The 113,905-nt window shown below is 71.2% G+C and carries 98 protein-coding genes, 1 tRNA gene, 2 rRNA genes and 1 other RNA gene (1 of these 102 cut by a window edge); 29 read left to right on the top strand and 73 right to left on the bottom strand.

The features are described from left to right. Positions 1–211: the 5' portion of a DUF3618 domain-containing protein gene (locus tag ACLB9X_RS17440; protein ID WP_410361288.1), read on the bottom strand. It extends 110 nt beyond the left edge of the window; 211 of the gene's 321 nt are visible here — the first part of the coding sequence; the start codon lies at positions 209–211; its stop codon lies off the left edge, out of view. Between the two features lie 125 nt (positions 212–336). Here ACLB9X_RS17440 and bcp point away from each other — a divergent pair, with 125 nt between their 5' ends. Together bcp and ACLB9X_RS17430 are read left to right on the top strand one after the other, a co-directional pair. Further along, positions 337–804 carry a thioredoxin-dependent thiol peroxidase gene (gene bcp, locus ACLB9X_RS17435; RefSeq protein WP_410361287.1) on the top strand — a complete coding sequence of 156 codons (468 nt, stop codon included), beginning with the start codon at positions 337–339 and terminating at the stop codon, positions 802–804. A 93-nt stretch (positions 805–897) separates the two neighbouring features. Continuing rightward, a tRNA-Leu gene (locus ACLB9X_RS17430) sits at positions 898–981 on the top strand. Positions 982–1,038: 57 nt separating this feature from the next. On the opposite strand, the gene rdgB is transcribed toward ACLB9X_RS17430, so the two are convergent. The 4 genes from rdgB to ACLB9X_RS17410 form a co-directional block, all read right to left on the bottom strand. Next, entirely contained in the window at positions 1,039–1,641 is a 603-nt protein-coding gene (rdgB, locus tag ACLB9X_RS17425; protein ID WP_410361286.1) for an RdgB/HAM1 family non-canonical purine NTP pyrophosphatase, read from the bottom strand. An 11-nt stretch (positions 1,642–1,652) separates the two neighbouring features. Further along, positions 1,653–2,036 carry a hypothetical protein gene (locus ACLB9X_RS17420; RefSeq protein WP_410361285.1) on the bottom strand — a complete coding sequence of 128 codons (384 nt, stop codon included), beginning with the start codon at positions 2,034–2,036 and terminating at the stop codon, positions 1,653–1,655. A gap of 118 nt (positions 2,037–2,154) precedes the next feature. After that, positions 2,155–2,892 (bottom strand): ribonuclease PH, encoded by a 738-nt coding sequence (rph, locus tag ACLB9X_RS17415; protein ID WP_410361284.1) that lies wholly within the window; start codon positions 2,890–2,892, stop codon positions 2,155–2,157. A gap of 140 nt (positions 2,893–3,032) precedes the next feature. Then, the gene (locus ACLB9X_RS17410) at positions 3,033–3,266 is read right to left on the bottom strand and encodes a glucose PTS transporter subunit EIIB (RefSeq protein ID WP_177152560.1); all 234 of its coding nucleotides are present in this window, start codon (positions 3,264–3,266) and stop codon (positions 3,033–3,035) included. 237 nt (positions 3,267–3,503) lie between these two features. Between ACLB9X_RS17410 and ACLB9X_RS17405 the strand changes: the two genes are divergently transcribed. Both ACLB9X_RS17405 and ACLB9X_RS17400 read left to right on the top strand, forming a co-directional pair. Continuing rightward, positions 3,504–4,763: a PTS transporter subunit EIIC gene (locus ACLB9X_RS17405; protein WP_410361283.1), complete on the top strand. Its 1,260-nt coding sequence runs from the start codon at positions 3,504–3,506 to the stop codon at positions 4,761–4,763. A gap of 276 nt (positions 4,764–5,039) precedes the next feature. Further along, a complete protein-coding gene (locus ACLB9X_RS17400) occupies positions 5,040–6,308 on the top strand; it encodes a PTS transporter subunit EIIC (RefSeq protein ID WP_410361282.1) in 1,269 nt (422 codons plus the stop codon). Between the two features lie 78 nt (positions 6,309–6,386). Here ACLB9X_RS17400 and ACLB9X_RS17395 read toward each other — a convergent pair whose 3' ends face one another. Continuing rightward, a complete protein-coding gene (locus ACLB9X_RS17395) occupies positions 6,387–7,139 on the bottom strand; it encodes an MBL fold metallo-hydrolase (protein WP_410361281.1) in 753 nt (250 codons plus the stop codon). A gap of 181 nt (positions 7,140–7,320) precedes the next feature. Between ACLB9X_RS17395 and ACLB9X_RS17390 the strand changes: the two genes are divergently transcribed. Continuing rightward, positions 7,321–7,776: a type II toxin-antitoxin system PemK/MazF family toxin gene (locus ACLB9X_RS17390; RefSeq protein ID WP_410361280.1), complete on the top strand. Its 456-nt coding sequence runs from the start codon at positions 7,321–7,323 to the stop codon at positions 7,774–7,776. A gap of 358 nt (positions 7,777–8,134) precedes the next feature. Here the strand turns inward: ACLB9X_RS17390 and ACLB9X_RS17385 are convergent, their stop codons facing one another. The 7 genes from ACLB9X_RS17385 to clpS all read right to left on the bottom strand — a co-directional run bounded on the left by ACLB9X_RS17385 (position 8,135) and on the right by clpS (position 12,962). Then, on the bottom strand, positions 8,135–9,085 hold the full coding sequence (locus tag ACLB9X_RS17385) for a PLP-dependent cysteine synthase family protein (RefSeq protein WP_410361279.1): 951 nt from the start codon (positions 9,083–9,085) through the stop codon (positions 8,135–8,137). A 5-nt stretch (positions 9,086–9,090) separates the two neighbouring features. Further along, positions 9,091–9,369, bottom strand: coding sequence for a MoaD family protein (locus tag ACLB9X_RS17380; protein WP_410361278.1), 279 nt, complete (start codon positions 9,367–9,369; stop codon positions 9,091–9,093). 96 nt (positions 9,370–9,465) lie between these two features. Continuing rightward, positions 9,466–9,582, bottom strand: coding sequence for a putative leader peptide (locus ACLB9X_RS17375; RefSeq protein ID WP_374196289.1), 117 nt, complete (start codon positions 9,580–9,582; stop codon positions 9,466–9,468). Positions 9,583–9,778: 196 nt separating this feature from the next. Beyond that, a complete protein-coding gene (locus ACLB9X_RS17370) occupies positions 9,779–10,201 on the bottom strand; it encodes a Mov34/MPN/PAD-1 family protein (RefSeq protein ID WP_410361277.1) in 423 nt (140 codons plus the stop codon). Positions 10,202–10,276: 75 nt separating this feature from the next. Further along, positions 10,277–11,698, bottom strand: a complete 1,422-nt coding sequence (locus tag ACLB9X_RS17365; protein ID WP_410361276.1) for an amino acid permease — start codon at positions 11,696–11,698, stop codon at positions 10,277–10,279. A 359-nt stretch (positions 11,699–12,057) separates the two neighbouring features. After that, positions 12,058–12,651 carry a DUF2017 domain-containing protein gene (locus ACLB9X_RS17360; RefSeq protein WP_410361275.1) on the bottom strand — a complete coding sequence of 198 codons (594 nt, stop codon included), beginning with the start codon at positions 12,649–12,651 and terminating at the stop codon, positions 12,058–12,060. Further along, positions 12,651–12,962 (bottom strand): ATP-dependent Clp protease adapter ClpS, encoded by a 312-nt coding sequence (gene clpS / locus ACLB9X_RS17355; RefSeq protein WP_215181899.1) that lies wholly within the window; start codon positions 12,960–12,962, stop codon positions 12,651–12,653. Before clpS ends, ACLB9X_RS17360 begins: the two co-directional genes overlap by 1 nt. Before the next feature lie 93 nt (positions 12,963–13,055). Between clpS and ACLB9X_RS17350 the strand changes: the two genes are divergently transcribed. Then, on the top strand, positions 13,056–14,387 hold the full coding sequence (locus ACLB9X_RS17350; RefSeq protein ID WP_410361274.1) for a nicotinate phosphoribosyltransferase: 1,332 nt from the start codon (positions 13,056–13,058) through the stop codon (positions 14,385–14,387). A 171-nt stretch (positions 14,388–14,558) separates the two neighbouring features. Continuing rightward, positions 14,559–15,143: an isochorismatase family protein gene (locus ACLB9X_RS17345; RefSeq protein WP_410361273.1), complete on the top strand. Its 585-nt coding sequence runs from the start codon at positions 14,559–14,561 to the stop codon at positions 15,141–15,143. 13 nt (positions 15,144–15,156) lie between these two features. Here ACLB9X_RS17345 and ACLB9X_RS17340 read toward each other — a convergent pair whose 3' ends face one another. The 7 genes from ACLB9X_RS17340 to ACLB9X_RS17310 form a co-directional block, all read right to left on the bottom strand. Then, positions 15,157–15,486, bottom strand: coding sequence for a hypothetical protein (locus ACLB9X_RS17340; protein WP_410361272.1), 330 nt, complete (start codon positions 15,484–15,486; stop codon positions 15,157–15,159). A 47-nt stretch (positions 15,487–15,533) separates the two neighbouring features. Further along, entirely contained in the window at positions 15,534–16,055 is a 522-nt protein-coding gene (locus ACLB9X_RS17335) for a hypothetical protein (RefSeq protein ID WP_410361271.1), read from the bottom strand. Positions 16,056–16,100: 45 nt separating this feature from the next. Further along, a complete protein-coding gene (locus ACLB9X_RS17330) occupies positions 16,101–16,832 on the bottom strand; it encodes a hypothetical protein (protein WP_410361270.1) in 732 nt (243 codons plus the stop codon). Positions 16,833–16,979: 147 nt separating this feature from the next. After that, a complete protein-coding gene (locus ACLB9X_RS17325) occupies positions 16,980–17,549 on the bottom strand; it encodes a hypothetical protein (RefSeq protein WP_410361269.1) in 570 nt (189 codons plus the stop codon). Continuing rightward, on the bottom strand, positions 17,546–18,070 hold the full coding sequence (locus ACLB9X_RS17320) for an RNA polymerase sigma factor (protein WP_410361268.1): 525 nt from the start codon (positions 18,068–18,070) through the stop codon (positions 17,546–17,548). Before ACLB9X_RS17320 ends, ACLB9X_RS17325 begins: the two co-directional genes overlap by 4 nt. Before the next feature lie 76 nt (positions 18,071–18,146). Further along, a complete protein-coding gene (locus ACLB9X_RS17315; protein ID WP_410361267.1) occupies positions 18,147–18,461 on the bottom strand; it encodes a hypothetical protein in 315 nt (104 codons plus the stop codon). 122 nt (positions 18,462–18,583) lie between these two features. Further along, on the bottom strand, positions 18,584–20,998 hold the full coding sequence (locus ACLB9X_RS17310; protein ID WP_410361266.1) for an immune inhibitor A domain-containing protein: 2,415 nt from the start codon (positions 20,996–20,998) through the stop codon (positions 18,584–18,586). 379 nt (positions 20,999–21,377) lie between these two features. Here ACLB9X_RS17310 and ACLB9X_RS17305 point away from each other — a divergent pair, with 379 nt between their 5' ends. Next, entirely contained in the window at positions 21,378–21,713 is a 336-nt protein-coding gene (locus ACLB9X_RS17305; protein WP_410361265.1) for a hypothetical protein, read from the top strand. Here the strand turns inward: ACLB9X_RS17305 and ACLB9X_RS17300 are convergent. Continuing rightward, positions 21,699–22,469 carry an RDD family protein gene (locus tag ACLB9X_RS17300; RefSeq protein ID WP_410361264.1) on the bottom strand — a complete coding sequence of 257 codons (771 nt, stop codon included), beginning with the start codon at positions 22,467–22,469 and terminating at the stop codon, positions 21,699–21,701. The two genes, ACLB9X_RS17305 and ACLB9X_RS17300, sit on opposite strands and share 15 nt — an antisense overlap. A gap of 85 nt (positions 22,470–22,554) precedes the next feature. Then, the gene (locus ACLB9X_RS17295; protein WP_410361263.1) at positions 22,555–24,090 is read right to left on the bottom strand and encodes an RDD family protein; all 1,536 of its coding nucleotides are present in this window, start codon (positions 24,088–24,090) and stop codon (positions 22,555–22,557) included. A 227-nt stretch (positions 24,091–24,317) separates the two neighbouring features. Between ACLB9X_RS17295 and ACLB9X_RS17290 the strand changes: the two genes are divergently transcribed. Then, entirely contained in the window at positions 24,318–24,749 is a 432-nt protein-coding gene (locus ACLB9X_RS17290) for an SsgA family sporulation/cell division regulator (protein WP_410361262.1), read from the top strand. Between the two features lie 20 nt (positions 24,750–24,769). Here ACLB9X_RS17290 and ACLB9X_RS17285 read toward each other — a convergent pair whose 3' ends face one another. Further along, a complete protein-coding gene (locus ACLB9X_RS17285; RefSeq protein WP_410361261.1) occupies positions 24,770–26,137 on the bottom strand; it encodes an FAD-binding oxidoreductase in 1,368 nt (455 codons plus the stop codon). A gap of 108 nt (positions 26,138–26,245) precedes the next feature. On the opposite strand from ACLB9X_RS17285, the gene ACLB9X_RS17280 reads away from it, so the two are divergent. After that, complete coding sequence (locus tag ACLB9X_RS17280; RefSeq protein ID WP_410361260.1) at positions 26,246–27,931, top strand: tetratricopeptide repeat protein; 1,686 nt, start codon at positions 26,246–26,248, stop codon at positions 27,929–27,931. A gap of 329 nt (positions 27,932–28,260) precedes the next feature. Here the strand turns inward: ACLB9X_RS17280 and hppD are convergent, their stop codons facing one another. Further along, the gene (hppD, locus tag ACLB9X_RS17275) at positions 28,261–29,406 is read right to left on the bottom strand and encodes a 4-hydroxyphenylpyruvate dioxygenase (RefSeq protein ID WP_410361259.1); all 1,146 of its coding nucleotides are present in this window, start codon (positions 29,404–29,406) and stop codon (positions 28,261–28,263) included. Between the two features lie 121 nt (positions 29,407–29,527). Here hppD and ACLB9X_RS17270 point away from each other — a divergent pair, with 121 nt between their 5' ends. Further along, complete coding sequence (locus ACLB9X_RS17270; RefSeq protein WP_410361258.1) at positions 29,528–30,007, top strand: Lrp/AsnC family transcriptional regulator; 480 nt, start codon at positions 29,528–29,530, stop codon at positions 30,005–30,007. A gap of 65 nt (positions 30,008–30,072) precedes the next feature. On the opposite strand, the gene ACLB9X_RS17265 is transcribed toward ACLB9X_RS17270, so the two are convergent. The 13 genes from ACLB9X_RS17265 to ACLB9X_RS17205 all read right to left on the bottom strand — a co-directional run bounded on the left by ACLB9X_RS17265 (position 30,073) and on the right by ACLB9X_RS17205 (position 46,920). Beyond that, positions 30,073–30,861, bottom strand: coding sequence for a S16 family serine protease (locus ACLB9X_RS17265; protein WP_410361257.1), 789 nt, complete (start codon positions 30,859–30,861; stop codon positions 30,073–30,075). A gap of 63 nt (positions 30,862–30,924) precedes the next feature. Continuing rightward, on the bottom strand, positions 30,925–31,566 hold the full coding sequence (locus ACLB9X_RS17260) for an IclR family transcriptional regulator (protein WP_410361256.1): 642 nt from the start codon (positions 31,564–31,566) through the stop codon (positions 30,925–30,927). A 417-nt stretch (positions 31,567–31,983) separates the two neighbouring features. After that, positions 31,984–33,768, bottom strand: a complete 1,785-nt coding sequence (locus ACLB9X_RS17255; protein WP_410361255.1) for a DEAD/DEAH box helicase — start codon at positions 33,766–33,768, stop codon at positions 31,984–31,986. Positions 33,769–34,041: 273 nt separating this feature from the next. Beyond that, on the bottom strand, positions 34,042–35,508 hold the full coding sequence (locus ACLB9X_RS17250; RefSeq protein ID WP_410361254.1) for an MFS transporter: 1,467 nt from the start codon (positions 35,506–35,508) through the stop codon (positions 34,042–34,044). A 150-nt stretch (positions 35,509–35,658) separates the two neighbouring features. Continuing rightward, positions 35,659–37,974, bottom strand: coding sequence for a xanthine dehydrogenase family protein molybdopterin-binding subunit (locus ACLB9X_RS17245; RefSeq protein WP_410361253.1), 2,316 nt, complete (start codon positions 37,972–37,974; stop codon positions 35,659–35,661). Further along, on the bottom strand, positions 37,971–39,755 hold the full coding sequence (locus tag ACLB9X_RS17240) for a 2Fe-2S iron-sulfur cluster-binding protein (RefSeq protein ID WP_410361252.1): 1,785 nt from the start codon (positions 39,753–39,755) through the stop codon (positions 37,971–37,973). The genes ACLB9X_RS17245 and ACLB9X_RS17240 overlap by 4 nt, the downstream gene beginning before the upstream one ends. Beyond that, positions 39,752–40,648 (bottom strand): FAD binding domain-containing protein, encoded by an 897-nt coding sequence (locus tag ACLB9X_RS17235; protein WP_410361251.1) that lies wholly within the window; start codon positions 40,646–40,648, stop codon positions 39,752–39,754. The genes ACLB9X_RS17240 and ACLB9X_RS17235 overlap by 4 nt, the downstream gene beginning before the upstream one ends. Positions 40,649–40,872: 224 nt before the next feature. Further along, positions 40,873–42,522 (bottom strand): beta-N-acetylhexosaminidase, encoded by a 1,650-nt coding sequence (locus ACLB9X_RS17230; protein WP_410361250.1) that lies wholly within the window; start codon positions 42,520–42,522, stop codon positions 40,873–40,875. A gap of 4 nt (positions 42,523–42,526) precedes the next feature. Next, positions 42,527–43,378 carry a carbohydrate ABC transporter permease gene (locus ACLB9X_RS17225; protein ID WP_410361249.1) on the bottom strand — a complete coding sequence of 284 codons (852 nt, stop codon included), beginning with the start codon at positions 43,376–43,378 and terminating at the stop codon, positions 42,527–42,529. Then, positions 43,375–44,361, bottom strand: a complete 987-nt coding sequence (locus tag ACLB9X_RS17220; RefSeq protein ID WP_410361462.1) for a carbohydrate ABC transporter permease — start codon at positions 44,359–44,361, stop codon at positions 43,375–43,377. Before ACLB9X_RS17220 ends, ACLB9X_RS17225 begins: the two co-directional genes overlap by 4 nt. A gap of 113 nt (positions 44,362–44,474) precedes the next feature. Beyond that, a complete protein-coding gene (locus ACLB9X_RS17215; protein WP_410361248.1) occupies positions 44,475–45,773 on the bottom strand; it encodes an extracellular solute-binding protein in 1,299 nt (432 codons plus the stop codon). 235 nt (positions 45,774–46,008) lie between these two features. Continuing rightward, a complete protein-coding gene (locus tag ACLB9X_RS17210) occupies positions 46,009–46,296 on the bottom strand; it encodes a DUF3039 domain-containing protein (protein ID WP_307715239.1) in 288 nt (95 codons plus the stop codon). A gap of 63 nt (positions 46,297–46,359) precedes the next feature. Continuing rightward, a complete protein-coding gene (locus ACLB9X_RS17205) occupies positions 46,360–46,920 on the bottom strand; it encodes a YqgE/AlgH family protein (protein WP_410361247.1) in 561 nt (186 codons plus the stop codon). A 274-nt stretch (positions 46,921–47,194) separates the two neighbouring features. On the opposite strand from ACLB9X_RS17205, the gene murA reads away from it, so the two are divergent. After that, on the top strand, positions 47,195–48,535 hold the full coding sequence (gene murA, locus ACLB9X_RS17200; protein ID WP_410361246.1) for a UDP-N-acetylglucosamine 1-carboxyvinyltransferase: 1,341 nt from the start codon (positions 47,195–47,197) through the stop codon (positions 48,533–48,535). Between the two features lie 447 nt (positions 48,536–48,982). Here the strand turns inward: murA and ACLB9X_RS17195 are convergent, their stop codons facing one another. The 9 genes from ACLB9X_RS17195 to ACLB9X_RS17155 form a co-directional block, all read right to left on the bottom strand. Further along, a complete protein-coding gene (locus ACLB9X_RS17195; RefSeq protein WP_004571953.1) occupies positions 48,983–49,264 on the bottom strand; it encodes an HU family DNA-binding protein in 282 nt (93 codons plus the stop codon). Between the two features lie 351 nt (positions 49,265–49,615). Beyond that, positions 49,616–51,046 carry an NAD-dependent malic enzyme gene (locus ACLB9X_RS17190; protein WP_410361245.1) on the bottom strand — a complete coding sequence of 477 codons (1,431 nt, stop codon included), beginning with the start codon at positions 51,044–51,046 and terminating at the stop codon, positions 49,616–49,618. Between the two features lie 452 nt (positions 51,047–51,498). After that, a complete protein-coding gene (locus ACLB9X_RS17185) occupies positions 51,499–53,820 on the bottom strand; it encodes a HelD family protein (RefSeq protein ID WP_410361244.1) in 2,322 nt (773 codons plus the stop codon). 117 nt (positions 53,821–53,937) lie between these two features. Next, positions 53,938–54,759: an anti-sigma factor family protein gene (locus ACLB9X_RS17180; protein ID WP_410361243.1), complete on the bottom strand. Its 822-nt coding sequence runs from the start codon at positions 54,757–54,759 to the stop codon at positions 53,938–53,940. Next, complete coding sequence (locus ACLB9X_RS17175; protein ID WP_410361242.1) at positions 54,756–55,376, bottom strand: sigma-70 family RNA polymerase sigma factor; 621 nt, start codon at positions 55,374–55,376, stop codon at positions 54,756–54,758. The genes ACLB9X_RS17180 and ACLB9X_RS17175 overlap by 4 nt, the downstream gene beginning before the upstream one ends. 99 nt (positions 55,377–55,475) lie before the next feature. Then, positions 55,476–56,072: a CGNR zinc finger domain-containing protein gene (locus ACLB9X_RS17170; RefSeq protein WP_410361241.1), complete on the bottom strand. Its 597-nt coding sequence runs from the start codon at positions 56,070–56,072 to the stop codon at positions 55,476–55,478. 368 nt (positions 56,073–56,440) lie between these two features. Continuing rightward, a complete protein-coding gene (locus tag ACLB9X_RS17165; protein WP_410361240.1) occupies positions 56,441–57,586 on the bottom strand; it encodes a uroporphyrinogen-III synthase in 1,146 nt (381 codons plus the stop codon). 162 nt (positions 57,587–57,748) lie between these two features. Then, positions 57,749–59,101 (bottom strand): nitrate/nitrite transporter, encoded by a 1,353-nt coding sequence (locus tag ACLB9X_RS17160; RefSeq protein WP_410361239.1) that lies wholly within the window; start codon positions 59,099–59,101, stop codon positions 57,749–57,751. Between the two features lie 179 nt (positions 59,102–59,280). Then, the gene (locus ACLB9X_RS17155) at positions 59,281–60,252 is read right to left on the bottom strand and encodes a LysR family transcriptional regulator (protein WP_410361238.1); all 972 of its coding nucleotides are present in this window, start codon (positions 60,250–60,252) and stop codon (positions 59,281–59,283) included. Between the two features lie 82 nt (positions 60,253–60,334). On the opposite strand from ACLB9X_RS17155, the gene ACLB9X_RS17150 reads away from it, so the two are divergent. Continuing rightward, positions 60,335–61,666: an MFS transporter gene (locus ACLB9X_RS17150; RefSeq protein ID WP_410361237.1), complete on the top strand. Its 1,332-nt coding sequence runs from the start codon at positions 60,335–60,337 to the stop codon at positions 61,664–61,666. 63 nt (positions 61,667–61,729) lie between these two features. On the opposite strand, the gene ssrA is transcribed toward ACLB9X_RS17150, so the two are convergent. The 5 genes from ssrA to ftsE form a co-directional block, all read right to left on the bottom strand. Beyond that, positions 61,730–62,099: a transfer-messenger RNA gene (gene ssrA, locus ACLB9X_RS17145) on the bottom strand. Between the two features lie 118 nt (positions 62,100–62,217). Continuing rightward, positions 62,218–62,697, bottom strand: a complete 480-nt coding sequence (gene smpB / locus ACLB9X_RS17140; protein ID WP_365995317.1) for an SsrA-binding protein SmpB — start codon at positions 62,695–62,697, stop codon at positions 62,218–62,220. 18 nt (positions 62,698–62,715) lie between these two features. Continuing rightward, positions 62,716–63,870, bottom strand: coding sequence for a S41 family peptidase (locus ACLB9X_RS17135; RefSeq protein WP_410361236.1), 1,155 nt, complete (start codon positions 63,868–63,870; stop codon positions 62,716–62,718). Positions 63,871–63,937: 67 nt separating this feature from the next. Continuing rightward, positions 63,938–64,855 (bottom strand): permease-like cell division protein FtsX, encoded by a 918-nt coding sequence (gene ftsX, locus ACLB9X_RS17130; protein ID WP_410361235.1) that lies wholly within the window; start codon positions 64,853–64,855, stop codon positions 63,938–63,940. A 32-nt stretch (positions 64,856–64,887) separates the two neighbouring features. Next, positions 64,888–65,577: a cell division ATP-binding protein FtsE gene (gene ftsE, locus ACLB9X_RS17125; RefSeq protein ID WP_410361234.1), complete on the bottom strand. Its 690-nt coding sequence runs from the start codon at positions 65,575–65,577 to the stop codon at positions 64,888–64,890. Positions 65,578–65,826: 249 nt separating this feature from the next. Here ftsE and ACLB9X_RS17120 point away from each other — a divergent pair, with 249 nt between their 5' ends. Next, a complete protein-coding gene (locus tag ACLB9X_RS17120) occupies positions 65,827–66,021 on the top strand; it encodes a hypothetical protein (protein ID WP_410361233.1) in 195 nt (64 codons plus the stop codon). Between the two features lie 105 nt (positions 66,022–66,126). On the opposite strand, the gene ACLB9X_RS17115 is transcribed toward ACLB9X_RS17120, so the two are convergent. The 5 genes from ACLB9X_RS17115 to ACLB9X_RS17095 all read right to left on the bottom strand — a co-directional run bounded on the left by ACLB9X_RS17115 (position 66,127) and on the right by ACLB9X_RS17095 (position 71,567). Next, the gene (locus ACLB9X_RS17115; protein ID WP_410361232.1) at positions 66,127–66,351 is read right to left on the bottom strand and encodes an LPXTG cell wall anchor domain-containing protein; all 225 of its coding nucleotides are present in this window, start codon (positions 66,349–66,351) and stop codon (positions 66,127–66,129) included. After that, positions 66,348–66,761, bottom strand: a complete 414-nt coding sequence (locus ACLB9X_RS17110) for a hypothetical protein (protein WP_410361231.1) — start codon at positions 66,759–66,761, stop codon at positions 66,348–66,350. Before ACLB9X_RS17110 ends, ACLB9X_RS17115 begins: the two co-directional genes overlap by 4 nt. Before the next feature lie 519 nt (positions 66,762–67,280). Continuing rightward, positions 67,281–68,387, bottom strand: a complete 1,107-nt coding sequence (prfB, locus tag ACLB9X_RS17105; RefSeq protein WP_410361230.1) for a peptide chain release factor 2 — start codon at positions 68,385–68,387, stop codon at positions 67,281–67,283. 114 nt (positions 68,388–68,501) lie between these two features. Next, positions 68,502–69,773, bottom strand: a complete 1,272-nt coding sequence (locus tag ACLB9X_RS17100; protein ID WP_410361229.1) for a serine/threonine-protein kinase — start codon at positions 69,771–69,773, stop codon at positions 68,502–68,504. Positions 69,774–69,911: 138 nt separating this feature from the next. Further along, a complete protein-coding gene (locus ACLB9X_RS17095; RefSeq protein ID WP_410361228.1) occupies positions 69,912–71,567 on the bottom strand; it encodes a serine/threonine-protein kinase in 1,656 nt (551 codons plus the stop codon). Positions 71,568–71,998: 431 nt separating this feature from the next. On the opposite strand from ACLB9X_RS17095, the gene ACLB9X_RS17090 reads away from it, so the two are divergent. The 4 genes from ACLB9X_RS17090 to ACLB9X_RS17075 all read left to right on the top strand — a co-directional run bounded on the left by ACLB9X_RS17090 (position 71,999) and on the right by ACLB9X_RS17075 (position 79,324). After that, the gene (locus ACLB9X_RS17090) at positions 71,999–75,556 is read left to right on the top strand and encodes an FHA domain-containing protein (protein WP_410361227.1); all 3,558 of its coding nucleotides are present in this window, start codon (positions 71,999–72,001) and stop codon (positions 75,554–75,556) included. A gap of 162 nt (positions 75,557–75,718) precedes the next feature. Beyond that, complete coding sequence (locus tag ACLB9X_RS17085) at positions 75,719–77,068, top strand: ABC transporter substrate-binding protein (protein WP_410361226.1); 1,350 nt, start codon at positions 75,719–75,721, stop codon at positions 77,066–77,068. A 4-nt stretch (positions 77,069–77,072) separates the two neighbouring features. After that, positions 77,073–78,419 (top strand): carbohydrate ABC transporter permease, encoded by a 1,347-nt coding sequence (locus ACLB9X_RS17080; protein ID WP_410361225.1) that lies wholly within the window; start codon positions 77,073–77,075, stop codon positions 78,417–78,419. Next, positions 78,416–79,324, top strand: coding sequence for a carbohydrate ABC transporter permease (locus ACLB9X_RS17075; RefSeq protein WP_410361224.1), 909 nt, complete (start codon positions 78,416–78,418; stop codon positions 79,322–79,324). The genes ACLB9X_RS17080 and ACLB9X_RS17075 overlap by 4 nt, the downstream gene beginning before the upstream one ends. A gap of 46 nt (positions 79,325–79,370) precedes the next feature. On the opposite strand, the gene ACLB9X_RS17070 is transcribed toward ACLB9X_RS17075, so the two are convergent. From ACLB9X_RS17070 to ACLB9X_RS17055, 4 genes are all read right to left on the bottom strand, one after another. Next, positions 79,371–79,745 carry a hypothetical protein gene (locus ACLB9X_RS17070; RefSeq protein WP_410361223.1) on the bottom strand — a complete coding sequence of 125 codons (375 nt, stop codon included), beginning with the start codon at positions 79,743–79,745 and terminating at the stop codon, positions 79,371–79,373. A gap of 37 nt (positions 79,746–79,782) precedes the next feature. Further along, on the bottom strand, positions 79,783–81,357 hold the full coding sequence (locus ACLB9X_RS17065) for a methyltransferase domain-containing protein (RefSeq protein ID WP_410361222.1): 1,575 nt from the start codon (positions 81,355–81,357) through the stop codon (positions 79,783–79,785). A gap of 33 nt (positions 81,358–81,390) precedes the next feature. Then, positions 81,391–82,623 carry a glycosyltransferase family 39 protein gene (locus ACLB9X_RS17060; protein ID WP_410361221.1) on the bottom strand — a complete coding sequence of 411 codons (1,233 nt, stop codon included), beginning with the start codon at positions 82,621–82,623 and terminating at the stop codon, positions 81,391–81,393. Between the two features lie 212 nt (positions 82,624–82,835). Next, a complete protein-coding gene (locus ACLB9X_RS17055) occupies positions 82,836–83,453 on the bottom strand; it encodes a TetR/AcrR family transcriptional regulator (RefSeq protein WP_410361220.1) in 618 nt (205 codons plus the stop codon). A gap of 120 nt (positions 83,454–83,573) precedes the next feature. Here ACLB9X_RS17055 and ACLB9X_RS17050 point away from each other — a divergent pair, with 120 nt between their 5' ends. Beyond that, complete coding sequence (locus ACLB9X_RS17050) at positions 83,574–84,491, top strand: ABC transporter permease (protein ID WP_410361219.1); 918 nt, start codon at positions 83,574–83,576, stop codon at positions 84,489–84,491. Then, positions 84,484–85,263: an ABC transporter ATP-binding protein gene (locus tag ACLB9X_RS17045; protein WP_410361218.1), complete on the top strand. Its 780-nt coding sequence runs from the start codon at positions 84,484–84,486 to the stop codon at positions 85,261–85,263. The genes ACLB9X_RS17050 and ACLB9X_RS17045 overlap by 8 nt, the downstream gene beginning before the upstream one ends. A gap of 539 nt (positions 85,264–85,802) precedes the next feature. Here the strand turns inward: ACLB9X_RS17045 and ACLB9X_RS17040 are convergent. Beyond that, positions 85,803–90,734, bottom strand: a complete 4,932-nt coding sequence (locus ACLB9X_RS17040) for an NAD-glutamate dehydrogenase (protein ID WP_410361217.1) — start codon at positions 90,732–90,734, stop codon at positions 85,803–85,805. A 367-nt stretch (positions 90,735–91,101) separates the two neighbouring features. Between ACLB9X_RS17040 and ACLB9X_RS17035 the strand changes: the two genes are divergently transcribed. Next, a complete protein-coding gene (locus ACLB9X_RS17035) occupies positions 91,102–91,674 on the top strand; it encodes a DJ-1/PfpI family protein (RefSeq protein WP_177153247.1) in 573 nt (190 codons plus the stop codon). Positions 91,675–91,718: 44 nt separating this feature from the next. Here the strand turns inward: ACLB9X_RS17035 and ACLB9X_RS17030 are convergent, their stop codons facing one another. Next, positions 91,719–92,396, bottom strand: a complete 678-nt coding sequence (locus ACLB9X_RS17030) for an HAD family hydrolase (protein WP_410361216.1) — start codon at positions 92,394–92,396, stop codon at positions 91,719–91,721. Between the two features lie 48 nt (positions 92,397–92,444). Beyond that, on the bottom strand, positions 92,445–92,951 hold the full coding sequence (locus tag ACLB9X_RS17025; RefSeq protein WP_410361215.1) for a DUF6912 family protein: 507 nt from the start codon (positions 92,949–92,951) through the stop codon (positions 92,445–92,447). 281 nt (positions 92,952–93,232) lie between these two features. On the opposite strand from ACLB9X_RS17025, the gene ACLB9X_RS17020 reads away from it, so the two are divergent. Beyond that, positions 93,233–93,664, top strand: coding sequence for an Rv3235 family protein (locus tag ACLB9X_RS17020; protein WP_410361214.1), 432 nt, complete (start codon positions 93,233–93,235; stop codon positions 93,662–93,664). An 837-nt stretch (positions 93,665–94,501) separates the two neighbouring features. On the opposite strand, the gene secA is transcribed toward ACLB9X_RS17020, so the two are convergent. Next, positions 94,502–97,345 (bottom strand): preprotein translocase subunit SecA, encoded by a 2,844-nt coding sequence (gene secA / locus ACLB9X_RS17015; RefSeq protein WP_410361213.1) that lies wholly within the window; start codon positions 97,343–97,345, stop codon positions 94,502–94,504. Positions 97,346–97,585: 240 nt separating this feature from the next. Between secA and ACLB9X_RS17010 the strand changes: the two genes are divergently transcribed. Then, complete coding sequence (locus ACLB9X_RS17010) at positions 97,586–98,161, top strand: GNAT family N-acetyltransferase (RefSeq protein ID WP_410361212.1); 576 nt, start codon at positions 97,586–97,588, stop codon at positions 98,159–98,161. A 47-nt stretch (positions 98,162–98,208) separates the two neighbouring features. Continuing rightward, the gene (locus ACLB9X_RS17005; RefSeq protein ID WP_410361211.1) at positions 98,209–99,372 is read left to right on the top strand and encodes a winged helix-turn-helix domain-containing protein; all 1,164 of its coding nucleotides are present in this window, start codon (positions 98,209–98,211) and stop codon (positions 99,370–99,372) included. Positions 99,373–99,396: 24 nt separating this feature from the next. On the opposite strand, the gene ACLB9X_RS17000 is transcribed toward ACLB9X_RS17005, so the two are convergent. The 7 genes from ACLB9X_RS17000 to mtnA form a co-directional block, all read right to left on the bottom strand. Further along, a complete protein-coding gene (locus tag ACLB9X_RS17000; protein WP_410361210.1) occupies positions 99,397–100,152 on the bottom strand; it encodes a response regulator in 756 nt (251 codons plus the stop codon). 207 nt (positions 100,153–100,359) lie between these two features. Next, the gene (hpf, locus tag ACLB9X_RS16995) at positions 100,360–101,049 is read right to left on the bottom strand and encodes a ribosome hibernation-promoting factor, HPF/YfiA family (RefSeq protein WP_410361209.1); all 690 of its coding nucleotides are present in this window, start codon (positions 101,047–101,049) and stop codon (positions 100,360–100,362) included. A gap of 330 nt (positions 101,050–101,379) precedes the next feature. Continuing rightward, positions 101,380–102,105, bottom strand: a complete 726-nt coding sequence (locus ACLB9X_RS16990; RefSeq protein ID WP_410361208.1) for a ComF family protein — start codon at positions 102,103–102,105, stop codon at positions 101,380–101,382. An 82-nt stretch (positions 102,106–102,187) separates the two neighbouring features. Further along, a complete protein-coding gene (locus tag ACLB9X_RS16985; protein ID WP_410361207.1) occupies positions 102,188–104,035 on the bottom strand; it encodes an LpqB family beta-propeller domain-containing protein in 1,848 nt (615 codons plus the stop codon). After that, positions 104,025–106,031, bottom strand: coding sequence for an MtrAB system histidine kinase MtrB (gene mtrB / locus ACLB9X_RS16980; RefSeq protein WP_410361206.1), 2,007 nt, complete (start codon positions 106,029–106,031; stop codon positions 104,025–104,027). The genes ACLB9X_RS16985 and mtrB overlap by 11 nt, the downstream gene beginning before the upstream one ends. Position 106,032: 1 nt before the next feature. After that, positions 106,033–106,722, bottom strand: coding sequence for a two-component system response regulator MtrA (gene mtrA, locus ACLB9X_RS16975; RefSeq protein ID WP_410361205.1), 690 nt, complete (start codon positions 106,720–106,722; stop codon positions 106,033–106,035). 4 nt (positions 106,723–106,726) lie between these two features. After that, positions 106,727–107,872 carry an S-methyl-5-thioribose-1-phosphate isomerase gene (gene mtnA, locus ACLB9X_RS16970; RefSeq protein WP_410361204.1) on the bottom strand — a complete coding sequence of 382 codons (1,146 nt, stop codon included), beginning with the start codon at positions 107,870–107,872 and terminating at the stop codon, positions 106,727–106,729. Positions 107,873–108,051: 179 nt separating this feature from the next. On the opposite strand from mtnA, the gene ACLB9X_RS16965 reads away from it, so the two are divergent. The 5 genes from ACLB9X_RS16965 to ACLB9X_RS16945 are packed head-to-tail and all read left to right on the top strand — an operon-like array spanning position 108,052 to position 113,461. Continuing rightward, positions 108,052–109,257: a glycerophosphoryl diester phosphodiesterase membrane domain-containing protein gene (locus ACLB9X_RS16965; protein WP_410361203.1), complete on the top strand. Its 1,206-nt coding sequence runs from the start codon at positions 108,052–108,054 to the stop codon at positions 109,255–109,257. A gap of 25 nt (positions 109,258–109,282) precedes the next feature. Continuing rightward, complete coding sequence (locus ACLB9X_RS16960; RefSeq protein ID WP_410361202.1) at positions 109,283–109,951, top strand: DUF4129 domain-containing protein; 669 nt, start codon at positions 109,283–109,285, stop codon at positions 109,949–109,951. A 20-nt stretch (positions 109,952–109,971) separates the two neighbouring features. Then, positions 109,972–111,162, top strand: coding sequence for a DUF4350 domain-containing protein (locus tag ACLB9X_RS16955; RefSeq protein ID WP_410361201.1), 1,191 nt, complete (start codon positions 109,972–109,974; stop codon positions 111,160–111,162). Beyond that, complete coding sequence (locus ACLB9X_RS16950) at positions 111,159–112,142, top strand: AAA family ATPase (protein WP_410361200.1); 984 nt, start codon at positions 111,159–111,161, stop codon at positions 112,140–112,142. Before ACLB9X_RS16955 ends, ACLB9X_RS16950 begins: the two co-directional genes overlap by 4 nt. Positions 112,143–112,150: 8 nt before the next feature. Beyond that, positions 112,151–113,461 (top strand): DUF58 domain-containing protein, encoded by a 1,311-nt coding sequence (locus ACLB9X_RS16945; protein ID WP_410361199.1) that lies wholly within the window; start codon positions 112,151–112,153, stop codon positions 113,459–113,461. A 142-nt stretch (positions 113,462–113,603) separates the two neighbouring features. Here the strand turns inward: ACLB9X_RS16945 and rrf are convergent. Together rrf and ACLB9X_RS16935 are read right to left on the bottom strand one after the other, a co-directional pair. Beyond that, positions 113,604–113,720 (bottom strand): 5S ribosomal RNA (rrf, locus tag ACLB9X_RS16940). 79 nt (positions 113,721–113,799) lie between these two features. Then, positions 113,800–113,905, bottom strand: a 23S ribosomal RNA gene (locus tag ACLB9X_RS16935); the annotation flags it as partial.

Here is a 113,905-nt window from a genome sequence, read left to right as displayed (position 1 = left end):
ACTGCGCCTTCACGTCCGACACCGCGCGGTTCACCGCGACGAAGGCACGACCCGCCGTCCGGTCCACGCTGGAGGCGACCTTCGCCTTCGCGTCGCCGATGACCGTCTTGGGGTGCATACGCGCACCGATCTCGTCGAGCATCTCGGCGAGCTGCTCCCGCCGGCGGACGATGTCCGCCTCGATCTGCGCTGGGGTCCTGGTGTCCGACACCGCGCCGCCTCCGTCGTCGTGTCCGTTAGTCCTCATCGACAGTCTGTCAGCTCGGCGTGGCCCGCACCCTATGGCACCCCTATTACGCTCGACGGCGTACACCTATGTGTCTGACGAGGAGAACCATGAGCGAGCGACTCCAGCCCGGCGACACCGCCCCCGCCTTCACCCTGCCCGACGCCGACGGCAACGAGGTGTCGCTCGCCGACCACAAGGGCCGCAAGGTGATCGTCTACTTCTACCCGGCGGCGCTCACGCCCGGCTGCACCAAGCAGGCCTGTGACTTCACCGACAACCTGGAGGTGCTCGCGGGCGCCGGCTACGACGTCATCGGCGTATCGCCGGACAAGCCGGAGAAGCTCGCGAAGTTCCGCGAGAAGGAGAGCCTCAGGGTCACGCTGGTCGGCGACCCGTCCAAGCAGGTCCTGGCAGCGTACGGCGCCTTCGGCGAGAAGAAGCTCTACGGCAAGACCGTGACCGGCGTCATCCGCTCCACGGTCGTCGTCGATGAGGAGGGCAAGGTCGAACGCGCCCTCTACAACGTCAAGGCGACCGGCCATGTCGCCAAGATCATCAAGGACCTCGGCATCTGAGGCGCGACCGGACCGGTCTCCGCCCCGGCCCCGGAGCCGAACTTCCGACCGGACAGCGGGCGCACGCCACCGCCCACTACGATGAGCGCACACGCGGCCGTGGTGGAACTGGCAGTCACGCTGGGTTTAGGTCCCAGTGGGGTAACACCCGTGAGGGTTCGAGTCCCTCCGGCCGCACATGAGCGAGGGGCGCGGCACCGGACCGGTGGCGCGCCCCTCGGCTGCTGACCGGGCTCAGCCCAGCAGTTCCCGCACCACCGGCACCAGCGCGCGGAACGCCTTGCCCCGGTGGCTGATCGCGTTCTTCTCCTGCGGGGTGAGCTCCGCGCACGTCCGCGTCTCGCCCTCGGGCTGGAGGATCGGGTCATAGCCGAATCCGTTCGTCCCCTGCGGGGAGCGGCGCAGGGTGCCGAGGAGGCGGCCCTCGACGACGCGTTCCGTGCCGTCCGGGAGGGCGAGTGCGGCCGCGCAGGCGAAGTGGGCGCCGCGGTGGGGGGTGTCGATGTCCGCGAGCTGGGCGAGCAGCAGGTCCAGGTTGGCCTTGTCGTCGCCGTGCGTGCCGGCCCAGCGGGCCGAGAAGATGCCGGGCGCGCCGCCGAGGACGTCGACACAGAGGCCGGAGTCGTCGGCGACGGCGGGCAGGCCGGTGGCGCGTGCGAGCGCGTGGGCCTTCAGGAGCGCGTTCTCGGCGAAGGTGACGCCGGTCTCCTTGACGTCGGGGAGGTCGGGGTAGGCATCGGCGCCGACGAGTTCGTGGGTGATGCCCTCGTCGGCGAGGATGGCCTTCAGTTCGGTGATCTTCCCGGCGCTGCGGGTGGCGAGGATCAGGCGCGTCATGCCCCCAGTATCTACGGCGTGCAGACCTTGCCGATCTCGGTGGCCGCGTCGGTGACGGGCGTGAGGTCCGGGGTGGTGTCCCCGCCGTCGATGGACTTGCGCACATTGTCGACACCGGCGGCCAGGTCGTCGACGGCCTTGCTGAGGTCGGCGTTGTCGGTCTTGTCGCCGAGGTTCTTCAGCTCGCGGTCGATGTCGTCGAGGGCCTGCCGTGCCTGGGTGGGGTCCTCGGCCGCGTTGGAGGCCGCCTGCTGGAGCTTGTCCACGCTGGTGGCGATGGCGTCGGCGGTCTCGACGCAGTCCAGCGCCGTGTTGAGCGCGCCGCAGCCGGCGGCTGCGGGCACCAGCAGGGCGACGGTGGCGACGGTGATGGCTATGCGGCGGCGCGCAGACATGCGGATCCTCCCGGGTACGGACGGGCGCACGGTTCGGCCCGTGCGCCCGTGACTCTAACGACGCCCGGCGCCCTTCTCCCGGTTGCTGGGCCGCCGGGAGAAGTGCGCCGCGTGGATGCTATGCGGGCTGTCCGGTTCCGAGCGCCTCGGCCTGGAGCGCGGCGAGGTCGGCGCAGCCGCCGGTGGCGAGGTCGAGGAGGGCGTTGAGCTCCTTGCGGTCGAAGGGCTCGGCCTCGGCGGTGCCCTGGACCTCGACGAAACGTCCGTCGCCGGTGCAGACGACGTTCATGTCGGTCTCGGCGCGCACGTCCTCCTCGTAGCAGAGGTCGAGCAGCGGGGTGCCGTCGACGATCCCGACGCTGACGGCGGCGACGGTTCCGGTGAGCGGCTTGCGCCCGGGCTTGATGAGCTTCTTGTCCTGTGCCCAGGTGACGGCGTCGGCGAGGGCGACGTAGGCGCCGGTGATGGCGGCGGTCCGGGTGCCGCCGTCGGCCTGGAGGACGTCGCAGTCGAGGACGACGGTGTTCTCGCCGAGGGCCTTGTAGTCGATGACGGCGCGCAGGGAGCGGCCGATGAGCCGGCTGATCTCGTGGGTGCGTCCGCCGATCTTGCCGCGGACGGACTCGCGGTCGCCGCGGGTGTTGGTGGAGCGCGGCAGCATCGAGTACTCCGAGGTGACCCAGCCTTCGCCGCTGCCCTTGCGCCAGCGGGGCACGCCCTCGGTGAAGGAGGCGGTGCAGAACACCTTGGTGTCGCCGAAGGAGATGAGGACGGAGCCCTCGGCGTGCTTGCTCCAGCCTCGTTCGATGGTGACGGGGCGCAGCTGTTCGGGGGTTCGGCCGTCGATGCGTGACATGGTTCCGAGCCTATCGGCACATGGGTGAGGGGCCTGTTCCGGTGGTACGGATCAGGCCCCTCGGGGTCCGGTGCCGGGACGCTCCGGGAGCGGTGTGCCTCAGCCTCTGGTGGCCTCGCGCGCGTCGCGATGCGCCTCGCTCACATCATGTCTTCGATGTCGGCCGCGATCGGGTCGGCGTCGGTGCCGATGACGACCTGGATCGCGGTGCCCATCTTCACGACGCCGTGCGCGCCGGCGGCCTTGAGCGCTGCCTCGTCGACCAGGCTGGGGTCGGCGACCTCGGTGCGGAGACGGGTGATGCAGCCCTCGATCTCTTCGATGTTGTCGATCCCGCCGAGCCCGGCGACGATCTTCTCAGCCTTGCTGGCCATCTGTTTCTCCCTGCGTTCGAGCGCGTTGGGCGCTGCCTCGGCCCACCGCTGGTCCGGGTCGGTCCGCTTTGTCAAGGTAACGCACGGTTGGCCCATCTTCACGGGCGAGTAACCGTCTTGTACCGAAAGATGACGATCACCAGCGCCCTGCCCTGCGCGGGCGCCGGAACCGTATGCCGACTGGTCTACACCAGTCTGCGACGCCTGCCAAACAGAGGCCGTTCCGGGAGGACGCGGATGAGCACCGAGAACGCGGCCGCACCGCGGCACACGTGGCGGAGCGGGCTCTTCCAGGGGCTCCAGAAAGTGGGCCGCAGCCTCCAGCTCCCGGTGGCCGTCCTGCCCGCCGCGGGCCTGCTCGTCAGTCTCGGCAACCTGTTCGCCGCGTCTCTCCACGGCGGCTTCTGGAACAGGACGTCCGACGTCCTGATCAAGGGCGGTACCGGCATCCTCGACGGCAGTCTCGGCCTCCCGCTGCTGTTCTGCATCGGCGTCGCGATCGGCTTCGCCAAGAAGTCCGACGGTTCCACCGCGCTCGCCGCGGTGGCGGGCTTCCTCGTCTACCACAACGTCCTCAAGGCCTTTCCCGTCGAGGGATCGGTCACCGAGGAGATGCCCGAGGGCACGCCGCAGAACCCCGGGGTCCTCGGCGGCATCCTGATCGGCCTGCTGACGGCGGTCATCTGGCAGCGCTACCACCGCACGAAGCTGGTGGACTGGCTGGGATTCTTCAACGGCCGGCGGCTCGTGCCGATCATCATGGCCTTCGTCTGCTGCGTCCTGGGCGTGCTGTTCGGACTGCTGTGGGACCCGGTGGGCGACGCGCTGACCTCGTTCTCGAAGCAGCTGATCGGTCTCGGCGCCTGGGGCGCGGGCATCTTCGGCGTCGCGAACCGGCTGCTCATCCCGATCGGCATGCACCAGTTCCTGAACACGTTCTTCTGGTTCCAGGCGGGCGAGTACACGGACGACGACGGCACCGGGGTCCAGGGCGACCTGACCCGGTTCTTCGCCGGCGACCCGGACGCCGGCCAGTTCATGTCCGGCTTCTTCCCGATCATGATGTTCGGCCTGCCGGCGGCGGCCCTGGCCATCACGCACTGCGCCCGCCCCGAGCACCGCAAGCGGGTGGCGGGCCTGATGCTCTCCGTCGGCCTGACGTCGTTCGTGACCGGCGTGACCGAGCCGATCGAGTTCTCGTTCATGTTCGCCGCACCGCTGCTGTACGGGCTGCACGCGTTGCTGACCGGCGCCTCGATGGCGATCACCTGGGCCCTCGGGGTCCACGCGGGCTTCAGCTTCTCGGCAGGCCTGATCGACTACGTCGTGAACTGGCATCTGGACACGAAACCGTGGCTGATCCTGCCGATCGGCGCGTGCTTCGCGGTCGTCTACTACGTGGTGTTCCGCGTGCTGATCACGGTGTTCGACATCCCGACACCCGGCCGCGAGCCCGAGGAGCTCCAGGAGGAGATGGAGCGGGACGCGACGAAGTGACGCAGTAGCGAACCCGGCAGCAACGTCCCCGGACCCCGCGGTCCGGGGGCGTTTGCGCGCATTCACCGGATTGTTATCCGGCCCGCAAATTTCGCAGGTTCCTTATCCAACCCCCACCGTGCTACAACAGGTCTACACCACTGAGTGGTGTAGACCATGCGGTCCAGACCACGACCGCATCTTCCCTCGAGACGCCGCCCTTCCCCGCTTTCCTGTCCTCGGCGGCGCCTTGCCCTCCCCCAGCCTCCGGCCGGGGGGACCCCCAGGAGGAAGTTGATGTCCACGGCCAGCGCCGCCCCCGGGGCGGACAAGAAGAAGACGGGCGCGGGTGCGATGACTGTCCTGCAGCGCATCGGCCGCAGCCTGATGCTGCCGGTCGCCGTGCTGCCCGCGGCCGCGCTGCTCGTGCGTTTCGGCCAGCCCGACATGCTCGGCAAGGAGTCGTTCCCGACCTTCGTCACCAAGATCGCCGGATACATGGCGGCCGGTGGCGGCGCGCTGCTCGACAACATGGCGCTGCTGTTCGCCGTCGGTATCGCGATCGGCTTCGCGAAGAAGTCGGACGGTTCGACGGCGCTCGCGGCGGTGGCCGGTTACCTCGTCTTCAAGAGCGTGCTCGGCACCTTCACGGACAGCAGCCTGCCCAAGAAGGAAGCCATCGTCGACGGCAAGATCGTCATGGTGGAGCAGGCGGTCGACGCCAAGGTGCTCGGCGGCGTGGTCATGGGCATCATCGTGGCCCTGCTCTACCAGCGCTTCTACCGCACCAAGCTGCCCGACTGGGCCGGCTTCTTCGGCGGCCGCCGCCTCGTCCCGATCCTGTCGGCCTTCGCGGGTCTGCTCACCGGCATCGTCTTCGGCCTGATCTGGCCGTGGCTCGGCTCGGGTCTGCACTGGTTCGGCGAAAGCCTGGTCAACTCCGGGGCCGTGGGCGCCGGCATCTTCGGTGTCGCCAACCGCGCCCTGATCCCGGTCGGCATGCACCACCTGCTCAACTCGTTCCCGTGGTTCCAGGCCGGTTCCTACGAGGGCAAGAGCGGCGACATCGCCCGCTTCCTCGCCGGCGACCCGTCCGCCGGACAGTTCATGACCGGCTTCTTCCCGATCATGATGTTCGCGCTCCCGGCCGCCTGCCTCGCGATCGTGCACTGCGCCCGCCCCGAGCGCCGCAAGGTCGTCGGCGGCATGATGTTCTCGCTCGCCCTGACCTCCTTCGTCACGGGTGTCACCGAGCCGATCGAGTTCACCTTCATGTTCATCGCGCCGGTCCTGTACGCGATCCACGCGGTGCTCACCGGTGTCTCGATGGCCCTGACCTGGGCGCTCGGCATGAAGGACGGCTTCGGCTTCTCGGCCGGCGCGGTGGACTTCCTGCTCAACCTGGGCATCGCGTCCAACCCGTGGGGCCTGGCCCTGGTCGGCCTGTGCTTCGCGGCGGTCTACTACGCGGTCTTCCGCTTCGCGATCACGAAGTTCAACCTCCCGACGCCGGGCCGCGAGTCCGACGAGGAGCTGGCCGAGCTGCAGAAGGCCGAGGCCAAGTAGCCCTCGGCCTCACCCGTGCGAAAGCCCCCGCCCCGGTTCGTCCTCGGGGCGGGGGCTCTCGCGTGTCTGCCGGCCGGCTCAGATCTCGTACACCGCGCCCGGCGCCGCGATCTCCGACGGACCGTCGTACACCGCGCGCGCGTCCGAGAGGTTGCGCTCGCCGTCCGTCCACGGCGGGATGTGGGTCAGCACCAGCCGGCGCACGTTCGCCCGCTGCGCGCAGGCGCCCGCCTCGCGGCCGTTGAGGTGGAGGTCCGGGATGTCCTCCTTGCCGTGCACGAAGGACGCCTCGCACAGGAAGAGGTCCGCGCCCGCCGCGAGGCCGTCCAGCGCGTCGCACACGCCCGTGTCGCCCGAGTACGTCAGCGCCTTCCCGCCGTGCTCCACCCTGATGCCGTACGTCTCGACCGGGTGCGCCACCCGTTCCGTACGCACGGAGAACGGTCCGATCTCGAAGGTGCCGGACTTCAGCGTGTGGAAGTCGAACACCTCGCTCATCGAGGACGCCGAGGGCGTGTCCGCGTAGGCCGTCGTCAGCCGCTGCTCCGTGCCCTCGGGGCCGAACACCGGCATGGGCGCGCAGCGGCCGCCGTCGTGGCGGTAGTAACGGGCCACGAAGTATCCGCACATGTCGATGCAGTGGTCCGCGTGGAGGTGGCTGAGAAAGATGGCGTCGAGGTCGTAGAGACCGCAGTGGCGCTGCAGCTCGCCGAGGGCGCCGTTGCCCATGTCGAGGAGCAGCCGGAAGCCGTCGGCCTCTACGAGGTAGCTCGAGCAGGCCGAATCCGCGGACGGGAACGACCCCGAGCAACCGACGACGGTGAGCTTCATTGAGCTGGAACCTCCGTGGACGAAGGAGGGCTGGGGGAAGGTCGTGCGGTCCGTCGAGCGTAAGGCGCGAAAGGGCCGGTCGCTCCTCAGCAGCGCTGTGTTGTGGGAGAACTCACCCTTACCCGTGGGCACCGAACGCCGGTACGGGCGCCGGGACAGGGGCCCGGGTAACGTCTCCGCTATGGACACGTCGTGGTGGCTCGCGGTGATCGCCGTCGTCGTGGTCGCCCTCGTGGTCGCGGTCTCGGACGGGATGGGCCGCGGCACGCGGCGGCCGGCCGGCCGGAGGCGGCCGCCGGCGCGGCCGGGCGAGCGCGGAGGCAGGCCGAGACCGGCGCCGGGCGAGATCTGGTGGGCCGATGTGCCCTACGAGGACGGCCCGAGGTCGAAGGACCGCCCGTGCCTGGTGCTGTCGGTACGGGGCGGTACGGCCCAGGTCGCGAAGATCACGAGCCGGTATCACGACGAACGCCCCGGCGTGATCGCGCTGCCGCCGGGCACGGTGGGCGATGCGCGGGGGCGGCCGAGCTTTCTGGAGATCGACGAGCTGCGGGACGTAGGGGTGGCGGAGTTCCGCAGGCGGGTGGGCACGGTGGATCCGGCGGTATGGGACCAGGTCCGCCACCTGGCGGTGTAACCACCGGAGCTCCGCCCCGGCCCCGTTCCGGCGCGCCACGTCCTGACGCACCCCGTCACCCAGGCCCGAGCCCGGACGCCCGAGGAGCCGCGTCCCTGCGGACGAGGAGCGCGGGCACGGGCAAGGCGCGCGCCCAGGGGGCCGGCCCCCACAGCCCGCGGACCCGCGCCCCCCCGGGCGCAGAGTCCTCACGGCCGGGCCCGCCGGGCCCGATGTGCAACCTCGGCGCAGTCCGATCGGTGCGTCGCACGAGCCGGACCCGCCGACGAGGGGCGAAGCCCCGACCCGCGGCAGCCCCACCGGCGATTGGGGCGCGGGGGCCCCGGGGGTGGAGCCCCCGGAGGCCGGGCGGGGCCGGTCAGGCCCAGAGTTGGCCCTGGAGCGTTTCGATCGCCTCTTCCGTCGTCTTCGCCGTGTAGACGCCCGTCGACAGGTACTTCCACCCGCCGTCCGCCACCACGAACACGATGTCCGCCTGCTCCCCGGCCTTGACCGCCTTCCTGCCGACGCCGATCGCCGCGTGCAGCGCCGCGCCCGTGGAGACGCCCGCGAAGATGCCCTCCTGCTGGAGGAGTTCGCGGGTGCGGGTCACCGCGTCCGCGGAGCCGACCGAGAAGCGGGTGGTCAGCACGGACGCGTCGTAGAGCTCGGGGACGAAGCCCTCGTCCAGGTTGCGCAGGCCGTAGACGAGGTCGTCGTAGCGCGGCTCGGCGGCGACGATCTTCACGTCCGGCTTGTGCTCGCGCAGGTAGCGGCCGACGCCCATCAGCGTGCCCGTCGTGCCGAGGCCCGCGACGAAGTGCGTGACGGACGGCAGGTCGGCGAGGATCTCGGGGCCGGTGGTCGCGTAGTGGGCGCCCGCGTTGTCCGGGTTGCCGTACTGGTAGAGCATCACCCACGACGGGTTCTGCTCGGCGAGCTCCTTGGCGACGCGTACCGCCGTGTTCGAGCCGCCCGCCGCGGGGGACGAGATGATCTCGGCGCCCCACATCGCGAGCAGGTCCCGGCGCTCCTGGGAGGTGTTCTCCGGCATGACGCAGACGATGCGGTAGCCCTTGAGCTTGGCCGCCATCGCCAGCGAGATGCCGGTGTTGCCGCTGGTCGGTTCGAGGATGGTGCAGCCGGGGGTGAGCCGGCCGTCCTTCTCCGCCTGCTCGACCATGTGGAGCGCGGGGCGGTCCTTGATCGAGCCGGTCGGGTTGCGGTCCTCCAGCTTGGCCCAGATGCGGACGTCCTCGGACGGGGACAGCCGCGGGAGCCGCACCAGCGGCGTGTTGCCGACGGCCGCGAGCGGGGAGTCGTAACGCATCAGGATCAGACCCTGCCGCCGGCGACGGCCGGCAGGATCGTCACGTTGTCGCCGTCGGACAGCTTGGTGGAGATGCCGTCCAGGAAGCGGACGTCCTCGTCGTTCAGGTACACGTTGACGAAGCGGCGCAGCTGGTCGCCCTCGACGATGCGCTCCTGGATGCCGTTGTGCCGGGACTCGAGGTCTGCGAACAGCTCGGCGAGGGTGTCTCCGTTGCCTTCGACGGCCTTGGCTCCGCCGGTGTAGGTGCGGAGGATGGTCGGGATGCGGACCTCGATGGCCATGACGGGGGCTCCTGTCGGAAGGTGGCGTAGGGGCGCGCGGCTGGGACCCCCGCGCGAGGGGGTGCTGCTGGCGTGTTGCGCTCGTACGTCAGAACGTCAGAACGCGGCGCGGGCCGTACACATCGCGCTGGCGAGGCGGCACAGGTCGACGTGCAGCCGCGCAACGAGCAGCAGGGTGCTCGGCGTCTTGTCGCTCACGTCGTGAAGAACCATGCGGTCATCGTATCGATTCCCGGTGCCGATCCTTCAGTGTGATCTCGCATACCGGACGAAGCTCGCTCAGGATGCGAACGGCACGGGGCGAAGGCCCTTGTCGGAGGGCCCGCCCGTGCCGCTGCTCCGTGCGTCTGCGTACGTCTCCACCGGTCTTCGGTACGTCTCCGCAGGTCTCGGTGCGCCTCAATACGTCTCAGTACGCCTCGACGACCTTGACCTCCTCCTCCGTGATCTCGCCGTCCACGATGCGGAACGACCGGAATTGGAACGGGCCCGCGCCATCGGTGTCGGCGGTGGAGACGAGGACGTAGTGCGCTCCGGGCTCGTTCGCGTAGCTGATGTCGGTGCGCGAGGGGTACGCCTCGGTCGCGGTGTGCGAGTGGTAGATGATCACCGGCTCCTCGTCGTTGTCGTCCAGCTCGCGGTAGAGCTTGAGGAGGTCGGCCGAGTCGAACTCGTAGAACGTGGGCGAGCGGGCCGCGTTCAGCATGGGGATGAAGCGCTCGGGGCGGCCGGAGCCCTCCGGGCCGGCGACGACTCCGCAGGCCTCGTCGGGGTGGTCCGCGCGGGCGTGGGCGACGATCTGGTCGAACAGGACCCGGGTGATGGTCAGCATGAGCGACAGGATAAGCAGACGGGCCGCCGCGTACCGAGGAGTGGTACGCGGCGGCCCGGATGCTGGACGGGTCCCTTACGAGCGCTTGGCGAAGGCCGCGCCCTCGGGGTTGCGGCTCTTGAGCACCAGGTAGGAGACGCCGAGGATCAGACCCCACAGTGGAGCGCAGTACAGCGAGATCCGCGCGTCCTTGTCGACGCCCATCATCACGATGACCATGCCGATGAAGGCGAGCGCGAACCAGCTGGTGAAGGGGGCGCCGGGCGCCTTGAAGGTCGACTCGGGCAGTTCGCCGCGACTGGCCTTGGCCCGGTAGCGGATCTGGCTGACCAGGATCATGATCCAGGCCCACATGCCGGAGATCGTGGCGAAGGAGACGACCATCTCGAACGCCTTGCCCGGCCACTGGTAGTTGATCCACACGCCGAACATCATCAGCAGCGCCGAGAAGGTCGTGCCGATGAGCGGCGTGCCGCTCTTGGTCAGACGGGTGAAGATCTTCGGGCCCTGCTTGTTCAGCGCGAGGTCGCGCAGCATCCGGCCGGTGGAGTACATGCCGGAGTTGCAGGACGAAAGGGCCGCGGTGAGCACGACGAAGTTGACGATGCCCGCGCCGACGGCGAGGCCCATCTTGTCGAAGGCGGCCACGAACGGGGAGACGCCCGGCTGGAAGTGGGTCCAGGAGACGACCGACAGGATCATGATCAGCGCGCCGACGTAGAAGACGGCGATACGCCACGGCACGGTGTTGATGGCCTTGGGCAGCGTCTTCTCCGGGTCCTTGGACTCGCCGGCGGTGACGCCGACCAGTTCGACCGCGAGAAAGGCGAACATCACGATCTGCAGGGTCATCAGCGTGCCGCCGATGCCCTTGGGGAAGAAGCCGCCGTCGGCCCACAGGTGGGTGACGGACGCGGTCTCACCGGCGTCCGAGAAGCCGAGGGTGAGGATGCCGGCGCAGATCAGGATCATGCCGATGATGGCGGTGACCTTGACCATGGAGAACCAGAACTCGAGCTCGCCGAAGAGCTTCACGGAGATGAGGTTCGCTCCGTAGAGGATGATCGTGAAGATCAGCGCCGAGACCCATTGCGGGATGTCGAACCAGTACGTCATGTACTGGGCGGCCGCCGTGACCTCGGTCATTCCGGTGACGACCCAGAAGAGCCAGTACGTCCAGCCGGTGACGAAGCCTGCGAAGGGACCGATGAACTCACGCGCGTACTCGGAGAAGGAACCCGAGACGGGGCGGTACATGAGCAGTTCGCCCAGCGCCCGCATGATGAAGAAGATGACCAGGCCCGCGATGGCGTAGGCCAGGATGAGGCTGGGGCCGGCCTTCGAGATGGCCTTGCCCGCGCCCAGGAAGAGGCCGGTGCCGATGGCACCGCCGATCGCGATCATCTGGATCTGCCGGGCTCCCAGTCCACGCTGGTAGCCCTCGTCCGCGCCCGCGGCCTCTTTGCCGTCGTTCTGTTCGACCTGCAACGAGGTCATGGTGATGCGCCCTTTCTCCATGCTGATCCGCCGCGACCGCGAAGTCGCGCGGCAACGGATCAGGTCCTGATCCCCCCGGATGTGGATGGAGTGCTACCGGCGGTCTGCCGGCTCAAGCGCCCTCGGGGACAGGGGTGGCGTCCCCCGAGTGGTCGTGAAGATTTATCACGGCCAGGGCAGTGATCCACCGCGGCGGGAGTGACGCACACCACAAGGAAAGCGGACAAAGGGCGCGCGGTACGCCAAAGCGTCGGGGCACGGTGACGTGATCGTTATCCGGATTTGATCGTCCGTTGAGCGAACACTCACCCGGGACGGACAACACCGTCCCGGGACAAAAGGGCACCGGAGGGGGGCCCTCAGGGCGTCAGGGTCTCGATGAGCGTCTCCTGCAGCGCCCCGAGCCAGAGGTAGGCCATCACCATGGGCTTGCGCGGGTCGGAGTCCGGCAGCCGGTACAGGTCGTCGTTCTCGTCCTCGTCGGTGACCTCGAGCCGGGCGCCGATGGTCAGCCGCAGGTCGTTGAGCGCGCCCAGCCAGTGCAGGCAGTCCTCGGCGTCGAGCTCCAGCACGGCGCCGCCGTCGCCCGCGACGGTCAGCGAGTCCAGGCTGCGGACCACCGCCAGGGCGTCGTCGCGCTTGCGGGTGCGCAGGTCGTTCTCGGTGAAGCGGCGGAACTCGGCGGAGGCCGCGCGCATCTCGTCGTCCTGCGGGCCGGCCTCGGGGTCCGCGTACGCCTCGGGGAACAGGCGGGCGAGCGCCGGGTCCGAGGGCGGCTCGCTCGGCCCCTCGGCGAACAGCGCGGCCAGCGGGTCCTCGCCCTGGGCCGGCTCGTCACCCGGGCCGATGAGCTCCAGCATCTGCACGACGAGGGAGCGCAGGATGGAGATCTCGACCTCGTCCAGCGCCACGGCGGCGCCGCCGCCCTTCAGCGGCTCGAAGTGAGAGCTCATCAGCCGCGGTCCTGGGTGAGCGTGGCCCACAGTCCGTATCCGTGCATCGCCTGCACGTCCCGTTCCATCTCCTCGCGGCTGCCGCTGGAGACGACGGCGCGTCCCTTGTGATGGACGTCGAGCATCAGCTTGTGCGCCTTGTCCTTGGAGTAGCCGAAGTAGGCCTGGAAGACGTAGGTGACGTAGCTCATCAGGTTGACCGGGTCGTTGTGCACCAGGGTCACCCAGGGCACATCGGGCTCGGGGACGGCCGCAGTCTCCTCGGCCGACTCGGTCTGCTCGATCTCCAGTGGCACAGTCACTCCACCCATGCTGCCACTTGAGCCCCCTCGTCGCACAAACGGCCTCGCCGGGGACGACGACCATCTCGTCAGACTGACGAAATGTGCGCTAGCATCGCGGTCATGAACACTGCAGACCTGGTGGGGCTGCCGGTGGACGTGCCGTCGACCGCGCTCTTCACCGACCAGTACGAGTTCACGATGCTCCAGGCGGCGCTCAAGGCCGGGACGGCCGAGCGGCGCTCGGTCTTCGAGGTCTTCACCCGCCGGCTTCCCGAGGGCCGTCGCTACGGGGTCGTCGCGGGCACCGGCCGCGTCCTGGACGCCGTGGAGAACTTCCGCTTCGACGCCGGCGTGCTCGGGTTCCTGCGCGAGCGGCACATCGTCGACGAGCCCACCCTCGAATGGCTCGCCGGCTACCGCTTCCGCGGCGACATCTGGGGCTACCCGGAGGGCGAGGTGTACTTCCCCGGCTCGCCGATCCTGCGGGTGGAGGGCTCCTTCGCCGAGTGCGTGCTGCTGGAGACCGTGATCCTGTCGATCCTCAACCACGACTCGGCGATCGCCGCGGCCGCTTCCCGCATGTCCGCGGCAGCAGGCGAGCGCGGCCTGATCGAGATGGGTGCCCGCCGCACGCACGAGCTGTCCGCCGTCGCGGCCTCCCGCGCCGCGTACGTCGGCGGTTTCGACTCCACCTCCGACCTGGCGGCCGGCTTCCGCTACGCCATCCCCACGGTCGGCACCAGCGCCCACGCCTTCACCCTGCTGCACGACAGCGAGCGCGGCGCCTTCCAGGCGCAGGTCGACTCGCTGGGCCGGGGCACGACCCTGCTGGTCGACACCTTCGACGTGGCCGAGGCCGTGCGCACCGCGGTCGACATCGCGGGCCCGGAGCTCGGGGCCGTACGGATCGACTCGGGCGACCTGCTGCTCGTCGCGCACCGGGTGCGCAGGCAGCTGGACGAGCTGGGCGCGGTGAACACCAGGATCGTCGTCACCTCGGACCTCGACGAGTACGCCATCGCGTCGCTCGCCGCGGCCCCGGTGGACGCGTACGGCGTGGGCACCCAGCTGGTCACCGGCAGCGGTCATCCGACCTGCTCGATGGTCTACAAGCTCGTCGCGCGCGCCCGCTCGGCGGACCCGAAGGCGCCGCTGGAGCCGGTGGCGAAGAAGTCGCTGGGCGGCAAGCTGTCGATCGGCGGCCGCAAATGGGCCGCGCGCCGGCTGGACGAGCACGGGGTCGCCGAGGCCGAGGTGGTCGGGCTCGGCGACGTACCGCCGGCGCTGGTGGACCGGCAGTTGCTGGTGGAGCTGGTCAAGGGCGGCGAGATCGTGGGCCGCGAGCCGCTGGACGCGGCGCGCGAGCGGCACATCGCGGCGCGCGCCGGGCTGCCGATGTCGGCGATCCAGCTCTCGCGCGGCGAGCCGGTGATCCCGACCGAGTACGCGTAGATCCGCGCGGAGGGGGAAGCGGCGGGGCGTGAGTCCGACGCCCCCTCCCGCAGGGCGTTCGAAGTCTCTACGCTCAGTAGTTGAACCCTCGCCAGTCGTCCGGCCGGCCCGGCAGGACGAGTCCGCCGGCAGTCGCGCCGACCGTCATCCAGTCACCGAAGGACACCCGCCATGCACCGCGCCTTGCTCGTCCTGGACGTTCAGAACGACTTCTGCGAGGGCGGCAGCCTCGCCGTGGCGGGGGGTGCCGACGTCGCAGCCGCCATCACCGAACTGATCGGCCAGGCCCAGCCGGGCTACCGCCATGTGGTGGCCACGCGCGACCACCACATCGAGCCGGGTGACCACTTCTCCGACCACCCCGACTTCGTCGACTCCTGGCCGCGGCACTGCGTCGCCGGCACGGAGGGTGTCGGCTTCCATCCGAACTTCGCGCCGGCCGTCGCCTCGGGCGCCGTCGCCGCGGTCTTCGACAAGGGCGCGTACGCGGCGGCGTACAGCGGCTTCGAGGGCACCGACGAGAACGGCTCCACGCTGGCCGAGTGGCTGCGGGCCCGCGGCGTCACCGAGGTGGACATCGTCGGGATCGCGACCGACCACTGCGTGCGGGCCACCGCGCTCGACGCGGCCCGCGAGGGGTTCACCACCCATGTGCTGCTCGACCTGACCGCGGGGGTCGCCGCGGAGACCACCGGCCGCGCGCTGGAGGAGATGCGCGCGGCCGGGGTGGAGCTGACGGGCAAGCCCGTGGTCTGAACGGTCTCGTCGGTCAGGTCCGTATGCCGCCGATGTTCACACCGTCGCAGCTGCGCTCGATGAACTGGCCCACGCGGACACTGGCGTGCTTGGTGCTGTCCTCGCGTTCCTCGGTCGGGTTCTCGTACCACTCCATGAGCGTTTCGAAGTCCTCCGCGATGCCGTCGGGTGCCATTGCTCCCAGTTCCTCGACGACGTGCTGACGCTTGTGCGGAGTCAGCTCATCAGCGTGGGAGAGGTCCAGCGGTGCCGCGGCCTTGCAGAAGGCCGGCCGTTCGGCGGACTTCCGGAAGGCATCGACATCCACGCCGTCCGCGTTCGCCCGCACCGCGGCAAATGCCACGACAAGAGCGACGGCGACACAGCCGGATATCCACCAGATTTTCGACATCACGTCCCCGCGGCGATGGCGTTGAGGTCGTGCTGGTCAAAATACTGCGGCCAGATGTCCGACCTCATGCACGAATTGTTGTCCGTGTCATTGCTTCCGACCCGGTGTCCGAGGTCGCCCGTGTGACCGAATTCGTGGCAGCCCAGGCTCTTCCACTGGGAATAGGATTTGTAATAGTACTGATTGAGGCGGATGCGCATGACGTCACAGGACGTCATGAAAGCGTTCCAGTCGACGCAGTCCGTGGCCCCGTGCCACCCGTTGTCCCCATAGTTCGCGTCATAGACCCGGATGTCACCGTCGCCCCACGACGTGGTGATGACACTTTTTTCCAGCTGGGCCTTGCCGTGATTCATCGCGGTGGTCCCATTGGAGGTCAGATAGAACCCCTTGACCGCTTGGCTCCGGTTGTCCGGGTCGAATCCGTCGTCATCATGGCTGGCGTGTGCGGAGAAAGGAACTCCGAGCGCGAGTGCCACGGACATCGCCACCGCGGCGACGAGTTTGCGAGAGCTGTTCACGAAGGTCTCACTTCCTTGTACGAACGAGGGCAGAGGCGGACGGCATCACGAAGCCGAGGGATACGGCGTCGGCTCGGAGCCGTCGTTGGTCGAGCCGTCCGGCTCCGGCTCGGTCGAGCCGTCGTCGGGCACCTGCTGCTGCTGCTCGTCCGTGGCGGGCGCAGGCTGCGGCACGACTGTGCCGCCGCGCGCGGGATCGAGCCAGTACTTCATCTCCCCGTAGAAGTCGGTGTTGGTCCGCCCGTCGATCTTCGAGAACAGCGTGCTGACCGGATCGGCCGAGGACCGGACAAGCCCATCCTTGATCAGGACCCGGCCCTGCGTGTTCACGTAGCGCCACTTGGTGATCATCGGGTCGGCCGCCTCCAGGTAGAAGTAGCCGACGTCTCCCACCTGGCTCCAGGAAAGGTGTTCCATCTGATAGGCGTGGCCGGCCTCGTCCCAGCCCCATTCCTCCACGACGATGTTCGTCGGGATGGTGTAGCCGCCTCGCTTGAGGACCGCGTTGACCTGGACGGTCACATCTCTCGCCTGGTCCACGCCGCCGTCGGCGGCGCTGCCCACCTTTCGCCCGGGTGCGGCACTGAGAACCGTCCCCTTGACGATGACGGAAGGTGTTCCGACCAGTTCGCTGACACTGCTGAAATTGAGGCTCTCCTTGCCGTGCAGAATACGCTCCGGGTGCGCATCCCGAGACGCCGAGGCATTTTCCGCCGTAGAGGCGGTTTCCGCCGTATTGGACCAGGCGGAAATACCGGCAGCGACGGCGGCGACCATCACCAAAGCGGCGACGGGTCGCGTGAACTTGTTTCTCGTAAGCTTCAAAGCCCCCCCAAGGAAACAAATCGGACTCCGGTTCGAGTTCGCCCCGAGAGTAGCAGTCCGAAGATCACCAGAGAAGGAAAAATCATTCGCCGCCTGCGGTCACCCGCGCCCCGGACACGTGGGACGGTTGGCTTTGCCCGCCTCTGTCCTCATCCACTCCCAGGTCGGCTCGATTTCCTCGCCGATGAAAAGCAGCGGGACCTCGCCCTCGAACCGCGAGACGCTCACCAGTACCTTTTCTCCCACCTTGTAGGCGGCACCGTCCTCCTGCGGAACTGAGAATTCCGTTTCTCCCGGTCCCGATTCGGGCTTGAGGTACCGGTCGACCTCCAGCCGGACGCGGACCGTCCCCCGCTCGGCGGACCTCACGCGGCTCACGGTCCCCTCGGCGATGAGTTCCGAGCACGCCACGATTCCCGACTCGGAGAGTTTCGCCGTCTCAGCCGGCGCCGGATCCCAAGGCGCCCACAGGGTGAGGAACAGCGCGGCCGATGCCGCCAGGCCCACCCCCGCGACGAGCAGCGCGCGGACCCTGCGACGCCGGGTCCCCGCCTCGGGCAGTGTCACGACGCCCTGTTCCCCAGCCGGCTGCTCGCCCTCCTCCATGAACCCGCCGATGAGCTTCACCTGCTCGTCGAGCAGGTCCTCCGTCTCCTGGTCGCCCGTCATCCTCGCACCCCTGTATCCGCTGAAAGATGGACTCGCATGGCCTGGACCGCCGCATGCAGGCGGCTCTTGACGGTGCCCAGTGGTACCGAGAGGACCTCCGCCATCTGCGGAACCGTCAGGTCGGCGTAGAACCGCAGGATGAGCACCTGCTTCTGCAGGGGCGGCAGCGCCTCGATGCCCTCGGCCACCGCCAGAGTGAGCACCCCCTCCTCCGGCCCGGGGACGGACTGCCGCCATGCGGTCATGCTCTGCAGCCGCTCACTGACCCGCTCCTGGCGGTTCCTGCCGCGATGCCAGTCGACCGCGTAGTTGGAGGCGACCGCCGCGGCCCACGCGCCGATGTCGCGGGGCGACTCCGTGCCCTGAGCGCGGCGCTCGATCAGCTTCAGCCACACCTGCTGCACACCGTCCGCGTGGTCGTCCCTCGGGACTCCTCCCAGCGCGAGCACCGCCCTGACGCGACGGGCCTGTGCCGGGCTGAGAGGATCCTGTTCTTCGGCTCGCACAGTCCCCCACCACATGCCCTCGACGACGGTTCAGCACTTAGACGTGGGGCGAATGCGAATCGTTCGGTTCGTGCGCGGTCTTTTTCCGGCGCTAACCCCTCAGCAGGCGCCTGATCGGCCGCCACAGCTCGGTGGTGACGGTGACACCGTTGTCAGGAGCGGTACGCCATATCAGGCCGTCGGGATGGTGCAGGACGGCCGTGATCTCGTCCGGCGTCGGCGGCTCGGCGTTGCCGCGCAGGTAGACCGCGCGCAGACCCAGGTTGCGCAGCCGGGTCAGCGCCCTGGCCCGGTTCGCCGCGTGCACGAGGAACCGCACGCTGGTGCCGTCGCCGGCCGGGCTGGGCAGGCTGAGCGCGACGACCACGCTGCCGTTGGGCAGCTTGCAGAAACCTCCGCCGGGCATGCGGAACCACTCCCCCGTGCGTTCACTGTCAATAAGGGCTTCGTCCCCCGCACCTAAACACGATCGGCCGCCGCCCGCTAGAGGGCGACGGCCGATACCCCTGTGACCTGCTGTTTTACGAATTACTTGGTCGACGGACCAATCTGGACCGTGATCGTCTGGCCGCTGCGCGGCTCCTTGACGATCGAGATCTTGGTGTTGGTGTCAGTTACCTTGACGCCCGCCGTCGGGTTCTCCGCGTACCAGTAGACGCCCTTGCGGTCGTCGAAGACGGAGTTGCCCCGCTGCGACGCCAGCCAGAACGGGACGCCCGCGTTGTGCAGCTGGAAGGCGTCCGTCCGGTACCGGCTGAACGTCGAGTCGAACGTCTGGATCTTGTTGCGCATCAGCGTGCCGTCGGCCCACTTCAGCGGCTTGGCGTGGGCGTCGATCGGAAGGACCAGACCCTCACCCTCGTGGGCGCTGGTGTTGTTGTCCTTCTGGGAGGTGTCCCACAGCCAGATCAGCAGACCGTTCTGGTACGGGTAGTGCTCGACCCAGCCGTCCTTCGGCGCCTTCCAGCCGAAGTTGTACGGGCCGACCTTGAGGGTCCTGTCGTACGAGACGTACTGGCGGTTCTCCGCGATGTAGTACTGGTCGTACTCCTTCGTGAAGCCCTCGCCGATGCGGGAGAAGCCCTTCGCGGTCCAGCCCGCGGCCTCGCCCTCGGCGTTGTCCGAGAACAGCGGGGCGCCGTCGGCGTTGATCACGAGGGAGTCGGCCGTGAAGCCCTTGTCGGCCACGCCGCCGTCCGTCTGGTAGCGGAAGCGGACGTCGACCTTCTTGCCCGCGTAGGCGTCCAGCGAGTAGACGAGCTTCTTGTGCGCGCCCGAGTCACCGGTCAGCGCCGGCTTGTCGCTCGCGTCGCGGGTGATGGCCTTCCCGTCGGCGGTGCCGTCCACCGGCGTCCAGGTGGCGCCCCCGTCCGTGGAGACCTCGGCGTACAGGTAGTCGTAGTCCTTCTCGATGTCCCACCAGCCGGTGAGTTCCAGCGAGGCCTTCGACTTGCCGGTGAGGTCGACGGTCCGGGACAGGGTGTTCTTGAGGTCGTCACCCATGTCGCTCCACCACTGCTTGGAGCCCTCGGCGGGCTTCACGATCGTGGTGGTGACCGGCTTCTTCGGCAGCTCGACGAGGAGGGCCTGCGGGTTCTTGGTGTTGTACGCCGCCACACCCAGCGTGTGGGTGGACTTCGTCGCCGCCTTGGCCGTCTCGTAGTTGAGCCAGCCGAGCTGCAGCTTGTCCCAGGCGGTCATGTCGCCGGGGAGGTCGCCGATGGAGTCCTTGCCGGTGCCCAGCCAGGAGCCGGCCGACATCAGGGTCCAGTAGCCGGTCGAGTTCTCGCCCTGGCCCGAGGTGTCGTAGTGGTCGGGCAGACCGAGGTCGTGGCCGTACTCGTGGGCGAAGACGCCGAGGCCGCCGTTCTCGGGCTGCACGGTGTAGTCGCCGACCCAGATGCCGGTGTCGCCGATCTGGGTGCCGCCCGCCTTGTTGTGCGCGGGGCCGGTCCGGCCGGCGTCGGTGCCGTACGCGTACCAGCGGTGGGCCCACAGGGCGTTCGGGCCCTCGGCGCCGCCGCCCGCCGACTCGTCCTCGCCGGCGTGGACGAACTGGAAGTGGTCGATGTAGCCGTCGGTCTCGTTGAAGTTGCCGTCGCCGTCGTGGTCGTAGCGGTCCCACTGGTCGTACTCGGCGAGCGTCGCCTTGATCTCCGCGTCCGACCTGCCCTTGGCCTTCTGGTCGGCGACCCAGGCGTTGACGCCGTCGCGGACGGCGTCCCAGGCGTTGGCGCAATTGGACTGGCCGCAGTAGTTGGAGCCGTAACGGGCCTCGTTGTAGTGGACCTTGACCCAGTCGGAGACCATGCCGTCGACCGAGTAGCGGCCGGATGAGGTCCTCTCGTAGTAGGTCTTCAGGGAGTGCTTCGGTCGGCCGTTCTCGTCCTTGCCGGTGCCGAAGTAGAGGTCCTCGAAGTGCTTCTGGTTGTAGTCGGCCTGCCAGGCGGTCGAGTTGTCCACCGACCGGTCGGGCTCGGCGATCTTGTTGTGCAGCGGGCCGGGTGTGCCGCCGTACTTCTTGACCGGGGGCTTGGGTCCCGCGCCGTCCGGGTCGTGCATGGTCGTGTCGTCGACCTTGTCGCCGAACTCCACGAGGATGGTGAAGATCTTGTCGGTCTTCTCCCGGGCGAGTTCGACGTACTTCTTGTCGTCGAGCTTGACGACATTCGAGCCGCCGCGCTTCTGCACGGTGGCCTCGCCGGATATCAGCTGCTCCATGGCAGCCTCGCGCTGCGCCTCCTGCTGCTTGCTGAAGGGGCCGTCGAGGTCGTGGTCGACGTGGGCCTTCTGCGGGGCCGGGTCGTGGCGCTCGATGGCGGCCGGGTCCGACGACTTCTGGCCGTCGGCCCGGGCGAAGGTGAACGCCGAAGCGGTCGCGGTCGTGGCCGCGAGCGCGACGACGATCGCGGACGCTCTGAACGTCCGTCGCTTGCTGATCACTTGATGGTGTCCTCCCCCGCGTCCCGTCGCTGCTGCGGACCGGAGTGTGGGGTTGTCCGCGCGCGCGGTGTACGCGTCTCAAGTGACGACATTTGAACGGAGTTGGAGAAGAAAAGACAGCCCTTGACTTGGAAAGGCCAACTGCACTATGCAGGAGAGCAGTTCCGGTATCCGGACGATGGCGTATCCGGACAAGAGGCGCAGAATTCCGGCCACTCGGTGGGGAGAGTGACTCCGTGCGCCCCCCATGCACCGGCACCGTGGGTTAGGTCACGCTTACTGCCGGTTCCTCACGGGCATTCAGCACCGTAGAGTCTTGCGGCGGTGCGACTACCGGCCCAAGTCTCTCCCCGCCCCTGTCCCGAGGACGGATCCCGTGATGCCGCGTCCGACTGCCGCACAGTACGCCTACGGTTCGGCCACCGTCGTCTTGTCGACGGTCGCCCTGCTGCTGCTGACCCGCACGACGGACGGCATCGCCGTCGCCGCGATCGCTGTCCTCGCCCTGGCACTCGGCCTCGCGGTCGCGCTCGCCCTTCCGGTGCGCCGCGTGGCCGGGCCGTCCGGTGCCGCGTCCCGTGAGGCGGACCTCGTCGCGGCACGCCGCACACCCGAGCCGACGGCCTCCGCGGCCGCCGCCGACGGTCTCACCACCCGCGTGCCCACGCCGCCCCGCGCCGGAGCCGGGATCGCCGGCCACTCACTGCGCCACTGAGACGACGACCGTCTTCCCCGCCTTGTCGTGCAGGCCCTGCTTGTAGGGCTTGTCGGTCAGCACGGTGATCAGGATGACGAGCCACCAGAGGCAGTAGCAGCACACCAGCGCGGGCACCCACAGCACCACGGCACGCATCAGCGCGGAACTGGTGTCCGGCGTCCGCCCGTCGCTGAGCATCGCGACCCGCAGCTTCATCAGCTGCTTGCCGACGGTCCGGCCGTTCCTCTTCGTCATGATCGTGTCGTAACCGATGTACGCGACCAGGGAGATGAGCGTCCACAGCCACTGCCGGCCCGTGTTGACCTGGTCGGTGATCTCCTCCCAGTCGTCGCCCCGCGTGGCCATCTCCCAGCCCCCGGTCAGCAGAGAGATCACCGCGAGCGGGATCGCGATGATCAGGATGTCGACGAGCCGTGCGACGAAACGCCTGCCGAACTCGGCGAGCGGCGGCATCCCCGCGAGCGGATCCGCACCGCCGTACGCGCCCCCGTAGCCCTCCGGACCGGAGGGCGGCGGCATGCCCCCGGCGCCGTACGGACCGCCGGGTGCGCCCGCGCCGCCGCCGGGCGTGTCGTACGGGGAGCCGCCACCGGACGGCGGGCCGCCCCCGCCGTACGGCGGACCGGGCGGCGGGCCCTCGCCGCCGCCGGGCGCGCCTGCCCCGCCGCCCTCGCCGGGCGAAGGCTCCTCGGGCCTCTTGCGGAAGGGGTCGTCATCGGGCGGCGGACCGGGCGGCGGCTGATGGTTGCTCATGGGGGCAGTGCATACCGGCACACAGGGCCCCGCAACGGCTCGCGTGCGTTCGGGGGAACGCGCGCGACACGGCGTACGAGGCGGATCAGCCGGTCACGAACGTGTGCGCCGCCTTGTCGTGCCAGCACTGCCGCCACGGGCGGTCGAACAAGCACCACAGCACATTGAGCACCCCCAGGACGAGGACGCCCAGCACTCCGTAGACCAGCCAGCGGCGCAGCGCCGCACCGAACGGCGGCGGTTCGTGGGACTCGATGTCGAGCACCTTCACCCCGCACAGCTTCTTGCCCAGCGTGCGGCCCCACTTGGCGGTCGGCAGCGCCTCGTACAGCGCGCCGAGGACGAGGAGCGTGCCGAGGACAATGCCGAGCTGGCCCGCGGTGGTCCCGTCGATCAGCCAGACCGTGACCGTCTCGCCGGACAACTTCGCCGCCTCGATCTTGTCGTCGATGTGGGCGAGGGCGCTCAGGACGACGGGAACCGCGACGGCGCCGACCAGCGCGCCGAGCACCAGGGTGTCGATCAGCCGGGCGGCGAACCGCTTGCCGAGGGACGCGGGCCGGGCGTTCGCCTGTGCCGCCGCGGCCGCCAGGAACGGGTCGTCGACCGGGGGCTTCCAGGGCGCGACCGGCCGGCCGGCGTCGGCGGCCGGGCCCGACTGGGCGAGCTGGTGGACCTGTTGCGCCCACGAGGCGGCACCGCCGCCGGGGCCGTTGGTGACGGGCGTCTGTGCGGCGGGGGCCGGGGCGGCCGGTGCCTGCGGCTGCGGCTGCGGCTGCTGGGCGGGTGACGGTGCGTGAGGCTGGGGCTGGAGCTGCGACGGGGGCTGGGGGTGCGACGGGGGCTGGGCCTGGGCGGGGACGCCCGGCTGCGGCTGCTTGGGGGGCGCGGCGGCACCGGACCCGAGCGAGCGGATCGTCATGGTGCCGTCGGGCTCCGCGCCGGCGGCCGGTCCGCCCGGCCGCTGCGCGCGGATGGCGACCGTGTGGTCGGCCGGCTGACGGCTCGCAGGGGCGTCGCCGGACTGGCCGGCGCCCGGGCGCAGCGCGCGGATGGCGACCGTGCCGTCCGTCAGGGGCCCCTCGCCCGCGGAGGGGGCGACCGGGCGGGGGTCGCCGGGGCCCGTGTCCCCCTGCGGGGTCACCGACCGCATGCCGGGCAGCCGGCCGCCGCTCGGGTCGACGGTCCCTGAGGGCTCGGCCGGGCGGCGCGGGTCGGACGCGCCTGCGCCGGAAGGGTCGGCGGCACGCGGGTCCTGGATGCCGCCCCAGGAGACGCGGTTGTCCAGGTCGCCGCCGAAGCCGGACTGGCGGGCGGCATCCGCCTGCCAGGCGGACGCGGGCTCGGGACGCGACGGTTCGGCGTCGGGCTCCTCGTCGAGGAAGACCGGGCCGGTCTCCTCCACGGCCACCGGAGGGGGCGCGGACGTAGCGCGGGCGGGCGCGTGCGCCGCCGACGCGGGCGGCGTGGGCATCTCCTCGCCCGACTTGGGAGCGGGCCTGCTCGTACCGGGCACCCACGCGGCGCCGTTCCAGTACCGGACATATCCGGGGATGGAGGGGTCCGGGTAGTAGCCGGGCGTGGGGCTGCTGTCGCCGGTGGCCGGGGTTGGGGCGCTCATCACCGTGGTCCCGTATCTCTTCGAGGCCTCAATTCAAGGCTCCACATCTATCAGACCCTCGGGCGCACCTGGAGCGGTCCTGCGGTATCGACCACTTTCCGGGTAAGGGCCGCGTCACGGAAAGTAGTCGCCGGAAGTCGCGTAAGAGCCGAGGGGGACGCCCCTCTCTTCCTGTGCGGCCCGCTCCTGGCGGGCCCGGCCGGAGCACAGGAGAGAGGAAGACGACGATGAACAAGACCGTGGTGGAACGGGATCTGGAGCTGAAGCTGGTGCTGTCGGCGGAGCGCGGCGTGCCCGTGCCGGCCCGGCTGACGTACCGCGCCGACGACCCGTACGCCGTCCTCATCACCTTCCACATCGGCTCGGATCATCCCGTCGCATGGACGTTCGCCCGCGAACTGCTCGTCGAAGGCGTGTTCCGGCCGTGCGGCAGCGGTGACGTACGCGTGTGGCCGACGACGTCCGAGGGCCGCAGCGTCATCCGGATGGCGCTCAGTTCGCCCGACGGTGACGTGCTGCTGGAGGCGTCCCCGGCGGTCGTGTCGGCGTGGCTGGAGCGGACGCTGTGGATGGTGCCGCCCGGCTCGGAGACGCAGCAGCTCGGCATCGACGAGGGCCTGGCCGAGCTGCTCTCGCCGACCAGGACCGAGGACGCGTAGCGGAGCGAGGGGGTGACGTCTCAGAACAGCTTGCCGGGGTTGAGGATCCCGAGCGGGTCGAAGGTGCGGCGAATGCCTTGCTGCAACTCCAGGCCGACCGGCCCCAGTTCCCGTGCCAGCCATTCCTTCTTCAGCACGCCGACGCCGTGCTCGCCGGTGATGGTCCCGCCCAGCTCCAGACCGAGCGCCATGATCTCGTCGAACGACTCGCGGGCCCGCCGCGCCTCGTCGGGGTCGAGGTGGTCGAAGCAGACGACGGGATGGGTGTTGCCGTCACCGGCGTGCGCGCAGACGCCGATGGTGAGGTCGTACTTGTCGGCGATCGCCGCCGTCCCGTCGATCATCTCGCCCAGCCTGGAGCGCGGGACGCAGACGTCGTCGATCATCGTCGCCGGCTTGACGGTCTCCAGCGCGGTCAGGGACAACCGGCGTGCCTGGAGGAGCAGTTCGGACTCGGCGGCCGTGTCGGCGGGCACCACCTCGCTCGCACCCGCCGCCTCGCACAGCGCCGCGACGGCGGCGAGGTCGGCGGCCGGGTCAGGGGTGTCGAAGGCACACAGCAGCAGGGCCTCGGTGGTCTCCGGCAGGCCCATGTTCGCCAGCTTGTTGACCGCCCGGACGGTGGTGCGGTCCATGATCTCCAGCAGTGACGGGGTGTGGCCGCGCTCCATGATCGCGCAGACGGCGTCGCAGGCGGTCGCCGCGGAGGGGAACTCGGCGGCCAGCACGAGCTGGGCGGGCGGCTGCGGCTTGAGCGCCAGCACCGCCTCGACAACGATGCCGAGGCTGCCCTCGGAGCCCACGAACAGGCGCGTGAGGTCGTAGCCCGCGACGCCCTTGGCGGTGCGCCGGCCCGTGGTCAGCAGCCTGCCGTCGGCGAGGACGACCTTCAGCCCGAGCACGTATTCGGCGGTCACCCCGTACTTGACGCAGCACAGGCCGCCGGACGCCGTGCCGATGTTGCCGCCGATGGTGCACATCTCCCAGCTGGAGGGGTCCGGCGGGTAGTACAGGCCGTGCTCGTTCACCGCGCGGGACAGCACCGCGTTGACGACGCCCGGCTCGACGACGGCGATCCGGTCGACGGGATTGATCTCGAGGATCCGGTCCATCTTGGTCAGCGACAGCACGATGCAGCCGTCCGACGCGTTGGCCGCGCCCGACAGGCCCGTACGGGCGCCCTGCGGCACCACGGGTACGCGCAGAGCGGTCGCGGTCCGCATCACGTGCTGGACCTGCTCGACGGTCCGGGGCAGGACCACGGCGGCGGGGCTGCCCGCGTCGCAGAAACTCGCCATGTCCCGCCCGTACGACGTGGTCACGTCCGGGTCGGTGATCAGTGCCTCGGCCGGCAGTCCGGCACGCAGCCGTTCCAGGAGATCGTCCATGATCCCAGCGTCGCACCGAGGGCCATCGGTGTGAACCCGTCAGCGTTCCGCTTCGCACAACCGAGTGTGTTCTTCGTATGGACTGCCCGCTGACGCACAGTGAGCGCCATGAAGAGCGAAACCCTGAAGAACGCCGCTGTCAGCACGCTGGTCGGCGCGACGCTGGTCACCGGGGTGATCCTGCTCGCGCCCGGATGGGGGGAGGAGACGAGTTCCGGGCCGGTCCCCAAGCCGCCCGCGGCCCGCGCGATGGCCGCGGCGGGTGCGGGCGCACCGGCCGCGCCGGCCGATCTGAAGGCGCTGATCGGCGACTACGAACACTGGCTGCACAGCCATCCGGGTGACGGACAGTCATGGGCGGTGCTGGGCGCGGCGTACGTGGAGCATGGCACGCGGTTCGCGCGGCCGGAGGACTTCTCGAAGGCGGAGGAGGCGCTCGGCCGCGCGAGGGAGATCGGGACGGAGGAGCCGGACGACGTCCGTGCACTGGTCGGGACGGCTGCGCTGGCCAACGCCCGGCACGACTACGCGACCGCACGCCACTGGGGCGAGCGCGCCCGCGAGCGGGCGCCGAAGGCGTGGACGGTGTACCCGGTGCTCGTCGACGCCTACAACGGGCTGGGGGACTACAAGGCCGCCGGCCAGGCGATGGACAGACTGCAGACGTTGCACTCGGGGCCCCGGGTGAGGGACCGCGAGGCGCAGATCTACCAGGACAGGGGCTGGCGCGAGGACGCCGCCACCCTCGCGCACGACATGACTCTGCGCGCCGGCACGCCCACCGAGAAGGCCGACGCGCTCGTGCTGCAGGGTGACCTGGCCTGGGACCGGGGCGAGCCCGCCGAGGCCGTGGACCACTACGACAAGGCGCTGGCCGCCGACCCCGGCAGTCACCGGGCCCTGGCGGGACGTGCCCGCGCCCTGGTGGCGCTGGACCGCACGAGTGACGCGCAGCGGGACTACGAGGAGGCGCTCGCAATGGCGCCGCTGCCGGAGTACGCGCTGCGGGCGGGCGAGTTGGCGGTGTCGCTCGGCCTGGACGGGGACGCGGCGACCCATTTCCACCAGGTGCGGAGCCTGGTGCAGGCGGCGCGCGCCCACGGGGTCGACGGCGACCTGGTGCTGGCGCGGTTGGAGACGGATCACGGCGACGCGGAGTCGGCGGTGCGGCGCCTCCAGGACGAATGGCGGCACGGCCACCGCAGCGTGCACGTCGCGGACGCGATGGGCTGGGCGCTGTACCGGGCGGGCCGGGCGGAGGACGCGCTGCCGTTCGCGCAGCTCGCGACGAAGCAGGGGGCGGCGCGGCATGCGCTGTTCCTGTACCACCGGGGCGCGATCGAGCGGGCGCTCGGCAACGAGGGGCGGGCGCGCCGGCACATCGAGGAGGCGCTGCGCACGAACCCGGACTTCTCCCCCCTGCGCGCGCCGGCGGCCCGCGAGGCCCTGGAGGCGCTGGGCGAGCCGTCGCCGGGGGGCCCGCTGGACGTGGACGGGGACGGGCTGCCGGACGAGGAGCCGTGGGAGCCGCCGGCGCGGGTGGCGGAGCCGTCGGCGTCGTCGTCCGAGGCTCCGTCTGAGGCTCCGTCCGGGGCGCCGTCGGTGGCTCCGTCTGGGGCGCCGTTCGTGACTCCGTCGGCGAGTGCGTCCACGGGGCCGTCCGCGGGGGTGTCGTCGGTGGGGGCGTCCGCCGGGCCCGAGGCGTCTGTGGCGCCTTCGCAGCGGGTGGCGCAGCCGTGGGCGTCGCCCTCGGTGTCGACGTCGGCGGCGCAGGGGGTGGCCGGGGTGGGGTGATTCCCCCACCCCGCCCCTCCCCGAAACCGGGGCAAGCCCCGGCCCCCGTACCGCGCTCCGCGCGGTGGCCTCAAACGGCGGCCGGGCTGATTTCGCTCCGCGAAACCCAGCCCCGCCGGGGGCACCCCCCTGGCTTCGCCGGGGGGACCCCCACCCACGGCCGCCAGGCCGTAGGGGGAGTTTGAGGCGCGGGGCTCGGGGCCGAGCCCCGACGACGGCACCCGGCACGCGGCACCACGAACGGCGCTTCGGACAGCGGGGCCGGCCCCGTGAGACCCAGCCCCGCCGGCGTTTGAGGCGCAGGGGCTCGGGGCCGAGCCCCGATGGGGCTACAGGTTGCCGCGCTTGGCCTGTTCGCGTTCGATCGCCTCGAACAGCGCCTTGAAGTTACCCTTGCCGAAGCCCATCGAGCCGTGGCGCTCGATCATCTCGAAGAAGACCGTCGGACGGTCCTGCACCGGCTTCGTGAAGATCTGCAGCAGGTAGCCGTCCTCGTCCCGGTCCACGAGGATCTTCAGCTCGCGCAGCGTCTCGACGGGCACCCGCGTCTCGCCGGCCCACTCGCCAAGGGTGTCGTAGTACGAGTCGGGCGTGTCGAGGAACTGGACACCCGCGGCCCGCATCGTGCGCACGGTGGCGACGATGTCGTTCGTGGCGAGCGCGATGTGCTGGACGCCCGCGCCGCCGTAGAACTCCAGGTACTCGTCGATCTGCGACTTCTTCTTCGCGATCGCCGGCTCGTTGATCGGGAACTTCACCTTCAGCGTGCCGTCGGCGACCACCTTCGACATCAGGGCGGAGTACTCGGTCGCGATGTCGTCGCCCACGAACTCCTTCATGTTCGTGAAGCCCATGACCTTGTTGTAGAAGGCCACCCACTCGTTCATCCGGCCGAGCTCGACATTGCCCACGCAGTGGTCGATCGCCTGGAAGGTGCGCTTCGCCGGCGGCTCGACGATCGGGTCCGCGGCGACGAAGCCGGGCAGGTACGGCCCGTCGTAGTCCTTGCGCTCGACGAGCGTGTGGCGGGTCGTGCCGTAGGTGGCGATCGCGGCGAGGACGACGACCCCGTGGTCGTCCTTGACCTCGTACGGCTCGGTGATGCCCGTCGCGCCGTGCTCGACGGCGTACGCGTACGCCGCGCGCGCGTCCGGGACCTCGATGGCGAGGTCGACCACACCGTCACCGTGCGCGGCGACGTGGTCCGCGAGGAAGCGGCCCCAGTCCGTGGACGCCTTGATCACGGACGTGAAGACGAAGCGGGCGGCGCCGTTGGTGAGGACGTAACTCGCGGTCTCGCGGCTGCCGTTCTCCGGTCCGGAGTAGGCGACGAGCTTCATGCCGAAGGCCGTGGAGTAGTAGTGCGCGGCCTGCTTGGCGTTGCCGACGGCGAAGACGACCGCGTCCATTCCCTTCACCGGGAAGGGGTCTGCCTTACGCGCGGTCTCCGGGGTGTCATGCATGGTCTCAGTCATGGCAGCAGGCTCCCCCCGGACCACAAGGTGCGCAATAGTTTCCGTATCGACTGGTCAATCTGCCCAGCGGATCGGGCGGATCGTCGGGCGTTGTGTACAGGATGACCATTGGAGGGACGTCATGGCGATCGATCATCTGGACGGGCGGCTCATCGTGCTGCTGGCGCGGGAGCCGCGCATCGGGGTTCTGGAGGCGTCGCGCCGGCTGGGGGTCGCGCGCGGCACCGTGCAGGCACGTATGGACAGGCTCCAGGCGAACGGCGTGATCAGGGGCTTCGGACCGGACGTCGACCCGGCGGCGCTGGGTTATCCCGTGACGGCGTTCGCCACGCTGGAGATCAAGCAGGGGCAGGGCTCCGACGTACGGGCGCATCTGGCGACGGTCCCCGAGGTGCTGGAGCTGCACACGACCACGGGCCACGGCGACATGCTCTGCCGGCTCGTCGCCCGCTCCAACGCCGACCTCCAGCGGGTGATCGACCGCGTGGTGGGCTTCGAGGGCATCGTGCGCGCGTCGACGGCGATCGTCATGGAGAACCCGGTGCCGCCGCGGATCATCCCGCTGGTGGAGCAGGCGGCGGAGGACTCGGCCGACAGGTGACCGGCGACGTACCTGTGTCACAGGCGGGATGGACGGGGCCGGGACTACGGGTGACGCCGCGGGCGTCAGCAGCTCGGGACCTTCCCGCCCCGCTCCAGCGCCCGCAGGGAGTCCACCGCGCCCTTGAGCGTGGTGACGGGGATCAGCTGCATCCCGGAGGGCAGTTCCGCCTGGGCGTCCGCGCACTCGTCCTTCGGGACCAGGAACACGGTCGCGCCGTCCCGCTCGGCCGCCTGGGTCTTCAGGGCCACTCCCCCGACCGGTCCGACCTTGCCGTCGGCCGTGATCGTGCCCGTACCGGCGATGTTCCGGCCGCCGGTCAGGTCGCCGCCCGTGCCGTCGCCGTCGAGCTTGGCGACGATGCCCAGGGAGAACAGCAGACCGGCGCTGGGCCCGCCGACGTCGGCCAGGTGCAGCGAGACCTTCACCTTCGCGGGGTCCTCGCCGAGGTAGCCGAGGGCCGCGCGGGTGGCGACGTCCTGCGACTGCTCCATGTCGCGGACGTTGTGTCGCTCGATCTCCCGCTCGGACTTGCCCGCCGGGTAGACGGCGTCGCGGGGCAGCACCGCGCGGTCCGTACGGAACCACCCGTCGACGACGTCGCCGAGACCGACCTCGGCGGACGGGCCGCTCGCCACGATCGTCGTCATGCGCAGGGCGCCCTCGGTCTCCCGCGTCGGAACGCCGGAGATCGTGATGATCTGCCGTCCCTGGTCCTTGCCGAGCACGTCCGCGGTCATCCCGGGCTGCGCGACGACGTACGGCAGCGGCGTGAGCCCGGCCACAGCGAGCAGCGCGACGACCGGCAGGGCGCAGAGGGCGAGGGCGCGGGGGCGCGTGAGACTGGAGAACACGGTGCCAATCTATCTGCCCGTGGCACCGCCCCTCGCCGGGCGGGACGCCGCGGGGACCGTCCGTCAGCGCAGGGCGTCCGCGACCTCGCGCGCCGCGTCCAGCACGCGCGGACCCACCCGCTCCGGAACGGCGTCCGCCAGCATCACCACACCGACGCTGCCCTCGATCCCGGTCACGCCCACGAGCGCCGCGGCCGCGCCGCTCGCCCCCGCCTCCAGTTCGCCGTGCGTGAGGGTGTAGCCGGGCTCCGCCTGGCCGTTCTGGCGCGCGGCGAGGATGGCCTTGCCGGCTGCCCCGCGGTCCAGCGGATGCCGGAAGCCCGCCCGGTAGGCGACGTGGTAGTCGGTCCAGGTCGGTTCGACGACGGCGACCGCGAGCGCCTCGGCGCCGTCGACCAGGGTCAGGTGGGCGGTCGCCCCTATGTCCTCGGCGAGCGCACGCAGCGCGGGCATCGCCGCCTCGCGCACCAGCGGGTGCACCTGCCGGCCGAGCCGGATCACGCCGAGGCCGACCCTGGCCCGGCCGCCGAGGTCACGGCGGACCAGGGCGTGCTGCTCGAGGGTGGCGAGCAGCCGGTAGACGACGGTGCGGTTGACGCCGAGTTTGTTGGACAACTCGGTGACGGTCAGCCCGTGGTCGGTATCGGCGAGCAGCTTGAGGACACGGAGTCCCCTGTCGAGCGTCTGGGAGGTTTCCGCGGTCACGACGCCCTCTCTTTCGGAGTGAGTGACGGCGGTTCTCGTGGAGATGTCGCGACACCGGTCCCATCGGCGACGCACCCAGAGGCCGCCGGCAGGCCATGGCACACCGACTGCGCTCCGCGGCGGCGCTGCCACGGGGCGTTTGCATGGCGGGGACAGTAGCGACCGGCACCGCTCAGCGGAAGGGCTCGTCCAGAATCCGGGCGATCTTCCACGGACGACGTGCTTTTGGTCCCCATAAGGGACGCCGGGAAGGGCGGGGGGGCGGCGCACGGCATCGCGGCGAGCGGAGGCCGCCACGACCGCGGCGAGCGGGGTCACCGCGTCGCCGGCGGGCAGGCGGCGTCGCCGCATCCGCAGCAGGCGGACGGGGGGCCAGGTCCCCGGCGCCCGGCAGGGGGTCACATCCCCACGCGGTGGTCACCGCATCCGCGTCGCCCACTCCTGGACCTTCTTGATCCGCTCACGGATCTGCCCGGCGGTGGCCTCCGCGCTCGGCGGGCCGCCGCACACCCGGCGCAGCTCCGTGTGGATGACACCGTGCGGTTTGCCGCTCTGGTGCACATATGCGCCGACCATGGTGTTCAGCTGCTTGCGCAGCTCCAGCAGCTCCTTGTGGGAGACCACCGGACGCCGCTCGGCCGGCAGTTCCAGCAGGTCGGCCTCCTCGTCGGGCTTCCTGCGGCTGTGCGCGATCTGCCGTGCCTGCCGCTTCTGCAGGAGCAGCTGCACCTGGTCGGGTTCGAGCAGGCCGGGGATGCCGAGGTAGTCCTGCTCCTCCTCGCTGCCCGGGTGGGCCTGCATGCCGAACTCGGCACCGTCGTACAGCACCCGGTCGAACACGGCGTCGGACTCCAGCGCCTCGAAGGGCAGCATGTCCTGTCCGCCGGTGTCCTCGTCCTGCTGGCGCTCGGCCTCCGCCATCTCCTTCTCGGACTCGGCGTACGGGTCCTCCTCGCCCTCCTTCTTCGGCCGGTCGAGCACGTGGTCGCGCTCGACCTCCATCTCGGAGGCGAAACCGAGGAGGTTCGGAATCGTCGGCAGGAACACGGAGGCGGTCTCGCCGCGCCGCCTGGACCGTACGAAACGGCCCACCGCCTGCGCGAAGAACAGGGGCGTCGAGATGGTCGTCGCGTACACGCCGACGGCCAGGCGCGGCACGTCGACGCCCTCTGACACCATGCGGACGGCGACCATCCAGCGGTCCTGGTTGTCGCTGAACTCCTCGATGCGCCGGGAGGCCGCGGCCTCGTCGGAGAGCACGACGGTGGCCTTGGTGCCGGTGATCTCGCGGATCAGCTTGGCGTACGCGCGGGCCGAGTCCTGGTCGGAGGCGATGACGAGGCCGCCGGCGTCCGGGATGCCCTTCCTGACCTCGGTCAGCCGCTGGTCGGCGGCGCGGAGCACGTTGGGCATCCAGTCGCCGCGCGGGTCGAGCGCGGTGCGCCACGCCTGGGAGATGGCGTCCTTGGTCATCGGCTCGCCGAGCCGGGCGGCGACCTCGTCGCCGGCCTTGGTGCGCCAGCGCATGTTGCCGCTGTAGCTGAGGAAGATCACGGGCCGGACGACGCCGTCGCCGAGGGCGTTGCCGTAGCCGTAGGTGTAGTCGGCGGCGGAGCGCCGGATCCCGTCGTTCCCTTCCTCGTACGTCACGAAGGGAATGGGATTGGTGTCCGAGCGGAACGGCGTGCCGGTGAGCGCGAGCCGCCGGGTGGCCGGCTCGAACGCCTCCAGGCACGCCTCGCCCCAGGACTTGGAGTCACCGGCGTGGTGGATCTCGTCGAGGATGACCAGGGTCTTGCGCTGCTCGCAGCGGTTGCGGTGCAGCATGGGCCGTACGCCGACGCCGGCGTAGGTGACGGCGACCCCGTGGTACTCCCTGCTCAGCGGCCCGGCGCTGTACTCCGGGTCCAGCTTGATCCCGATCCGCGCGGCCGCGGCCGCCCACTGCTTCTTCAGGTGCTCGGTCGGCGCGACGACCGTCACCTGCTGCACGACGTGGTGGTGCAGCAGCCAGGAGGCGAGGGTCAGCGCGAAGGTCGTCTTGCCGGCGCCGGGCGTGGCGACGGCGAGGAAGTCGCGCGGCTGCTCCTGGATGTACTTCTCCATGGCCCCCTGCTGCCAGGCACGCAGCTTGCTGGCCGTACCCCAGGGGGCACGGCCGGGGAAGGCGGGTGAGAGGTGGTGGGAGGCGGTAGTAGTCACGGTCTCCGGTTCACGGGACGGGGGCTCTGGTACGACAACCGGGCCACCCTACCGGTGGCCCGGCGGTCGTCCGGGCGAACGTGCCCAGCCGTGGGGAGTTGGGAGGTGCCTCACACCGGAGTCATTGCGCAAACCGGGGCAATTGCCCAGCAGTCCTGGGCATATCCACCAGCCCCTGGCACAAGAACGGCCAGACGTCCGGGGAGGCGTCCTGGCCGAACACGCTCGACTGCCGACGGGCGAGGGCCGAGTCCGGAGAGGTACGACACGGTGCTAACGATGCGACACCCGCAACCGCGTCGCGACCCACGCCCCCACCAGCGCCACCCCCGCCATGGGCAGGAACACCGCGGCGAAGGCGGTCGGCTGCGAGACGGACGCGGCCGTGGCCGCGTGGGCGCCCACCGTGCCGCCGCCGAGGGCGGCGAACGCCGCGCCGCCCGCGGCCAGCAGCAGGATGTTCGACAGCGCGTCCGAGATCTGCAGCGCGGCCGAGTTCGAGCCCGCCTCCTCGGGGGCGGAGAGCTTGAACAGCAGCACGCTCGTCGAGCCGATCACGAGCCCCATGCCGAAGCAGCCGAAGCCCCACGCCACGCCCACGATCCACACCGGTACGGCGTCGATCAGCACGCTCGGCGCGGTCGCGATCGCCGCGGCGACCAGCAGCATGCCGAACACGACCAGGGGTTCGCGGTAGGGCTCGGTACGCGGCCGGGACTGCACGTACGAACCGAGTGCCCACGTGGCTCCGCCGACCGCGAGCGACAGGCCCGCCAGGGTCGGGGACAGCCCGCGCTGGGTGACGAGCATCAGCGGCACGAAGGACTCGGCGGCGATGAACGACCCCGCGGCGATGCCGCGCAGCAGGACGACGGACGGCAGTCCGCGGGCCGCCCGGTACGTCCCCTTGGGCAGGATGCCGAGCACGCACGGCACGAGCAGCACAGCGCCGGCCGCCGCGGGCAGCGCCGACAGCGGGCGCAGGTCCTGGCCCGCGTACTGGAGCAGGCCCGCGCCGAGCGAGATCCCGAGGGCCAGCCTGATCCTGCGCCGGTCGAACGGCGGCAGGGGCGCGCCGGGGTCCGCCGGGCCCGATGCGCGCTGCCGGATCGCGGGCAGCGCGAGGGCGAGCGGTACGGCGACGAGCGCGGGGATGCCGAGGAAGACCCAGCGCCAGCCGAGTTGTTCGGTGACGGTGCCGGAGGCGAGCGGGCCGACCACGGACGGGACCACCCAACTTGCCGCGAAGGCCGCCATGATCGCCGGCTGGAGCCTCTCCGGGTAGGCGCGGCTGACGACCACGTACAGGGCGACGATGACGAGCCCGCCGCCCAGCCCCTGGACGGCACGCCCCACGACGAACACCCACATCGCGCCGGCCGTCCCCGACAGCAGCAGCCCGGCGGCCCAGGCGCTCATCCCGCCGGCGAGCGCGCCCAACGGCCCCCTGCGGTCGGCCCACTGCCCGGCGACGACCATGCCGAAGAGGCTGGTGGTGAAGTACGCGGAGAAGGCGAAGGCGTACAGCGGGATACCGCGCAGCTCGCGGGCGGCCACGGGCATCGCCGTGCCGACGGCGGTCGCCTCGAAGGCGATCAGGAAGACGACGGAGACGATGCCGATGCTGAGCGCACGGTAGGACGGGCCGAGAACACCCCCGCCGCCCGGTTCCACGGCGCTGTCGGCTGCGTCGGCGGGCGGCTGCGTGACATCGGTGCCACGCGGTTCGGGGGCGGTCATGAGCTCAGGGTAAGGGGCATGACGGCCCGTGGACCCTGTCGTTCGACGGGACCCACATGGTCCCTTGGTCGTAGGACCGGGCGTCGGAGGCGAGAGGTGCTCACCTTTTCGTTCGGTCAGTCGATGAGGGGCGGTGCTACTCGTCGGCCGTTACGAGTTGGGCGCCGCCACCGCCGACTGTGGCCGGATCGGGAGTCTGTTGACCGGGCGGCCCGTCGCCGCGCGGACCGCTGAGGCCACTGCCGCCGGGGACGTGACCACCGGGACCGCGCTCGCCGCCTTCGCGCCGAAGGGGGCCACCACGTCCCGTTCCTCGACCAGCTTCACGATGCGAATGTCCGGGGCGTCCAGTGACGTCGGGAGTGCGTAGCCCGTCAGGTCCGGGTGGCGGATCAGGCCGCGGGCCGTGCGGAGGTTCTCCGTGAGGGCCGCGCCGATGCCCTGGGTGACGCCCGCCTCGATGCGGGTCGCCAGCTGGGCCGGGTTCAGGACGCGGCCCACGTCCTGGGCCACCGCCATCTCGACCACACGGATCGAGCCGAGTTCGATGTCGACGTCGACCACCGCGCGGATCGCGCAGAACGCCAGCCCCACGAACGCGTCGCCCTGGCCCGACTCGTCCAGCGGCTCGGTGGGGTGGGGGCGGCACTGGGCCGTCGCCCACAGTTCCTTGCCGTCCATCGCCTCCGTGACCGTCGTCGAGAGCACCCCGTCGTACGACGTGATCTTGCCGTCGGTGATCTGGAGCAGCTCCGTGGACATGCCGAACTTGTGCGCCAGCGGCTGGAGGAGCTGGGTGCGGACCATCTTGGCCGCGCGTTCGACCGCGCCGCCGGAGACCCAGGTGTGGCGGCCGTGCACCGCCGGGCCCGCCGGGGGCTGGTCGGTGTCGACCGCCGCCACGTGGACCTCTTCGATGCCCAGCGTCTCCTGCACGATCTGGCGCGCCAGCGTCGAGAACCCCGAACCGGTCTCGACCGCCGCGCAGATGACCGTCGCGATGCCGTCGTGGACCTTGACCGTCGCCGTGGAGACCTCGTCCGTGCCCTCGGCGCCGAGCATGTGCACCATGCCGAGCGCGTAGCCCACGCCGCGGCGTACCGCGCCCGGTTCGCCGGCGCCCTCCGGGCCGCCCGGGAGGAGCCAGTCGTCCTCGGGGGTGTCCTTGGGGAGGGAGGGCAGCGGGTGGTCCCGTACGGCCTGGAGCAGTTCGGCGACCGGCGCCGGGCAGGTGACCGTCTGGCCGGTGGGCAGGAGGTCGCCGGTGGCCAGCACGTTGCGCAGGCGGATCTCGGTCTGGTCCAGGCCCAGTTTGGCCGCGAGTTTGTCCATCTGCGCCTCGTACGCCGCGCAGACCTGCATCGCCCCCTCGCCGCGCACGTGGCCCGACGACGGGTTGTTGGTGCGCACCGCCCAGCCCTCGATGAAGGCGTGCGGGACGACGTAGGGCCCGCAGGCGAACGCGACTGCGGCGGCCAGTGATTCGGCGGACGCGTCGGCGTAAGCGCCCGCGTCGAGCAGCAGTTGCGCCTCGATCTTCACCAAGTGGCCCTCGGCGTCGGCATGGTGACGGTAGCGCAGCAGCGTCGGGTGGCGGTGGGCGTGGCCGAGGAAGGACTCCTCGCGGGTGGCGGTGAGCTTGACCGGGCAGCCGGTCCGCAGGGCCAGCAGGCCGAGCGCGAGCTGGAAACCGGGGTCCTCGCGGTCGCCCGTCGCGCCGGGTACGCCGGTGACGACGATCTTGACCCGTTCCTGCTCCAGGCCGAAGCAGGCGGCGGCGAGTGCGCGGTCGGCGTGCGGGTCGGTCGAGGCCGTGTACAGCTCGACGCCGCCGTCGGGCCGCGGCACGGCCAGGCCCGCTTCCGCGCCGATCGGCGCCGGGTCCTGGCGGCCGATGCGGTACAGGCCCTCGACGATCACCTCGCCGGTCACGTCCGGGTCGCCGTAGCGCAGCGGGATGTGCCGGATCAGATTGCCGTCGGGGTGCAGCGGTTCGGCGGCGAACGCCTTCTCCGGGTCGGTCACCGGGTCGAGGAGTTCGTACTCGACGGCGATCGCGGCCGCGGCGAGCCGCGCGGTGTCCGGATGGTCGGCGGCCACCGCGGCGATCGCCTCGCCGTGGTGGCGGACCGTCTCGGAGGCGAAGACCGGCCGGTCGGCGATCCGCCTGCCGTACGACGCGTCGCCCGGGATGTCCTCGTGGGTGATCACCGCGTGTACGCCGGGCATGTCACGGGCGGCCGACGTGTCGATGGACACGATGCGGGCGTGCGGGTGCGGTGAGCGCAGCAGCGCCCCCCACAGCAGGCCCTCGGCCCACAGGTCGGAGGCGTACGGGAACGTGCCCTCCGTCTTGGCGCGCGAGTCCGCCGCGGGGAGGGAGGAGCCGAGGCCGTGGGCCGGCGCCTGTGGCCGGGGGGCCTCGACGGCCTGCGGATTCGCCGTGGTGGCCGCGTCGTTGCTCACGCCATGCCTCCGTCGTGCGGGTGGGCCTGCACCCTACCTGCGCCCGGGGGCGCCTGGTGCGGGATGCGGACTTCCTCGTGCGCTTCCTCGTGCGGCTCCGGTGGCGCCTCCTCGGCCGCCGCTGCCGCGCTCGCGGCGCGTTCGGCGACGACCTCGCGTACGGCCTGGAGCACGCCTTGGTAGCCCGAGCAGCGGCACAGGTTGCCGCACAGGGCCTGGCGGGTCTCCAGCTCGGTGGGGGCGTGGTTGCCCTCCAGGAGGTCGTGCACGGTCATGGCCATGCCGGGAATGCAGTACCCGCACTGGACGGCGCCGCAGTTGGCGAGCGCCCGCTGCACGTCGGAGGGCTCGCCGCCACGGGCGAGTCCTTCGACCGTGCGGACCTCCGAGCCGGCGGCCGTCGCCGCGGGGACGAGGCAGGAGGCGACGAGCCTGCCGTCCACCTGGACGTTGCAGGCACCGCACTCGCCCTGGGAGCAGCCGTCCTTGGCGCCTGCGAGACCGAGGCGCTCCCGCAGGACATAGAGGAGCGACTCGCCTATCCAGGCCTCGGTGACCGGACGGTCCGTGCCGTTGACCCGCAGGACGTACGAGGTGGGCGGGTGTTCGTCGGCGGCGGGGAGGGTCTCGGTGCCGGTGCCGGTCGCCTCCTCTGCCGGCGATGCGCCGGAGTGCGGTTCACCGGCGGACGCTTCGTCGGAGTCCCCGGTGGACTCCCCTGCGGGTGGTTCCGCGGTGGGCGGTTCCCCGGAGGGTGCGTCCCCGGACGGCTGCGGTGCGGCCTGCTCCGGCTGGTCCGGCTGGTCCTCGCGCGGCTCCGGCACCCGAGCGGTCGCCGGACTCGCGGGCTCCGCGACGAGCTGCGGCCGCTCCGCCTCCTCGGGCCCGGACGCGAGCTCGGACACGACCTCGGGCGCGGCCTCGCCGGGCGACGACTCCCGCACCTCCGGCTCGTGTTCCACCTGCTCCTGCTGAGGCGTCTGCTCCTGGGGCACCTGGTCCGCCCACGGCGCGGGCGCGCCGCCGGGCAGCGTCGCCCACGGGGCCGGCGCACCGCCCGGAAGCATGGCCGGGGGCTCCGCGGCGGCCCAGGGCGTCTCGGCCGCCGGCGGCGCGGAACGCAGGAACTCGCCCGACTCGTCCGGAAGATCACCCTCCGCGATCGGGATCGACCACTGCCCGGTCATCTCGTGACCGGCGGCGCCCTGCGCCGGTGCCGGGGCGGGCTCCTCGGGGAACGTCCACTCACCGGTCGCCTGCGGGTCGCCGTGCTGCTGGGCACCCGGCTCCGGCCACGGAACGGGCTCGGGCGCCGACGGCTCCGCCTGCGTACCGGCGTCCTGCTGCTGCGGAGACTGGGACTGCTGCGCCCAACCTCCGGTCGCCGCCGGGTCGGTACCCGCCTCCGGCGCGAGCGGCTTCAACGGCATGATCATGGGCGGCACGTAGCCGTGGCCCGGCGCCTCCAGGGGCGCGGCAGCCGGCGAATCCTCGGTCGGCAGCTGGAAGAAGCCCGTCGCCTCGCTGTCGTAGTCGGGGGCCGTCGGCTGCCAGCCGCCGTACTCGTACGGGAAGTCCTGCCCGTGGTCCTGGTAGCCCGGATAGTCCTGCGTGCCCGCGGCGTACCCCTGGTCCCCGCTCTGCGGGTACTCGTGCGGGCCGTGCTGCACGAAGGCGTCCGGCAGGTCCAGGTGCCCCTGGCCGCCGTCCGGACCACCCTGGTGGTCCCGGTGGCCGGACCGCTCGGGGAAACGCCCCTGCTGGTGGTCCTCGTTGCTCACGACAGCGCCCTCCCCAGTGCCCGTCGGGCCAGCGCGGCGACCGTGCGCCGCACATGCAGTACGGCGGGCGACAGCACCTGCTGCTCCTCGCCCGGTGCCGCCGGGACCGGGTCCGGGATGCACGCGGCCGCCACGTACTCGCCGAAGGCCGCGAGCGCCTCGGCCGCGAGCCCCCGCTCCCCGTCCCAGTCGATCAGCGACGCGATCCAGCGCTCGGCCTCCAGCGGGCGCAGGGGCATCGGCGCGATCGCGCCCACCGCGCAGCGCACCCCGCGCCGCGCCGGGTCGAGCACGACAGCGACGGATGCGGTGGCGCGGCCGGGGCCGGTGCGGCCGGTGGCCTTGAGGAACACCTGCGGGGCGTGCAGGAGCGGCACCCGTACGAAACCGATGAGTTCGGCGGGGCCGAGCATCTCCCGGCCTGCCAGCAGGTGGGAGACCGGGATCTCGCGGCGCGCGCCCTCAGGGCCCGCGACGACCAGGTCCGCCTCCAGGGCGGCCAGCACGGGCAGGGTGTCGCCGGTGGGCGCGGCGCTGACGATGTTGCCGCCGAGCGTGCCCGCGTTGCGGATCTGCGGCGGGCCGGCCGCGCGCGCGGAGGCCGCGAGGGCGGGGATGAGGGCCGCGAAGTCGGGCCGTCCCATCCGGGCGTGGGTGAGTCCGGCGCCGAGCAGCGCGTGCCCGTCCTGATAGTGCCAGCCGCGGATCTCGCTGATGCGGCCGAGGCCGACGAGCCCCGCGGGCCGGAGCTGCCCCCTGTTGACGGCGACCATGAGGTCCGTGCCCCCGGCGACGGGCACGGCGGCAGGCATGGCGGTGAGCGCCGCCACGGCCTCGTCGAGCGAGCCCGGCAGCGTCACCGACTGCGCTGTCTGCGGTGCGTGCGTGGTCACCCAGCTGCCCCTTCCCGGTGTCCCGGCTGTCCCGCCTGTGTGCCGTACCGTACGTGCTCACAGGCCGGAGGTGGCAACTCTGGCACATCTTCCGAGCCGACCTGCGCGAGGGTCCGCGAAGGGCCCGTCCGACCCGTAAGTCCGGTTCCGTACGCGATAGTCCGGATTCACTCCCCGTCGTCCTGCGACGACGTGCGCGGTCCGGGCGGAAGCCGGGGCGCGGCTCACACGTTCGGGGGCGCGCCCTCGATCGGGCGTCCGAGGATCCCTGGGCGGCGCTGCCAGGGCCGCGGGCCGCCGGGCGGACGGTAGTCGACGCCGAGCGCGTCGAGGCGGGCGTAGTGGGTCTCCATGCGTCGTTCGAAATCGGCGAAGTCCCGTTCGGCGGGGGCGGGCAGGGCGGACCAGGCGACCTCGGCGAAGGCGGCGAGACGCGGGAAGACCTGGTAGTCGACGCGGGAGCGGTCCTGCATGACCTCGGTCCAGACGTTGGCCTGGGTGCCGAGCACATGGGCGGCGGCCTCGGGGGAGAGCGAGGGCGGCAGGGGCTCGAACCGGTAGACGTCCTCCAGGGTCCGCACGTAGCCGATGGGCATCGGCTCGTCGTCGCCGGCGGCCTGCCGGTGGTCCAGATACACCTGCTGCTGGGGGCACATGACGACGTCGTGACCGGCCTCGGCGGCGGCGATGCCCCCCTGGTAGCCACGCCACGAGGAGACCGCGGCACCCGGCGCCAGGCCCCCTTCGAGGATCTCGTCCCAGCCGATGAGGCGGCGGCCGCGGTCGGCGAGCCAGCGTTCGAAGTGCCGGACGAACCAGGACTGGAGCTCGTCCTCGTCCGCGAGCCCGAGCTCCTTGATGCGCGCCTGGGCGGCCGGTGAGGCCTTCCACTGGTCCTTGGGGCACTCGTCGCCGCCGATGTGGACGAAGACGGAGGGGAAGAGGCCGAGGACCTCCTCCAGGACGCCCTCGTAGAAGCGCAGAGTGGTGTCGCCGGGGGCGAGGACATTGGGGCTGATGCCCCAGTTGTCCCACACCGTCAGGGAGGCGGTGTCGACGACGTCGGTGTTGCCGAGCTCCGGATAGGCGGCGATGGCCGCCTGCGAGTGCCCGGGGATGTCGATCTCGGGGACGACGGTGATGTGCCGCTCGGCGGCGTAGGCGACGATCTCGCGGATGTCGTCGTGCGTGTAGTGGCCGCCGTGCGGTTTCTCGTCCCAGAGGCCGGACGCCCGGTGCCCCCATTTCGTCCGCGTACGCCAGGCGCCGACCTCGGCGAGCTTCGGATACCGCTCGATCTCGATGCGCCAGCCCTGGTCGTCGGTGAGGTGGAAGTGGAAGACGTTGAGCTTGTGGGCGGCGAGCAGGTCGAGTTGGCGCAGGATGTCGTCCTTGGGCAGGAAGTGCCGCGAGACGTCCAGCATCATGCCGCGCCAGGAGAAGCGGGGGCCGTCCTCGACCGTGACCAGGGGCAGCGTCCAGTCCCGGCCGTGCGCGACGGGCGCCCTGCGGTGCGCGTCCGGCCCGAGCAGCTGCCGTAGCGTCTGGACCCCCCAGAACACCCCGGCCGCGCTGCCGCCCTCGACGAGAACGGCGACGTCCTCGGCGGAGCGGTCGGTGGAGAGGCGGTAACCCTCCGGGCCGTACGCCCGCTCCACCTCGGCGCTCACGCGCAGCAGGATGCTGTGCGGGCCCGAGCCGTCGGCCAGCGGCAGTCCGGTGGCCGGCCCGAGCGCCGTGCGCAGCCCGCGGGCGACGCCTTCGGTGCCCGGCCGGGCGTCGACGGTGGTCCGCTCGTCCAGCGAGAGGTGACCGGGGCCGTCGGCCCGGCACTCGGCGACGAGCGGAGCGGGGACCAGGTTCGTGGGAGGCATCGCGTCAGTCCTTCACCGCGCCGCCCAGGCCGGAGACCAGGCGTCGCTGTACGAGTACGAAGAAGACGAGCACCGGCACGGTCATCACGGTGGAGGCGGCCATGATCCCGCCCCAGTCGTTCTCGTCCGGTTTGAAGAAGACCAGCAGCGCCATCGGCAGCGTCGACTGCGACGTGTCGCTGATGATGAACGACTTGGCGAAGAGGAAGTCGTTCCACGTGGAGATGAACGAGAACACGCTCGTCGCCACCAGGCCGGGGAAAACCAGCGGGAAGAGGATCTGCCACAGGAACCGCGTACGGCTCGCGCCGTCGATGTACGCGGCTTCCTCCAGTGCCTCCGGGACGGCCTTGACGAATCCGCGCAGCATCCAGATCGCGAACGGCAGCGAGAAGGCGATGTGCGGCAGGATCAGCGAACCGAGAGTGTTCAGCTGGCCGGCGTCGCGCATCAGGAAGAACAGCGGAATCGTCAGGGCCTCGATCGGCACCATCTGTGCGACGAGGAACATGATGAGCAGGGTCGTACGGAACCGGAATCGGAACCGGGTGACGGCCGTGGCGGCGAGGAACGCGATCAGTGCGGACGCGACGACGACCGTTCCCGCGACGATCAGACTGTTGAGGAAATAACGGCCGAATTCCTGCTGTTCGAAGACCCGGCGGAAGGAGTCCAGCGAGGGGGCGAGCGTCCAGGGACGCGGCTGCGTGGACTGGATCTCACCGGCCGGTTTGAAGGCGGAGAGGACCATCCAGTACAGCGGGAAGGCGACGATCAGCGCGACGACCAGCGCCGTCGCCTCGGCGGCGAGCCGTCCGGGACGCCGGGCCCGCCACGCGCTCGTACCGAGGCTCATGTCTCTTCTCCCTGGCGTCGCAGCAGTCCCAGGTACACGAGGGTGACCGCGAGCAGAATGAGCAGCATGACCACGCCGATCGCCGATCCCAGGCTGTACTGGGAGGACGCGAACGCCTTTTGATAGGCGTACACGTTGAGCACGAGATTCTGTCCGGCGATGCCGCCGCCGTTCGTCATTACGTAGATCTGCGTGAAGACCTTGAAGTCCCAGATGATCGACTGGATGGTCACGACGACGAGGATCGGTCGCAGCATCGGGGCCGTGACGGAACGCCAGATGCGCCACTGGGAAGCGCCGTCCAGCGCGGCCGCCTCCAGCACCTCGGCGGGAATCGCCTTGATGCCCGCGTAGACCGTCACCATCACGAACGGGAACGAGCACCAGACGACCTCGAAGAGGACGAGCGAGAAGGCGCTCCAGCGGCCGTACGTCCAGGAGAAGTCGCCCAGTTCGAGAACGCGGTTGACCGGGCCGTGGTCGGGGTCGAAGAGAAAGACCCAGACGGTGGAGCCGGTGATCGCCGGGGTGGCCCAGGCGCCGAGCGCGGCCAGCATCAGGGCCAGCCGCGGCAGTGCCCGTACGCGGGTGAGCAGGACCGCGAGCGCGCAGCCGACGGCGAGGGTGGCGACGACGCAGGCGGCGGCGAAGAGGACGGTCGCGAGGAGCACCTGCCAGAACTGGGGGTCGGCGAGGAGCGTGCGGTAGTTGCCGAGGCCCTGGAAGGTGGTCGGCTCGCCGCCGCTGACCTGGGCCTGGGTGTACTCGAGGAAGGAGATGAGGCCGAGCTGGTAGATCGGGTAGACGAGCAGGGCGCCGAGGACGGCGAGCGCGGGAGCGAGGTAGATCCACGGGGTCCAGCCCCCGTGCCGCCCCGTCGTCCCCCTGGGACCCCGGCCCCCGCCCGCCGTCCCCTTGCCGCCCCGCCCGTCCCGCGCGCCCGCCCCGGCTACGGCTGCGCCGTCGGGCAGGCCGTCGCCCATGCGGCCCGCGACCGGCGGGCCGGCGTCGAACGACACCCCTGCCGCGTGCGTTGCGCCGTGCGCGGGCCCGGCGGGCTCGGGGCGCGCATGGTTCGTGCGGTGCTTCATCGGTGTCAGCCCGCCGACGCGAACGCCGCGTCCATCTTCCGCGCCGCGTCCCTCGACGCGGCCGCCACGTCCTTCTTGCCGCTGACGATCTCCTGGAACATCGAGGGCAGGACCAGCGAGGCGTCGATGTGCCCCCAGGCCGGGGACGCCGGCACGAACTTGGCTCCCGTGTCGAGCGTCTTGATGAACGGTTCGACGAACGGCTCCTTCTTCGCGGCCTCGGCGCGCACGTCGGTGTACGTCGGCAGGAAGCCCATCGCGTCGAACAGCTTCGCCTGCGTCTCCTTGCCGGCGAACCGCTTCATCAGGTCCACCGCCAGCGTGCGGTGCGAACTGCTCCTGAGGACGCCGATGTTGTTGCCGCCCGCGAAGGCGGGAGCGATCTCGCCCGCCCTGAGCCCCGGCAGCGGCACGACGGCGTACTTGCCCTTGACCGAGCCGGCCTCGACCGCCTGGTGACTGAAGTCGCCGCCGATGGCCATCGCCGCCTTGCCGGAGGCGAACGCGGTGACGGTCGCGTTGCCGTTCATCGAGGCGCACGTGGCGGCAGGACAGTTGTCGTCGCCGAACAGCGACGTGTAGGCCGTGATGCCCTTCCGCGCGGCGGCGCTGTCGATGGCGGACCTGTACGAGCCGCCGCTGCGGGAGGCGAGCTCGCCTCCGTTGGCCCAGATGAAGGGCATGGCGCCATAGGTGTACGCGCCGCCGACCGCGAGCCCGTACAACTCCGGCTTCTGCCGGCGGATCTTCTTGGCGGTGGCGATCAGTTCGTCCTGGGTCCTGGGCGGTTCGAGGCCCAGCTCCTCGAAGACGTCGGTGCGGTAGTAGAGCGCGCGGGCGCCCACGAAGAGGGGCGCGCCGTAGACCTTCCCGCCCACCGTGACGGACTCCCGGGCGGTGGGGTCGGTGTCCTTCGCCTCGTCCCAGGCGCCGAACTCGGCGGTGACGTCCGCGAGTCCGCCGTCCTTGACGTAACCGGCGGTGTCGGTGTTGCCGTACTCGATGACGTCGGGGGCGCTCGCCGGGTCGTTGAAGGCGGCCTTGATGCGCTGGGCGCGGGTCTCGACGGGGATGTACTCGACCTCCACCTCCGCGCCCTCGTGCGCCTTCTCGAAGGCGGCGACCGCGGCGTCGACGACCTGCTCCTTGGGCCCGTTGCCGACCTCCTGGAAGAGCCAGACCCGCAGGGTGCCGCTCTTGGCGTCCTCCTTGGCGCCGGTGTCGGAGGTCTGGGGGGCGCAGGCGGTGAGGCCCGCCAGGGCGAGAGCCGCCACGGGGGCGGCGAGTTTGGCGATGAGCTTCATGCAGGAACCCCCACGCGTCGTGACGTTGCAACATACGCAACGACTGTTTCGTACTGCACAACACGCAGGAGGCTAGAGCGGCCCGCACAGCCCCACAAGAGGTCTCAACCACTCTGTGACCGGCAGCTGCACGGCGTGCAACGCCACGGTGAGGGCGAACACGCGAAACGGCCCCCGGGGCACGCGCAGAGCGCGCCCCGAGGGCCGTCGGAAGAAGCCGTCGAACGGCGGCGGGCTACTTCTTCTTGTCGCCGTCCTTGCCCTTGTCGCCGCCCGAGCCCATCGACTCGTAGATCTCCTTGCACAGCGGGCAGACCGGGTACTTCTTGGGGTCACGCCCCGGCACCCAGACCTTTCCGCACAGCGCGACCACCGGAGTGCCGTCGAGGGCACTCGCCATGATCTTGTCCTTCTGGACGTAATGGGCGAAGCGCTCGTGGTCGCCGTCGCCGTGCGACACCTGTGGCGTCGGCTCTACCAGGGTCCCGGTGCCTGTCCCGCGCTCGGGCTCAAGAGTGCTCATGAGCTCCAAGGGTACCCACGACGACGCCGGTACGGGAGCGAGGACCCGGGCGCGGCGATCCGGTCAGTTGAGGGACGGGTCGTCCGGATACGTCGCGAACATGGCCAGCTCGTTGCGCTGACGGCGCAGCACCGCACGCCACAGCGTCTCCGGCCGCGGCGAGGACACGTCGCCGGGCTCCGACTCCACGACGTACCACGCGCCGTCCCGCAGCTCGGCCTCCAGCTGGCCCGGGCCCCAGCCGGCGTACCCGGCGAAGATCCGCAGCGAGCCGAGCGCCGAGCCGAGCAGCTCGGGCGGCGCCTCCAGGTCGACGAGGCCGATCGCCCCGTACACCCGCCGCCAGCCGAGGGGCCCCTCGTCGCCGGGGATCACCGCGACGCCCAGCGCCGAGTCGAGGGAGACGGGGCCGCCCTGGAACACGACGCCGGGCTCCCCGGCCAGCGCGGCCCAGGGCTCGAGGATGTCGCTCACGTCGACAGGTGTGGGCCTGTTGAGGACGACGCCGAGGGAGCCCTCGTCGTCGTGGTCGAGCAGCAGGACGACCGCGCGGTCGAAGTTCGGGTCCGCGAGGGCAGGTGTGGCGACGAGCAGCCGCCCTGTGAGCGAGGACACCTCGGTCATGCGACACATGATCCCGCATCTCGCCGCTTCGCGGGGGCGGAGCGGCGCGTTGGCTTTGCGGCGCGATGGCGCGCAGGTCGGAGCGCGCTGCGGGGGCGGCGGCACCCGCCGGTGGCACCTGGAGGACCGGTGACCGTGCGCAAGAGGCGGCGGACGGAACGTGTTGTGCCCAATTCATTACGCACAAAGGGGCCCCTCACCCATACATCGAAGGGCCCGGGGCCCCTTACCCTTTTCCCTGGCCCCCGACCGACTACTCCGGAACGCGAGATTCATGACCGGCACAGACGATGTACTCCTTGTCCACGGCGGAACCCCGCTCGAGGGCGAGATCCGCGTCCGCGGCGCGAAGAACCTCGTGCCCAAGGCGATGGTCGCCGCCCTGCTCGGCAGCGAGCCGAGCCGGCTGCGCAATGTGCCCGACATCCGCGATGTGAGAGTCGTCCGCGGACTGCTCCAGCTGCACGGCGTGACGGTCCGTCCCGGCGACGAACCCGGCGAGCTGGTCCTCGACCCCACGCACGTCGAGAGCGCGAACGTCGCCGACATCGATGCCCACGCGGGCTCCTCGCGCATCCCGATCCTGTTCTGCGGCCCGCTGCTGCACCGGCTCGGGCACGCGTTCATCCCGGGTCTGGGCGGCTGTGACATCGGCGGCCGGCCGATCGACTTCCACTTCGACGTCCTGCGCCAGTTCGGTGCCACGATCGAGAAGCGCGCGGACGGCCAGTACCTGGAGGCCCCGCAGCGCCTGCGCGGCACCAAGATCCGTCTGCCGTACCCGTCGGTCGGCTCCACCGAGCAGGTGCTGCTGACGGCGGTGCTCGCGGAGGGCGTCACGGAGCTGACCAACGCGGCGGTCGAGCCGGAGATCGAGGACCTGATCTGCGTCCTGCAGAAAATGGGCGCGATCATCTCCATGGACACGGACCGGACGATCCGGATCACCGGTGTCGACAAGCTCGGCGGCTACACCCACCGCGCGATCCCGGACCGCCTCGAGGCCGCGTCCTGGGCGTCGGCTGCGCTGGCCACCGAGGGCAACATCTACGTGCGCGGCGCTCAGCAGCGCTCGATGATGACGTTCCTGAACACGTACCGGAAGGTCGGCGGCGCCTTCGAGATCGACGACGAGGGCATCCGCTTCTGGCACCCGGGCGGTCAGCTGAAGTCCATCGCGCTGGAGACGGACGTCCACCCCGGCTTCCAGACGGACTGGCAGCAGCCGCTGGTCGTGGCCCTGACGCAGGCGACGGGCCTGTCGATCGTGCACGAGACGGTGTACGAGTCCCGGCTCGGCTTCACGTCCGCGCTGAACCAGATGGGCGCGCACATCCAGCTGTACCGGGAGTGCCTGGGCGGCTCCGACTGCCGCTTCGGCCAGCGCAACTTCCTCCACTCGGCGGTCGTCTCGGGCCCGACGAAGCTCCAGGGCGCGGACCTGGTCATCCCGGACCTGCGCGGCGGCTTCTCGTACCTGATCGCGGCGCTGGCGGCGCAGGGGACGAGCCGGGTGCACGGCATCGACCTGATCAACCGCGGCTACGAGAACTTCATGGAGAAGCTGGAGAAGCTCGGGGCGAAGGTCGAACTCCCCGGCGGCCCGATCGTCTGACACCCCCTCACCCCACCGGCCCCCGCGGATCCTCCGCGGGGGCCGTTTCGTGTGTGGGGCGTTTCGTGTGCGGGGCTCCGCTGCGCGGGCTGTTCCCCACCCGGCCCTGCCCTACGGTGCCTGCCGGCCGCGCCCCTGCCCCGGGGTGGCCCCCGGGCCCCGGCACCGCGCTCCGCGCGACGTCCTCAATCTCCGCCTACGGCGTGCTGATTTCGCCAGCGAAATCCAGCCCCACCGGCGATCGAGGCGCAGGGCTCGGAGCAGAGCCCCAACAAGCACGCCGCACACAGGCACCGGGCCCCGGAAGCGAAAACCAGCCCCGCCGGCGACTGAGGCGCGGGGCTCGGAGCAGCGCCCCGGCGAGCGCAGCGTGCACAGGCACGCGCACCCAGGCGTGCGGAAGGGCGGGCACCCGTAGCGGTGCCCGCCCTTCCGGCGCTTCAGGACTTACTTGCCCTTGGCGGCTTCCTTGAGCTTCGAGCCCGCGGAGACCTTCACGCTGTAGCCGGCCGGGATCTGGATCGGGTCGCCGGTCTGCGGGTTACGAGCGGTGCGAGCGGCACGGTGGGTGCGCTCGAAGGTCAGGAAGCCGGGGATGGTGACCTTCTCGTCGCCCTTGGCGACGACCTCGCCGACGGTCTCGGCGAGAGCGGCCAGAACGGCGTCGGCGTCCTTGCGGGTCACCTCGGCGCGGTCGGCCAGCGCGGCCACCAGCTCACTGCGGTTCATTTCGTTACTCCCGTGTTCTTCTTGCCTGTGAGGCGTGGATCGAAGCCGATGCTGCCAGGGCCCTCGGACAGTCCCCGGACCCGGGTCTGCTGTCAGACCCCTCCGCGCCCGCGGGGGTCCCCCCAGGACGCAGGTCCTCGAGGTGCATCCTGCCCCCACCAGCGGCGGGAAAGCCAATCCGGCACCCTCCAGGGTCACACGAAAAGCGTCGGCGCCCCGTCGTGGTGACGTTCCGTCGACTCTCCGGAGACTCATCGGAGCGGCCGACCGCGGCCGGACTGCGGCCACGGGCTCATGGTCCGCCACCCTAGAGGGGGGTTTGGGATGCCGCGACCCGCGACGCGCCGTATGTCAGGCGGACGTGGGGCCCGTCACAGCCGCTGCCGACCTGGCCGCCTCGCGGACGGCGCCCGCGACGGCGCCGGCGACCTTGTCGTTGAAGACGGACGGGATGATGTAGTTCGGGTTGAGCTCGTCCTCGGTGACGACGTCCGCGAGCGCGGCCGCGGCCGCGAGCATCATCTCCGTGTTGACGGTCCGGGACTGGGCGTCCAGCAGACCGCGGAACACACCCGGGAACACCAGCACGTTGTTGATCTGGTTGGGGAAGTCCGAACGGCCCGTCGCCACAACTGCCGCCGTCTGACGGGCGATTGCCGGGTCGACCTCGGGGTCCGGGTTCGCGAGCGCGAAGACGATGGCACCGTCCGCCATGGCCGCGACATCCTCCGCACCCAGCAGGTTCGGAGCCGAGACGCCGATGAACACATCGGCCCCGACGACCGCCTCCTGGAGCGTGCCCGTGACGCCCTCGGGGTTGGTGTTGTCCGCGATCCAGCGCAGCGGGGAGTCGGCCGCCGCGCCCACCAGGTCCTCACGGCCCGCGTGCACGACACCCTGGATGTCGGCCACCACCGCGTGCTTGACGCCCGCCGCGAGCAGCAGTTTCAGGATGGCCGTGCCGGCCGCGCCCGCACCGGACATCACGACCCGCACGTCGCCGACCGACTTGTCCACCACGCGCAGCGCGTTGGTCAGGGCGGCCAGGACGACGATGGCGGTGCCGTGCTGGTCGTCGTGGAAGACGGGGATGTCCAGGGCCTCGCGCAGCCGGGCCTCGATCTCGAAGCAGCGGGGCGCGGAGATGTCCTCCAGGTTGATGCCGGCGAAGCCGGGGGCGATCGCCTTGACGATCTCCACGATCGCGTCGGTGTCCTGGGTGTCCAGGCAGATCGGCCAGGCGTCGATGCCGGCGAACCGCTTGAACAGGGCCGCCTTGCCCTCCATCACCGGCAGCGCGGCCTTGGGGCCGATGTTGCCCAGACCCAGCACGGCCGAGCCGTCCGTCACCACTGCAACGGAGTTGCGCTTGATGGTCAGGCGGCGGGCGTCCTCCGGGTTCTCCGCGATCGCCATGCACACACGGGCCACACCCGGCGTGTAGACCATGGACAGGTCGTCGCGGTTGCGGATGGGGTGCTTGGACGCCATCTCGATCTTGCCGCCGAGGTGCATCAGGAACGTACGGTCGGACACCTTGCCGAGGACGACGCCCTCGATCTTGCGCAGCTCCTCGACGATCTCGTCGGCGTGCGCGGTGGAGGTCGCGGCGATCGTCACGTCGATCCGCAGCTTCTCGTGACCGGAAGCGGTCACGTCCAGACCGGTCACCGAACCGCCGTTGGACTCCACAGCCGTGGTGAGCTGGGAGACCGCGGTTCCGCTCGCGGGCACCTCCAGCCGGACCGTCATCGAGTACGAGACGCTGGGCGCCGTTGCCATGACCGGGTTCCTCTGCTTTCCCTAGCTTCGTTTCTGCGCGATGTCAGGGGCCGAGGCCCGGCAGCGCCTAACGATGGTGACACCTACCTGTCGGTAGCAGGTAATGCGGTCATTTTGTTTTCGGAAAGTTTCTTCCACCATACGAGAAGTTACCGGGAAACAGAAGAGGCCCGGAGCACCGATACGGTGCTCCGGGCCTCTTCCGGTCGTTCAAGTGGCACCGACCCGCCATGCTCGCCTCGCGGCAAGTGGTCGCTCGTAGCGACGAAGGTTGGGCCCGGGGGCTTGGATCGAGCCGGTGCCACAACCAGGCTAACGCACCACCCGGGCAAGTGATTCCCCTGCCGAGTGTTGACTTGCCGTCAGTCACCCGCGGGCCACCCTGTCAGTCGCCCGCGGGCCATGCCATCAGCGCCACGGGCCACATCGTCAGCCGCCCGCGGACCGCGCCGTCAGTCGCGCAACAGGTCGGGCACGCCCTGTGCGTCGGGCTGGTCACGACGCTGCGAGACGACCGTGAGCTGCTGCGTCGCGCGGGTCAGCGCCACGTACAGCACCCGCAGACCGGCCGGCGATTCGTCCGCGATCTCGGCGGGCGCGACGACCACCGTCGCGTCGTACTCCAGTCCCTTCGCCTCCAGCGAACCGAGGGCCACCACGCGCTCGCCGAGGCCGGCGAACCAGCGGGCCGCCTCCTCGCGGCGGTTCATGGCGACGACGACGCCCACGGTGCCCTCCACCCGGGCCAGCAGCCGCTCGGCCTCGGCCCGCACCACCCCGGCCAGGTCGCCGTCCGGGACGACGGCGAACCGCGGCTCGACGCCGGTCGAGCGGACCGCCGAGGGCGCCTGCATGCCGGGCATCGCCAGGGCGAGCACCCTGGCGGCCAGCTCGGCGATCTCGGCCGGGTTGCGGTAGTTCACGGTCAGCTCGAAACGGCGCCGCGGACGGGTGCCCAGCGCCTCGTCGCGCGCCTCGGCCGCCTCGTCCGGGGACGACCAGGACGACTGGGCCGGGTCGCCGACGACCGTCCAGGTGGCGTGCCTGCCGCGGCGGCCGACCATGCGCCACTGCATGGGCGTGAGGTCCTGCGCCTCGTCGACGATCACGTGCGCGTACTCGGTCCGCTCGGCCGCGAGCCGCTCCGCGCGTTCGCGCTGCGACTCCTCGCGCTGCGGCATCAGCTCCTCGAGACCGGTGAGCTGGTCCAGCGGGTCGAGCTCGCGCTTCCGGCGCGGCCGCGCGGGCGTGCCGAGCAGGGTGCCCAGCTCGTCCAGGAGCGCCACGTCGTGCACGGACAGGGCGTCGCGGCGCAGCGAGCGGGCGAGCCTGCGCACCTCCCCCGGGTTCAGCACCCGGCGCGACCAGCGGCCGAGCCGCTTCTCGTCCGCCATCGCCGACAGGACGCCGCGCGGCGTCAGCTCGGGCCACCAGGCGTCCAGGAACGCGACGAAGCTGTCCTCGCCGCTGACGTCCTCGTCGAAGGACGCGCGCAGCTCGGCGGCGAGCTCGGGGTCCGTGTGCCGTCCGACGGCGCCGGACTTGGCGTACAGGGCGTCCAGGAGCAGCCGGCGGGCGCGGGGGCGCAGCAGATTGACGGGGGTGGTGCCGCCCAGCGCGTTGGTGCGGATGCCCTGGAGCTCGTCCGCCTCCAGCTCCAGCCGCCGCCCGAAGGCGACGACCCGCAGTCGTGTGGGTCCCTCCCCCATGTCGAGGGCGCCCCTGGCGGCCTTGCGCAGCACCTTGAGCATCCGGGACGAGCCCTTGACGCGGGCCACGGCCGGCTCGTCGTACGCCGTCGCCTCGGCGCCCTCCACGAGTGAGCCGACCGCGCGGATCGCGACCTGCCCCTCCTCGCCGAGCGAGGGCAGCACGCCCTCGGTGTAGGCCACCAGGAGCGGCGTCGGGGAGACGATCAGGATGCCGCCCGCGTAGCGCCTGCGGTCCTGGTAGAGCAGGTACGCGGCCCGGTGCAGGGCCACCGCCGTCTTGCCCGTGCCCGGACCGCCCTCGACGTAGGTCACGGAGGCCGCGGGTGCGCGGATGACGAGGTCCTGCTCCGCCTGGATGGAGGCGACGATGTCCCGCATGGTGTGGCTGCGGGCCTGCCCCAGGGCCGCCATCAGCGCGCCGTCGCCGACGACGGGCAGCTTCTCGCCGCCGAGGGAGGCCGTCAGCTCGGGGCGCATCAGGTCGTCCTCGACGCCGAGGACCTTGCGCCCCTTGGAGCGGATGACGCGCCGGCGCACCACGCGGCCCGGGTCGACGGGCGTGGAGCGGTAGAAGGGCGCGGCGGCCGGGGCGCGCCAGTCGATCACCAGCGGCGCGTAGTCGGAGTCGAGGACACCGATGCGGCCGATGTGCAGGGTCTCGCCGATGTCGGCCGTGTTGTCGGGCCGTACGGCGTCGTCGGCCGGCTCGACGGAGGTGTACGCGCCGTCGGGGCCCTTCTTGCCGTCCTTGCCGTACAGCAGGTCGATACGGCCGAAGAGGAAGTCCTCGAACTCGTTGTTGAGCCGGTTCAGGTGCACACCGGCGCGGAAGACCTGGGCGTCCCGCTCGGCGAGCGCGCCGGGGGTGCCGACCTGCCCCCGCTTGGCGGCGTCGTTCATGAGGAACTCCGCCTCGTGGATCTTCTCCTCGAGACGGCGGTACACCCGGTCCAGGTGGATCTGCTCGACGGCGATCTCCCGGTCCCGCACCGAGTCGGCTGCGGAGCCGATCACGGTGTCGACAACGGAATCAACGGATTCAGCGGCATCCTGCGCGGCCACCGAGGCCCCCTTCTGACGTGCACTGGGCAGCCGTCAACCGTACGCCAAGGGGGGCGGACATTGCACCTGTACCGGCCGCACCCGGGACAGCGGGGTGCCCGCGCGCGGCCGGGCGGGCTACGCGTCGACCTCCACCAGGCGCTGCCCGTCGAAGGTGCGCACCTCGAAGTGGTCGATGTCGTTCCGGTCCATCGCCGCGCCGCCGTGCACGTACAGCGGGTTCTTCGCCGCCTTCTCCGGGCTGTCGGGTATGCCGTACCCCCACTTCGGCACGGCCCAGGACGTCACGACCTCCTCCTCGCCGGTCTTGGAGACAGCGATGAGGTTGCACTTCAGGGGGCCCTTGACGTTCTTCAGCTCCAGGACGGTGTGGGTGCCCCAGCCCTTCTTCTCCATGCCGACCACCGCGCTGACCTTGGTCGTCGCGTCGGTGGCCTGCACCTTCTCCTCCATGTGGTTGAAGAAGGCGTCCTCGGCGGGACTGGTCGGGTGCGGTTCGACGGCCTGGTTGCCGGTGGTGTCGTCGGCCGTGACCACGACCGCGACGGCCGGGCCGCCGATGATCAGCGCCGCCGCGGCCGCGAGGAGGTACATGCCGCGCCGCCGCTTGGCGGCACGGCCCGCGGACACCTCGTTCAGCAGGCTGTCGAGGACCCGGGGGCTCGGGGAGGTGGGCACGACGGGCGCGGGGCGCGGCGGCGGGAAGTCCATGCGGCCCGGCATGCCGGGCAGGCTGTGGACGTTCTGCGGCGGCGGGGCCGGCGCCTCGGCCAGCATCGCCAGCATCGGCTCCATCCCCGAGAACTCCTCGAGGCGGGCGGCGCAGATGTCGCACCCGGCGAGATGTGCCTCGAAGGCGGAGGCGTCCGCCTCGTCGAGCACGCCGAGCACGTACGCGCCGACGGCGTCGTGTACGGACTCCTGTTCGTACCTGGTCATGCCGAGACCCCCCTCTCCTCCAGTGCGAGCTTCATGGAACGGAGCGCGTAGAACACTCGGGACCGCACGGTCCCACTGGGTATGCCGAGCGTCTCGGCCGCCTCATTGACCGTACGCCCCTTGAAATACGTCTCGACAAGGACTTCCCTGTGGGCGGGCGTCAAATCGTCGAGCGCATCCGAGAGCGTCATGAGCCACAACGCCTTGTCGATCTCGTCCTCCGCGGGCATGACCTCCAGCGGCGACGGATCGACCTCCTGCGGCCGGGCCTGCCGGCTGCGGTGACCGTCGATGACGATACGCCGGGCGACCGTCACCAGCCAGGGTCGGACAGAGCCGGTCGCCCGGTTGAGCTGACCGGCGTTCTTCCAGGCACGGATGAGCGTCTCCTGCACGACGTCCTCGGCACGCTGGCGGTCGCCGGCGACGAGACGCAGTACGTAGGCGAGCAACGGTCCCGCATGTTCGCGGTAGAGCGCGCGCATCAACTCCTCGTCCGGCACGGAGGAGTCGATGCGCGGTTTCTGCCCCCCGGGCCCCTCCGGGCCCGGGAGGTTCCCCCTGCGATGGCGGGCCCGTTGCGGACGGTCATCGGCCACGGCGGCATCCTTGCGCACCTGAACCTCCCCGGTCGAGACCCTGTTTCCTGGTCGCCCTCCACTACGGGGGCCGGAAGCGGATCACTCAACGCGCGGAGAAGAAATTTCAAGATCTTTTCAGTGGGCGGCCGCTTTGCGCCGGTGCCGGGCCACGCGCTCGCGGTTGCCGCACACCTCGCTGGAGCACCAGCGCCGCCGCCGGCCGCGGGAGGTGTCCAGGTAGACGCGGGCGCAGCTGTCGCCCTCGCACCGGCGGAGCCGGGAGCGGGCGAGGGGGTCGGTGAGCAGGTCGACGGCGTCCCGGGCGACGGCCGCGAGCAACGCGTCGCGGCCGGGGGCGGTGCTCAGCGCGCGTACGAGCGTGCCGTTCTCGTCCCGTACGGCCCTGATACCGGGCGGCGGCCCCTCGGCGAGGGCGTTCAGCGTCTCCAACGCCGGTCCCGCGGCGCGCCCTTCGAGTGCGGCGGCCACCAACTGGCCGAGGCACTCGCGCAGTTCGACGAAGCCGGTGACCCAGGAGTCGTCGACCGCGACGATGCGGGTGCCGACGGGCACGAGCCCGGCACCCGCCAGCCAGCAGGAGAGCCGTCCCGGCTCGGCGAGCGGTTCGCACCCGGCACCCGCCCGGTCGGCCTGTGGTGCCGTGGCCACGAGATCCAGGCACACCCGCCCGGAGTCGAACCGCCACTCGTACGAGCCCGTGCCCGCCGCCATGTGCCTGTCACCGCCTAGGGATTCACGACCGGCTGTGTCCCCACCAGAGTGCCCGCCCGCCCCTCCCCCCGAAAGCCCGCGTCCCGCCACATCCAGAAGGCGCGGCATTCTGCCAACCGGGAGGCGCCGATTCAGCCCCGCCGCGATGGAGACGACGTCGCCTTCCCGGCCCGCCCACCCGACGACCGGGCAGATCAAGCCCGCTGCGCCCGACGGGCGGGCCAAGTCCAGCCCCGCTGGGGGCACCTCCCACGGCCGCCAGGCCGTAGGGGGAGATTGAGGCGCGGGGTCCGGGGCAGAGCCCCGGCAAGTGCGCGGCGGCCACGGACCGGGCCACGCCCAGGCGCGCCGCGCACCCCGGGCGGCCCTCACGCCCCCGCGTACTTCGTCTCCGCCGACGGGTCCAGCGACAGCCGGTACCCGCGCTTGACCACCGTCTGGATCAGCTTCGGCACGCCCAGCGCCGTCCGCAGCCGCGCCATCGCCGTCTCGACGGCGTGCTCGTCCTTGCCCGTGCCCGGCAGCACGCGCAGCAGGTCGGCCCGGGAGACGACCCAGCCCGGGCGCAGCGACAGGGCCCGCAGCAGCGCCATGCCCGCGGGCGGCACGGGGCGCAGGTCGTCGTCGACGAGGACCGCGTGGCCGCGGATCTCGACGCGGTGCCCCGCGATCGGCAGCGTCCGGGCGCGGGCGGGCAGCTCGGTGCCGAGCAGCTGCACGAGCGGGCCGAGCCGGAACCGTTCCGGCTGCACCGTCGTCACCCCCGCCGCCTGCAGCGGCAGCGCGGTGACCGGCCCCACGCACGCGGCGAGGACGTCGTGGTCGAAGCACTCCAGCAGCCGGCCCAGCAGCCCGCGGCTCTCCGCGCGGGAGAGCAGCGAGGCCGCCGCGGGCGCGCTCGTGAAGGTCACGGCGTCCAGGCCGCGCGCGATCGTCGCGTCGAGGAGCCGGTCGAGCGGCGCGATGTCCTCGGGCTCCATCCACCGGTACACCGGGACGAGGACGACGTCGGCGCCCGTGGCCCGCAGCGATTCGACGAACCCGGGCAGCGGCTCGCCGTGCAGCTGCAGCGCGATGCGACGGCCGGCGACCCCCTCGTCCAACAGCCGGTCCAGCACCTCCGCCATGGACTCGGAGGCCGGGGACCACTCCTCGGTGAGGCCGGCGGCCCTGATCGCGCCTTTCACCTTGGGCCCGCGCGCGAGGAGCTCGACGTCGCGCAGCCGGGCGAGCAGGTCGTCCCCGAAGCCCCAGCCGTCGGCGGCCTCGACCCAGCCGCGGAAGCCGATCGCGGTGGTGGCGACGACCACGTCGGGCGCGTGGTCGATGAGTTCCTTGGTGGCGGCGAGCAGCTCGGCGTCGTCGGCGAGCGGCACGATGCGCAGCGCCGGGGCGTGCAGGACGGCCGCGCCCCGCCGCCTGAGCAGTGCGCCGAGCTCGTCGGCGCGGCGGGCGGCGGTGACGCCGACGGTGAAGCCCGCGAGCGGGCCGTGCGGTTGGCCGTGGTCGTGCATCTCGGTCGTCCCTACTGACTGTGCCCTGGATGTACCCCATTGGACTGCTGAACTGGCGGCCGAGCCTGTCAAAGGCGCATGACAGGCCCGGATCGTTCAGATTTCGCCGTTGTTACGCACCGGTCGGCGCTTGTTACGCACCGGCCGGCGCGTCCCGTCAGCTCAGACGCGGGCGTAGGCGGCCTCGGGCTCCGCCGAGGGCTCCGCGGTGCGGGCCGGGACGACGGTGGGCCGGCGAAGGTATACCGCCCAGGTCACCGCGGAGCAGACCGCGTAGAAGGCGAGGAAGGCGACGAAGGCGGCGGTGCCGGTGCCCGCGGTCTGGAAGGACTGGCGGAAGGCGAGGTTGATCGCGAGCCCGCCGAGCGCGCCGACGGCGCCGATGAGCCCCATGGAGGCGCCGGAGAGCCGGCGCCCGTAGGCGGCCGCGGTCTCGCCGGTCATGCCCATGGCCAGCGCCTTGTTCTGGAAGATGCCGGGGATCATCTTGTACGTCGAGCCGTTGCCGAGGCCGCTGAGCACGAACAGGGCGATGAACCCGACGAGGAAGACGCCGAGGGACTCCTGGACGGACGCGGCGACGACGACTCCGGTGGCGGCGGCCATGCCGGCGAAGTTCCACAGCGTGATGCGGGCGCCGCCGAAGCGGTCGGCGAGCGCTCCGCCGAGCGGCCGGATCAGCGAGCCGAGGAGGGGGCCGATGAAGGTGAGTGAGGCGGCCTGCAGCGGGGTCCGCCCGAACTGCGTCTGCAGCACGAGCCCGAAGGCGAAGCTGTAGCCGATGAACGAGCCGAAGGTGCCGATGTACAGGAAGGCCATGATCCAGGTGTGGGCGTCCCTGGCGGCGTCCTTCGCGGCCCCGGTGTCGTTCTTGACGGGCGCGAGGTTGTCCATCCACAGGGCCGCGCACACGGCGGCGACCACGACGAGCGGCATGTAGATGCCGAGCACGAGCCGGGGGTGGGCCGCGCCCGCCGTGCCGATGATCAGCAGGGCGACGAGCTGGATGACGGGGACGCCGATGTTGCCGCCGCCCGCGTTGAGGCCGAGCGCCCAGCCCTTCTTCCGCAGCGGGAAGAAGGCGTTGATGTTCGTCATCGACGAGGCGAAGTTGCCGCCGCCGACGCCGGTGAGGGCGGCGACCGCGAGGAACGTGGCGTACGAGGTGCCGGGCTCCATCACCGCGTAGGCCGCGCCGGTCGGCAGGAGCAGCAGCAGCGCGCTGAAGACAGTCCAGTTGCGCCCGCCGAACCGGGCTACGGCGAACGTGTACGGCACCCGGATGACGGCCCCGACCACGGTCGCGGTGGCGATCAGGAAGAACTTCCCGGCCGGGTCCACGCCGTACTCGGGCCCCATGAAGAGGACCATCACGGACCACAGGCTCCAGATCGAGAACCCGATGTGCTCACTGAGTACGGAGAAGAGGAGATTGCGCCGGGCGATCCGCTCCCCCTTCGTCTGCCAGAAGGTCTCGTCCTCGGGGTCCCACTGTTCGATCCATCGGCCTGCCATCGCGCGCCTCCACCTGGTTCCGGTCGTGGGACACGACGGTATGGACGGCGCGTTTCAGGCCGGTGCCGTGAGGTGACCGGTGCGAAACCTTGCTCTCACGTCCGCCGTGCCGGCTCCGTGAGGCCGGTGCCCCGCCGGGCGGCGGGCGACGGTGGCCGGGCCGCGCCGGAGGGACGGCGTCAGGGCCGGCCCTGCATCAGGGACGCATCGCTCTCGGGCAGCCACTGCGCGGGGTCCCGTTCCAGCCAGCCCTGCCGCTCGGCGAGCTCCGCCGCCGCCCGGCGCAGCGCGTCCAGGCCGGGGTGGCGCAGCCCCTTGCGCCACACCAGCGAGACCGGCGACAGCGGCACCGGATCGACGAGCGGCCGCCGTACGGTGCCGGGCAGCGCCGGAAAGTCCACGACGACGAGCACCGGACTGCCGAACTTCTCCATCACCCGCCGGAACTCCTCCTCGCCGACCGCCAGCGGCACGGGCGGCGCGACGGTGATGCCCCGCCCGGCGAAGAGCCGCCGCGCGAGGTCCGTCCACTCCGGTGTCCTCGGGTTCCCGTCACCGGCGTACACGGTCTCGCCGGCCAGCGCGCCCAGCGGGACGTGCTCCAGTGCCGCGAGCGGGTGGCCCTCGCGCAGCAGGACCGCCATGGGCTCCAGCCGTACCGGCTGCTGGACGAGCTGGGCCCGAACGGAGGGCGCAAGGCCGGCGAAGCGGCCGAAGGACACGTCGAGCCGCCCGGCCAGGATCTCGGCCGCGGCATGGGCCAGTCCGCTCTCGTAGCGGGCCATCAGCTCGCGCTCCGGGGCGAGTTCGCGGGCGCGGGCCAGGACGCGCGCGGACGTCATGGTCGGGCCGGGGCTGTTGAGGTCGACCAGCAGCGGGCGCGCGGCGCCGTCGGCGGCGGCCAGCAGCTCGTCCTGGGCCGTGAGCACCCGCCGGGCGTACGGCAGCAGCCGCTCGCCGTCCGCGGTGAGCGTCACATGCCGGGTGGTCCGGACGAACAGCTCGACACCCAGCTCCCGTTCGAGCCGCCGCACGTCACGGCTGAGCGCCTGCTGGGCGACGTAGAGCCGGGCGGCGGCGCGGGTGAAGTGGAGTTCGTCGGCGACGGCGGCGAAGGCGCGCAGCAGGCGCGGGTCCAGATCTCGGGGCACGCCGCATTCAACAACACAGGTGCGTCAATGGCCACCGATCAGGTGTTGGACGGTCCACGACGGCAGCCGTGAGGGTGGAGCCATGCCGCAGACCTCCCGGCCGTACCAGGCCGATCGCCCTCCGCTGCCCGCGATCACGCCCGGGTCCCCGGCGTTCGTTCCCCGCTTCGACACCGGTGACGACGTGCAGCCGGCAGCCGGTTCCGGGGCTCCCGCACGGCCCGTGCGCCGACGCAGGCCACCCGGCCCCTACCGGCGACTGTTCGCCACGCCGGGTGTCCGCGCGTTCACGGCGGGCAATCTGATCGCCCGCCTCCCGATGGGCATGTTCAGCGTCAGCGCCGTCATCATGATCGCCGGGTCTCGCGGTTCGTACGCGCTGGCCGGCGCAGTCACCGCGACCGGGCTCGCCGCCACCGCGCTGGTCGCGCCGTGGACGGCACGCCTCGTCGACCGGTACGGACAGGCCCGGATCGCCGTGCCCGCCACGGTCATCGCGGTGCTCGGCGAGCTCGCCCTGCTGCTGTGCGTGCGCTACGGCGCGCCCGACTGGACGCTGTTCGCCTCGTACGCGGCGACCGCCACGATGCCCAACACCGGGGGCATGTCCCGGGCCCGCTGGGCGCACCTGCACCGGGGCGATCCGGCCGCCCTGCACACGGCGAACTCCTTCGAGCAGGCGGCCGACGAGCTCTGCTTCATGCTCGGCCCCGTCCTCGCGGCGTTCCTGTGCGCGGCGCTGTTCCCGGAGGCGGGCACGCTGACCGGCGCGGCCCTGCTCCTCGTGGGCGTCCTCGTCTTCGCCGCACAGCGGTCCACCGAGCCGCCCCCTTCACCGCGTAGCACCGCGGGCTCGCCGCTGCGTGCCGCCGGCATGCCCGCCCTGCTCCTGGTGTTCCTCGCCACGGGAGCGGTCTTCGGCGCGATGGAGGTCGTCACGCTCGCCTTCGTCGACGGTCCGGCGGCCGGTGCGGTCCTCGCCCTCCAGGCAGCGGGTTCGTGCGCGGCCGGCCTGGTCTACGGCCGGGTCGGGCGGGCGGCCTCTCTCGTGGCCACGCTCGCCGCGATGACGGCCCTGATGTCGCTGCCGCTGCTGGCCGCCGCGGGCACCGGGTCGGTGCTCGCCGTCGCGGGCGCCTTGCTGCCGGCGGGCATGGCGACCGCGCCGACGATGGTGACCGGCATGACCGTGGTCCAGCGACTGACCCCACCGGCCCAGCTCAACGAGGGCATGACGCTGGCCGTCACCGCGCTGCTCGGGGGCATCGCGGCGGGTTCGGCGAGCGGTGGCTGGGTGGTGGAGCACCTGAGCCCCACGGCCGGATACGCCGTGCCGGTGTGCGCGGCGGCGCTGGCCCTTGCGGTGGCGGCCACGACCGCGGCGGCGGGCACGACGAAGGCCCGGCTGCCGTAGCTGCCGGGCCTTGTCCACATGGGATACGAGGACCCCGGGGGCCTACGCCTCCGGGATCTCCATCGGTGGAGATGGCGGGAATCGAACCCGCGTCCAACGGTGCAGAACCAGGGCTTCTCCGTGTGCAGTCCGCTGCGCTTTTCTCGGCCCCGGAGATCACGCGGACAAGTCTCCGACGGGCTCAGTCACTGTGTGGTTTCCCTCTCGACCCCGTGACCGGGCCTAGAGGTTCAGTTCCCTAGCTGATGCCAGGATCCGGGTCGGGAACAGCCCCGGGCTGACACTTCGCGAGTCGCTACTTAGGCAGCGAGGGCGAAGGAATCGCGCTTGGTGTTGGCGATTATTGGTTGCGACATATGGTTAACGAGATCATTGCCGCTTCCTCGACACGCTTCCCCTGCTTCGACAGCCGCTGTCGAAACCGATCATCCCCATGTTGATTTTTCAAAGGTGTGCCCCTGCCGTGCGGGCAGGTGCCATCGTACGTGACCAACGCACGACGGTGCCAGCCTATTCCGGGGTCCCGAAGGCGTCCCCGGAGAACCTGCGGTCTAGGCCCGCTGGCGCCGTCGCGCCGCCGACATCGCGCGGTCCGCCTCGCGCCGGTCCTGCTTCTCCCGCAGCGTCTGGCGCTTGTCGTACTCCTTCTTGCCCTTCGCCAACGCGATCTCGACCTTGGCCCGGCCGTCCTTGAAGTACAGGACGAGGGGCACGATCGTGTGGCCCGTCTCCTGGGACTTCGACTCCAGCTTGTCGATCTCCGCCCGGTGCATCAGCAGCTTCCGCTTGCGCCGCGCGCTGTGGTTCGTCCACGTGCCCTGGCTGTACTCGGGGACGTGCACGTTGTGCAGCCACGCCTCGTGGCCGTCGATCTGGACGAAGCCGTCCACCAGCGAGGCCCGCCCCTGACGCAGCGACTTCACCTCGGTACCCATCAGCACGAGACCGCACTCGTAGGTGTCGAGGATGTGGTAGTCGTGCCGCGCCTTCTTGTTCTGCGCGATCAGCTTGCGCCCTTTTTCCTTTGCCATAGTGCGCTCATTTTCGCACTACGAGGCCCCCCTGAGGCCACTCAATACCGACTGCGCGCGCTGTTCGGCGCCCTCGGCGGCCGGCAGGTCGGGGGTGATGCCCTCGCCGTCCACGTCGTGACCGGACGGAGTGCGGTAGTGACCCACCGTGAGCTCGGCCACCGAGCCGTCGGGCAGCCGGCTCGGCATCTGCACCGAGCCCTTGCCGAAGGTGCGCGAGCCGACGGTGATCGCCCGGCCGCGGTCCTTCAGCGCGCCCGTGACCAACTCGGCCGCGCTCATCGTGCCCGCGTCGACCAGCGCGACCAGCGGCCTGCGGGTGTCGCCGCCGCCTTCCGCGTAGAGCGCCTGCTGCTCGCCGCGCACGTCGTACGTGGCGACGAGGCCGCCGTCGAGGAAGGCGGACGCGGCCGTGACGGCCTCGGAGACCAGGCCGCCCGGGTTGCCCCGCAGGTCCAGGAGGATGCCCGCACCCTCGGGCGCCCGGCGTACCGCGTCCCGGACCCGCGCGCCCGACCCCTTGGTGAACGAGGCGACCCTGATCACGACGGTGTCCTTGCCGAGGTGGCGGACGGTGACGGTCTCGGTGGTCAGCAGCGTGCGGGTCAGGGTCTCGCTCCAGCGGCGGCCGTCCCGCTCCAGTCCGAGGACGACGTCCGTGCCGTCCGCCCCGCGCAGCAGCGCCACGACGTCGGTGACCGGACGGCGGGCGACCTCCTGCCCGTCCACGGTCCGCAGCCGGTCGCCGGGCCGGATCCCGGCCCGGTCCGCCGGGCCGCCCTTCTGGACGTCCGCGACCTCCGTACGACCGCCGGTGCGCCGGGTCCGCAGGCCCACGCCGGTGTACTCGCCGTCGAGGGCGTTCTCGAACTCCTCGAACTCCTCGCTGTCGTACACAGCGCTCCAGCGGTCGCCGCTGCGGCTGACGAACTGCTCCGCCGCTTCGGTGCCCGACTTGCCGTCCGCCATCGCCTCGGCTGCGGCCCGGGCGACCGCGTCGCGGTCCACGGCCTGGGCCGCCGCGCGGACGGAGAGCCTGCGCGACACCTCGTGCTCCTCGCTCGGCAGACCGCCGGTGGCGGCGGCGGTGGCGAGAACGGTCGCGAAGACCAAGGTCAGGGCTGCCCCACGGCGGATGCCGTGGGGCCGAGGACTGAACTCGGGTCCCGACATGGCGACGAGTCTAGGACAAGCGAAGGGCGCCGTACGGCTGTTGACCGTACGACGCCAGGGGCGCTTGTCACACCTTGAGGTACTTGCGCAATGCGATGAAAGCCGCAACAGCGGGCATCAGCAGACCGATCACAAGGATCAGGGGCAGCACGGCCAGAACCGACTCCCAGCCGATGAAGTTCACCAACTGCATCTTGTCGGCCAGCGCGAGGCCGTTGTCGATGAGGAAGTACCGGCCGACGAGCAGCATCACGCAGGCGACGGCTCCGCCGAGCGCACCGGCGACGGCGGCCTCCATGATGAACGGCGTCTGGATGTAGAAGCTCGACGCACCCACCAGGCGCATGATGCCGGTCTCACGCCTTCGGCTGAACGCCGATACGCGCACGGTGTTGACGATCAGCATCATCGCGATCACCAGCATCAGGCCCATGACGCACAGGGCGGCGATGCGCATGCCGTTCATCAAGTCGAAGAGATTCTGCAGGATGTTGCGCTGGTCCTGGACGGACTGCACACCGTCCCGGCCGGCGAAGGCGGTCGCAACCACCTTGTACTTCTCGGGGTCGTGGAGCTTCACCCGGAACGACTCCTGCATCTGGTCCGGCGTGATGGTGGACGCGATGGGCGTGTCGCCGTACTGCTCCTTGTAGTGCTTGTACGCCTGCTCGGCCGTCTCGTGGTCGACGGTGTCGACCACGTCCATCTTCTTCAGGTCGGACTCGATCTGTTCCTTCTGCGCACTGGTGACGGCGCCCTTGGCGCACTGGGGCGAGGTTGCCGCGTCGTTCTTGTTGCACAGGAAGATGGAGACGTTGACCTTGTCGTACCAGAAGTCCTTCATGGTGTTGACCTGCTCACGCATGAGCAGCGCGCCACCGAAGAGAGCGAGCGACAGGGCGACGGAGACGATGACGGCGAACGTCATCGTGAGGTTGCGACGGAGACCGACACCGATCTCCGACATGACGAACTGGGCGCGCATGGCGTGCTTTCAGCCTTTCAGTCTGTCCGGGCTCAGTGCTGGTAGCCGTAGACGCCGCGTGCCTGGTCGCGTACGAGACGGCCCTGCTCGAGCTCGATGACGCGCTTGCGCATCTGGTCGACGATGTTCTGGTCGTGCGTCGCCATGACCACGGTCGTACCGGTGCGGTTGATGCGGTCGAGGAGCTTCATGATGCCGACCGACGTCTGCGGGTCGAGGTTTCCGGTCGGCTCGTCCGCGATCAGCAGCATCGGGCGGTTGACGAAGGCACGGGCGATCGCCACCCGCTGCTGCTCACCGCCGGAGAGCTCACCGGGCATCCGGTCCTCCTTGCCGCCGAGTCCGACGAGGTCGAGGACCTGCGGCACGGCCTTGCGGATCTCGCCGCGCGGCTTTCCGATGACCTCCTGGGCGAACGCCACGTTCTCGGCGACGGTCTTGTTGGGCAGGAGGCGGAAGTCCTGGAAGACGGTGCCCAGCTGGCGCCGCATGTGCGGCACCTTCCAGTTGGACAGGCGGGCCAGGTCCTTGCCGAGGACATGGACCATGCCCTGGCTGGCGCGCTCCTCGCGAAGGATGAGCCGCAGGAACGTGGACTTGCCGGAACCGGACGATCCCACGAGGAAGACGAACTCACCCTTCTCGATTTCGAGGGAGACGTCGCGCAGGGCAGGTCGGTTCTGCTTGGGGTAGCTCTTGGAGACGTTGTCGAATCGGATCACGGGTGCACCACGGTCGGCCGGGAGTAGGTGTGCGTGACCTTACGCGAACCGGGACGGGCGATGCATGCACCGCCCTGACTTGCCCGTTTTGTCCCATCGCGGATCGGGTGTAATCCGGCGGGGCGCGCCGAAAAGCGCGCGAGCTGGCACAGTGGTAGGGGAACAGTGCCGTTTCCCAGTGCGTTGTCGGGAGAGAAATGTGCTGACGGTCCGCGCCTGCGGCTCCGGTGCGCGGGAGGAGGAAAGCGCATGACCTACGACCGATTGGTGTGCGCCAACTGCGCGGCACCTGTCGCCGAGGGCCGTTGCCCGGTCTGCCGGGCCAACCGTGAGCGCCTCCAGCAGGAGGGCCCCTTCGGCGCTGTGAGCCCCGCCACGCTGCTGGCCCTGCTGCTGGCCCTGATAGCGACGGTGGCGATGCTGGCGGCGTACAGGACCGCGTAGCGCCCCTCCGAGGCGCCTCGCGCATTCCCTCGCACGGAGAAGGGCCCGGGTGCTCGGCACCCGGGCCCTTCTGTTGCGCTATGCGCTTGTCACGGAGCGTGTGGCTCAGACAGCGGCGCGTCCGCCACCGACGAGACGCGGCAGCATACGGAAGCCGATGCCACCGGCGATCATCGTCGCGGCGCCGATCAGCAGAAAGGTGGTCTCGGCAGCACCGGTCTCGGCGAGCTCGCCGCCGTCGCCCGTACCCGACAGCTCTTCCTTGCCCTCGCCCTGCTCGACGGGCTGCGAGCCGGCGTTGTCGGTGTCGGTGCCGTCACCGTCGATCACGCCGCCGTTCGGGTCGGTGTCGTTGCCACCGTCACCGCCGCCGTTGCCGCCATCGTTGCCGCCATCGGCACCACCGTCAGCACCGCCGTCAGCACCGCCATCGGCGCCACCGTCGGCACCACCGTCGGCACCACCGTCAGCGCCACCATCGGCACCACCATCAGCGCCACCATCGGCACCACCATCAGCGCCACCGTCGGCACCACCATCAGCACCGCCATCGGCACCACCGTCAGCGCCACCATCGGCACCGCCGTCAGCGCCACCATCGGCACCACCATCGGCACCACCATCAGCGCCACCATCGGCACCACCGTCAGCACCGCCATCGGCACCGCCGTCAGCACCACCGTCAGCACCGCCATCGGCACCGCCGTCGGCACCACCATCGGCACCACCGTCAGCGCCACCGTCCGTGCCGCCGTCGCCACCGCCGGACTGGCAGAGCGTCGGGTCGATCTCGCAGTCGTCGTCCGGAATGTCGCCGTTGATTCCGATGCCGGCGTCGATGCCGTTCTCGTCCGCGTTGGCGGAAACCTCAAGGGGGCCCACGTTGATGTCGAGGGCCTGTGCGGCGCCGGCGGCGGTCAGCGACGCACCCGCGGCGATCACCGCGCCGGCGGCTATACGCGCGACACGGATCCGCGTCTTCTTGGTCATCTGGCTGCTACCCCCAGTAGCTGTCTCGTCATTGGGGCAGCGCCCGGGGACAGCCGACAGGGGTCTTTGCTCTGTGCCCCCGTTCGCACGCGCCCCGGAGATACGCATGCCCGCGCGCCAGCTTTCCCAGTTTCCGCAACACCGTCAAGGTCGTTGCGGGCGCAATGTCCGAAATACTGTCAGTTGACTGACCTGCGGGGATGCAACTGTGACATAAAACAGAACTGCCGCCCCCGGGGCGGCAGTTCCCTTGTCGACAAAGCGAGGATTTACTTCTCCTGCTGCTTGCGCCAGCGAATTCCGGCCTCCAGGAAACCGTCGATCTCGCCGTCGAGCACCGACTGCGGGTTGCCCACCTCGAACTCGGTGCGCAGGTCCTTGACCATCTGGTACGGGTGCAGGACGTACGAACGCATCTGGTTTCCCCAGGAGTTGCCGCCGTCGCCCTTGAGTGCGTCCATCTTGGCCTGCTCCTCCTGGCGACGGCGCTCCAGCAGCTTCGCCTGGAGGACGTTCATCGCGCTCGCCTTGTTCTGGATCTGCGAGCGCTCGTTCTGGCAGGAGACCACGATGCCGGTCGGGATGTGCGTGATGCGCACCGCCGAGTCGGTGGTGTTGACGCCCTGGCCGCCGGGACCGGAGGCGCGGTACACGTCGATGCGCAGCTCCGACTCGTCGATCTCGACGTGGTCGGACTGCTCGACGACGGGCAGCACCTCGACGCCCGCGAAGGACGTCTGGCGGCGCCCCTGGTTGTCGAAGGGCGAGATGCGCACCAGGCGGTGGGTGCCCTGCTCGACGGAGAGGGTGCCGTACGCGTACGGAGCCTTGACGACGAAGGTGGTCGACTTGATGCCGGCCTCTTCCGCGTAGGACGTCTCGTAGACCTCGGTGCCGTAGCCGTGCCGCTCCGCCCACCGCAGGTACATGCGCTGCAGCTGCTCGGCGAAGTCGGCGGCGTCGACGCCGCCGGCCTCGGCGCGGATGTTGACCAGCGCCTCGCGCTCGTCGTACTCGCCCGACAGGAGGGTGCGGACCTCCATCTCGTCCAGCGCCTTGCGCACGGCCTCCAGCTCGGCCTCGGCCTCGGCGCGGGTGTCCAGGTCGTCCTCGGCCTCCGCGAGCTCGAAGAGCACCTCGAGGTCGTCGATACGACCGCGGAGCGCCTCGGCCTTGCGGACCTCGGCCTGGAGGTGCGAAAGCTTGCTCGTGATCTTCTGCGCCGCCTCGGGGTCGTCCCACAGGGACGGCGCCGCCGCCTGCTCCTCGAGCACGGCGATGTCTGCCCTCATCCTGTCGAGGTCCAGAACGGCCTCGATCGACCCCATGGTCGAAGAAAGGGACTTCAGCTCTTCGGAAACATCGACGACTGCCACGGGTCCAGCGTAACGGCTGAGCGGCGAAACCCGTGCTGGCCCCGGTTCCGCCCCCGGCCACGGACCCGGCTCCGGCCCCGGCCACGACCCGGGTACGGGCCCGTCGGACGTGAACTACGGCTCGGACGGAGCCGATTGCCGCGTCTCCTCCGGTGCGGGCTGGCTGTCGCCGCCGCCTGCGGCCAGCCAGCCGCCGACTCCCACGGCCGCCGCGACCGCCACGGCAGCGACACCCAGGGTGATACGTCGCTTGCGCACCGCAGCGGCCCTGTTGCGGGCCGAGCCCGGACGGCGCTGGCCCGGGGCCCGGGGCGCGCGGGCGGTGCCGTGCGCTCCGCCGGCGAGCTCGTCCGGGGCGGGCACGCGCATTGAGGTGTGGGTGTCGCGGTTGGCGTCGGCCGGTGCGGAGCCGGGCACGAGCGGGACGGCGCCCCGGCGTCGTGTCTCGCCCCGGACGGCCGGCGCGACGTCCTCGTACGGCTCCGGCGCGGGCTCCGCGTCGGGCTCGTCGACGTCCAGCGGGGGCATGCCGGCGAGCGTCGGCAGCAGGTCGTGCAGCCGGTGCGCGAGCTCGGAGGCGCGCAGCCGGGAGGCGGGCGCCTTGGCCAGGCACTGGACGATCAGCTGCCACAGCTCGTCGGGGATGCCCGGAAGCGGGACGACGGTCTCGGTGACATGGCGGCGCAGGACGGCGCCGGGGTGGCCCCCGCCGAAGGGAGTGAACCCCGCCAGGAGTTCGTACAGGACGGTGGCCAGCGCGTAGATGTCGACCGCCGCGCGGGGCGGCAGGCCCTCGACGATCTCGGGGGCGATGTAGTCGGGGGTGCCGATGATCCCCGACGGGTGGGGGGCGCCGGCGCCCGTGGCGCGCAGAACCTTGGTGCGGCGCGGAGTGTCGATCAGCTTGGCGACGCCGAAGTCGGTCAGCAGGGCCGGGTGCGACCCGGCGGGACCGAGCGGGCCCTCCATGTCGAGCAGGATGTTCTCCGGCTTGACGTCCCGGTGCACGACGCCGACCGCGTGGGCGGCGGCGAGTCCGTCGGCGACGTCCGCGACGATCGCGACCGCCGCCTCGGGCGCGAGCCGGCGCTCGCGGTCGAGCCGGGTGCGCAGATCGGTGCCGCGTACGAGGTCCATGACCAGCGCGAGGTCGTTGCCGTCGACGACGAGGTCGCGGACGCCGACGACGCGGGGGTGGTCGAGCCCGAGGAGGGCCGTGCGCTCCTGGACGAAGCGGCCGACCAACTCCTGGTCGCAGGCCAGGTCCTCGCGAAGAAGCTTGATGGCGACAGGCCCTTCGGGTCCCTCGCCGAGCCACACAGTGCCGGCGCTCCCCCGCCCCAGGATCTGGTGGGCCGTGTACCGGCTGCCGATTTTCCGTGCCAAGACTGCTCCCTCAGCGGCTGGCGTTGCCCCCTAACGTACGCGGGCGTCGGGGACCTGTGTGCCCCGGATGACACCAACCTCCACTTCTGCGGGAGAAATCGGCCCGCAGAAGTCGACAAAACGACAGGGTTGCCGCTGTTACTGCTGGTTCTGGATCTGATCGGCGGTGTCCTGCGCCTCACCGAGCTGTGAGATCCAGTCGGAGACGGTGGAGACGGCGTCGCCGATCGCGGTCCAGTAGCTCTTGCCCTCGGCGATCCAGTCCTGGAGCGGTGTGAGCTCCCAGATCAGCCAGCCGCCGATGAAGAACAGCACGATCATGACCAGGCAGCCCTTGAGGCAGCCGAGGCCGGGGATGCGGACCGGGTTGGCGCTGCGCCGACGCGGCTCGCGCGGCGGCCGAGGCTGCGGGGGCGGCGCCTGCGGGGGCGCGTACGGCTGCTGCTGCGGCGCGTACGGCTGGGGCCGGCCGTGCTGGGGCTGCGGCGCGTACGGCTGCGGCTGCGGCGCGTACGGCTGCGGCTGCGGCGCGTACGGCTGCGGCTGGCGGCTTTGCGGCGGCTGTGGTGGCGGCGCCTGGCGCTGGGGGCGGCGGCGCAGCGGGTCCTGGCTCGGGTCCAGGTACTGCACCTGCGTCTGCTCGTTGCGGTCGCGGGCGGCACGCAGCTGCGACTGCCAGGGGTGCGGCTCCTCGGGCCGCGGCGCGTCGCCCGGCGGGACGGGAGGCATCACGGAGGTCGGGTCGGCGCCGCCGCCGGGCCGGCCGGTCTGCGGCATGACGCTCGTCGCGGCCGACGGGTCGTGCGCCGGACCGCCGCCCGTGTTCGGCAGGACCTGCGTCGGGTCCGAGGCGCCGGGCATCCCGGGGACGGGCGCCGGCGCCGGGTCGGGCGCGAGCAGCGCGCCGACGCCGAGCGCGGCGTCGACCTGGGCCGCGTTGGAGTGCACGCCGATGCCGGCCGCGACCGTACGCAGGCCGCGGGCGAGGTTCTCGGCGCTGGGCCGCTCACCGGGCTCCTTACGCAGGCAGCGCTCTATGACCGTCCACAGCGGCTCGGGGACGGTGGTGGGACGGCGGGGCTCCTCGCTCAGGTGCCGGTGCAGCACTTCGAGCGCCGTGCCCCCGCCGAACGGGGGCCGGCCGGTGACCAGCTCGTACAGCAGGATCCCCGCGCCGTAGACGTCGACGGCGGAGGTCTGCGGGCGGCCCTCGGCGGACTCGGGCGCGACGTAGGCCGGGGTGCCGACGAACTCGTGCGTGCGGGTCAGGCCCGGCGAGTCGGCGAGCCGCGCGATGCCGAAGTCCGTCAGCATCGGGTGCATCTGGCCGTCGGCGTCGGTCTTCAGCAGGACGTTCGCCGGCTTGAGGTCGCGGTGGACGATGCCGTCGGCGTGGCTGGCGGCGAGCGCGTCGGCGATCTGCGCCGTCATCAGGGAGGCGGCGACCGGGGACAGCGGGCCGTTGTCGCGCAGGTAGTGGTGGAGGTCGGGGCCGTCGACGAGGTCCATGACGAGGGCGAGGAGATCACCCTCGACAACCAGGTCGCGGGTGCGCACGATGTTCGGGTGGGTGAGCCGCAGGAGGGCGGAGCGCTCCCGCAGGAAGCGCATCACCACATCCGCGTCGTTCGCGAGCTCCTCCTTGAGGACCTTGATCGCGACGGTCTCGCCGGGCTGTCCCGCGACGGCGGCCTCGGCGCCCGCGGTCTCCCTCTGACGGGCTCGCCAGACGGTGCCCGTGGCGCCGCGCCCGAGCGGCTCCTCGAGCAGGTACTTGCTGCCTACCGGCCGCACGTCATGCGCTCCCTGCTGGTCGGTCTTCCGGAACCCGGGCTGCCGATGATCTCTGACCTGCGGGCCGCCGGGTGTCCGACCCACTGTAATGGTGCCGAACGGATCACCGGGGGTGCTCGCCCGATGCCTCTGTTCGAAGAAAGACGCGGGCATCGTACGGATGGTTGCCGTACGGGAGTGCAGCGAACGTCACGATCGGGGGGTGGAGGCGTTCCGGTTCCTGTTCCGAGCAGGCACTTTTGCGCCCAGAGCCGAACAATCAAGATCACTTACGGGTGGGCCCCGGGCGTGTTGTCGGTGGCAGGTGCGAGGATGCCTCTCAGCACAGGGCCGTGAGAGGGAGCTCACGGCTCGTGCCGACCTGCCGGGCGGGGGGCGATCAGGGCGGCTCCCCTGCCGGGTACCCCGCGCAGAAGGGATTGCTGACGGCGATGCAGATCCGGCTGACTGTGCTCGCGCCGCGCGGGGGGTCGTCCGCGACCGCGGGACGCCCTTGCGACGTGCTGGTCACCGCGCCCGCGGGCACCGCGCTGGCCGCGGTGGCCTCCGGTCTCGCCGCCGCCGTCTCCGGCCCGGACACCTCGGGCACGGTCGTGCTCTACGCGGGACAGGAGCGTCTCGACCTCCAGCGGCGCACGCTCGGCGAGCCGCCGCTGGTGGACGGAGCCGTCCTCGCCCTCCAGTCCCCCGTCGACGACGACACGCACCCTGCGGTGGACGCGGCGGCGCAGCTCCACGTCGTGGCCGGGCCGGACGCGGGCGGGGTCCATCTGCTGCACGGCGGGCGGATAAGTGTGGGCCGCTCGGCCGACGCCGATGTGCCGCTGGACGATCCGGACGTCTCCCGGCTGCACTGCGCGGTGACGGTCGCGGACGACGGCCGGGTGACGGTCGCGGACCTGGGCTCGACGAACGGCACGACGGTCGACGGCGCGTCCGTCGACACCCGCCCGGTCCGCCTCCCGGCGGGCGCGCTGCTGCGGCTGGGCGAGTCGACGCTGCGCCTGACGGCTGCGCCGCCGCCGGAGTCGCTGCGTACGACCCCGGACGGCGAGGGCCACCTACGGATCTCCCGCACGCCCGGCACCCCGGCAGACCCGGCCGCCGAGTCCGGACCGGGCCCGCGCACGGCGGAGGTCGCGGGCGGGCGGGGTGCCGCTGACGGGGACGGGTGGCCGGGACGGGGGCCGGCGGGGAACGACGAGGCCGGGAGCGACCAGGGCCACGGCAGCGACCGGGACGGCTGGCCGGGCCCGGCCCGCACGCCCGGTGGCCCCGCAGGCCCGGCCGCACAGAGGCCGGGCACCGCCGAGACCTCCGGCGGGCAGGGTGCCTTCGGCGACCAGGACCGGTGGCCGGGACGGGGGCCGGCAGGGAATGGCAAGGCCGGGGGCAGGCAGGGCCCCGGCCCCGGAATCCCGGCCGGGACGGGTGCACGTACCGGCGAGACCGGGGGCAGGCAGAGCCTCGGCCGCCCGGAAGACCCGGCCCGGACGGGCGCACGTACCGGCGAGGCTGCCGGCGGCCACGGCCCCGGCAACGACCGGGACGGGTGGCCGGGCCCACGGGCCGCGGGCCCCGGGGGCGCCGAGCGCGCGGGCACGCGGGCCACGGGCTCGTACGGTCCGGGCGCGGCCGACGCGGAGGGAGTCGGAGAGCGCCTGCCCCGGTGGGCGCAGCCCACGCAGCGGCACCCGGCCGATCCGTCGGGGTCGTCCGAGACCTTTCGCGCCGACGCGGCCCCCCGCGTGCCCGCGCAGTACGCCCCCGCCGGCGGCGACACCCACGGCCGGGCGCTCGACCTGTCCGGGGCGGAGCCGGCCCGCAGCCGGGCCCCCGAAGCGCCCACCGCGCGGCGCCGCGGCATCGGCGCCTGGGCCCGGCGGCTCGCCGGCGGCCGGGACGCGCGCGTGCCCGAGCCGCACGACGCGGCCGGGCCCGACGTCGCCCCGGGTCCGCCCGCCGTCGAGGCGTGGCCCGACCCCGCCGCCGTGCTGCTCACCGCGCTCGGTCCCGGCCCCCGGCTGTGGGAGCGCGGCCCCGAGCACCCCGAGTCCCTCGTCATCCGGCTCGGCACGACCGACCGTGCCGAGCTGCCCTCCGTGCCGGTGACCGTCGCGCTGCGCGAGGCCGGCTCCCTCGGGCTGGCCGGGCCGCGGGCGCGCCTGGCCGGACTGGCCCGGGCCGCCGTGGCGCAGCTCGCCGCGCTGCACTCCCCCTCCGACCTGGAGATCGTGCTGATCAGCACGGACCGCTCCCGCAGCCTGGAGGAGCGGCGCAGCGAATGGGCGTGGCTCGGCTGGCTGCCGCATCTGCGCCCCGCGCACGGCCAGGACTGCCGTCTCCTGCTCGCCTACGACCGCGACCAGGCCACCGCCCGCACCGCCGAGCTGACGCGCAGGCTGGACGACGGGCCGCTCGGCCAGGGCTGGCCGAGCGCCGACCGCCGGGCCGTGGCGGACGCGGCCGACCGGCACACCGGCCCGCGTACGGTCGTGATCGTCGACGGCGACCCCGGTTCCGCCGCGCTGCGCGAGACCACCGCGCGGCTCGCGGGCGTGGGGCCGGCCGCCGGGATCCACCTGATCTGTCTGGCCGAGACCCCCGCCGCCTCCCCACTCTCACCCGTGGCGGCGACGTACGAGTCCGCGTGCGCGGCGTCGCTCGCCTTCCGGGAGTGCGGCGCCGTCGCGATGCTCAGCGGTGACGTGGCGACCGCGCTGCGGCTGATGCGGGTGGCCGGCGGCAGGCCCGCGGGCCACGGCACGGTCGGCGCGGTGGACGCGGTCTCACCGGCGTGGGCGGAGCGTTTCGGGCGCGCGCTCGCGCCCCTGCGCGCCGAGAGTGCTCCGACGCACCCGGGTCGGGTCGCGGCGCTGCCGCAGTCGGCCCGGCTGCTGGACGAGCTGGGGCTGGCCCGTGCCACACCCGCCTCGTTGATGGCGCGCTGGGCGACGGCGGGCGACGGCACGGTGGTTCTCGGCTCGGGGCCGCGCGGCCCGCTCGCCGTGGACCTCGCCGAAGAGGGCCCGCACCTGCTGATCGAGGGCCCCGCCGGCAGCGGTCGCACCGAACTGCTGCGTGCGGTCGCCGCCTCCCTGGCGGCCGCCGGCCGCCCCGACCGGCTCGGTGTGCTGCTGGTCGACGGCGCGGGCGGCGAGCGCGGTGAGGGCCTGGCGGCGTGCACGGAGCTGCCGCACGTCACCGAGCACCTGGTGGCCGACGACCCGGTGCGGATGCGGGTGTTCGCGCAGGCGCTGGGCGCCGAGCTCAAGCGTCGCGCCGAGCTGCTGGACGGCGTCGGCTTCGCCGAGTGGCAGACGCGGCGCGAGGTCGCCGACCGCATGGTCGGCCAGCGCGGCCCCAGCCCCGCCGAACAGCGCGGCGATCTGGACTCGCCCGCGTCCGGGACCCTGCGACTGCGCCCCGGCGGGCGCACGCAGAGCCAGGAGCCGGATCCACTGCCGCGTCTCGTGGTGCTGGTCGACGACTTCGACGCGCTGGTGGCCCCGGCTCTCGGCAGCCCGGGCCGGCCGGCGGCCGGTTCGGTCGTACGGGCCCTGGAGGCGGTCGCCCGGGACGGCGAGCGGCTCGGGGTGCACCTCGTCGCGACGTCCTCGCGTCCGGACCGGACCGCCGACACGCAGGTGGCCGAGGGGGCCCGGCTCCGCGTGGTGCTGCAGGCGCCGCCCGCCGCGCCGGGTCCGGACGATCCGGCGCCCGGCCGGGGCAGGCTGGGGCATCCGGACGGCCGGGTGACCCCGTTCCAGACCGGCCGCGTCACGGGCCGCATACCGAGGACGGCGACCCTGCGGCCCACCGTCGTCCCGCTGGAGTGGGAGCGCATGGGCGACCCGCCGGCCCGCCGCCCCGTCCGCGAGCTGGGCAACGGACCGACGGATCTGGCGCTGCTCGCCAGCGCTCTGCAACGGGCCGCGCAGTCGGTCAACGCCGGTCCCATCCCGCCCCTCATCCCGGTGCATCCCTGATCCGTACGCGGGTGCGACGAGCGGCGGGGCCATCCGCCTGACATCGCGTCACAAGGCCATCACGAAAGGACGGTTGTCGCCGGAGGCGGTATTGCGACACCCGCAGCTCGGGCGTAGACCTGCTGTCACGGGACAGCAGCGCACAGGAGAGACGGGGCAGCAATGCGCACAACTCTTCGTACCAGCAGGGCCGCAGTGGCGTGCGCCGCCATCGGCGCGCTCGCCCTCACCGGGTGCGGCGGCGACGGCGGCGGACCGGAGGGCGACGAGACGACGAAGCCGACGACGACCGTCCAGCTGCCCAGGCTGGACGGCGAGACCATCCAGGTCGCGGCCGTCTGGAGCGGACCGGAGCAGGAGAACTTCACCAAGGTCCTGGACGAGTTCGAGAAACGCACGGGCGCGAAGGTCACCTTCGTCCCCGCCCAGGACCCGATCGTCAACTTCCTCGGTACGAAGATCGCGGGCGGCAGCCCGCCGGACGTGGCGATGCTGCCACAGGTCGGCGCGATCCAGCAGGCCGTGCAGCGCAAGTGGGCCAAGCCCGTCGGCCCCGAGGCCAAGGCCCAGCTCGCGAAGAACTACGCGAAGGGCTGGCAGGACCTCGGCGCGGTGGACGGCACGCAGTACGGCGTGTACTACAAGGCCGCCAACAAGTCCCTGATCTGGTACAACAACGCGGTCTTCGAAAACGCGGGCGCGAGCGCGCCGAAGACGTGGAAGGACTTCCTCACGACGGCGGAGACGATCTCCGCGTCCGGTGTCACGCCCGTCTCGATCGCGGGCGCGGACGGCTGGACGCTCACCGACTGGTTCGAGAACGTCTACCTCTCCCAGGCCGGACCGGAGAAGTACGACCAGCTCGCCCAGCACGAGATCAAGTGGACGGACCCGTCCGTGAAGGAGGCGCTCACCACGCTCGCGCAGCTGTGGGGCAAGCCGTCCCTGATCGCGGGCGGCGCGGACGGCGCGCTCCAGACCGAGTTCCCGGCCTCCGTCACGCAGACGTTCAGCGGCGGTGACCAGCCCAAGGCGGCGATGGTGTTCGAGGGCGACTTCGTCACCGTCAACATCGCTCAGACGGACGCCGAGATCGGCGGCGACGCGAAGGTCTTCCCGTTCCCCGCGGTCGGTGCGGAGGCGCCCGTGGTGACCGGCGGTGACGCGGCCGTGGCGCTGAAGGACACCAAGGGCGCACAGGCGCTGCTGACGTTCCTCGCCTCGCCCGACGCGGCGGCGATCTCGGCGGCGGCCGGCGGCTTCATCTCGCCCAACAAGTCCCTTGATGTGGCCGCGTATCCGAACGACGTGCAGCGCGACATCGCGCGGGCGCTGATCGCCGCGGGCGACGACTTCCGCTTCGACATGTCGGACCAGATGCCGCAGTCGTTCGGCGGCACGCCCGGCAAGGGCGAGTGGAAGGCGCTCCAGGACTTCCTGAAGAACCCGAAGGACATCGCCGGCACCCAGCAGCGGCTGGAGGCCGATGCGGCCAAGGCGTACCAGGACTGACGGCGTGGCGGCCGCGACAGCGGGGGGGCCGGCCGGCCCGGCGCCCCCCGCCCGTACACGCAAGAGCGTGACAGGCACACGCAAAGCCGTGGCGGCGGGCTTCCTGCTGCCCGCGCTCGTGCTGCTGGGCGCGCTCGTGGTCTACCCCATCGGGTACTCGCTTTATCGGTCGTTCTTCGACCAGTCCGGCAGCGGGTTCGCCGGGTTGGGGAACTACCGCGAGATCTTCACCGACGAGACCATCCTGACCGCCGTCAAGAACAATGCGATCTGGGTGGTCGTGGCGCCGACCGTGTCCACCGCGCTCGGCCTGATCTTCGCTGTGCTCACGGAGCGGATCCGCTGGGGCACGGCGTTCAAGCTGATCGTCTTCATGCCGATGGCGATCTCCATGCTCGCCGCGGGCATCATCTTCCGGCTGGTGTACGAGCAGGACCCGGAGCGCGGGGTCGCCAACGCGGTCTGGGTGGGCGTGCACGACACGTTCAGCGAGTCGGCGGGCTTCCCCAAGGCGCATCCGCTGCCCGTGCATCCGCTGAAGGCGGGCGGCGGGGGTTCGTTCGTCACGAAGGAGCCGGTCTCGGCCGGGACGCCCGTCCAGCTGCCGCTGGTCGGTGTGGCGCGCGCGAAGATGCCGTCGGACGCGGAGCCCGCGAAGGCGCCCCAGGCCGGCGGCGACGGGATCAACGGCACGGCGTGGCTGGACTTCACCCGGGGTGGCGGCGGCAAGCCGAACGTCGTGGACGCCAAGGAGCTCGGGCTCAAGGGCATCAAGGTCGAGGCGGTCAAGGACGGCAAAATCGTGGCGGAGGCGCGGGCCGGTGCGGACGGGCGGTTCACCCTGCCTGCCGCGGCGGAGGGCGCACTGCTGCGGCTGCCCGCGGAGAACTTCCGCGAGCCGTACAACGGCGTGAACTGGCTCGGTCCGAACCTCGTCACCCCCGCGATCATCGGCAGCTACGTGTGGATGTGGGCGGGCTTCGCGATGGTCCTGATCGCGGCGGGACTGGCGAGCGTGCCGCGCGAACTGCTGGAGGCGGCCCGCGTGGACGGCGCGAACGAGTGGCAGGTCTTCCGCAAGGTGACCGTGCCGCTGCTGGCGCCCGTGCTGGCGGTGGTGCTGGTGACGCTGATGATCAACGTGCTGAAGATCTTCGACCTGGTGTTCATCATCGCGCCGGGCTCCTCGCAGGACGACGCGAACGTGCTCGCGCTCCAGCTCTACCGCTCGTCGTTCGGCACGGACGCGAACCTCGGGCTCGGCAGCGCGATCGCGGTCCTGCTGCTTCTGCTGGTGCTGCCGGTGATGTTCTTCAACATCAGGAGGATGCGGAAGGAGGCCGGGCGATGAGCACCGTGAGCGGCACCGGCAGGGCCGGCGCGAGCGCCGCGTCCGTCAAGGCGAAGCAGTCCCTCGCCACCCGCATCGCCGCCCGCACCGGCGGCGGCGTGATGCGCGTCTTCCTCGTCCTCGCCGCCCTGTTCTGGCTGATGCCGACCGTCGGTCTGCTGCTCTCGTCCCTCCGCAGCCCCGGCGACATCGCGGCGAGCGGCTGGTGGGAAGTGCTGACCGCACCCGCCCAGCTCACCACCGAGAACTACGCGCGCCTCCTGGAGAACGAGGCGATCACCGACTCCCTCGTCTCCACCGTCCTGATCACCGTCCCGGCCACCGTGCTCGTCGTGGTGATCGGCGCGCTCGCCGGATACGCCTTCGCGTGGATGGAGTTCCCGGGCCGCGACTGGTGGTTCATGGTCGTCGTCGGCCTGCTCGTCGTCCCCGTGCAGGTCGCGCTGGTGCCGGTGTCCGAACTCTTCGGCCTCATCGGCATCTTCGAGACGACGATCGGCGTGATCCTCTTCCACGTCGCCTTCGGCCTGCCCTTCGCGATCTTCCTGCTGCGCAATTTCTTCGCGGAGATCCCGAGGGAGCTGCTGGAGGCGGCCCGGCTCGACGGGGCGGGTGAGATCCGCCTGTTCACCCGGGTCGTGATGCCGCTGGGCGGACCGGCGATCGCGTCGCTCGGCATCTTCCAGTTCCTGTGGGTGTGGAACGACATGCTGGTCGCGCTGATCTTCGCGGACTCCGAGTCCGCGCCGATCACGGTCGCGCTCCAGCGCCAGGTACGGCAGTTCGGCAACAACATCGACGTGCTCGCGCCCGGCGCGTTCGTGTCGATGCTCATCCCGCTGGTGGTGTTCTTCGCCTTCCAGCGGCAGTTCGTCTCGGGCGTCATGGCGGGCGCCGTCAAGTGACCGTCGCGCACAGGAGGCGGCCCGGTTCCCCCTGACCGGGCCGCCGTCAGCCCTGCCGGCCCGCCATCACCGTGACCAGTCCCGCCACCACCATCAGCGAGCCGCCCCAGGTCCACGGCGACGTCCGCTCGTGCAGCACGGTGGAGCTCGCGAGGACGATCAGCAGGTACCCCAGGGCGTTGAAGGGGTACGCGATGTTCAGCGGCACGCGGGCCAGCGTCGACATCCACGCCACCGCGGACACGGCGAAGACGACCAGCCCGATGACGACCCACGGCGTCGTCGTGGCCCGCATCACCAGCGAGCCGCCACCGTGCTCGGCGGCCGCGGCCGCGGACCGCATGCCGTGCTTGAGCATGATCTGGCCGGCCGCCGACGAGAACACCGCGAAGAGCAGCAGCAACAGGCTGGACAGCGTCACGATGTTCCTCCTGCGACGCGGGGGCCGGGGCTTCGGCTCAGGTCGCGGCGCCCACGCGGTCGGCCCGCTCGGCGGGGACGTACTGGCGGTTGAGGATGTCTTGGACATCGACGTGCTCCCCGGCGATGATTGTCTGTGCCGCGTGCGGGGTGAGCATTGCGACGTACTGGTAGCCGAAGAGTGTCGGCCGTACCCGGGTCAGCAGCCGGGAGGCTCCGCCCAGGACCCTCGCCACGGGTCCGCCGCCGAGCACGGACCAGAACGGTGCCCCGGTGGAGGTGAGCCGCAGCTCGTCGTAGCCGGCCGCCCGCACCGTGCGGCGTAGGCTGGCGCGGGTGAAGAAGCGCAGGTGCGTCTCGTCGAGGATGCCGCGCCGGTCGTAGCCGAAGGCCCCGAGAGCGACGCGCAGCCGTGCGTACCAGTGGCTGAAGTTCGGTACGGACAGCAGGAGACGGCCGCCGGGGCGCAGGACGTCCCGCAGTTCGCGCAGGACGCGTTCGGGCCGGGAGAGATGCTCGATGACGTCACCGGCGACCACGTAGTCGTAGTCGGCCGCGACCTCCGGGGGCAGACCCTCCTCCAGGTCGGCGAGGACGAAGTCGGTGCAGCGCTCGCGTACGCCCGGCACCTCGACGAAGTCGAGGCCGGTGACGGTGTGGCCGAGGGCTTCGAGGCGCTCGGCGAACAGTCCGCCGGAACAGCCGACGTCGAGGACGCGGCCCGGCGGCATCGTGCGCATGAGTCGCAGGATCGCCGCATGCGAGGAGCCGTCGCCCTCTTTGACGGCGTACTCGACGGGCTTGGGGATCCACGGGCAGGTGCCGAAACCCTTGAGCGCGAGCCGGTACTCCAGGACGTCCTTGACGACGTCCTTGGCGTAGCGCATGCCGTTGACGTAGCAGATCTCGTCGCCGTAGTACGTGGGGACGGGGACCTCCCGGATCCGCATGCCCGCGTGGATCAGCTGGACGATGATCTGGGTGTCGAAGTCGAAGGCGTCGGTGTTGCGGTCGATGGGCAGCCGGCGCAGTGCGGCGACGCTGTAGGCACGGTAGCCGGAGTGGAACTCGCTGAGCCGGGAGCCGAGCAGCCCGTTCTCGAAGCGGGTGAGGACGCGGTTGCCGAGCCACTTGTAGAACGGCATGCCGCCCTTGAGCGCGCTGCCCGGGTCCATCATCCGCGAGCCGAACACCGCTTCGCACTCGCCGCGTTCGATGGGGGCGACCATCTCGGGCAGCAGCTCGGGAGCGTACTGGCCGTCGCCGTGCAGCAGGACGACGATGTCCAGTCCGCGCTCGGCGGCCAGCGCGTAGCCCGCCTTCTGGTTGCCCCCGTATCCGAGGTTCTTGGTGTGCCGCATGACGACGGTCGGTGGCCTGCCCTGCAGCTGCGACCAGCGGCAGCCCGCCGTGAACGTCTCGTCGCTGCTCGCGTCGTCGAGGATGAGGATCTCGGCGATGCGGGACCGGAAGTCCTCCGGGATGCGGTCGAGCGTCTTCTCGAGCGTGGCCTCGGCGTTGTACGCCACCACGAGGATGCCGATCCGCGGGCCCGGGCCGGACGGCCGGCCGCCATGGCGTACGGCCCCTGAGCTCTCCGTCGTGCTCTCCATCACCAGCGCTTCTCTACTCTTTCGTCGGTCGCTTCAGTTGACAGGGGATGCGGGGGCGGACGGGGCCTGCGCCCGGGGTGCCACCACCGGCAGCGTCCCGTGCGGCGGCGCCAGGGGCGGCTCGGCGAGTACGCGGCGCAGGCCGGTCACGATCCCGGCGGCGAGCAGCAGCCAGCCGAGCGCGGCGAGGTTGAGGGCCCAGTCGTTCCAGCGGACGGCGCTGGCCCCCGAGTAGACGCACACGGTGACGGCTCCGACGACCGCGCCGAACGCGGCGCCCTCCCAGAGGCCGAACAGGCACAGGCCGACCACGGGCCAGGCGAGGTACTGGACGGCCGAGCCGGTGCTGAGCAGGAGCAGCAGGGTGAGCGCCAGGGCGACCGCGTAGGCGGGGGCGGTGGGCCGCACCCAGGCGAGCCAGGCGCCGGCCGCCATGCACACGAGCACGACCAGGAAGTGGAAGTCGCTGTGCAGGGTGACGATGAACGCGTCGGAGGCGCCCGCCCAGTCGGCGAACCGTACGAGGCCCCACAGTCTGGCCCGCCCGCCCTCGTATGCGAGGACCTTCTGGCGCAGCGGCTCGGGCACGGTCGCGAGCACCGGCCCCCACAGCGCCACCATGACGGCGGCGAGGCCGGCGGTGAAGCGTACGAGGACGGGGCGCCCGGCGCGGAGGGCGGCCACGAGCAGGGCGGGGATCGCGACGACCGGGATGAGCTTGATGCTCACCGCGACGGCGGCGGAGATGCCCGCGGCGAGCGGAGCCCTGCGGTCGGCGAGGAGGTGGGCTGCGAGGACGGCGAACATGACGGCGACCGAATCGGTGTTGCCGTGATGTCCGGACGTGGCGAAGAGGACGGGGCTCAGTGCGCAGCCGAGGGCGCACGCCATGGCTGTTCCGGTGGACCTGCGTCGGCGGAGGACCTCGAACACGAGAACGGCCGAGACGAGATCGGCGAGGCACGCAGGCGTGCGGATGAGAACGCCGAACGGAATTCCCAGCCGGTCCAGTCCGTCGAACCCGAGGAGCATCCAGCTCGCGAGCGGCGGATGGTTGTAGACGGGCAGGCGCGGCATCGGGTGTTCGTAGATGCGAAGGGGGCCGACCTGGGCGATCGCCCGGGCGAACGCGTCGAAGATCCGGACGTCGGCGGGGCCGCGCGTCTGAGCGGCGAGGACCATTTTCGCGACGAAGGCGACGGCCGACACGGCGAGGACGACGGATCGCGCCCGGCGCACGTCGAGTGTTCCCGTGGGCGTTCGCATGCGCAGGTCCATGGCCGCCGAACGTAGCAATCGTCAACGTCGGCGGCGCGCAACCGATAAACACACTTAGATGCCGGGCAGTTGACTGCCCTGCGATCTTTGACGAAGTCCCGGCACGCGAATCACTCGGAAGGTCCATCCGCTCGGGGCGCGGCGTCCTTCAGGATCCGGCCTCAGGACTGGAGCGCCGCGACCGCCGACGTCCACCGGCCTCAGGACCGGAGCGCCGCCACCGCCGCTTTCGCCAGCCCGTCCAGGTATCCCTCCGGCAGCCCGCCGCGCACCACCACCAGCCGCCAGTACAGCGGCCCCACGATCAGGTCCAGGGCCCTGTCCGGATCCGTGCCCTCCGGGAGCTCGCCCCGGGCGACCGCTTCGCGGACGACCACCGCCGCCACGCCCTGCTGGCTGTCCAGCAGCGCCGCCTTGATCGCGTCCGAGATCTCTGGGTTGCGCGCCGACTCCACCAGTAGGTCGGGGATGACCTGCGAGGCGACGGGGTGGCGCAGCGCGTGCGCCGCGACCTCCAGGAGCGCCCGTACGTCCCCGTAGAGGGAGCCGGTCGACGGGGCGGGCAGGCCCTGGACGGCGACGGCCGAGACCAGGTCGAGCACCAGCGACAGCTTCGACTTCCAGCGGCGGTAGACGGCCGTCTTGCCGACCCCGGCCCGGCGGGCGATCCCTTCGATCGACATGCGGGCGAAACCGACCGCCGCCAGTTCCTCGAAGACGGCTTTGCGGATCGCGTCGGTCACGTCCTCGCGGAGCACGGCGGCTCCTGCGGGGGCGCGGCGCGGGGTTCCGGAGTCCGTAGGCATGGCCGGAATCATACCCGTGACGACGAAACGGTTGCGTTCCGACGCGCGACCGTCCTACCCTCGCCGTAGCGACGATACGGTGCCGTTCCGTCGACAACTGCTTTCCGCCGTCACCACGAAAGCGACTTCCGCGTGACCACAGCCACCCCTTCCCGGCCCTCCGCGGCCGCCCCCGCCCCGCCCGGCGACCTCGCCGCGCTCGCCGCCCGCCACGGCCTGACCGTCAGCGGCGCGCGGCCCTCACTCGGCGCGTACATCCGTCAGCTCTGGTCCCGGCGGCACTTCATCACCGCGTTCGCCACCGCCAAGCTCACCGCCCAGTACAGCCAGGCGCGCCTCGGGCAGGTCTGGCAGCTCGCGACCCCGCTGCTCAACGCGGCCGTCTACTACCTGATCTTCGGCAAGCTGCTCGGCACCGGCGACGACGTCCCCGACTTCGTGCCGTTCCTCGTCACGGGCGTCTTCATCTGGACGTTCACCGCGAACTCGATCACGGCCGGCACCCGCGCGATCTCCGGCAACATCGGGCTCGTGCGCGCGCTGCACTTCCCGCGCGCCGCCCTGCCCATCGCGCTCGCCCTCCAGCAGCTGCAGCAACTGCTCTTCTCGCTCGGCGCGCTCGTCGCCATCCTGTTCTGCTTCGGCGAGTTCCCGAGGCCCTCCTGGCTGCTCGCGGTCCCCGCGCTCGTCCTCCAGGCCGCCTTCAACACCGGCCTGTCGATGGCCATGGCCCGGATCGCCGCCCGCACCCCGGACGTCTCCCAGCTGATGCCGTTCGTCCTGCGCACCTGGATGTACGCGTCCGGCGTGATGTGGTCCATCGACAAGGTCCTCGGCAGCGACCGGCTGCCCCAGCTCGTGGCCGTGCTGATCCGGTACAACCCGGCCGCGCTCTACATCGACCTCGTGCGCTTCGCGTTCATCGAGTCCTTCACCGCCGACCGGCTGCCCCCGCACGTGTGGGCCGCGGCCCTGCTGTGGGCCGTGCTCTTCGGCACCGGCGGTTTCCTGTACTTCTGGAAGGCAGAGGAGCAGTACGGCCGTGGCTGATCCGACAGAGACCGTCCCCACCGTCGTGGTCGACGGCGTCCACATCACGTACAAGGTCAACGGCGCCCGCACCGGCAGGGGCAGCGCCACCTCCGCCCTCAGCCGGATCGTCTCCCGCCGCGCCGCACCCGGCGTGCGCGAGGTGCACGCCGTCAAGGGCGTCAGCTTCGCCGCGTACAAGGGTGAGGCGATCGGCCTCATCGGCTCCAACGGCTCGGGGAAGTCCACCCTGCTCAAGGCCGTCGCGGGGCTGCTGCCGACCGCGAAGGGCAAGGTCTACACCCAGGGCCAGCCCTCCCTGCTCGGCGTCAACGCGGCCCTGATGTCCGATCTCACCGGCGAACGCAACGTCGTCCTCGGCGGCCTCGCGATGGGCATGACCCGCGAGCAGATCCGCGAACGGTACGACGACATCGTCGACTTCTCCGGCATCAACGAGAAGGGCGACTTCATCTCGCTGCCGATGCGCACGTACTCCTCCGGCATGGGCGCGCGGCTGCGCTTCTCCATCGCCGCCGCCAAGAGCCACGACGTCCTGCTCATCGACGAGGCGCTGTCCACGGGCGACGCCCGCTTCCGCCGCCGCAGCCAGCAGCGCATCGACGAACTGCGCAAGGAGGCGGGCACGGTGTTCCTGGTCAGCCACAGCAACTCGACGATCACCGAAACCTGCGACCGCGCGATCTGGCTGGAGGCGGGCGTGCTCCGGATGGACGGCCCCGCGAAGGAGGTCGTGTCGGCGTACGAGGAGTTCACGGGAGGCAGGAAGTAACGCCACGGGGTTGGCTGCGCACTGCTGCCCTCACCGCGACCGCGAGCAACCGGAGCACGGCGGCGCCCCTACGTAGGCCCCGCGGGGTCTGGGGCGCAGCCCGCACCTGCCGAGCGCCACAACCAGCAACCCCGGCACGCAACCGCCGCCCTCCGAAGGCACGGAGCGCGGGGGCGGCAGCCTCCACGTACGCCCTGCAGGGGTCCGGAGCGCGGCCGCGCAGCCGCCGCTGGACGAAGGCGCTGGACGCGGGGGCGGCAGCCCCGAGGCACCCCCGCGAGGTCGGGTGGCCTGCGCCAGCCGAGCCCCGCAACCAACAACCGGGCGCGCAGCGCGGGAACGGCATCCCCCACCTACCGCCAGCGGGGTCTGGGCCAGCCTGCGCGGCCCGAGCCCTGCAACCAGCAACCCGGCGCGCAGCCACCGCCCGCCGAAGGCGCGGGGCACGGGTGCGGCAGCCCCCCGCAGGGGGTCTGGGGCGCAGCCCCAGTTACGGGAAGGGGCGGGGTGGGGGAAACCCCGCCCCGCCAGGACCACCGTCAGCGATGCGCCCGCAGCAGCTGCCGCATCGTCCGCATCGCCACCGACAGGTTCGCCAGATCGAACGTGTCCGAGTCCTGGATCTCGTCCAGCGTCGACCGCGCCCGCCCCAGCAGCGCCGCGTTCTTCTGCTCCCAGGTCTTGAACCGCTCCTCCGGCGTCGAGCTGCCGTTGCCCACCGACAGGACGTCCGCCGTCAGCGCCGCGTGCGCCGCGTACAGGTCCTCGCGGATCGAGGCGCGGGCCATCGACTGCCAGCGGTCCGCCCGCGGCAGCTCGATGATCCGGTCCATCAGCTGCGTGATCGAGAGCCGGTCCGCGAGGTCGTAGTACACCTCCGCCACCGCCAGCGGCTCCTGCCCCGTGCGGTCCGCGGTCGCCACGATGTCCAGCGTCGGGAACGCCGACGAGAACCCGGCCACCCGCAGCGCGAGGTCCTCCGGGACACCCGCCGAGGTGAGCTCGTCCAGAATGCCCTGGTACCACTCGAGGTCCGCGCCGCGCAGCATCTTCGGCAGCGAGGACCACACGTCCTCCACCCGCTCGGCGAAGAAGTCGACGGTCTCGGCCAGCTCCAGCGGCTGCGGCCGGTTGCCCAGCAGCCAGCGCGTGCCGCGCTCGACGAGCCGGCGGCAGTGCAGCCGGATACGCGTCTGGACATCGGCCGCGACCGTGTTGTCCAGCGCCTCCACCGCGTCCCACACCGCGCCGAGACCGAAGATCTCGCGCGCCGCGGTCTGCGCCCGCACGATCTCCTCGATCGACGCGCCGGTCTCCTCCCGCAGTCGGTGCAGGAAGGTCGAACCGCCGGTGTTCACCGTGTCGTTGACCAGCACGGTCGTGATGATCTCCCGACGCAGCGCGTGCGCGTCGATCGCGTCGCCGTGCTGCTCGCGCAGCGGCTTCGGGAAGTAGGCGTGCAGCAGCCGGCGCAGGTACGGGTCGTCCGGCAGCGACGTACGGATCAGCTCGTCGGCCACCGTGATCTTGGTGTACGCCAGCAGTACGGCGAGCTCCGGCTGGCTGAGGCCCTTGCCGGCGTTCAGCAGCTCACGGATCTGGCGGTCGTTGGGCAGGAACTCCAGCGCCCGGTCCAGGTGCCCGTCCCGCCCGAGGCGCCGCATGAAGCGCTGGTGGGCGTGGAGCAGGGACGGCGACTGGGCGACCGCGTTGGCGAGGGCGACGTTCTGCGCGTAGTTGTTGCGCAGGACGAGCGCGCCGACCTCGTCGGTCATCGTCGCGAGCAGCTGGTTGCGCTGCTTGACGGTCAGATCTCCGTCCGCCACCAGCCCGTTGAGCAGGATCTTGATGTTCACCTCGTGGTCGGAGGTGTCCACACCGGCGCTGTTGTCGATCGCGTCCGTGTTGACCCTGCCACCGTGGCGGTCGAACTCGATACGGCCCAGCTGCGTCAGACCGAGGTTGCCGCCCTCGCCGACGACGCGCACGCGCAGGTCCTCGCCGTTGACGCGGATGGCGTCGTTGGCCTTGTCGCCGACATCGGCGTGCGACTCGGTCGACGCCTTCACGTACGTGCCGATGCCGCCGTTCCACAGCAGGTCGACCGGCGCCTTGAGGATGGCCTGCATCAGGTCGGCGGGGGTCAGCTTGGAGACGCCCGCGTCGATGCCGAGCGCCGCGCGCATCGCCGCGTTGACCGGGATCGCCTTGGCGGTGCGCGGGTGGATGCCACCACCGTGGGACAGCAGCTCCGTGTTGTAGTCCGCCCACGACGAGCGCGGCAGCTCGAAGAGCCGGCGCCGCTCGGCGTACGAGACGGCCGCGTCCGGCGTCGGGTCGATGAAGATGTGCCGGTGGTCGAAGGCCGCGACGAGCCGGATGTGCTCGCTCAGCAGCATGCCGTTGCCGAACACGTCGCCGGACATGTCGCCGACACCGACGACCGTGAAGTCCTCGGTCTGCGTGTCGTGACCCAGCTCGCGGAAGTGCCGCTTGACGGACTCCCACGCACCGCGGGCCGTGATGCCCATGCCCTTGTGGTCGTAGCCCGCGCTGCCGCCGGAGGCGAAGGCGTCACCGAGCCAGAAGTTGTACTGCTGGGCGACCTCGTTGGCGATGTCGGAGAAGGTCGCGGTGCCCTTGTCGGCGGCGACGACGAGGTAGGTGTCGTCCCCGTCGTGCCGGACGACGTCCGCCGGGGGCACGACCTCGCCGGCGACCATGTTGTCGGTGATGTCGAGCAGTGCCGAGATGAACGTCTTGTACGAGGCCACGCCCTCGGCCAGCCACGCGTCGCGGTCCACGGACGGGTCCGGGAGCTGCTTGGCGACGAAGCCGCCCTTCGCGCCGACCGGCACGATGACGGTGTTCTTCACCATCTGCGCCTTGACCAGACCGAGGATCTCGGTCCGGAAGTCCTCACGCCGGTCGGACCAGCGCAGACCGCCGCGCGCGACCTTGCCGAAGCGCAGGTGCACGCCCTCGACGCGCGGCGAGTAGACCCAGATCTCGTAAGCCGGTCGCGGCGCCGGCAGGTCGGGGATCGCCTGCGGATCGAACTTCATGGAGACGTAGTCGTGCAGCTTGCCGCCGGCCGCCTCCTGGAAGAAGTTCGTACGGAGCGTCGCCTTGATGACGGTGAGGAAGGAGCGCAGGATGCGGTCCTCGTCGAGCGAGGCGACCTGGTCGAGCGCGCCGTCCAGCTCCTCCAGCAGACCGTCGGTCAGCTCGGTGCCCGCACGCTGGCGGTCCGGCGACATCCGGGCCTCGAAGAGGGACACCAGCAGCCGGGTGGTGTGGACGTTGTTGTGGAGGGTGTCCTCCATGTAGTCCTGGCTGAAGGTCGAGCCGGCCTGGCGCAGGTACTTCGCGTACGCGCGCAGCACCATGGCCTGGCGCCAGGTCAGCCCGGCGCCGAGCACCAGGGAGTTGAAGCCGTCGTTCTCGGCCTGGCCGGTCCACACCGCGGCGAACGCGTCCTGGAACCGCTCGCGGGCGTCGTCGGCGAGGTGGTCGCCGCCGCCGGAGTGCGGCATGCGCAGGCCGAAGTCGTAGATCCACGCGTGCGTGCGGTCGGCGCAGCGCAGCTCGTACGGACGCTCGTCGATCACCTCGACGCCGAGCCGGTTGAGGACCGGCAGTACGGCGGAGAGGGAGACCTGGTCGCCGATCCGGTAGATCTTGAAGCGGCGCTCGCCCGGCGCGGCGACCACCGGCTCGTACAGGGAGAGCCCGAAGTCGCGGCCGGAGCTCGTGAGCTGCTCCAGGTTGACCAGGTCGGCGACGGCGGAGCGCGGCGAGTGGTCGGCCTTGTAGCCCTCGGGGAAGGCGCTGCCGTACTTGCGCAGCAGCTCGGCGGCGCGCTCCTCGCCCGTCTCGGCGTTGAGCGCCTCGGCGAAGCCGTCCGCCCAGGAGCGGGCGGCCTCGACCAGCCGGGCCTCGACGCGCTCCTTGTCGGCGTCGGTGAGGTGGGACAGCTCGGTGCCGGGCGCGACGCGCACCACGAAGTGCAGCCGGGTGAGCACCGACTCGGTGCTCATGAGGGTGAAGTCGACGCTGGTGCCGTTCAGCTCCTCCTTGAGGATGCCGGTCAGGCGCTCGCGGACGGTGGTGTTGAAGCGGTCGCGCGGCAGGTAGACAAGGGCCGAGTAGTAGCGGCCGTACTCCTCCTGGCGCAGGTACAGCCGCAGTCGGCGGCGCTCCTGCAGGTAGAGGACGCTGGTGACGATCTCGCGCAGCTCGTCGGGCGGGGTCTGGAACAGCTCGTCGCGCGGGTACGTCTCGAGGATCTGCAGCAGGTCGCGGCCGTCGTGGCTGCTGGGCGAGAAGCCGGCGCCGTCGAGGACCTCGTCGACCTTGCGGCGGATGACGGGGACGCGGCGCACGGACTCGGTGTACGCGGCGGAGGAGAACAGGCCGAGGAAGCGGCGCTCGCCCACGACGTTGCCCTCGGCGTCGAACTTCTTGACGCCGACGTAGTCCAGGTAGGACGGCCGGTGCACGGTGGCGCGGCTGTTGGCCTTCGTCAGGACGAGCAGCTTGTGCTCACGGGCCTTGGCACGGGCGTCGGCGGGCAGCCTGCTGAAGGAGGGGCTGACCGGGTGCGCCTCGTCCTCGTGGTGGTGCGGGTCGGAGCGCAGTATGCCGAGGCCGGTGCCGGGGACGGCGGTGAGCGCGTCGGAGTCGGTCAGCTCGTACTCGCGGTAGCCGAGGAACGTGAAGTGGTCGGCGGCGAGCCAGCGCAGCAGCTCGCGGGCCTCCTCGACCTCCTGCTCGCGCAGGTCGTCGGCGGTCGGCTCGTCCGGCAGCTCGTCGGCGATGCGCAGCGCGCTGTCGCGCATCTTCTCCCAGTCCTCGACGGCCTCGCGGACGTCGGACAGGACGCGCAGCAGGTCGGCGGTGATCTGCTTCAGGTCGGCACGGTCGGTCTCGCGGTCGATCTCGACGTGGATCCAGGACTCGACGAGCGCGTCGTGCGGCAGGCCCTTGGCGCTCGCCTCGGTCGTCAGCACCTCGATGAGCTTGCCGGTCACGTCGCGGCGGACGACGACCTGCGGGTGGATCACGACGTGGATGCCGCGGCCCTGCCGGGAGAGCTCATTGGTCACCGAGTCGACGAGGAAGGGCATGTCGTCGGTGACGACCTCGACGACGGAGTGGCTGCAGGTCCACCCGTTCTCTTCGACGGTCGGGGTGTGGACCCGGACGTTCGCCGTGCCCTGGGGGCGGTTCTCGGCGAGCCGGTAGTGGGAAAGTGCCGCACCGAAGACGTCGACCGGGTCACGGTCGGTGAGGTCCTCGGGAGCGGTGTGCAGGTAGTAGCGCTGGAGGAACGAGAGCACGGTGTCCCGGTCGGGACGCTTCCCCTGCTCGGCCCCAGTCGGAAGGTGCCCCCCGGCCGGGCTGTTCTCAGCTACCCGGGCGGCCCGTGCGAGCAGCTCGGCCTTGGCTTCGTCCAGCTTGGTCTGCATGTCCTCTGGCTCCTGTCGCGCGCCGTTGCGTGACGTAGGTGAAAGATGCTGCGACGCAACGCCACGACGCGGGGTGTCCGGTCACAGTCGACGTTATGCCGCGATGAGAGATGTCCGATCCGTTTTCGGCTGATTCAGGCGGGAAGGCCGGACAGAGAAGATCAGGTATCGCCCGGGCGCGGTGGCGCTCCGGGCGCAGGCCGGGGGCTTCGCTGCCCCCACGGCGTATCGCGCTGATCACGCCCCCAGGCTATCGCCCCTGCCCCCCGTACCGTCATGAGCCGTATGTGTACAAAAGAGGGCCCCGAAGTTTGACACTCTGGACAGCGACACAGGCCCTTCTGGCAACCACTCACCGGGAGCAGCCATGACCACGAAGATCCTCATCGTCACCGGGGACGCCGCCGAGTCGCTGGAAGTCCTCTACCCCTACCAGCGGCTGCTGGAGGAGGGGTACGAGGTGCACATCGCGGCACCCACCCGCAAGAAGCTCCAGTTCGTCGTGCACGACTTCGAGCCGGGCTTCGACACGTACACCGAGAAGCCGGGCTACACCTGGCCCGCCGATCTGGCCTTCTCCGAGGTCGACACCGGGGCGTACGCCGCCGTCGTCATCCCCGGCGGACGCGCCCCGGAGTATCTGCGCAACGACGCCGAGCTGCGCAAGATCCTCAAGGCCTTCTTCGACGCGGACAAGCCCGTGGCGCAGATCTGCCACGGCCCCCTGCTCACGGCGGCGATCGGCGGTGTGGAGGGCCGCCGGGTGACCGCGTACCCCGCTCTGGAGCTCGACATGCAGGCGGCCGGAGCGTCGTTCAAGGACTCGGAGGCCGTCGTGGACGGCACCCTCGTCTCGTCGCGGGCATGGCCGGACCACCCGGCCTGGATGCGCGCCTTCCTGGAGGTGCTGCGCGAGAAGGCGCCCGTCACACGGGACTGACGGGTGAACGCCGCCGCCCGGCCCGGTCGGCCTCGGCCGGGCGGCTATCCCGCGGCCACGAGCTCCTCCGCCACGGCCACGGCCTCCTCCAGCGAGTCCACCACCGGCACCCCCGCCTTCTGCAGGCTGCCCCGGCTGTGCGATCCGCCCGTGTAGAGCACGGCCTTCGCCCCGACGTGGTCCGCCGCCGCGGCGTCGTCCACCGCGTCACCGATGAGGACGACCCGGTCCGGCGTCACACCCTCCAGCGCGGCCAGGTGGCGCACCATGTGCTCCGCCTTGCCCGTGGTCGAGGCACCGACCCGCCCGTCCACCCGGACGAAGCGCTCCACGATGCCGTGCCGGCGCACGATCGGTATCAACTGCTCGTGCGGGGCCAGGGACAGCAACGACTGGGTCAGCCCGGACTGCTGCCGCCCCGCGAGCAGCTCGGCCGCGCCCGCCGCCAGAGAGCACGCGTCGGCCCTCGCCCAGTAGTGCTTGTGGAAGGCGGCGTCCATGACGAGCCACTCCGCGTCCGAGGGCAGCCGGCCCATCAGCCGCTCGTAGAAGCGCGGGACGGGCACGCAGTACAGCTCGCGGTAGCGCTCGAGCGTGATCTGCTCGAGTCCTATCTCCGCGAAGGCGGCATTGGTCGCCTCGATGACCGCGGCGATGTCGTCGAGCAGTGTGCCGTTCCAGTCCCACACCAGGTGGGCGCTGTGGTGCCCCGAAGTACCCATGCCGACAGACGGTACCGGCCGGCTACGACAACGGGGCTCCGGCCCGTCTCAGCCGACGATGTTCGGGATCTCCTGCACGCCGTACCAGAGCAGCTCGTGGTCCTCGGCGCCGTCGACGGTGAACCGGGCGTCGTCGTCCCCGTGGTCGGCGGCCCCGAGCGCGTCCACCGCCGCGGTCACGTCGGGAACGGCGTCGTCGGCGTCCACGTGGACGGCCGCGGCCTTGGACAGGGGCACGGCGGCGGCGATACGGACCTCGCCGAGCGCGCTCGCGTCGAGCACCCGGTCGGGATCGGCGACCGCGTCCTGGTCGCGCACGTCGACGGCGACGACGACGCGGCGGCGGGCCGCGTCGGGAGCGCCCGCCAGCAGGCGCAGGGAGGCGGCGGCGGCGCGGCTGAGCGCGGCGTACTCCAGCTCCTCGATGTCGTCGGAGACGTACCACTCGCGCAGGCCCGGGGTGACGGCGTACGCGGACAGCGGGCCGGGGCCGAGCTCGCCCGTCTTGTGCGCCTCTGCGAGACCGGGAAGGGTCAGGGGGACGTAGACGCGCATGGCTGGCCGCTTTCGTAGTCGGAAATGCGCCATCAGGATACGTGCGGCAGTCCCCCTTCGGGGGTGCGCCCACGCCTCTCAGAGCGTCCACTGCGCGCCCTTTCGACCCGGCGCGTGCCCAGCAGCGCCATGGGCCGGTCCACTCTGATAGGTGATCCTTCCCGGGGCGCCGGCCGGGGGGCCGGGGCTGTTGCAGCCGGTCCGGGCGCGCCGTACAAGTTCCCCGTCGAAGCTACTTCCCGGTATTCCTCCGGGAACCAGGCACATCGGGGGCGATCTGCATGGACAGGACCCGGCCCGCGGGCCGACGCGACCAGCGAAGGCCCGCTGCGGCGGCGGCCACGGCGCTGACCCGCGCACGAGGCAGGCAGCACAAACCGCACTACTGGTTCGCCGACCGCCTGCTGGCGGTGCTGAGCGGCCAGCGCCCGGTGCACTGGATGCTCGGGCACACGATCGGCGAGGCGTACGAACAGCTGGTCCACCTGGCCCCGGGAGCCCCGCTGCGCCCGGCGGACCGGGTGATGCCGGTCGTCCGCCACTGCGGCGAGTTCCACCCGGTCCCGGGCGTGATCGAGGCATTCGCCCGCATCGGCTCGGGCGACCGGGTCAGCGCGATGGCGTTCCGCCTGGAACAGGGCGCGGACCGCCGCTGGCGCTGTGCAGCGGTAGAACTGGGCGGCCCACGCAACCGCCCGGAGGACCCCACCTGACGCCCGCCGCCGACCACCGCGGGCACAGCCAGGGCCTGGCGGGTGGCGTGGCCTACGGGGCCGGGCGGCACGGGCCCCCGGCCCCTGGCCGCCACGGGCCGAGCGCTCCGGCGCCGGTCGCGACTCGCGACCACGCCCGTCGGCGGGCGCAGCACCGCTGCCCGGCTGGGGCGCGCTCCAGCCGCAGTGGGTCACGCCGGGCCCGCCCGCGCGGCGACGCGTGGACGCGTGGGCGGCACCGCCGACCGGTCCGGGCGCGCAGCATTCCGACCGGGCGGCCACCGGGGCATGGGCGGGCGAACCGCCGACGACGGGGCGTCCCGCACACCACCGACGTGGGCAGGCGCCGGATCGGCGAAGCCGGGCCCGTTCCGGCCGCCAGAGGCCGACACGCGGGCCAATCGGCCAGGTGCGCGGGTGCGGCCGCCTTTGTCGCGCGACACGCAGCTGTAGCCGGCCGGTGGGGCGAGGACGAGCCTGATGCGGTACGCGGGCGGTCGGACCGCGTGGGCCATGGGCGAAGCCATCGGCTTGGCCTGCGCCCCCGGCATCCCTGCCGCAGCGCCCGTCGGGGCGTGCGGCGTGCAGCCCGCACGTCCACGGCGTGCCTCCGAGGCGTCGGGTCCCTCCCCCGCTGAGGCCTGCGCATCCTGCCCTGAGGGCCGCCCAGGCCACGCTCAGAGGCCGCAGAGCCCAGGCGGCCTACAACCGGCCCACGCGCCCGCAAGGCCGCCAGCACAGCCCTCGCGGACCCGCGAGACGCCGCACGGCCGCGCAACAACACCGGGGCCGGACACCCCTCGGTGTCCGGCCCCGGAGCGATCAGTCCGCCCCCCGCTACTTCTTGCGGCGGCGACCGCCGCCCTTCGCCGCCTTGCGGCGCTCCGCGCGGGTCATGCCGTCCGTCTCCGACCGCGGCTGGCCGCCGTCGTTCTCGAAGTCGCCTTCGACGATGCCGCCCTCGCCGTCCACCGTCGGCGCCGAGAAGTGCAGGCGGTCCGGACGCTGCGGGGCCTCCAGGCCCTTCGCGCGGATCTCCGGGCGCACCGCGCCCGCCCCGCGGGCCTGAGCCGCTGCCGCGGCGGGCGCGTCCTCCTTGGCCAGCGACGTCTTCTCCGCGGCGTCCTGCACCGGGACCTCCTCGACCTGCTGCTCGACCTGGACCTCCAGGTTGAACAGGTAGCCGACGGACTCCTCCTTGATGCCCTCCATCATCGCGGTGAACATGTCGAAGCCCTCGCGCTGGTACTCGACCAGCGGGTCCTTCTGCGCCATCGCGCGCAGGCCGATGCCCTCCTGGAGGTAGTCCATCTCGTAGAGGTGCTCGCGCCACTTGCGGTCCAGCACGGACAGCACCACGCGGCGCTCCAGCTCACGCATGATGTCCGAGCCGAGCTGCTTCTCGCGCTCGTCGTACTGCGCGTGGATGTCTTCCTTGATCGTCTCGGCGATGAACTCCGCGGTGATGCCCGCGCGGTCGCCCGCCTCGTCCTCCAGCTCCTCGATCGTGACCTTCACCGGGTAGAGCTGCTTGAACGCGTTCCACAGACGGTCGAGGTCCCACTCCTCCGCGAAGCCCTCGGCGGTCTCCTGGCGGATGTAGTCGTCGATGGTGTCGTCCATGAAGTGGCGCACCTGCTCGTGCAGGTCCTCGCCCTCCAGGACGCGCCGGCGCTCGCCGTAGATGACCTCGCGCTGGCGGTTGAGCACCTCGTCGTACTTGAGGACGTTCTTGCGCGTCTCGAAGTTCTGCTGCTCGACCTGGGACTGCGCGGAGGCGATCGCCCGCGTCACCATCTTGTTCTCGATCGGGACGTCGTCGGGCACGTTGGCCATCGCCATGACGCGCTCGACCATCTGCGCCTTGAACAGACGCATCAGGTCGTCGCCCAGCGACAGGTAGAAGCGGGACTCGCCCGGGTCGCCCTGACGGCCGGAACGACCGCGCAGCTGGTTGTCGATACGGCGCGACTCGTGCCGCTCGGTGCCCAGCACGTACAGCCCGCCGAGCTCCTTGACCTCGTCGTGCTCCGCCTTCACGGCCGCCTCGGCGCGCTCCAGCGCGGCGGGCAGGGCCGCCGCCCACTCCTCGACGTGCTCGACCGGGTCGAGACCGCGCTGGCGAAGCTCCGCCTCCGCGAGGTCGTCCGGGTTGCCGCCGAGCTTGATGTCCGTACCACGGCCGGCCATGTTCGTGGCGACGGTCACGGCGCCCCGGCGGCCTGCCTGGGCGACGATCGTCGCCTCGCGGTCGTGCTGCTTAGCGTTGAGCACCTCGTGCTGGATGCCGCGCTTGTTGAGCTGCTGGGAGAGGTACTCGGACTTCTCGACCGAGGTGGTGCCGACGAGGATCGGCTGCCCCTTCTCGTGCTTCTCCGCGATGTCGTCCACGACGGCCGCGAACTTGGCGACCTCGGTCCGGTAGATCAGGTCCGACTGGTCCTTGCGGATCATCGGCTTGTTGGTCGGGATCGGCACGACGCCGAGCTTGTAGATCTGGTGGAACTCGGCGGCCTCGGTCATGGCCGTACCGGTCATGCCGGAGAGCTTGTCGTACAGGCGGAAGAAGTTCTGCAGGGTGATCGTGGCGAGGGTCTGGTTCTCGTCCTTGATGTCCACCCCTTCCTTCGCCTCGATCGCCTGGTGCATACCCTCGTTGTAGCGGCGGCCGGCGAGGATACGGCCGGTGTGCTCGTCGACGATCATGACTTCGCCGTCCAGGACGACGTAGTCCTTGTCCCTCTTGAACAGCTCCTTGGCCTTGATGGCGTTGTTCAGGTAGCCGACGAGCGGGGTGTTGACCGACTCGTAGAGGTTGTCGATGCCCAGCCAGTCCTCGACCTTGGCGACGCCCGCCTCGTGGATGGCGACGGTGCGCTTCTTCTCGTCGACCTCGTAGTCGCCGGTCTCCTCGATGCCCTTGAGCGGATTGCCCGGCTCGCCCTTGGTCAGACGCGTCACGAGCTTGGCGAAGTCGCCGTACCACTTGGTGGCCTGATCGGCGGGCCCGGAGATGATCAGCGGCGTACGGGCCTCGTCGACGAGGATCGAGTCGACCTCGTCGACACAGGCGAAGTTGTGGCCGCGCTGGACCAGCTCCTCCTTGGACCACGCCATGTTGTCGCGCAGGTAGTCGAAGCCGAACTCGTTGTTCGTGCCGTACGTGATGTCGCAGTTGTACTGGTCGCGGCGCTGCGCCGGCGTCATGTTCGCCAGGATGCAGCCGACGGTGAGGCCGAGGAACTTGTGCACCCGGCCCATCAGCTCGGAGTCACGCTCGGCGAGGTAGTCGTTGACCGTGATCAGGTGGACGCCCTTGCCCGACAGCGCGTTCAGATACGCGGGCAGCGTGCCGACGAGGGTCTTGCCCTCACCGGTCTTCATCTCCGCGACGTACCCGAGGTGGAGCGCGGCGCCGCCCATCAGCTGGACGTCGTAATGGCGCTGGCCGAGAACCCGCTTGGCGGCCTCGCGGACGGTCGCGAACGCCTCGGGCATCAGGTCGTCCAGGCTCTCGCCGTCGGCGTGGCGCTGCTTGTACTCCTCGGTGAGCGCCCGCAACTCGGCGTCGGAGAGGTTGACGAAGTCCTCTTCGATGGAGTTGACCTGGTCCGCGATGCGGTGCAGTTTGCGCAGGATCTTGCCTTCGCCTGCACGCATGAGCTTGTTGAAGACGGACACTGAGGCTGGTCTCCTTGCCGGTCGGGCCTGGCACTGGGTCGTGTGACGGACACTGGCGCGGGCACGGCAGGTGGTCCCCACCGCATCGGCCATCGTAAGCGAGGACACCGCCGCGTCGGGAGGTCCATCGTCACGCGGCCTGCCGTCCGCCCCACAGGAGAACGCACGAGAAGCGCCGAAGGTGCCGGGGACCGGCCAAAAGTGCTCGCGTCGGGCGGCGGACGTGTCCACAATCCCGGCATGGAGCCGATCACACTCACCACTGAGCGCCTGCTGCTGCGTACCTTCACGGTCGAGGACACCGAGGCGGTCTACCAGTCCTGCCAGGACGCGGACATCCAGAGGTGGACGACGGTTCCCTCGCCGTACGAACGACAGCATGCCGTCGAGTTCACCGAGCACATGGTCCCGGACGGCTGGCGCAACAGCACCATGTACACCTTCGCCGTGCTGCCGCGCGAGGGCGGGCCGCTGATGGCGTCCATCGCGGTCACTCTGCGTACCTTCTCGGGCACGTGGGAGATCGGCTTCTGGACCGGCAAGGAGTACCGGGGACGAGGGGTGATGACCGAGTCCGTCGCCGCCGTGTCGCACTGGGCCTTCGTACGGCTCGGTGCGACCCGGCTGGAATGGCGGGCCGAGGTGGGGAACAAGGGCTCCCGCGCGGTCGCCGAGAAGGCCGGATTCCGCATCGAGGGCGAGCTGCGCGCCGCCCTGCTCAACAAGGGCACGCTCCGTGACGTATGGGTCGGTTCCCTCCTGCCCTCCGATCTCGGCCTCACGAGTGCCCACCCCTACCTGCCCTCCCAGGCGTGACCACAGGCCCGGCGTCCATGTCAGTGCCAGCCTCTAGGGTGCCCACCATGACCACGCTGCCACCGCCCGTCATCGACCTGTCCGCCGACGAGGCGCGCCGCGTCGCGCTGCGCGCCCAGGGGCTCCTCGGCGCACCGGACCGGCGCGGAGGCGTCCGCGGCGTGCTGCGCCACCTCGGCGCGGTGCAGCTGGACACGATCTCGGTGCTGGCGCGCTCGCACGAGCTCATCCCGTACGCGCGCCTGGGCGCCGTGGGCCGCAGGACGGTCGAGGACGGGTACTGGACGGAGAGCCACAGCTTCGAGTACTGGTCGCACGCCGCGTGCATCCTCCCTGTCGAGGAATGGCCGCACTTCGCCTTCCGCCGCCGCGCCTACCGCTCCCGCCCGCACTGGTCCCACGACCTGCCGGACGGCGCGTACGACGCGGTGATCAAGCAGTTGCAGGTCGAAGGGCCGCTCACCGCGACCGAGTTGGGCGGCGCCAAGAACGGCGGCGAGTGGTGGGACTGGTCCGCCTCCAAGGTCGCCGTCGAGCGTGCGCTGATGTACGGGGAGGTGGTGTGCACCGAGCGGCGCGGCTGGAAGCGGGTGTACGACCTCGCGGAGCGGGCGATCCCGGATGCCGTCCTGCACGACGAACTGGATGACACGGAGTGCCTGCGCCGGCTCGTCCGCCTGGCCGGCCAGGCACTGGGAGTGGGCACCCGCGCGGACATAGCGGACTACCACCGTCTCAAGGGGGAGCAGTTCGACGCCGTGGTTGCGGACTCCGGTCTGGTGCCGGTCGCGGTCGAGGGGTGGGGCAAGCCCGCGTGGGCCGATCCCGCGGCTCTCGTGTCCCCGCCGCGCGGCCGGCACCGGACGACGCTGCTCTCCCCGTTCGACTCGCTCATCTGGGAGCGGGCGCGCACCGAGCGCATCTTCGGCTTCACCCACCGCCTGGAGGCGTACATCCCCAAGCAGAAGCGCGTCCACGGATACTTCGCGATGCCGCTGCTGGTGGGCGGGCGGCTCCTCGGCCGGGTCGATCCGGCACGCGAGGGCCGGACGCTCGTGGCCCGGCAGGTGTCCCTGGACGGCCCCAAGGCGGTGGCCCCGATGGCACAGGCGCTGCGCGAGGCGGCCGAATGGGTGGGGTGCGACGCCGTCCGCATCGAGAAGGCCGACCGTCCCGAGCTCGCGGCGGATCTGGTCCGGGCACTGGACTGACGCGACCGGTCACCGCGGCCCGTCTCAGCGGATCTCGAGGATCTTCTCCCGCATCGCGTAGACCACGGCCTCCATCCGGGAGTGGAGCTGCAGCTTCTCCAGGATGTTGCGGACGTGGTTCTTCACGGTGTTCTCGGAGATGAACAACTCCTTCGCGATGTCGCGGTTGTTCATCCCGGTGGCGACGAGCTTGAGCACCTCCAACTCGCGGTCGGTCAGCCGGGGCGCCGGCACGAGCCTGCGCTCGTCGGTGCGCTGGATCATCGACTTGAACTCGGTGAGCAGCTTGGAGGCCATCGAAGGACTGATCTGCGACTGGCCGTCGGCGACGGCGCGGATCGCGGTCGCTACCTCGTCCGTGGAGATCTCCTTGAGGAGATAGCCCGTGGCGCCGGCCTTGATCGCGTCGTAGAGGTCGGCCTCCTCGTCGCTGATCGTCAGCATGATGATCTTGGCGCTGGGGGCCACCTCCTTGATGGAGGTGCATGCCTCGATGCCGCCGCGCTTGGGCATCCGTACGTCCATCAGCACGATGTCGGGCAGCAGGTCGGCCGCCTTGTCCACGGCCTCGGCGCCGTCACCGGCCTCACCCACGACCTGGATGTCCTCCTCCTGCTTGAGGACGATCTCCAGCCCTCGCCGGAAGAGCGCGTGGTCGTCCACCACGAGCACCCGGATCGGCTCGGCCGCGCGGGGCCCGCGCGCCTCCTCCGCCTCGGTGTCGACGACTGCGGGGCGGCCGCCCGCTTCGCTGTGCACCGGCCCGAAGCTGTCCGCCATCGTTCCTCCCCCTGAAGGCCGTGGCCCGAAGATCATGTCTGGTCTGCCAACCTCAGTGCGACGCAGATCTGTTGGCTTGCCACGTCATGCTTTCATGCCCGGACGACAGAGCGGTGATCCTGTGGTCGCACGATGGTGCCCCTGGGGGCGCACAGGGCGCTCCAGGGGCACCACTTCATCGCTGACGGGGCTCAGTACGCGCCGGGGTCAGCCGCCCAGCGCACCTCCGGCTCCACCTGCCTCGGAACCGGCCAGCGGGTCGGTCTCCAGGCGGATCACGCCGTAGTCGTAGGCATGCCGCCGGTAGACGACACTGGGCTGCTTCGTCTCGGAGTCGACGAAAAGATAGAAGTCATGGCCGACCAGCTCCATCTCGTAGAGAGCCTGGTCGAGCGACATCGGCGCTGCCGTGTGCAGCTTCTCGCGGACCACCAGCGGTCCCTCGCCCTGCACTTCGAGCGAACCGATCCTGGTGGTGGGAATGGATTCCGCCGCCTCTTCGGCGAGAGTCTTGCCATTGGCGTTCAACTCGGCGACGCCGGGCACCACATCAGCCACCTCTGCCGCCGACAGCCGACCGGTGCCGCGCCGGGTGTGGCGCTTGTCGTGCTGCTTGCGAAGCCGTGCCTCCAGCTTGCCGGTGGCGAGGTCGAGCGCTGCGTACGGGTCGGCGGCGGCTGCCTCCGCCCGGATCACCGGGCCGCGGGAGCGAAGCGTGATCTCCACGCGGTCGGAACGGTCTGCCTGCCGCGGGTTGTGCTCCTTGGACACCTCGACGTCGAGGCTGATCACCTTGCCGTCGAGCTTCTGGATCTTCTCCAGCTTCAGCTTCTCGGCCACGTGCTTGCGGAACCGCTCGGGCACCTCGGTCTTGCGGCCCTTGACGACGATGTCCACGCAGAACTCCGTTCCCGGATCGCTCCGCCGGCTCACCGGCCGCGGAGCATCTCCCTCTTGCACCAGGCTCCGGTGATCACCGGGGCCTCGGACTTGGCGACTTTCACCTCCTCCTCCCCAGTCGACAAGATCCCCACCCCACCCAATTTCGAGGGTGCGTGTCCCGAATCCCCGGCCGGGAATTCGGCAGCGCATTGGGTGAGGTGCGGGCATCGCCATTCCTCACACCGAACATAGCTCGGTCGGACGGATGTCGGCACCCGATACCTGAAGGTACCTCCGATCAGGCGTTTTTGCCCTCTCACTACCTGCAACGATGCAAGTTCCCCGTCAGTTCCGGTTTATTTCGAAGGACAGCGGTGGCACGGCGACGACCGCCGCGCCCAGGCGTACGAACCCCGGACCGTCCACCTCCGACGCGGCACTCAGTGCCCGCGCCGCTTCCACCAAAGAGGCGCCGGTCGTCATGAGGTCGTCCACGAGCACTGCTGTACCGCCCTTCAGCAGCCGCGCCGCCCCCTGCCGCAGCCGCAGTGCCCCCGAGAGGTTGACGAGCCTCTCGCGAGCGGTCAGCCCCGCCTGATCGGCCACCGGCCGGTGCTGGCGCAGGACCGGCAGCACCTGCGCGGGGCACCCCGTACCCCGTAGCTCGGCCGCCGCCGCCAGCGCGATCCGGCGGGCCGGATCGTGACCGCGGGCCCGGACCGCCCTGCGGGCGGACGGCACCGGCACCAGCAGCAGCGCCCCGTACGGCGCGACACGAGCCCCGGCGGACGCCCGCACCGCTCCCGCAAGGGCCCGGCCGAGCGGCCGGGACAGCCCCGTCGCACCACGCTCCTTGTGCGCGAGGAGCACGGCCCGCACGGCATCGGTGTACGCGGCGGCGGCATGCACCACGGGCAGGCCCTCCGGCTCCGGCACCGGTCTCGCCCGCCGCGCCGGCCTCCCGTACAACGCGCCCGCGCAGCGCTCGCACAGCTCGGTACGCGGTCTGCCGCAGCCGCCGCAGGCGACCGGCAGCACCAGACCCGAGATCTCCCGCCACCATCCCCGCACGGCAACCATCGTGCCGACGGTCCCCGCCCAGCGGCCACCCCTGTGGACAACGGGCCGGCCGCCCGCCGGACCAGGGTCCCCGTCACCCGGGATAGACGGGCGACGACCCCTTCTCGACCACCGTCTGCCAGTTCGCGCCGGCCGGCAGACGCACGATGCCGTCCTCCTCCGAATGCGCCACGAGCGGCCTGCTCTCGTCGTTCGACGCCGCGACCGCCCTCACCTGGTTCAGGCCCGGCAGGATCGCGTTGGGAGAAGTGGACCCGTCGGTCTGGATGTAGCGCACCTGCTGGACACCGCCGGACTCCTTGCCGACCACGACCAGCCGGCTGGGGCCCGCCCAGGACACCGCCGTCACCGTCTCCAACTGAGGAGCCGCCGGACGCAGTTCGGTCACGGTGACGGCGAGGTCGTCGCTCGGACCGTGCCGCTCCACGCGGCCGATCTTCAGCGTCGTCCTGCCGTCCTTCGTCAGCAGCAGCGCCACGCGGACACCGTCCGCCGACACCTTCACCGCCTCGATCCGGGCACCGTCCAGACCGGGCACGATCTTGACGTCCTGCGGCGTCTCCTCACCGCCGGGCACCCGCATCAGCGCCGGATCGGCGGTATCCCGGTCCGCGACCCACACGTCTCCCCTGCCGTCCCAGCTGGGTGCGGACAGACGGTTGTCGCCCTGGCCCCGGCTGGTCACCAGCGGGGCGCCCAGCTCCTTGCCGGAGGCGATGGACGCCACGTACAGCCTGCTGCCGTCGCGGGACACCGCCGCTGCCGTGCGCTCGTCACGGGAGACCGCCACCGAACCCATCGACAGGCTGCCGTCACCCAACGGCCCCGGCACGTTCTGCGGGCCGCCGATCTCGTTGGTCCCGGCCGCGAGCAGCGCCAGCCGGTGCTTCTCGTCGACGAAGTACTGGTTGTCGTGCGCGCCGGAGCCGTTGTCCGGCGCGTACTCCTCGGCCTGGCCCGCGGTGAGCACGCACAGCTGGCTGCCGTCCGACCGCAGCAGCTCCACCTGCTCGGCCCGCGCCGAGGACAGGTCCTTGAGCGTGAAGAGGATCTGCGCGGCCATCCTCGTGCACTGCGACCTGCCCACGCCGGACGCCTTGTCGTTCAGCGGGACCTTCAGCCCGTTCCGGTCGTCGAACGACAGCGACTTCGTTCCCTCCTTCAAGGCCGTGCCCGTCGGGAAACGGGACTCGACCACCGGCCTCAGCCAGTTCGTCGGGCCCTCCAGCAGCGCGGAGACGGCCTGCGTGACCGGGTCCTGCCGGGTCACCGGGTCCTGCCGCTGCCGGATGTAGACGGGATCGGCCACCATGACGCTCCGTCCCGAGGCGAAGTAGTACTTGTCGACCGAGACGTAGTTGCGCTCGAAGTCCGACGCACCGAGCAGCAGTCCGGGCGGCAGGCTGTCGATCCGCCACTCCTTGCCGTCGGGACCGCTCTGCTGCGACAGGTGAATGGTCCTGCGGTAGTCCGCGGGCGTCACGGGCTGATAGGCGCGCTGGGAGTCCACCGTGGCTATCTGGCGGCCGAACAGCGGATAGCTCATGCCCGGGGTGTCCCGGCCGCCGAGGACCGGCGCGCCGGGGACGGGCGCGGCCTCCAGGACCGTCGTGCTTGCCTCGGGACGCCACTTCTGCGACATCTCGCGCGTGAGGTACGAACGAGCCGTGGCGAAGTTCGAGTCGTCACTGGTCATCGCCTCGAGGAAGCCCGTGACGATCTCGTCGGGCGTCGCGCCCTTGCGCGGCTGCACGGCGTACACCCGGACCTGCGAGTCGCCGCGCTTGGACGCCTTCACGGGGTGCACGTCGCCGCTGTCCGGCATAGACGCGCACCCGGCGAGGAGCACACCGCTCGCACCGAGCAGCGCCACCGCACGCACCCCACCCACGCGACCCTGACGACGGGGATCAGCGCCCACGACTCGTGTCCTCCTGCTCCGTCGGAACCTGCCCCGCGGCCTCGTCTCCCCGTTCCACGGCCGGCCGCGCCACGACGCGGGCGCCATTGCCCGGCAGCGCCGCAGGGTCGACGCCACGCGGCGCCGCGCCACGCACCTGCCCGGGCAGCGGCGCGAACTCCGCCGCCGCCTGCACCGGCACGGACGTCAGCCGATGCCCGTTCACCGGTGCCCCGGCCGACCGCGCGCGCTCACGGTTCTGCCGCGAGTCCTCGGGCTCCAGCGGGATCGGCGAACCGCGCAGCGGCTCGTCCGCCGTACGCGGCAGGGTCAGCCTGAACTGCGAACCGCCGCCCGGCTCGCCCCACGCCTGCAGCCAGCCGCCGTGCAGACGGGCGTCCTCGACGGCGATCGACAGACCGAGACCGGTCCCGCCCGTGGTACGGGCACGGGCCGGATCGGCGCGCCAGAACCGGTTGAACACCCGCGTCGCCTCTCCCGGCTTCAGGCCGACCCCGTAGTCCCGCACGGCGACGGCCACGGCCCCGCCGGCAGCGGCCATCCGCACCACGACGTCCTTGCCCTCGCCGTGCTCCACGGCGTTGACCACGAGATTGCGCAGCACACGCTCCACCCGGCGGGCGTCCGCCTCCGCCACCACCGGCTGCTCGTCACCGACCACCCGTATCCGGGAGCCCTTGCGCTCGGCCAACGGCTCGGCCCCGCCGATCACCCGCCGTACCACCTCGCGCAGGTCTATCGGCTCCGCCTCCAGCGCCGCGGCCCCGGCGTCGAAGCGGCTGATCTCCAGCAGGTCGGACAGCAGCGACTCGAAACGGTCCAGCTGGTCCCCGAGGAGCTCGGCGGACCGGGCCGTCACCGGGTCGAAGTCGCTGCGCGCCTCGTGGATGACGTCGGCCGCCATGCGCACGGTCGTGAGCGGCGTCCGCAGCTCGTGCGACACGTCCGACACGAAGCGGCGCTGCATACGGGACAGCTCCTCGAGCTGCTGGATCTTCAGCTGGAGGTTCTGCGCCATCTTGTTGAAGGCCTCACCGAGCCGGGCGATGTCGTCCTCACCGGTGACCTTCATGCGCTCCTGGAGCCGCCCGGCGGCGAGCCGCTCGGCGATCCCCGCGGCCATGCGCACGGGCGTGACGATCTGGCGCACGACGAGCCACGCGATGGCGCCCAACAGGACCACGACGAACAGCCCTGCCGTGGCGAGCGTCCCCCGGACGAGACTGAGCGACTGCTCCTCCTGCGCCAGCGGGAACAGGTAGTACAGCTCGTACGGCTGCCCCTCGATGTCGTTCAGCCGGGTGCCCACGACCAGCCCGGGCTCCGGGTCGGACGCGTTGTTCCAGTACCGGATGCTGACGTACGTCTCGTACGTCCCCGAGCCCTGGCCCACGGCGTCCCGCAGCGCCTGCGGAATGCTCGCGGGGTCCACGAGCCCCGACGTACGCGGCGCGCGCCCGGACCCGTCCCGTTCGGAATCGGCGCTGAGAGCCACCACGTTGTACGAGCCCTGGCCGCCGCTGGCGAGCTGCACGACGAGATCGGACCGCCACGAATTGGCGTTCCTGCCGCCCGATGCCGCACCGTCCGGGCCCACCGCGCCGACCGGCGCGCTTGCCTGTTCCCGCGCGACGGCGAAACCGCCGGCTGCCTGGCTCTGCGCCGCCTTGCTCATCGCGTCGAGCAGACCGTTGCGCACCTGGCCGATCACCACGAAACCGAGCAGCAGGACGACACCGAGCGACATCAGCAGCGTGCTCACGACCACGCGGAGCTGGATGTTCCGCCGCCACAGGCGGACAGCGGGCAGCAACGGACGGCGCAACCAGCGCATCACGAGCCGAGGCACCGGCCCGCCGGAAGACGCCCCGTCCGGGAGCAGCAGACCCCCCTGAAACATACGGCCGAATCGCGCGGGCTTGCGCCCCGGTCCGGCAGCCCGCCCCGTACGGACCCCCGGCTCGCCGGGCTTCGGAGCAACGCTGCCACTGGACATGTCAGCTCGGCCCGGCCTTGTAACCGACACCCCGGACGGTCACCACGATTTCCGGCCGCTCAGGGTCCTTCTCGACCTTGGAGCGAAGCCGCTGCACGTGGACATTGACCAGTCGGGTGTCCGCCGCATGCCGGTAACCCCACACCTGCTCGAGGAGCACCTCGCGCGTGAACACCTGCCACGGCTTGCGCGCGAGCGCGACGAGCAGGTCGAACTCCAGCGGCGTGAGCGCTATCGACTGACCGTCCCGCTTCACGGAGTGCCCCGCCACGTCGATCACCAGGTCACCGATGGCCAGCTGCTCCGGAGCAGGATCCTCCGACCTCCGCAGCCGCGCCCGGATCCGGGCGACCAGTTCCTTCGGTTTGAACGGCTTGACGATGTAGTCGTCGGCCCCCGACTCGAGACCCACCACCACATCGACCGTGTCGCTCTTGGCCGTCAGCATCACGATCGGCACACCGGACTCCGCCCGGATGAGCCGACACACCTCGATGCCGTCCCTGCCGGGCAGCATCAGGTCCAGCAGCACCAGATCCGGCTTGGCCTCACGGAAGGCGGTGAGTGCCTTGTCACCGTCCGCTACGAACGACGGCTCGAAACCTTCACCACGCAGCACAATCCCGAGCATCTCGGCCAGCGCGTTGTCGTCGTCGACGACAAGGACTCGTCCCTTCATATTCGACATCATCCCATTAGCTAATCGTTACCTGGCGTGACCTGGCACACAGCTCGGCTATGCCGGCCCTCGTGACCGGCGACACCACACCCTCCTCGGTCACGACGGCCGTGACCAGATCGGGCGGCGTGACATCGAACGCGGGGTTGTACGCCTGAGCCCCGAGCGGGGCCACGGACACTCCACCAGCTCCGGCCCCCGCCGCCCCCGCCTGCGGAGACGTGACCTCCGTCACCTCGCCGCCAGGGCGCTGCTCCACCTCGATCGAGGCTCCGTCCGGTGTACTCGGATCCACCGTCGTGGTCGGGGCCACGACGATGAACGGCACATGGTGGTACTTCGCCAGCACCGCGAGCGGATAGCTGCCGATCTTGTTGGCCACCGACCCGTCCGCGGCGATCCGGTCCGCGCCGATCAGTACCGCGTCGACCTCGCCCGCGGTGAACAGAGAGCCCGCGGCATTGTCCGTCAGCAGGCTGTACGGCATGCCGTTGCGCGCCGCCTCGTACGCCGTGAGCCGGGCACCCTGCAGCAGCGGCCTCGTCTCGTCCACCCACAGCCTGCGCAGCTCACCGGCACGGTGCGCGGCCAACGCCACCGCGAAGGCCGTCCCCTCCCCGCCGGACACCAGGGCCCCCGTGTTGCAGTGCGTCAGGATCCGGTGCGCGCCCCCGGGCAGCAGCTCCCCGAGCAGCGCCAGCCCGTGCGCGGCCATTCTCCGGCTTGCCTCAGCATCCGCACGGTGCAGCTCACACGCCGACACGAGCGCCGCTTCCGCTGCCTGCTCCCCATCCGCACCCGCTTCCACAGCCGCCCGGTACGCGGAGGCCGCCAGGCGCACTCCGTACCCCAGGTTCACCGCGGTGGGCCGCGCGTTCTCGAGCAGCGCCGCCGCTTCTTCGACGTCGTAGCCCCGCGCAGCCGCCAGAGCCACGCCGTAGGCGCCCGCGATACCCAGCAGGGGAGCCCCCCGCACAGCCAGGGTGTGGATCGCCCGGACCAGGGCCGGAACGTCCGTACAGACCAGCTCCACCTCCTCGGCCGGCAGCCGGGTCTGGTCGAGGAGCACCAGTACGGGACCTTCGGGCGGCTCGTCCCAGCGCAGCACCGGAAGCTTCGGCGGCACCGCCCCAGCGGGGTTTTGTGCGTACTGATCAGCCATCCGCCCAGTCTGCACGGTGAGGCTCCGACAATGAAGGTGCGAAGGTGGCCGATGCCCCCGCCCACCAGCGGCCGCCGCGTGGCACGATGGCTGCCAAAGCCGCCCTGGAGGGCGGAAGGGCACCGTGAACGTGCCGGCTCGGCGAGCCGGCCCCGCGACCAACCATGAGGTGGACCACCGTGAACGACACTCCGGGCTGGGCCTCGCCCGGATCGGCTCCCTCCAACGGGCAGAACTCCGGCGTGCCGAACCCCGCCGGACCCACCGACGGTCCTTCGTCGAAGTGGTCCAAGGAGCAGCCGCCCCCCGGGCAGTGGTCTGCACCGAGCGGACCCGGTCCTGTCCCCGGGCCGCCCGCCTCCGGCTGGGGCGGCGCGCCGCAGGGAGGCTGGGGCCGTCCGCCCGCTGCGGCCAAGCCCGGAGTGATCCCTCTCCGCCCGCTCGGCGTCGGCGAGATCCTCGACGGCGCGGTGTCGACGCTGCGCGCTCACTGGCGCACGGTCCTGGCCGTGACGGTCAGCGTCTCCGTCGTCACCCAGATCGCCAGCATCCTCGTCGAGCGCTATCTGCTGCCCGAACCGCCCGCGGTCAACCCCGACGCGACCCCCGAGGAAGCGCTCCAGCAGTCCATGGAGTCCCTGCAGGCCAGCATGATCGCCATGGGCCCGGCACTGCTCATCATGCTGATCGGCACGCTGCTGACCACCGCCCTGCTCACCGTGGTCATCAGCCGCTCCGTGCTGGGCCGTCCTGTGACGCTCCCCGAGGCCTGGCGGGAAGCCCGGCCCCGGCTGCCCCATCTGCTCGCTCTCATCCTGCTGCTGCCGGTGGGCAGCGCCCTGGTCATGTGCGTGGGCATCCTGCCCGGAGTGCTGATCGGCGGAGCCGGAGTGCTCCTGTCGGTCGTCGGCGGCATCGCCGCCACCGTGGTCGTCATCTGGCTGATGATCCGCTTCGCCCTCGCGCCACCCGCGCTCGTCCTCGAACGCCAGGGCGTCATCGCATCGCTGCGCCGCTCCGCCAAGCTGGTCCAGGGTGCCTGGTGGCGCGTCTTCGGCATCACCCTGCTGACCATCCTGCTGGCCTTCCTGGTCAGCATGGTCATCGCCATCCCGTTCACCATCATCGGCTTCGCCGCGGACGGCGTCGGTTTCAGCGACTTCATCAGCGGCAACTCCCCCGTCGGCTGGCCGTTCCTGATCATCAGCGGCATCGGCTCTGTGATCGCGTCCTCGATCACGTACCCGATCTCGGCCGGTGTGACCGCCCTTCTCTACGTCGACCAGCGCATCCGCCGCGAAGCACTCGACCTGGAGCTCGCCCGCGCCGCCGGCGTCCCCGGCTACGGAACCGAACCGCCCGGCAACCACGCCGCCCAGGGCTGATGCGGTGCTGAGTGCGGGGGGCGCAATGGCAGCTGGGCCGCTGATCGGAGCGAGCGACGACGTACCGGTGAACATTCCGCGCGTCCCGGCCCGTGAGGCGGCGCAACGCGAGCTGTCCGACCCGGTGTACCACGAGAACGATCCGAACATGCTCGAGCGGGCACTGGACAGCTTCTGGGACTGGGTCGGCAGCCTCTTCGAGGACGCAGGAAGCGCAGGCATAGGGGGAACGACCGGACTGGTCATCATCTGCCTGGTCGTCATCGCCCTTTTCACAGCCCTCTGGTGGCGTCTGGGAACACCCCAGCGCACCCCGAGCTCGGCGGACTCCCTCTTCGACGCCGGGCCCCGCAGCGCCGCCGAACACCGCACCGCCGCCGAGGAGCATGCCGCCGCCGCGCGCTGGAACCATGCCGTGCAGGAGCGGATGCGTGCCATCGTCCGCGACCTGGAGGAGCGAGCCCTGCTCGCGCCGCGCCCCGGGCGCACCGCCGACGAGGCCGCCGCCGAAGCCGGGCGCTCGCTGCCGCCCCATGCCGATGAACTCCGTGCGGCCGCCAGAGCATTCGACGACGTCACATATGGTGGCCGCACCGCGGACCGGCGGTCGTACGAACGCCTGCGAGATCTGGACATCGAACTGGAGCGCGCCAGGCCCCAACTGGCCGAGGCCGCCAATGGAGCCACCGAATGAACGGGGCCGGCACCACTTCCATGTCTCCGACGGCACGTCAGGTATGGACGCGTGCCCGCGGAGTCCTCGTCGTCGTCCTCCTGCTCGTCGCGGCAGGCATCGCCATGGCCGCCGTGCGCTCCGGAGACCACCACGGCCGTCTTGACCCCCGCTCCGCAGACCCGCACGGCAGCCGCGCGGTCGCCGAACTCCTCAAGGATCGCGGGGTGTCCGTCCGGGTGGTCACCACACTGGACGCCGCAGTCACAGGCGTCGGCCCGGGCACCACACTCCTCGTCGCCGAACCCGACCTGTTGACCAGCGCCCAGCAAGAGGCACTCCACTCGGCGACCTCGTCCTCCGGCGGCCGCACGCTGCTCCTTGCCGCAGGCCCTCCCTCCGTCGACACGCTGGCGCCCGGTGTCCGCAGGGAGGTCCCCGCACGGGTCGCGCCCCGCGCCCCGCAGTGCACCTACCCGGCCGCGCGCCGGGCGGGCAACGCCGACCTCGGCGGGGAGCGTTACAGCACCGACGCACCCGGTGCCGACACCTGTTATCCGAGCGACGGGCTTCCGTCCCTGCTCAGGATCGACACCCCGGCCGACGGCGACACCGTCCTGCTCGGCGCCCCGGACATCCTCTACAACGAACGTCTCGACAAACACGGCAATGCCTCCCTTGCCCTTCAACTCCTCGGGTCACGGCCCGAGCTGGTCTGGTACATCCCGTCCCTCAGCGACCCCTCCGCCGTAGACAACGGCCAACAGCGCGAAGGCGACGAAGAGAGCGCCGAGGACGAGAGTGCCTTCCTCGACCTCATCCCGTCCGGCTGGCTCTGGGGCACACTCCAACTCGCAGTCGCAGCCGTCCTCGCCGCCATCTGGCGTGCCCGCCGTCTCGGCCCGCTGGTCACCGAGCGCCTGCCGGTCGCCATCCGCGCCTCAGAGGCCACCGAAGGCCGCGCCCGCCTCTACCGCAGGGTCAACGCCCGCGACCGGGCTGCCGCCTCCCTGCGCTCCGCCACCCGAGCCCGCCTCGCCCCGCTCCTCGGCCTGCCCCAGGCCGAAGCGCACTCCCCCGACTCCCTGATCCCCGCGGTCTCGGCCCAACTGCCCGACACCGGCCGGGACATCCGCGATCTGCTCTTCGGCCCCGCCCCGGCCGACGACCCCAGCCTTGTTCACCTGGCCGACCAACTCGACGCCCTGGAAAGAGAGGTACGCACCTCATGAGCGCCCCGACCCCCGAGACAGCCGAGAACTCGGACCGCGCCCGCACCTCCCTGGAGGCCCTGCGCACCGAGATCGCCAAGGCGGTGGTCGGCCAGGACCCTGCTGTCACCGGTCTCGTCGTGGCTCTGCTCTGCCGTGGCCACGTCCTGCTCGAAGGCGTCCCCGGAGTCGCCAAGACGCTGCTGGTCCGCGCACTTGCCGCCGCCCTCGAACTCGACACCAGGCGCGTCCAGTTCACCCCGGACCTGATGCCCAGTGATGTCACCGGCTCTCTGGTCTACGACACCCACACCTCGGAGTTCTCCTTCCAGCAAGGCCCGGTCTTCACCAACCTCCTTCTGGCCGACGAGATCAACCGAACCCCTCCCAAGACGCAATCCTCACTCCTGGAAGCGATGGAAGAGCGCCAGGTGACGGTCGACGGTACTCCGCGCCCGCTCCCCGAGCCTTTCCTCGTCGCAGCGACGCAGAACCCCGTCGAGTACGAGGGCACCTATCCGCTCCCCGAGGCGCAGCTCGACCGCTTCCTCCTCAAGCTCACCGTGCCCCTCCCCTCCCGCGAGGACGAGATCAACGTCCTCACGCGTCACGCCGAAGGCTTCAACCCGCGCGACCTCGACGCCGCCGGCGTCCGCCCCGTAGCCGGCCCCGCCGACTTGGCGGCGGCCCGGGCCGCCGTCGCCAAGGTCTCGGTGTCGGCCGAGATCGCGGGCTATGTCGTCGACATCTGCCGTGCCACCCGCGAATCCCCGTCGCTCACCCTGGGCGCCTCACCCCGTGGAGCGACAGCCCTTCTCTCCACCGCCCGCGCCTGGGCCTGGCTCACGGGCCGGGACTACGTCATCCCGGACGACGTGAAGGCTCTCGCCCCGCCCACCCTGCGTCATCGCATCCAGCTGCGCCCCGAAGCGGAGATGGAAGGAGTCACCGCCGACTCCGTCATCTCCGCGATCCTCGCCCACGTCCCCGTCCCCCGCTGAGGCTCGTCATGGCCCTTACCGGACGGACTGCGCTTCTCGCGGCCCTCGGCTCTCTCCCCGTCGGCATCCTCGCCCCCAGCTGGACGGGGATGCTCGCGGTCAACGCGCCTCTCTCACTCGCAATCTTGTGCGACTACGCCCTCGCCGCGCCAGTACGAACGCTCCGTTTCACCCGATCCGGTGACACGTCTGTTCGACTCGGCGACGTGGCTCAGGTCGAGCTGACCATCACCAATCCGTCCAGCCGGCCACTCCGTGCCCATCTCCGAGATGCGTGGCCCCCGAGCAGCTGGGTTCCCGGGACCGAGCAGTCCGCCTCCAGACACCGCCTGAGCGTGCCCGCGGGAGAGCGCCGACGGATCACCACGCTGCTCACCCCCACTCGTCGGGGCGACCGGCACTCCGAACGCGTCACCGTACGCTCCTACGGGCCGCTCGGCCTCGCCGCCCGCCAGGGGAACCACCGCGTCCCCTGGACCGTACGCGTGCTGCCTCCCTTCGCCAGCCGCAAGCACCTGCCCTCGCGGCTGGCCAGGCTCCGCGAACTGGACGGCCGGACCAGCACCCTGATCCGCGGGCAGGGCACCGAGTTCGACAGCCTCCGCGACTACGTCCCCGGGGACGACACCCGCTCGATCGACTGGCGTGCCACCGCCCGCAGGACCACCGTCGCCGTCCGCACCTGGCGCCCCGAGCGGGACCGACACATCCTCGTCGTCCTCGACACGGGCCGGACATCAGCAGGCAGGGTCGGCGACGTGCCGCGACTGGACGCTGCCATGGATGCGGCGCTGCTCCTCAGCGCCCTCGCCTCACGCGCCGGCGACCGAGTCGGCCTGCTGGCCTATGACCGTCGGGTACGTGCTCAGGTTCAAGGCCGCTCGGCCGGTGACATCCTTCCGGCCATGGTCAACGCGTTCGCACCCCTGGAACCGGAACTCATCGAAACCGACGCCCGCGGACTCAGTGCCGCCGTGCTGCAAAACGCTCCCCGCGGATCACTTGTCGTCCTTCTGACCAGCCTCGATGTCACTCCCATCGAGGAGGGGCTGTTGCCGGTGCTCCCTCAGCTCACGCGTCGGCACACCGTGCTGGTCGCGTCCGTCGCCGACCCGTATGTGGAGCAGATGACCGCCAAGCGCGGAAGCGCGGAGGGCGTCTACGAGGCAGCAGCCTGCACACAAGCTCATATCCAGCGGGAGCGCACGGCCGAACAACTCCAGCGCCACGGGGTCACGGTCGTCGACGCGACACCGGAAAGGCTCGCACCTGCACTGGCGGACGCCTATTTGGCCTTGAAAGCCGCCGGCCGTCTATGACAGCGGCGAAGGGGTAGACAGCCTGCTCGTGCTCGGCCGCCCGCATGCTGTGAACGGCCGAGCACGCATGCACCTGAACGCGGAAAGACCCAGAACGCAGGAAAGCCCCGGAACGGTGTTCCGGGGCTTTCCCACAATGATTGTTCGGCGGCGTCCTACTCTCCCACAGGGTCCCCCCTGCAGTACCATCGGCGCTGAAAGGCTTAGCTTCCGGGTTCGGAATGTAACCGGGCGTTTCCCTAACGCAATGACCACCGAAACTCTATGAAGATGTCCGAACCATCAGCCGGCAAGGCGAGTTCGTTACTTCAGAACTGACACAGTGGACGCGAGCAACTGAGGACAAGCCCTCGGCCTATTAGTACCGGTCAACTCCACCAGTTACCTGGCTTCCATATCCGGCCTATCAACCCAGTCGTCTACTGGGAGCCTTACCCTCTCAAG

This window comes from Streptomyces sp. 5K101 (genome assembly GCF_046506645.1).
Taxonomy (GTDB): Bacteria; Actinomycetota; Actinomycetes; order Streptomycetales; family Streptomycetaceae; genus Streptomyces.
This window is presented reverse-complemented; position numbering and strand designations above follow the sequence as displayed.

Bases quoted from the DNA above. Each gene is read 5' to 3' on its own strand.
- bcp (WP_410361287.1), top strand. From the start codon at position 337: ATGAGCGAGCGACTCCAGCCCGGCGACACCGCCCCCGCCTTCACCCTG.
- rdgB (WP_410361286.1), bottom strand. From the start codon at position 1,641: ATGACGCGCCTGATCCTCGCCACCCGCAGCGCCGGGAAGATCACCGAA.
- ACLB9X_RS17420 (WP_410361285.1), bottom strand. From the start codon at position 2,036: ATGTCTGCGCGCCGCCGCATAGCCATCACCGTCGCCACCGTCGCCCTG.
- rph (WP_410361284.1), bottom strand. From the start codon at position 2,892: ATGTCACGCATCGACGGCCGAACCCCCGAACAGCTGCGCCCCGTCACC.
- ACLB9X_RS17410 (WP_177152560.1), bottom strand. From the start codon at position 3,266: ATGGCCAGCAAGGCTGAGAAGATCGTCGCCGGGCTCGGCGGGATCGAC.
- ACLB9X_RS17405 (WP_410361283.1), top strand. From the start codon at position 3,504: ATGAGCACCGAGAACGCGGCCGCACCGCGGCACACGTGGCGGAGCGGG.
- ACLB9X_RS17400 (WP_410361282.1), top strand. From the start codon at position 5,040: ATGTCCACGGCCAGCGCCGCCCCCGGGGCGGACAAGAAGAAGACGGGC.
- ACLB9X_RS17395 (WP_410361281.1), bottom strand. From the start codon at position 7,139: ATGAAGCTCACCGTCGTCGGTTGCTCGGGGTCGTTCCCGTCCGCGGAT.
- ACLB9X_RS17390 (WP_410361280.1), top strand. From the start codon at position 7,321: ATGGACACGTCGTGGTGGCTCGCGGTGATCGCCGTCGTCGTGGTCGCC.
- ACLB9X_RS17385 (WP_410361279.1), bottom strand. From the start codon at position 9,085: ATGCGTTACGACTCCCCGCTCGCGGCCGTCGGCAACACGCCGCTGGTG.
- ACLB9X_RS17380 (WP_410361278.1), bottom strand. From the start codon at position 9,369: ATGGCCATCGAGGTCCGCATCCCGACCATCCTCCGCACCTACACCGGC.
- ACLB9X_RS17375 (WP_374196289.1), bottom strand. From the start codon at position 9,582: ATGGTTCTTCACGACGTGAGCGACAAGACGCCGAGCACCCTGCTGCTC.
- ACLB9X_RS17370 (WP_410361277.1), bottom strand. From the start codon at position 10,201: ATGCTGACCATCACCCGGGTCCTGTTCGACCAGATCGTCGCCCACGCC.
- ACLB9X_RS17365 (WP_410361276.1), bottom strand. From the start codon at position 11,698: ATGACCTCGTTGCAGGTCGAACAGAACGACGGCAAAGAGGCCGCGGGC.
- ACLB9X_RS17360 (WP_410361275.1), bottom strand. From the start codon at position 12,651: ATGAGCTCTCACTTCGAGCCGCTGAAGGGCGGCGGCGCCGCCGTGGCG.
- clpS (WP_215181899.1), bottom strand. From the start codon at position 12,962: ATGGGTGGAGTGACTGTGCCACTGGAGATCGAGCAGACCGAGTCGGCC.
- ACLB9X_RS17350 (WP_410361274.1), top strand. From the start codon at position 13,056: ATGAACACTGCAGACCTGGTGGGGCTGCCGGTGGACGTGCCGTCGACC.
- ACLB9X_RS17345 (WP_410361273.1), top strand. From the start codon at position 14,559: ATGCACCGCGCCTTGCTCGTCCTGGACGTTCAGAACGACTTCTGCGAG.
- ACLB9X_RS17330 (WP_410361270.1), bottom strand. From the start codon at position 16,832: ATGGTCGCCGCCGTCGCTGCCGGTATTTCCGCCTGGTCCAATACGGCG.
- ACLB9X_RS17325 (WP_410361269.1), bottom strand. From the start codon at position 17,549: ATGACGGGCGACCAGGAGACGGAGGACCTGCTCGACGAGCAGGTGAAG.
- ACLB9X_RS17320 (WP_410361268.1), bottom strand. From the start codon at position 18,070: ATGTGGTGGGGGACTGTGCGAGCCGAAGAACAGGATCCTCTCAGCCCG.
- ACLB9X_RS17315 (WP_410361267.1), bottom strand. From the start codon at position 18,461: ATGCCCGGCGGAGGTTTCTGCAAGCTGCCCAACGGCAGCGTGGTCGTC.
- ACLB9X_RS17305 (WP_410361265.1), top strand. From the start codon at position 21,378: ATGCCGCGTCCGACTGCCGCACAGTACGCCTACGGTTCGGCCACCGTC.
- ACLB9X_RS17300 (WP_410361264.1), bottom strand. From the start codon at position 22,469: ATGAGCAACCATCAGCCGCCGCCCGGTCCGCCGCCCGATGACGACCCC.
- ACLB9X_RS17295 (WP_410361263.1), bottom strand. From the start codon at position 24,090: ATGAGCGCCCCAACCCCGGCCACCGGCGACAGCAGCCCCACGCCCGGC.
- ACLB9X_RS17290 (WP_410361262.1), top strand. From the start codon at position 24,318: ATGAACAAGACCGTGGTGGAACGGGATCTGGAGCTGAAGCTGGTGCTG.
- ACLB9X_RS17285 (WP_410361261.1), bottom strand. From the start codon at position 26,137: ATGGACGATCTCCTGGAACGGCTGCGTGCCGGACTGCCGGCCGAGGCA.
- ACLB9X_RS17280 (WP_410361260.1), top strand. From the start codon at position 26,246: ATGAAGAGCGAAACCCTGAAGAACGCCGCTGTCAGCACGCTGGTCGGC.
- hppD (WP_410361259.1), bottom strand. From the start codon at position 29,406: ATGACTGAGACCATGCATGACACCCCGGAGACCGCGCGTAAGGCAGAC.
- ACLB9X_RS17270 (WP_410361258.1), top strand. From the start codon at position 29,528: ATGGCGATCGATCATCTGGACGGGCGGCTCATCGTGCTGCTGGCGCGG.
- ACLB9X_RS17250 (WP_410361254.1), bottom strand. From the start codon at position 35,508: ATGACCGCCCCCGAACCGCGTGGCACCGATGTCACGCAGCCGCCCGCC.
- ACLB9X_RS17230 (WP_410361250.1), bottom strand. From the start codon at position 42,522: ATGCCTCCCACGAACCTGGTCCCCGCTCCGCTCGTCGCCGAGTGCCGG.
- ACLB9X_RS17225 (WP_410361249.1), bottom strand. From the start codon at position 43,378: ATGAGCCTCGGTACGAGCGCGTGGCGGGCCCGGCGTCCCGGACGGCTC.
- ACLB9X_RS17220 (WP_410361462.1), bottom strand. From the start codon at position 44,361: ATGGGCGACGGCCTGCCCGACGGCGCAGCCGTAGCCGGGGCGGGCGCG.
- ACLB9X_RS17215 (WP_410361248.1), bottom strand. From the start codon at position 45,773: ATGAAGCTCATCGCCAAACTCGCCGCCCCCGTGGCGGCTCTCGCCCTG.
- ACLB9X_RS17210 (WP_307715239.1), bottom strand. From the start codon at position 46,296: ATGAGCACTCTTGAGCCCGAGCGCGGGACAGGCACCGGGACCCTGGTA.
- ACLB9X_RS17205 (WP_410361247.1), bottom strand. From the start codon at position 46,920: ATGACCGAGGTGTCCTCGCTCACAGGGCGGCTGCTCGTCGCCACACCT.
- murA (WP_410361246.1), top strand. From the start codon at position 47,195: ATGACCGGCACAGACGATGTACTCCTTGTCCACGGCGGAACCCCGCTC.
- ACLB9X_RS17195 (WP_004571953.1), bottom strand. From the start codon at position 49,264: ATGAACCGCAGTGAGCTGGTGGCCGCGCTGGCCGACCGCGCCGAGGTG.
- ACLB9X_RS17190 (WP_410361245.1), bottom strand. From the start codon at position 51,046: ATGGCAACGGCGCCCAGCGTCTCGTACTCGATGACGGTCCGGCTGGAG.
- ACLB9X_RS17180 (WP_410361243.1), bottom strand. From the start codon at position 54,759: ATGACCAGGTACGAACAGGAGTCCGTACACGACGCCGTCGGCGCGTAC.
- ACLB9X_RS17170 (WP_410361241.1), bottom strand. From the start codon at position 56,072: ATGGCGGCGGGCACGGGCTCGTACGAGTGGCGGTTCGACTCCGGGCGG.
- ACLB9X_RS17165 (WP_410361240.1), bottom strand. From the start codon at position 57,586: ATGCACGACCACGGCCAACCGCACGGCCCGCTCGCGGGCTTCACCGTC.
- ACLB9X_RS17160 (WP_410361239.1), bottom strand. From the start codon at position 59,101: ATGGCAGGCCGATGGATCGAACAGTGGGACCCCGAGGACGAGACCTTC.
- ACLB9X_RS17150 (WP_410361237.1), top strand. From the start codon at position 60,335: ATGCCGCAGACCTCCCGGCCGTACCAGGCCGATCGCCCTCCGCTGCCC.
- smpB (WP_365995317.1), bottom strand. From the start codon at position 62,697: ATGGCAAAGGAAAAAGGGCGCAAGCTGATCGCGCAGAACAAGAAGGCG.
- ACLB9X_RS17135 (WP_410361236.1), bottom strand. From the start codon at position 63,870: ATGTCGGGACCCGAGTTCAGTCCTCGGCCCCACGGCATCCGCCGTGGG.
- ftsX (WP_410361235.1), bottom strand. From the start codon at position 64,855: ATGCGCGCCCAGTTCGTCATGTCGGAGATCGGTGTCGGTCTCCGTCGC.
- ACLB9X_RS17120 (WP_410361233.1), top strand. From the start codon at position 65,827: ATGACCTACGACCGATTGGTGTGCGCCAACTGCGCGGCACCTGTCGCC.
- ACLB9X_RS17090 (WP_410361227.1), top strand. From the start codon at position 71,999: ATGCAGATCCGGCTGACTGTGCTCGCGCCGCGCGGGGGGTCGTCCGCG.
- ACLB9X_RS17085 (WP_410361226.1), top strand. From the start codon at position 75,719: ATGCGCACAACTCTTCGTACCAGCAGGGCCGCAGTGGCGTGCGCCGCC.
- ACLB9X_RS17075 (WP_410361224.1), top strand. From the start codon at position 78,416: ATGAGCACCGTGAGCGGCACCGGCAGGGCCGGCGCGAGCGCCGCGTCC.
- ACLB9X_RS17065 (WP_410361222.1), bottom strand. From the start codon at position 81,357: ATGGAGAGCACGACGGAGAGCTCAGGGGCCGTACGCCATGGCGGCCGG.
- ACLB9X_RS17060 (WP_410361221.1), bottom strand. From the start codon at position 82,623: ATGCGAACGCCCACGGGAACACTCGACGTGCGCCGGGCGCGATCCGTC.
- ACLB9X_RS17055 (WP_410361220.1), bottom strand. From the start codon at position 83,453: ATGATTCCGGCCATGCCTACGGACTCCGGAACCCCGCGCCGCGCCCCC.
- ACLB9X_RS17040 (WP_410361217.1), bottom strand. From the start codon at position 90,734: ATGCAGACCAAGCTGGACGAAGCCAAGGCCGAGCTGCTCGCACGGGCC.
- ACLB9X_RS17035 (WP_177153247.1), top strand. From the start codon at position 91,102: ATGACCACGAAGATCCTCATCGTCACCGGGGACGCCGCCGAGTCGCTG.
- ACLB9X_RS17030 (WP_410361216.1), bottom strand. From the start codon at position 92,396: ATGGGTACTTCGGGGCACCACAGCGCCCACCTGGTGTGGGACTGGAAC.
- ACLB9X_RS17025 (WP_410361215.1), bottom strand. From the start codon at position 92,951: ATGCGCGTCTACGTCCCCCTGACCCTTCCCGGTCTCGCAGAGGCGCAC.
- ACLB9X_RS17020 (WP_410361214.1), top strand. From the start codon at position 93,233: ATGGACAGGACCCGGCCCGCGGGCCGACGCGACCAGCGAAGGCCCGCT.
- ACLB9X_RS17010 (WP_410361212.1), top strand. From the start codon at position 97,586: ATGGAGCCGATCACACTCACCACTGAGCGCCTGCTGCTGCGTACCTTC.
- ACLB9X_RS17005 (WP_410361211.1), top strand. From the start codon at position 98,209: ATGACCACGCTGCCACCGCCCGTCATCGACCTGTCCGCCGACGAGGCG.
- ACLB9X_RS17000 (WP_410361210.1), bottom strand. From the start codon at position 100,152: ATGGCGGACAGCTTCGGGCCGGTGCACAGCGAAGCGGGCGGCCGCCCC.
- mtrB (WP_410361206.1), bottom strand. From the start codon at position 106,031: ATGTCCAGTGGCAGCGTTGCTCCGAAGCCCGGCGAGCCGGGGGTCCGT.
- mtrA (WP_410361205.1), bottom strand. From the start codon at position 106,722: ATGATGTCGAATATGAAGGGACGAGTCCTTGTCGTCGACGACGACAAC.
- mtnA (WP_410361204.1), bottom strand. From the start codon at position 107,872: ATGGCTGATCAGTACGCACAAAACCCCGCTGGGGCGGTGCCGCCGAAG.
- ACLB9X_RS16960 (WP_410361202.1), top strand. From the start codon at position 109,283: ATGGCAGCTGGGCCGCTGATCGGAGCGAGCGACGACGTACCGGTGAAC.
- ACLB9X_RS16955 (WP_410361201.1), top strand. From the start codon at position 109,972: ATGTCTCCGACGGCACGTCAGGTATGGACGCGTGCCCGCGGAGTCCTC.
- ACLB9X_RS16950 (WP_410361200.1), top strand. From the start codon at position 111,159: ATGAGCGCCCCGACCCCCGAGACAGCCGAGAACTCGGACCGCGCCCGC.
- ACLB9X_RS16945 (WP_410361199.1), top strand. From the start codon at position 112,151: ATGGCCCTTACCGGACGGACTGCGCTTCTCGCGGCCCTCGGCTCTCTC.